General features: G+C 44.6%; 84 protein-coding genes, 1 tRNA gene and 1 pseudogene (2 of these 86 running past the window's edge). 59 read left to right on the plus strand and 27 right to left on the minus strand.

The annotated features are described in order from the left end of the window. The 13 genes from rplR to FO447_RS14265 form a co-directional block, all read left to right on the plus strand. Positions 1-342 carry the 3' portion of a 50S ribosomal protein L18 gene (gene rplR / locus FO447_RS14205; protein ID WP_022122151.1) on the plus strand. The gene continues 3 nt to the left of window position 1, outside the view, so the window shows 342 of its 345 coding nt (coding positions 4-345); the start codon falls outside the window, past its left edge; the stop codon is at positions 340-342. Positions 343-348: 6 nt separating this feature from the next. Beyond that, positions 349-861 (plus strand): 30S ribosomal protein S5, encoded by a 513-nt coding sequence (gene rpsE / locus FO447_RS14210; RefSeq protein ID WP_006848819.1) that lies wholly within the window; start codon positions 349-351, stop codon positions 859-861. A gap of 16 nt (positions 862-877) precedes the next feature. Continuing rightward, positions 878-1,054, plus strand: a complete 177-nt coding sequence (rpmD, locus tag FO447_RS14215) for a 50S ribosomal protein L30 (RefSeq protein WP_006848818.1) — start codon at positions 878-880, stop codon at positions 1,052-1,054. Positions 1,055-1,080: 26 nt separating this feature from the next. Next, positions 1,081-1,527, plus strand: a complete 447-nt coding sequence (gene rplO / locus FO447_RS14220; protein ID WP_006848817.1) for a 50S ribosomal protein L15 — start codon at positions 1,081-1,083, stop codon at positions 1,525-1,527. Between the two features lie 4 nt (positions 1,528-1,531). Next, positions 1,532-2,869 (plus strand): preprotein translocase subunit SecY, encoded by a 1,338-nt coding sequence (gene secY, locus FO447_RS14225; RefSeq protein WP_006848816.1) that lies wholly within the window; start codon positions 1,532-1,534, stop codon positions 2,867-2,869. 289 nt (positions 2,870-3,158) lie between these two features. Continuing rightward, positions 3,159-3,377: a translation initiation factor IF-1 gene (gene infA / locus FO447_RS14230; RefSeq protein WP_006848815.1), complete on the plus strand. Its 219-nt coding sequence runs from the start codon at positions 3,159-3,161 to the stop codon at positions 3,375-3,377. Positions 3,378-3,394: 17 nt separating this feature from the next. Beyond that, complete coding sequence (rpmJ, locus tag FO447_RS14235; RefSeq protein WP_006848814.1) at positions 3,395-3,511, plus strand: 50S ribosomal protein L36; 117 nt, start codon at positions 3,395-3,397, stop codon at positions 3,509-3,511. 99 nt (positions 3,512-3,610) lie between these two features. Continuing rightward, complete coding sequence (rpsM, locus tag FO447_RS14240) at positions 3,611-3,991, plus strand: 30S ribosomal protein S13 (protein ID WP_006848813.1); 381 nt, start codon at positions 3,611-3,613, stop codon at positions 3,989-3,991. Between the two features lie 21 nt (positions 3,992-4,012). After that, positions 4,013-4,402: a 30S ribosomal protein S11 gene (gene rpsK, locus FO447_RS14245; protein ID WP_022122153.1), complete on the plus strand. Its 390-nt coding sequence runs from the start codon at positions 4,013-4,015 to the stop codon at positions 4,400-4,402. A 57-nt stretch (positions 4,403-4,459) separates the two neighbouring features. After that, the gene (gene rpsD, locus FO447_RS14250; protein WP_006848811.1) at positions 4,460-5,065 is read left to right on the plus strand and encodes a 30S ribosomal protein S4; all 606 of its coding nucleotides are present in this window, start codon (positions 4,460-4,462) and stop codon (positions 5,063-5,065) included. A 12-nt stretch (positions 5,066-5,077) separates the two neighbouring features. After that, a complete protein-coding gene (locus FO447_RS14255; RefSeq protein ID WP_118064547.1) occupies positions 5,078-6,073 on the plus strand; it encodes a DNA-directed RNA polymerase subunit alpha in 996 nt (331 codons plus the stop codon). A gap of 30 nt (positions 6,074-6,103) precedes the next feature. Next, positions 6,104-6,598, plus strand: a complete 495-nt coding sequence (rplQ, locus tag FO447_RS14260) for a 50S ribosomal protein L17 (RefSeq protein ID WP_022122155.1) — start codon at positions 6,104-6,106, stop codon at positions 6,596-6,598. A gap of 176 nt (positions 6,599-6,774) precedes the next feature. Continuing rightward, the gene (locus FO447_RS14265) at positions 6,775-7,599 is read left to right on the plus strand and encodes a glycine zipper family protein (RefSeq protein WP_200756910.1); all 825 of its coding nucleotides are present in this window, start codon (positions 6,775-6,777) and stop codon (positions 7,597-7,599) included. Between the two features lie 79 nt (positions 7,600-7,678). Here the strand turns inward: FO447_RS14265 and FO447_RS14270 are convergent, their stop codons facing one another. Continuing rightward, positions 7,679-8,296: a septal ring lytic transglycosylase RlpA family protein gene (locus FO447_RS14270; RefSeq protein WP_200756912.1), complete on the minus strand. Its 618-nt coding sequence runs from the start codon at positions 8,294-8,296 to the stop codon at positions 7,679-7,681. A gap of 97 nt (positions 8,297-8,393) precedes the next feature. Between FO447_RS14270 and FO447_RS14275 the strand changes: the two genes are divergently transcribed. The 3 genes from FO447_RS14275 (at position 8,394) to FO447_RS14285 (ending at position 14,200) form a co-directional block, all read left to right on the plus strand. Next, the gene (locus FO447_RS14275) at positions 8,394-11,435 is read left to right on the plus strand and encodes a PEP/pyruvate-binding domain-containing protein (protein WP_200756914.1); all 3,042 of its coding nucleotides are present in this window, start codon (positions 8,394-8,396) and stop codon (positions 11,433-11,435) included. A 279-nt stretch (positions 11,436-11,714) separates the two neighbouring features. Continuing rightward, positions 11,715-12,941, plus strand: coding sequence for a sugar MFS transporter (locus FO447_RS14280; protein ID WP_118140338.1), 1,227 nt, complete (start codon positions 11,715-11,717; stop codon positions 12,939-12,941). A gap of 245 nt (positions 12,942-13,186) precedes the next feature. Continuing rightward, positions 13,187-14,200 (plus strand): class II fructose-bisphosphate aldolase, encoded by a 1,014-nt coding sequence (locus tag FO447_RS14285; protein ID WP_117727205.1) that lies wholly within the window; start codon positions 13,187-13,189, stop codon positions 14,198-14,200. Positions 14,201-14,282: 82 nt separating this feature from the next. On the opposite strand, the gene FO447_RS14290 is transcribed toward FO447_RS14285, so the two are convergent. Beyond that, positions 14,283-15,092 carry a DUF5106 domain-containing protein gene (locus FO447_RS14290; protein WP_234699012.1) on the minus strand — a complete coding sequence of 270 codons (810 nt, stop codon included), beginning with the start codon at positions 15,090-15,092 and terminating at the stop codon, positions 14,283-14,285. A gap of 273 nt (positions 15,093-15,365) precedes the next feature. Between FO447_RS14290 and FO447_RS14295 the strand changes: the two genes are divergently transcribed. Continuing rightward, positions 15,366-16,136 carry a hypothetical protein gene (locus FO447_RS14295; RefSeq protein ID WP_200756918.1) on the plus strand — a complete coding sequence of 257 codons (771 nt, stop codon included), beginning with the start codon at positions 15,366-15,368 and terminating at the stop codon, positions 16,134-16,136. Between the two features lie 24 nt (positions 16,137-16,160). Beyond that, a pseudogene (locus FO447_RS16295) lies at positions 16,161-16,373 on the plus strand (helix-turn-helix transcriptional regulator); the annotation flags it as partial. A 29-nt stretch (positions 16,374-16,402) separates the two neighbouring features. On the opposite strand, the gene FO447_RS14305 reads toward FO447_RS16295, so the two are convergent. Beyond that, positions 16,403-17,917, minus strand: a complete 1,515-nt coding sequence (locus FO447_RS14305; RefSeq protein ID WP_200756921.1) for an NAD(P)H-hydrate dehydratase — start codon at positions 17,915-17,917, stop codon at positions 16,403-16,405. Positions 17,918-18,083: 166 nt separating this feature from the next. Between FO447_RS14305 and hpt the strand changes: the two genes are divergently transcribed. The 7 genes from hpt to FO447_RS14335 all read left to right on the plus strand — a co-directional run bounded on the left by hpt (position 18,084) and on the right by FO447_RS14335 (position 23,029). Beyond that, the gene (gene hpt / locus FO447_RS14310) at positions 18,084-18,623 is read left to right on the plus strand and encodes a hypoxanthine phosphoribosyltransferase (protein WP_200756922.1); all 540 of its coding nucleotides are present in this window, start codon (positions 18,084-18,086) and stop codon (positions 18,621-18,623) included. Between the two features lie 10 nt (positions 18,624-18,633). Beyond that, positions 18,634-18,873 carry a DUF6722 family protein gene (locus FO447_RS16300; RefSeq protein WP_117727200.1) on the plus strand — a complete coding sequence of 80 codons (240 nt, stop codon included), beginning with the start codon at positions 18,634-18,636 and terminating at the stop codon, positions 18,871-18,873. Continuing rightward, a complete protein-coding gene (locus tag FO447_RS14315) occupies positions 18,812-18,979 on the plus strand; it encodes a hypothetical protein (protein WP_153084623.1) in 168 nt (55 codons plus the stop codon). Before FO447_RS16300 ends, FO447_RS14315 begins: the two co-directional genes overlap by 62 nt. Positions 18,980-19,024: 45 nt before the next feature. Then, entirely contained in the window at positions 19,025-19,597 is a 573-nt protein-coding gene (locus FO447_RS14320; RefSeq protein WP_022122168.1) for an adenylate kinase, read from the plus strand. Positions 19,598-19,664: 67 nt separating this feature from the next. Beyond that, positions 19,665-20,825 carry a GTPase ObgE gene (gene obgE, locus FO447_RS14325; protein ID WP_118064531.1) on the plus strand — a complete coding sequence of 387 codons (1,161 nt, stop codon included), beginning with the start codon at positions 19,665-19,667 and terminating at the stop codon, positions 20,823-20,825. Positions 20,826-20,830: 5 nt separating this feature from the next. Continuing rightward, positions 20,831-21,670 carry a peptidoglycan editing factor PgeF gene (gene pgeF / locus FO447_RS14330; RefSeq protein WP_200756923.1) on the plus strand — a complete coding sequence of 280 codons (840 nt, stop codon included), beginning with the start codon at positions 20,831-20,833 and terminating at the stop codon, positions 21,668-21,670. 165 nt (positions 21,671-21,835) lie between these two features. After that, a complete protein-coding gene (locus FO447_RS14335) occupies positions 21,836-23,029 on the plus strand; it encodes a peptidoglycan DD-metalloendopeptidase family protein (protein ID WP_200756924.1) in 1,194 nt (397 codons plus the stop codon). Positions 23,030-23,239: 210 nt separating this feature from the next. Here FO447_RS14335 and FO447_RS14340 read toward each other — a convergent pair whose 3' ends face one another. Then, a complete protein-coding gene (locus tag FO447_RS14340; protein WP_006848784.1) occupies positions 23,240-23,440 on the minus strand; it encodes a hypothetical protein in 201 nt (66 codons plus the stop codon). Positions 23,441-23,461: 21 nt separating this feature from the next. Then, positions 23,462-24,646, minus strand: coding sequence for a phosphoribosylaminoimidazolecarboxamide formyltransferase (locus FO447_RS14345; RefSeq protein WP_118064527.1), 1,185 nt, complete (start codon positions 24,644-24,646; stop codon positions 23,462-23,464). A gap of 212 nt (positions 24,647-24,858) precedes the next feature. On the opposite strand from FO447_RS14345, the gene FO447_RS14350 reads away from it, so the two are divergent. Then, complete coding sequence (locus FO447_RS14350; protein ID WP_022122172.1) at positions 24,859-25,083, plus strand: hypothetical protein; 225 nt, start codon at positions 24,859-24,861, stop codon at positions 25,081-25,083. A 140-nt stretch (positions 25,084-25,223) separates the two neighbouring features. Here the strand turns inward: FO447_RS14350 and rplS are convergent, their stop codons facing one another. Next, entirely contained in the window at positions 25,224-25,589 is a 366-nt protein-coding gene (gene rplS, locus FO447_RS14355; protein ID WP_117727195.1) for a 50S ribosomal protein L19, read from the minus strand. 268 nt (positions 25,590-25,857) lie between these two features. Here rplS and FO447_RS14360 point away from each other — a divergent pair, with 268 nt between their 5' ends. After that, positions 25,858-26,634 carry a 5'-nucleotidase C-terminal domain-containing protein gene (locus tag FO447_RS14360; protein ID WP_200756926.1) on the plus strand — a complete coding sequence of 259 codons (777 nt, stop codon included), beginning with the start codon at positions 25,858-25,860 and terminating at the stop codon, positions 26,632-26,634. Positions 26,635-26,698: 64 nt separating this feature from the next. After that, on the plus strand, positions 26,699-27,532 hold the full coding sequence (locus FO447_RS14365) for a bifunctional metallophosphatase/5'-nucleotidase (RefSeq protein ID WP_437182703.1): 834 nt from the start codon (positions 26,699-26,701) through the stop codon (positions 27,530-27,532). Positions 27,533-27,618: 86 nt separating this feature from the next. Here the strand turns inward: FO447_RS14365 and FO447_RS14370 are convergent, their stop codons facing one another. Together FO447_RS14370 and FO447_RS14375 are read right to left on the minus strand one after the other, a co-directional pair. Then, on the minus strand, positions 27,619-29,289 hold the full coding sequence (locus tag FO447_RS14370) for a glycoside hydrolase family 43 protein (RefSeq protein ID WP_200756930.1): 1,671 nt from the start codon (positions 29,287-29,289) through the stop codon (positions 27,619-27,621). A gap of 207 nt (positions 29,290-29,496) precedes the next feature. Further along, positions 29,497-33,603 carry a hybrid sensor histidine kinase/response regulator transcription factor gene (locus tag FO447_RS14375; protein ID WP_234699013.1) on the minus strand — a complete coding sequence of 1,369 codons (4,107 nt, stop codon included), beginning with the start codon at positions 33,601-33,603 and terminating at the stop codon, positions 29,497-29,499. A gap of 477 nt (positions 33,604-34,080) precedes the next feature. Here FO447_RS14375 and FO447_RS14380 point away from each other — a divergent pair, with 477 nt between their 5' ends. The 10 genes from FO447_RS14380 (at position 34,081) to FO447_RS14425 (ending at position 51,396) form a co-directional block, all read left to right on the plus strand. Then, entirely contained in the window at positions 34,081-35,475 is a 1,395-nt protein-coding gene (locus tag FO447_RS14380) for a cellulase family glycosylhydrolase (protein WP_200756932.1), read from the plus strand. A gap of 121 nt (positions 35,476-35,596) precedes the next feature. After that, complete coding sequence (locus FO447_RS14385) at positions 35,597-38,743, plus strand: SusC/RagA family TonB-linked outer membrane protein (protein ID WP_200756934.1); 3,147 nt, start codon at positions 35,597-35,599, stop codon at positions 38,741-38,743. A 19-nt stretch (positions 38,744-38,762) separates the two neighbouring features. Beyond that, positions 38,763-40,727: a RagB/SusD family nutrient uptake outer membrane protein gene (locus FO447_RS14390; RefSeq protein WP_418330548.1), complete on the plus strand. Its 1,965-nt coding sequence runs from the start codon at positions 38,763-38,765 to the stop codon at positions 40,725-40,727. Positions 40,728-40,766: 39 nt separating this feature from the next. Then, positions 40,767-43,634, plus strand: coding sequence for a SusC/RagA family TonB-linked outer membrane protein (locus FO447_RS14395; protein WP_117727189.1), 2,868 nt, complete (start codon positions 40,767-40,769; stop codon positions 43,632-43,634). Between the two features lie 22 nt (positions 43,635-43,656). Beyond that, a complete protein-coding gene (locus tag FO447_RS14400; RefSeq protein ID WP_200756936.1) occupies positions 43,657-45,471 on the plus strand; it encodes a RagB/SusD family nutrient uptake outer membrane protein in 1,815 nt (604 codons plus the stop codon). Between the two features lie 21 nt (positions 45,472-45,492). Further along, the gene (locus FO447_RS14405; RefSeq protein WP_117727227.1) at positions 45,493-46,566 is read left to right on the plus strand and encodes a DUF5627 domain-containing protein; all 1,074 of its coding nucleotides are present in this window, start codon (positions 45,493-45,495) and stop codon (positions 46,564-46,566) included. A 48-nt stretch (positions 46,567-46,614) separates the two neighbouring features. Then, entirely contained in the window at positions 46,615-48,819 is a 2,205-nt protein-coding gene (locus tag FO447_RS14410) for an endo-1,4-beta-xylanase (protein ID WP_200756937.1), read from the plus strand. A 277-nt stretch (positions 48,820-49,096) separates the two neighbouring features. Next, positions 49,097-49,399, plus strand: coding sequence for a helix-turn-helix domain-containing protein (locus FO447_RS14415; RefSeq protein WP_117695549.1), 303 nt, complete (start codon positions 49,097-49,099; stop codon positions 49,397-49,399). A gap of 16 nt (positions 49,400-49,415) precedes the next feature. Beyond that, entirely contained in the window at positions 49,416-50,906 is a 1,491-nt protein-coding gene (locus FO447_RS14420; RefSeq protein WP_200756940.1) for a type II toxin-antitoxin system HipA family toxin, read from the plus strand. 304 nt (positions 50,907-51,210) lie between these two features. Next, the gene (locus FO447_RS14425) at positions 51,211-51,396 is read left to right on the plus strand and encodes a hypothetical protein (RefSeq protein ID WP_117695534.1); all 186 of its coding nucleotides are present in this window, start codon (positions 51,211-51,213) and stop codon (positions 51,394-51,396) included. Between the two features lie 619 nt (positions 51,397-52,015). Here FO447_RS14425 and tnpC read toward each other — a convergent pair. The 5 genes from tnpC to FO447_RS14450 all read right to left on the minus strand — a co-directional run bounded on the left by tnpC (position 52,016) and on the right by FO447_RS14450 (position 58,221). Next, complete coding sequence (gene tnpC, locus FO447_RS14430; RefSeq protein WP_200756147.1) at positions 52,016-53,596, minus strand: IS66 family transposase; 1,581 nt, start codon at positions 53,594-53,596, stop codon at positions 52,016-52,018. Positions 53,597-53,697: 101 nt separating this feature from the next. After that, on the minus strand, positions 53,698-54,045 hold the full coding sequence (gene tnpB, locus FO447_RS14435; RefSeq protein ID WP_200756146.1) for an IS66 family insertion sequence element accessory protein TnpB: 348 nt from the start codon (positions 54,043-54,045) through the stop codon (positions 53,698-53,700). Continuing rightward, a complete protein-coding gene (locus FO447_RS14440; protein ID WP_200756145.1) occupies positions 54,033-54,443 on the minus strand; it encodes a hypothetical protein in 411 nt (136 codons plus the stop codon). Before FO447_RS14440 ends, tnpB begins: the two co-directional genes overlap by 13 nt. A gap of 294 nt (positions 54,444-54,737) precedes the next feature. Continuing rightward, the gene (locus tag FO447_RS14445; RefSeq protein WP_437182725.1) at positions 54,738-56,612 is read right to left on the minus strand and encodes a sialate O-acetylesterase; all 1,875 of its coding nucleotides are present in this window, start codon (positions 56,610-56,612) and stop codon (positions 54,738-54,740) included. Positions 56,613-56,994: 382 nt separating this feature from the next. Then, positions 56,995-58,221, minus strand: a complete 1,227-nt coding sequence (locus tag FO447_RS14450) for a transposase (RefSeq protein WP_117664388.1) — start codon at positions 58,219-58,221, stop codon at positions 56,995-56,997. A 174-nt stretch (positions 58,222-58,395) separates the two neighbouring features. Here FO447_RS14450 and FO447_RS14455 point away from each other — a divergent pair, with 174 nt between their 5' ends. From FO447_RS14455 to FO447_RS14525, 15 genes are all read left to right on the plus strand, one after another. Further along, positions 58,396-61,497, plus strand: coding sequence for a SusC/RagA family TonB-linked outer membrane protein (locus FO447_RS14455; RefSeq protein WP_234699015.1), 3,102 nt, complete (start codon positions 58,396-58,398; stop codon positions 61,495-61,497). Between the two features lie 19 nt (positions 61,498-61,516). Continuing rightward, positions 61,517-63,313, plus strand: a complete 1,797-nt coding sequence (locus tag FO447_RS14460; RefSeq protein WP_200756943.1) for a RagB/SusD family nutrient uptake outer membrane protein — start codon at positions 61,517-61,519, stop codon at positions 63,311-63,313. Between the two features lie 119 nt (positions 63,314-63,432). Further along, positions 63,433-65,949 (plus strand): glycosyl hydrolase family 8, encoded by a 2,517-nt coding sequence (locus FO447_RS14465; RefSeq protein WP_200756945.1) that lies wholly within the window; start codon positions 63,433-63,435, stop codon positions 65,947-65,949. A gap of 13 nt (positions 65,950-65,962) precedes the next feature. Next, a complete protein-coding gene (locus FO447_RS14470) occupies positions 65,963-66,667 on the plus strand; it encodes an acetylxylan esterase (protein ID WP_200756946.1) in 705 nt (234 codons plus the stop codon). 20 nt (positions 66,668-66,687) lie between these two features. Next, positions 66,688-68,178, plus strand: coding sequence for a family 43 glycosylhydrolase (locus FO447_RS14475; protein WP_200756947.1), 1,491 nt, complete (start codon positions 66,688-66,690; stop codon positions 68,176-68,178). 66 nt (positions 68,179-68,244) lie between these two features. After that, positions 68,245-70,782, plus strand: a complete 2,538-nt coding sequence (locus FO447_RS14480) for a glycoside hydrolase family 31 protein (RefSeq protein WP_200756948.1) — start codon at positions 68,245-68,247, stop codon at positions 70,780-70,782. Between the two features lie 110 nt (positions 70,783-70,892). Continuing rightward, positions 70,893-73,499: a xylan 1,4-beta-xylosidase gene (xyl3A, locus tag FO447_RS14485; protein WP_200756949.1), complete on the plus strand. Its 2,607-nt coding sequence runs from the start codon at positions 70,893-70,895 to the stop codon at positions 73,497-73,499. Positions 73,500-73,740: 241 nt separating this feature from the next. Further along, positions 73,741-75,372: an ATP-binding protein gene (locus FO447_RS14490; RefSeq protein WP_117695543.1), complete on the plus strand. Its 1,632-nt coding sequence runs from the start codon at positions 73,741-73,743 to the stop codon at positions 75,370-75,372. Positions 75,373-75,417: 45 nt separating this feature from the next. After that, complete coding sequence (locus FO447_RS14495; protein WP_234699016.1) at positions 75,418-75,711, plus strand: PD-(D/E)XK nuclease domain-containing protein; 294 nt, start codon at positions 75,418-75,420, stop codon at positions 75,709-75,711. Between the two features lie 599 nt (positions 75,712-76,310). Next, positions 76,311-77,600, plus strand: a complete 1,290-nt coding sequence (locus FO447_RS14500; protein ID WP_005814044.1) for an IS1380-like element IS612 family transposase — start codon at positions 76,311-76,313, stop codon at positions 77,598-77,600. Positions 77,601-77,843: 243 nt separating this feature from the next. Next, on the plus strand, positions 77,844-79,607 hold the full coding sequence (locus FO447_RS14505) for a hypothetical protein (RefSeq protein ID WP_200756950.1): 1,764 nt from the start codon (positions 77,844-77,846) through the stop codon (positions 79,605-79,607). A 48-nt stretch (positions 79,608-79,655) separates the two neighbouring features. Next, positions 79,656-81,068, plus strand: a complete 1,413-nt coding sequence (locus FO447_RS14510) for a DUF5723 family protein (protein WP_200756951.1) — start codon at positions 79,656-79,658, stop codon at positions 81,066-81,068. Positions 81,069-81,273: 205 nt separating this feature from the next. Then, positions 81,274-84,210 carry a family 43 glycosylhydrolase gene (locus FO447_RS14515; protein WP_200756953.1) on the plus strand — a complete coding sequence of 979 codons (2,937 nt, stop codon included), beginning with the start codon at positions 81,274-81,276 and terminating at the stop codon, positions 84,208-84,210. A gap of 105 nt (positions 84,211-84,315) precedes the next feature. Next, the gene (locus FO447_RS14520; protein WP_200756955.1) at positions 84,316-86,739 is read left to right on the plus strand and encodes a glycoside hydrolase family 95 protein; all 2,424 of its coding nucleotides are present in this window, start codon (positions 84,316-84,318) and stop codon (positions 86,737-86,739) included. A 118-nt stretch (positions 86,740-86,857) separates the two neighbouring features. Next, the gene (locus tag FO447_RS14525) at positions 86,858-88,996 is read left to right on the plus strand and encodes a glycoside hydrolase family 43 protein (RefSeq protein ID WP_200756957.1); all 2,139 of its coding nucleotides are present in this window, start codon (positions 86,858-86,860) and stop codon (positions 88,994-88,996) included. 80 nt (positions 88,997-89,076) lie between these two features. On the opposite strand, the gene FO447_RS14530 is transcribed toward FO447_RS14525, so the two are convergent. Further along, on the minus strand, positions 89,077-89,823 hold the full coding sequence (locus FO447_RS14530) for a porin family protein (RefSeq protein WP_200756958.1): 747 nt from the start codon (positions 89,821-89,823) through the stop codon (positions 89,077-89,079). 223 nt (positions 89,824-90,046) lie between these two features. Here FO447_RS14530 and FO447_RS14535 point away from each other — a divergent pair, with 223 nt between their 5' ends. Beyond that, positions 90,047-90,214 (plus strand): 4Fe-4S binding protein, encoded by a 168-nt coding sequence (locus FO447_RS14535; RefSeq protein ID WP_022120089.1) that lies wholly within the window; start codon positions 90,047-90,049, stop codon positions 90,212-90,214. A gap of 194 nt (positions 90,215-90,408) precedes the next feature. Here FO447_RS14535 and FO447_RS14540 read toward each other — a convergent pair whose 3' ends face one another. From FO447_RS14540 to FO447_RS14580, 9 genes are all read right to left on the minus strand, one after another. Then, positions 90,409-91,830: a tetratricopeptide repeat protein gene (locus tag FO447_RS14540; RefSeq protein ID WP_118064823.1), complete on the minus strand. Its 1,422-nt coding sequence runs from the start codon at positions 91,828-91,830 to the stop codon at positions 90,409-90,411. A 29-nt stretch (positions 91,831-91,859) separates the two neighbouring features. Then, entirely contained in the window at positions 91,860-92,825 is a 966-nt protein-coding gene (locus tag FO447_RS14545) for a PstS family phosphate ABC transporter substrate-binding protein (RefSeq protein WP_200756959.1), read from the minus strand. 4 nt (positions 92,826-92,829) lie between these two features. Beyond that, a complete protein-coding gene (locus FO447_RS14550; RefSeq protein ID WP_117586466.1) occupies positions 92,830-93,678 on the minus strand; it encodes an energy transducer TonB in 849 nt (282 codons plus the stop codon). A 31-nt stretch (positions 93,679-93,709) separates the two neighbouring features. Continuing rightward, complete coding sequence (locus FO447_RS14555) at positions 93,710-94,357, minus strand: ExbD/TolR family protein (RefSeq protein ID WP_117586465.1); 648 nt, start codon at positions 94,355-94,357, stop codon at positions 93,710-93,712. Then, positions 94,358-95,002, minus strand: a complete 645-nt coding sequence (locus FO447_RS14560; RefSeq protein ID WP_117586464.1) for an ExbD/TolR family protein — start codon at positions 95,000-95,002, stop codon at positions 94,358-94,360. It abuts the gene before it with no gap. Positions 95,003-95,032: 30 nt separating this feature from the next. After that, positions 95,033-95,869, minus strand: coding sequence for a MotA/TolQ/ExbB proton channel family protein (locus FO447_RS14565; protein ID WP_006849145.1), 837 nt, complete (start codon positions 95,867-95,869; stop codon positions 95,033-95,035). 255 nt (positions 95,870-96,124) lie between these two features. Continuing rightward, complete coding sequence (locus FO447_RS14570; protein ID WP_118064818.1) at positions 96,125-97,318, minus strand: pyridoxal phosphate-dependent aminotransferase; 1,194 nt, start codon at positions 97,316-97,318, stop codon at positions 96,125-96,127. A 112-nt stretch (positions 97,319-97,430) separates the two neighbouring features. Further along, complete coding sequence (locus FO447_RS14575; RefSeq protein WP_022120097.1) at positions 97,431-98,642, minus strand: bifunctional 3,4-dihydroxy-2-butanone-4-phosphate synthase/GTP cyclohydrolase II; 1,212 nt, start codon at positions 98,640-98,642, stop codon at positions 97,431-97,433. A gap of 27 nt (positions 98,643-98,669) precedes the next feature. Beyond that, positions 98,670-100,568 (minus strand): LptF/LptG family permease, encoded by a 1,899-nt coding sequence (locus FO447_RS14580; protein WP_200756960.1) that lies wholly within the window; start codon positions 100,566-100,568, stop codon positions 98,670-98,672. Positions 100,569-100,827: 259 nt separating this feature from the next. Between FO447_RS14580 and FO447_RS14585 the strand changes: the two genes are divergently transcribed. Then, positions 100,828-100,901 (plus strand) — tRNA-Met (locus FO447_RS14585). 242 nt (positions 100,902-101,143) lie between these two features. Beyond that, positions 101,144-101,992, plus strand: coding sequence for a helix-turn-helix domain-containing protein (locus FO447_RS14590; protein ID WP_200756961.1), 849 nt, complete (start codon positions 101,144-101,146; stop codon positions 101,990-101,992). A 162-nt stretch (positions 101,993-102,154) separates the two neighbouring features. On the opposite strand, the gene FO447_RS14595 is transcribed toward FO447_RS14590, so the two are convergent. Beyond that, the gene (locus FO447_RS14595) at positions 102,155-103,573 is read right to left on the minus strand and encodes an aspartate ammonia-lyase (RefSeq protein WP_117727162.1); all 1,419 of its coding nucleotides are present in this window, start codon (positions 103,571-103,573) and stop codon (positions 102,155-102,157) included. 256 nt (positions 103,574-103,829) lie between these two features. Here FO447_RS14595 and FO447_RS14600 point away from each other — a divergent pair, with 256 nt between their 5' ends. After that, a complete protein-coding gene (locus tag FO447_RS14600; RefSeq protein ID WP_200756962.1) occupies positions 103,830-106,637 on the plus strand; it encodes a hybrid sensor histidine kinase/response regulator transcription factor in 2,808 nt (935 codons plus the stop codon). Between the two features lie 395 nt (positions 106,638-107,032). Here FO447_RS14600 and dinB read toward each other — a convergent pair whose 3' ends face one another. After that, entirely contained in the window at positions 107,033-108,151 is a 1,119-nt protein-coding gene (gene dinB / locus FO447_RS14605) for a DNA polymerase IV (protein ID WP_200756971.1), read from the minus strand. A gap of 660 nt (positions 108,152-108,811) precedes the next feature. Here dinB and FO447_RS14610 point away from each other — a divergent pair. Both FO447_RS14610 and FO447_RS14615 read left to right on the plus strand, forming a co-directional pair. Beyond that, positions 108,812-111,079, plus strand: coding sequence for a TonB-dependent receptor (locus FO447_RS14610; RefSeq protein ID WP_437182713.1), 2,268 nt, complete (start codon positions 108,812-108,814; stop codon positions 111,077-111,079). 127 nt (positions 111,080-111,206) lie between these two features. Continuing rightward, on the plus strand, positions 111,207-113,105 hold the full coding sequence (locus FO447_RS14615; RefSeq protein WP_200756976.1) for a GH32 C-terminal domain-containing protein: 1,899 nt from the start codon (positions 111,207-111,209) through the stop codon (positions 113,103-113,105). A 63-nt stretch (positions 113,106-113,168) separates the two neighbouring features. Here FO447_RS14615 and FO447_RS14620 read toward each other — a convergent pair whose 3' ends face one another. Together FO447_RS14620 and FO447_RS14625 are read right to left on the minus strand one after the other, a co-directional pair. Further along, complete coding sequence (locus FO447_RS14620) at positions 113,169-113,699, minus strand: hypothetical protein (protein WP_200756978.1); 531 nt, start codon at positions 113,697-113,699, stop codon at positions 113,169-113,171. Then, positions 113,680-115,343 carry the 3' portion of a TonB-dependent receptor gene (locus tag FO447_RS14625; protein WP_200756979.1) on the minus strand. 391 nt of this gene lie beyond the right edge of the window, so 1,664 of the gene's 2,055 nt are visible here — the last part of the coding sequence; the start codon falls outside the window, past its right edge; it ends in the stop codon at positions 113,680-113,682. Before FO447_RS14625 ends, FO447_RS14620 begins: the two co-directional genes overlap by 20 nt.

Here is a 115,343-nt window from a genome sequence, read left to right on the forward strand (position 1 = left end):
ACAACAAAGAAAGTAGAAAGACGAATTAAGATAAAGTTCCGCATTCGTAAGAGTGTGAACGGTACAGCTGAGCGTCCACGTCTTAGTGTATTCCGCTCTAACAAGCAGATTTACGCTCAGGTTATTAACGATTTGACAGGCACTACACTTGCATCAGCTTCTTCACTCGGTTTGGAGAAGATGCCTAAGCAGGAGCAGGCAACTAAGGTTGGCGAGCTCATTGCTGAGAAGGCTAAGGCTGCTGGCGTTGAGGCAGTAGTTTTCGACCGTAATGGTTACCTTTACCATGGTCGTGTAAAGCAGTTGGCTGAAGGTGCTCGTAATGGTGGTCTTAAATTTTAAACGATTATGGCAATGGATAAAGTAAAAGTAAATAACGAAGAAGTACTTAAGGATCGCTTGGTTGCTATCAACCGTGTAACTAAGGTTACTAAGGGTGGTCGTACTTTCACATTCGCTGCTATCGTCGTTGTAGGTGACGGTAATGGCGTAATCGGCTACGGCCTTGGTAAGGCAGGTGAGGTTACTGCTGCTATCGCAAAGGGTACTGAAGCTGCTAAGAAGAACTTGGTAAAGGTTCCTGTACTCAAGGGTACTGTACCTCATGAGGTTGAAACTTCATTTGGTGGTGCTAAGGTTCTTATTAAGCCAGCTGCTGCCGGTACTGGTTTGAAGGCCGGTGGTGCTATGCGTGCAGTACTTGAGAGCGTAGGTATCAAGGATGTCATCGCTAAGTCTAAGGGTTCTTCAAATGCCCATAACCTTGTGAAGGCTACTATCGCAGCTCTTGCAGAGATGCGTGATGCTTATACTGTAGCAGGTGAGCGTGGTATCAGTATGGATAAAGTATTTAACGGTTAATTAGGAAAAATCGAATATGGCAACAATTAAAATCAAGCAGATTAAGAGTAAAATCGGTGCTCCAGTAGATCAGAAGCGTACTCTCGCTTGTCTTGGTCTCCACAAGATTTCTCAGGTTGTTGAGGTAGAGGATACTCCTAGCAACCGTGGTATGATCCGTAAGGTTCATCACCTCGTAAGTGTAGTTGATTAATTAATCTTTTTAAATTAGGAACGATTATGAAATTAAATAATTTGAAACCTGCTGCAGGTTCTACCCATTCACGTCGTCGTATTGGTCGTGGCCCAGGTTCTGGTCTCGGTGGTACTTCAACACGTGGTCATAAGGGTGCCAAGGCTCGTTCTGGTTATAAGAGAAAGATTGGTTTCGAAGGTGGTCAGATGCCATTGCAGCGTCGTGTTCCAAAGGCTGGTTTTAAGAATATCAACCATAAGGAGTACTTCGCAGTAAACCTTTCAACTCTTCAGGCTCTTGCTGAAGCAAAGAACCTTACTAAAATCGGTATTGAGGAACTTAAGGCTGCTGGCCTCACAAACGGCAAGGAGCTTGTAAAGGTTCTCGGTAACGGTGAACTTAAAGCAAAATTGGAAGTTGAAGCTAATGCTTTCTCAAAGACTGCCGAAGAAGCAATCAAGGCAGTAGGTGGTAACGCAACTATAATCTAAGTAAATGAAAAAGTTTATTGAGACACTAAAGAACTGTTGGAAGATAGAGGATCTCCGTCAGAGACTCCTCATTACTCTTCTGTTTACGGCTATTTACCGTTTTGGCTCGTTTGTGGTACTTCCAGGTATCAATCCGGGCATGTTGGAAAAACTTCAGTCGCAGACCTCTGGCGGTCTTATGTCGCTATTGGACATGTTCTCTGGTGGTGCATTTTCCAATGCATCTATCTTTGCACTAGGAATTATGCCTTATATCTCAGCTTCAATCGTTATGCAGCTTCTTGCTGTTGCTGTACCTTATTTCCAGAAGATGCAGCGCGAGGGCGAGAGCGGCCGCAAAAAAATACAATGGTATACTAGAGTCCTGACTGTGGCCATTTTGGTCTTTCAGGCTCCTAGTTACCTTTTGAATTTGAAAATGCAGGCTGCCAATGCTCTAGCCACAGGTATTAGTTGGACGGTATTCATGATACCGGCAACAATTATCTTGGCTGCAGGTAGTATGTTTATCCTTTGGTTAGGTGAGCGTATCACTGACAAGGGAGTAGGTAATGGTATCTCTCTTATTATTATGATTGGTATTATCGCCCGCTTGCCACAGGCTTTCGTTCAGGAGGTAACTTCTCGTTTGCAGGCAATTTCTGGTGGTGGTCTTATCATGTTCATTGTAGAGATTCTTATCCTTTATGCTGTAGTTTGTGCTTCAATACTTTTGGTACAAGGTACACGTAAGATTCCTGTACAGTATGCTAAACGTTTGGTTGGAAATAAGCAATATGGTGGTGCGCGTCAGTACATTCCTTTGAAGCTTTTTGCAGCTAACGTAATGCCTATCATCTTTGCACAGGCTTTAATGTTTATTCCATTGGCAATAGTTCGCTATCAGTCTGAAAATGCTAGTAGTGTTGTTCAGCAGTTGATGGATAATCGTAGTTTGCTATATAATGTTGTTTATGTAATCTTGGTTATTGCATTTACTTATTTCTATACAGCTATTACATTGAATCCTACTCAGATGGCTGAGGATATGAAACGTAACAATGGTTTCATTCCTGGCGTAAAACCAGGAAAGGATACAGCTGAGTACATTGATACCGTAATGTCTCGTATTACTTTACCAGGTTCGTTATTTATTGCGTTTATTGCAATCATGCCTGCATTAGCAGGACTTCTCGATGTACAGCAAGCTTTCTCTCAATTCTTTGGAGGTACATCTCTATTGATTTTGGTTGGTGTTGTCATTGACACATTACAACAAATCGAGAGTCATTTGCTTATGCGCCACTATGATGGTCTTTTAAATTCAGGCCATACGCGTCAGGGTGGTGTTGCTGCATATTAATCTTTTTCTTTTGAAATGAGAAATTTCTGAAGACAGAAGATGAAATTATTCAGAGTGCAGTTTTACTTCATCTTAAAGTAAAGCTGACTTGAATTTACTATATTATGTGAGACGACTCTCCATTTGGATAGGTAATTCCTCATCCACTTGGAGAGCCTTTTCCCGCTAATATGTCATCTAATTATGATTTTTATCTGATAGTGATGGCACAAAGTTGCTCGAAAAGATAAAGCACAATTTTATCTTCATTCGTAGAAGTTTAACATTAAGAAGGACAAATATTTATATTATGGCAAAACAAGCCGCTATTGAGCAAGATGGAACAATTGTAGAAGCATTGTCAAATGCGATGTTCCGAGTAGAATTAGAGAATGGAGTTGACATCACAGCTCATATCTCTGGTAAGATGAGAATGCATTACATCAAGATTTTACCTGGTGATAAGGTAAAGGTGGAGATGAGTCCATATGACCTTACCAAAGGTAGAATTGTTTTTAGATACAAATAATAATCATATATAAGGTTATGAAGACAAGAGCATCATTAAAGAAGCGTTCAGCAGACTGTAAGATCGTTCGTCGTAAAGGTCGTCTGTTCGTTATCAACAAGAAGAACCCTAAGATGAAATTACGTCAGGGTTAATGTTAAAGTATTGTAAAAGTGCCGTTATTTCAAAAAATAGTTGTACTTTTGCACCGCTTTAAACGAAAGGTATTAATTTTTTAATTATTTATTTAAACAATGGCAATAAGAATTGTTGGAGTAGATTTGCCCCAGAATAAGCGTGGCGAAATCGCATTGACCTATATCTACGGTATTGGTCGAAGTAGTTCAGCAAAGATATTGGATAAGGCCGGTGTAAACCGTGACCTGAAGGTTAGCGAGTGGTCTGATGACCAGGCAGCTAAGATCCGTGAAATTATCGGCGCTGAGTTCAAAGTTGAAGGTGATCTCCGTTCAGAGATCCAGATGAACATTAAGCGACTGATGGATATTGGTTGCTATCGTGGAGTTAGACATCGTAATGGTCTTCCAGTTCGCGGTCAGAGCACAAAGAATAATGCTCGTACACGTAAGGGTAAGAAGAAGACTGTTGCTAATAAGAAGAAGGCTACTAAGTAATTCTGAAGGAGGAAATTAATTATGGCAAAGCAAAAAGCAACATCTAAGAAGAGAAATGTACGCGTTGACGCTATCGGTCAGCTTCACGTTCATAGCTCATTCAATAACATTATTGTATCTCTTGCTAACAATGAGGGTCAGATCATTTCTTGGTCTTCTGCTGGTAAGATGGGTTTCCGTGGTTCTAAGAAGAATACTCCTTATGCTGCTCAGATGGCTGCAGAGGATTGTGCAAAGGTCGCTTTTGATCTTGGTCTTCGTAAGGTTAAGGCTTATGTTAAGGGTCCAGGTAATGGTCGTGAGTCTGCTATCCGTGCTATTCACGGTGCAGGTATCGAGGTTACTGAAATCGTTGACGTAACTCCATTACCACACAATGGTTGCCGTCCTCCAAAGCGTCGTCGTGTATAACGCTTGAGGTTAGCATTATTAATTAAGATACAAACAATATAGCATTTATATAATATTATGGCTAGATATATAGGTCCGAAATCTAAAATTGCGCGTCGTTTTGGTGAGCCAATCTTCGGCGCTGACAAAGTTTTGTCCAAGAGAAACTTCCCTCCTGGACAGCATGGCAATAACCGTCGTCGTAAGATGTCTGAGTACGGTGTCATGTTGGCAGAGAAGCAGAAAGCTAAGTACACTTATGGTGTATTAGAGCGTCAGTTCCGTAATATGTTTGATAAGGCTGCTAAGGCTGATGGTATTACTGGTGAGGTTCTTCTTCAGAATCTCGAGTGCCGTCTTGATAACGTTGTTTTCCGTCTTGGTATCGCTCCAACACGTGCTGCTGCGCGTCAGTTGGTTGGTCACAAGCACATCGTTGTTGATGGTAAGGTAGTTAATATCCCTTCATTCGCAGTTAAGCCTGGTATGGTTGTTGGTGTTCGTGAGAAGTCTAAGTCTCTCGAGGTTATCGAAGCAGCTCTTGCAGGTTTCAATCATAGCAAGTACCCATGGATTGAGTGGGACGATAATTCAAAGAGCGGTAAGTTCTTGCACAAGCCAGAGCGTGCCGACATTCCAGAGAATATTAAGGAGCAGTTAATCGTTGAGTTGTACTCTAAATAAATCATTACATTAATGGCGATATTAGCATTTCAAAAACCTGATAAAGTAGTAATGTTAGAGGCTGATAACAAGTTCGGTAAGTTTGAATTCCGTCCTTTGGAGCCTGGCTTCGGTGTTACCATTGGTAACGCCTTGCGCCGCATTCTCCTTTCATCATTGGAGGGTTATGCTGTTAACACGATCCGCATTGCGGGTGTTGAGCATGAGTTCTCTTCAGTTCCTGGTGTAAAGGAAGATGTTACTAACATTATCTTGAATCTCAAACAAGTTCGATTCAAGCAAGTAGTAGAAGAATTCGAGAATGAGAAAGTTAGTATCACCGTTGAGAATTCTACAGAATTCAAAGCAGGTGATATCGGTAAGTATCTGACTGGATTTGAAGTGTTAAACCCTGATTTGGTGATTTGTCATTTAGATGCCAAAGCTTCGATGCAGATCGATTTGACTATTAATAAGGGACGCGGTTATGTTCCTGCTGATGAGAATCGTCAATTCTGCACTGACGTTAACGTTCTCCCAATCGATTCCATCTACACCCCTATTCGTAATGTAAAGTACTCTGTAGAACCATATCGTGTTGAGCAAAAGACCGACTATGATAAGCTCGTGCTTGAAATTACAACAGATGGTTCCATTAGTCCAAAGGATGCACTGAAAGAGGCAGCGAAGATTCTTATTTATCACTTCATGCTCTTCTCTGATGAGAAGATTACTCTTGAGACTCAGGATCAGGAGAGCAATCAGGAGTTTGATGAAGAGGTTCTTCATATGCGCCAGTTGCTTAAGACTCGTCTCGTAGACATGAATCTTAGTGTTCGTGCCCTCAACTGCTTGAAGGCAGCTGATGTTGAGACTCTTGGTGATTTGGTTCAGTTTAACAAGACTGACCTCTTGAAGTTCCGTAACTTTGGTAAGAAATCGCTCTCAGAGCTTGATGATTTGCTCGAGAGTCTGAATCTGTCTTTTGGAACTGATATTTCAAAGTATAAATTAGACAAGGAATCTTAAAGGTTCGTAGTCCAAAAAGCAAAAACAAAAATGAGACATAATAAGAAATTCAACCATTTAGGTCGTACTGCTTCTCATCGTAACGCGATGTTGGCTAACATGGCTTCATCACTTATCTTGAGCGAGCACAAAAGAATCACTACGACCCTCGCAAAGGCAAAGGCTCTTAAAAAGTATGTTGAGCCATTGATTACTCGTTCTAAGAACGATACAACAACTTCACGTCGTGTAGTTTTCCGTTATCTTCAGAATAAGTATGCAGTTAAGGCTCTCTTCGGTGAGGTTGCTGAGAAGGTAGCTAACCGTCCAGGTGGTTACACTCGCGTAATCAAGTTGGGTACCCGTCAGGGTGATGCAGCTGAGATTGCTTTCATCGAGCTCGTTGACTTTGATGAGAATATGGCTAAGACTCAGAAGGCTGCTGCTAAGAAGACTCGTCGTAGTCGTAAGGCAACAAAGGCTGAAGAGGCTCCTGTAGCTGAGACTGAGGCTCCTGCAACTGAGGAGGCTCCAAAGGCTGAATAATTTTCAATCATCTCAGATAAATTTAGCGTCCTTGTCTTGACAAGGGCGCTTTTTTTGTCCCTTTTTCAAAACTATCTGCTCTTTTAGGGTTTTTCCTAATCATTATTAGGGATTTTTTTGATTTTATTCTTTTAGTTCTTTGTATCTTTGCAGCAGAAATTTAAAGCTTAATGAAGATGAAAAATATTATGCTTTTAGTAGCTTGCTCTTCTTTGCTGTTGAGTAGCTGCGATACTTATACGGGAAGTGGTGCTTATGCTGGTGCCACATTTGGTTCTATTCTTGGTTCTGCTATCGGTGGCTTGTCTGGTGGTCCTAGAGGTTCAGATATGGGTACTATCATTGGCATGGCTGGTGGTGCTGCCGTTGGAGCGGCAATTGGTAGTCAGGCTGACCAGAAATCCCAGCAGCAAAGAGAATCTGTTTATCGAGATAGATCACACCGTGATCATCACTCTTATCAGGATGGAGTTTATCAGCAATCTTCACCTGTTTATTCCAATGACGAAATCTTTGATTCAACTAATTCGGGAGATGATAGGATTTATGATTTCAATGATAGGGATTATACCGGAAGTTATAGTGCTCAGCAGCCTGTTGCCACTATTCCTAGTTCTACACTGGAAGAACTTGGTCAGAATTATGCTTATTCCTCATCTTTGGAAATAATGAATGCCCGTTTTGTCGATTCAAATGAGGACAATACTTTGAATCGGAATGAAACAGCCAAGGTTATTTTTGAAATCCGAAATAACGGACCTCACACTTTATTTGATGTAGTTCCTGCCGTTATTGAGACTACCGGCAATAAGCATATTTTCATATCTCCAAGTGTTCATGTAGAAAGTATTGCTCCTGGCCATGTGATTCGATATACGGCAATGGTCAAGGCTGATAACCGTTTGAAGAATGGTACTGCTTGTTTCTGTGTTTCTGTTATACACGGCGGTAAGACGATTTCCAAAGTTAATCAGTTTGATATTCCGACAAAATCCAGATAATATTCCGGTAAGATTATGAATTTGTATGATAGTATCTTATTTTAGGATTCTGTTATATATAAAAAGGTAAAGGCGAGAATTAATGATGATTCTCGCCTTTACTTTTTGCTATATCTGTATTGTGCTTTTTTAGTTCATCCTTTGTTACCTCTTTGCTTTTATGGCGCTCTGTTTTATTTATTACCTTTGAAGTAATTTTATTTGTTTCTTTTTTACTGCTGTGATGATTATCCTTATTCCTGTCAGTAGTTCCCCACTTGTTAGGAAATTCATATTCAGTTTCAGCCACTTCGAAATCAATCTTAGGCAATTTTGTGTCCTCTGGTTTGTAAGGAATCGGGTTTTCCACCATTTCAACTTTTACAGAAGCTACGCCTTGTGAAATCATACCAATTTCTTTTGCAGCCTTCCATGATAGGTCAATGATTCTACCTCTTCCAAACGGCCCTCTGTCGATGACTTTTACGATCGTACTCTTGCCATTGCTAAGGTTTGTAACCTTGAGATGCGTTCCGAAGGGATAAAACCGATGTGCACATGTTAAACTGTCATGATGTATTCTCTGTCCGCTTGCAGAGCGGGCACCTGTTGCTCTCTTAGAGTAAAATGAAGCCTTGCCGTGCTGATGCTTTTGTCCGTAGCATGGAACCAGGCTGAATATAGCCAAGATGGCTGTGATGAAAGATTTTGTGACCATATCTTCTTGTTTTATAGCGCAAATATAAAAAAAAATGCTGAAAGATGCAAGTAAATCTCAGAAAATCAGTATCTTTGCACAAACTTTAACTTCATTTATGGAAAATAATATACCTCAGGAGTGGAATAAATTCTACTTGAAAGACGTATCGTTTGTGAATCTGATGATGCGCCGTATCTACAATGTATTGATTGTAGCCAATCCTTACGATGCGTTCATGCTTGAAGATGATGGACGTATCGAAGAGAAGATATATAATGAATATATGGAGCTGGGTCTCCGCTATCCGCCAACCTTTACTCAGGTTTCTACTACCGAAGAGGCTGCTGCCGTGCTGCGTTCTACCGTCATTGATCTTGTGATTTGCATGCCTGGCAATGCTGATAATGATGCCTTCGACGTAGCGCGCGACATCAAGGGTAAGTTTCCCAATATCCATTGTGTAGTTCTTACGCCTTTCTCTCATGGTATTACCAAGCGTATGCAGAATGAAGACTTGAGTATCTTCGATTATGTCTTCTGCTGGCTTGGCAACACCAATCTTATTCTTTCTATCATCAAGCTGATAGAGGATAAGATGAATCTTGAACATGACATACAGGAAGCAGGCGTGCAGATGATTCTCCTGGTAGAAGATTCTATCCGTTTCTATAGTTCTATATTGCCTAATCTTTATAATTATATATTGGAGCAGAGCAAGAACTTTTCTCAGGAGGCTCTGAACCGGCATGCGGCTACCATGCGTATGCGTGGCCGTCCTAAGGTGGTTTTGGCTCGTACTTACGAGGAAGCCCAGAAACTGTATGATAAGTATTCTGATAACACGTTGGGTGTAATCAGCGATGCACGTTTCCCGTTAAAGAGTGCTGCCAAAGCTTTTGGTAATGAGGTGATGCCTGAAGAGAAGCCTAAGCATCGTACAGATACTTTCGGTCGCGAGAAATGTCCTGATGCAGGTTTGCAACTCTTCCGTTATATCAGGAAGAACGATCCTTTCGTTCCGCTTATCATAGAAAGTTCTGAAAGTGAGAACCGTGCGAAGGCAGAGGCAGAAGGTTTCCGCTTTGTTGACAAGAACTCGAAGAAGATGAGCGTAGATCTTCGCCGTCTGATGGAAGAGCACATGGGCTTTGGCGATTTCATATTCCGTGATCCTAAGACTCATGAGGAAATTATGCGCATTCATAGTTTGAAGGAATTGCAGGATAACATCTTCAATATTCCTAACGATTCCATGCTCTATCATATCAGCCGCAACCACATGAGCCGTTGGCTTTGTGCTCGTGCCATCTTCCCTGTATCTGCTTTCCTGAAGCATGTTACCTGGGAGAAATTACAGGATGTAGATGCTCACCGACAGATTATCTTCGATGCTATCGTGCAGTATCGTCACATGAAAAACATCGGTGTAGTGGCTGTTTTCGACCGCATGAAGTTTGACAAGTATGCCCACTTTGCCCGCATCGGTGAAGGTTCCCTGGGCGGAAAGGGTAGGGGACTAGCCTTCCTCGACAACATCATCAAGCGCCATCCTGAGTTCAACCAGTTTGAGAATGCCACCGTGCAGATTCCGAAGACCGTGGTGCTCTGTACCGATATCTTCGACGAGTTCATGATGAGCAACAATCTCTATCCGATAGCTTTGAGTGATGCTAGCGACGATGAGATTCTGAAGCACTTCCTGCATGCCCAGCTGTCCGATTCGCTGATAGCCGACTTCTTCACCTTCTTTGAGGCAACCAAGAGTCCTATCGCAATCCGTTCAAGTTCGCTGCTCGAAGATGCCCACTATCAGCCGTTTGCCGGTATTTATTCTACCTATATGATTCCGTATCTGGAAGATAAGTATCAGATGCTGCAGATGCTGGCCTGTGCCATCAAGGGTGTCTATGCTTCTGTGTTCTATCGCGACTCGAAGGCTTACATGACTGCTACGAGCAATGTCATCGATCAGGAAAAGATGGCTGTTATCTTGCAGCAGGTTGTGGGTAAAGACTATGGTACAAGGTTTTATCCTACCATGAGCGGTGTGCTCCGTTCGCTCAATTATTATCCGATAGGTGATGAAGAGGCTGAAGAGGGTATAGCCAGTCTTGCCTTGGGCTTGGGTAAATATATCGTAGATGGAGGTCAGACCCTTCGTGTTTGTCCTTACCATCCGAATCAGGTGCTCCAGACATCGGAAACCGAGCTGGCTCTGCGCGACACCCAGACCCAGTTCTATGCGCTGGATATGAAGCATGTGGGCAATGATTTCAAGGTAGACGATGGCTTTAATATTCTCAAACTCCGGGTGAAGGATGCTGTAGAAGACCAGAGTCTTACCTATATCGCATCTACTTTCGATCCGTACGATCAGGTCATCAATGATGGAGTCTATGAGAATGGCCGCAAACTGATAACCTTCTCAAGTGTGCTCCAGCATGGAGTAGTGCCTTTGCCAGAGATACTGCAGATGTCGATGAAGTATGGAGCAGGCGCTATGCGCAGACCTGTGGAGATTGAGTTTGCCTGCAATATCAATAATGACAGGAGCTGCGAATTCTATCTTCTTCAGATTCGTCCTATCGTCGATGCCAAGGAAATGCTTGATGAAGATGTGAAGGCTATCCCTGATTCCGACTGCCTGTTGCGTTCGCACAATTCGTTGGGTCATGGAATCAGCGAAGATGTGGTTGATGTGGTTTATGTGAAGTATGATGACCATTTCTCTGCGATGAATAATTTTTATGTAGCCGATGATATAGAACGAATCAACCGCAAGTTCCTTGCTGACGGCAAGAACTATGTGCTGATAGGTCCTGGCCGTTGGGGCTCCAGCGACCATTATCTGGGTGTACCTGTAAAGTGGCCGCATATCAGCGCTGCCCGGGTTATCGTAGAGGTGGCTCTGAAGAATTACAATATCGATCCAAGCCAAGGTACTCACTTCTTCCAGAACCTCACCTCTTTTGGCGTGGGATACTTTACAGTAGATACAAATACCGGTGAAGGCGGCTTTGTAAATAAGGAAATCCTGGATGCAATGCCGGCTGTCGAGGAGACGCAATATGTCCGTCATGTGCGCTTTGAATACCCGATGAGAATTCTGATGGATGGAAAGAAACAGGAGGGAGCCGTCTTGATTCCGAAGGAATGACGGGAAGAGTTGTCTCTGAATAGACATCAGAAACGTTCTATTTCTAGTTAAAGATGTATTTACAGTAGGATAAAATCTTCGTTCATCGACGTTGAATGTCCGTTCATCGACGTTGAACCGCCATTCATCGACGTTGAACCGCCGTTCAACGTCGATGAACGGAGATTTCATCTGATAGTAAAGACAATTTTATTTGATATAAACAACAAATAATACTGGGAATGTTTGGAATTTCCATCGAAAAGCCTTACCTTTGTTCCCAGCTAAAATGAATGCCTTATGAATATGTTAACAGAACAACAGACAGAAACAAATCAGACAAACGACAGGAAATATCTTGTCCCGTTCATTCTCATTACGTCGCTCTTCTTTTTGTGGGGCTTCGCTCGTGCCATTCTGGATGTACTCAACAAGCACTTCCAGAATGCTCTGCACATCAGTATTACTCATTCCGCCCTTATTCAGGTTACCACCTATCTGGGTTATTTCCTGATGGCAATACCTGCTGGCTTCTTTATCAACCGGTATGGTTATCGCCGTGGCGTGGTCTTCGGTCTGCTCCTCTTTGGTATTGGCGCTTTGCTCTTTATCCCGGGTGCTGCGGTGGGCAGTTTCTCAGCATTCCTGCTCTGCCTTTTCATTATCGGGTGCGGTCTGGTGTTTTTGGAAACAGCCGCCAATCCTTATGTTACCGAACTGGGTGCCAAGGAAACAGCTACCAGCCGACTGAACTTATCGCAGTCGTTTAATGGATTGGGTGGCATTTTCGCCACACTTTGCATCGGTCAGTTCCTCTTCAACCATACCGAAGAGGGCGGCAATGTGGTGGTGCCTTATACCATTCTGGGTATTCTGGTGCTGGTGATAGCTCTGGTCTTCTCGCGTGTAGATTTACCGGAAATCAGTCATGTGGCAACAGCAGAAGATGAAGCAGCCGGTTCTAATATCAGCAAACTCTTTTCCCATCACAAGATGTTTGTGTTTGGACTTCTGGCTTTGCTGAGCTATGAAGTGGCAGAGATTTCAATCAATTCCTATTTCATCAATTTCGTAACGGGCATGAAATGGATGGACGACCGCACGGCTTCCGTAGCCCTGACTTGTGCGCTGGCATTCTTTATGGTAGGCAGATTCCTTGGTTCCTGGATTATGCGCCGAATCAAGGCTACAACGATGTTGCTGATCTGTGCTGTGGGGTGTGTTGTCTGTATACTTTTAGTTCTGTCAAATCTGGGTAAGCTATCGCTGGTAGCCCTGCTTTGCAACTATATGTTCGAGGCCATCATGTTCCCTACCATCTTCAGTATCGCCCTCACGGGTTTGGGCAACCTAACCAAGACAGCCTCTTCGCTTCTGATGATGACGCCAATAGGAGGTTGCGGCTTCCTGTTGATGGGACTCATCGCCGACCGTACTCATTTCACGCTTCCTTTCCTGGTACCGCTCGTAGGATTTGTCATCGTTCTGGCTTATGCGGTTCGTGAATATAAACTTGCCAAGAAGTAACAGACGGTTGGACAGAAAGATGTTAAATTGCTAACTGCGTTTAGCAAAACCTTTATGGTTAGTAGGGTATTGGTACGGAATTAACTTTTTTAACTCGATTGCAACACGAAAAATCGAATTATCATTTTGCTGTCTCAAAAGAAAAAGGTAAATTTGCACTCGGTAAGGAGAGAGCCTCATAAGTTCTACACCTTATTATATATAAAAAAAAGAATGTTTCATTAAACAATAAATTAAGTAAAATTATGGCAGTAGATTACAAGAAAATCGGTCTTGTGAACACTAAGGAAATGTTCGCAAGAGCTATCAAGGGCGGTTGGGCCGTTCCTGCTTTCAACTTCAATAACTTGGAGCAGCTCCAGGCTATCATCCAGGCTTCTTCTACTTTGAAGTCACCAGTTATCCTTCAGGTTTCTAAGGGTGCTCGTAAGTATGCTAACCCTACATTGCTCCGCTACTTGGCTGAGGGTGCTGTAGAGTATGCTAAGGAGTTGGGTTGCAACCATCCTGAGATCGTTCTTCACCTCGATCACGGTGATAGCTTCGAGACATGTAAGAGCTGTGTAGACTTCGGTTTCTCTTCTGTAATGATCGACGGTTCTGCTCTTCCATACGAGGAGAACATCGCTTTGACAAAGAAGGTTGTTGACTACGCTCATCAGTTCGGTGTAACTGTAGAGGGTGAGCTCGGTGTCCTCGCTGGTGTTGAGGATGACGTAGTAGCTGAGGAGTCTCACTATACAAAGCCTGAGGAGGTTGTTGATTTCGCTACACGTACAGGTGTTGATTCATTGGCTATCTCTATCGGTACTTCTCACGGTGCTTACAAGTTCAAGCCAGAGCAGTGCACACGTGACCCTAAGACTGGTCACCTCGTTCCTCCTCCATTGGCATTCGACGTATTGGCAGCAGTTGAGGAGCAGCTTCCTGGTTTCCCTATCGTTCTCCACGGTTCTTCTTCAGTTCCTCAGGAGTATGTTGATATCATCAACAAGTTCGGTGGTAAGTTGCCAGATGCAGTTGGTATCCCAGAGGAGCAGTTGACTAAGGCTTCTGAGAGCGCTGTTTGCAAGATCAATATCGACTCTGACTCTCGTCTTGCTTTCACAGCAGGTGTTCGTGAGACATTGGCTCTTCATCCAGAGTACTTCGACCCACGTCAGTACTGCGGTAAGGCTCGTGAGTACATGGTTGACCTCTATAGCCACAAGATCAAGGATGTTCTTCATTCTGACAACAAGTTGGCTAACCTCGACTAATCTTCGAGATTTTACAACACAAGATATGAGCGGGAATCCGAAAGGGTTCCCGCTTTTGTTTTATCTTTTTTTCGAGATTATACTATCTGTTGTTTTCATTTCCCCTTAGCGTTTCCATGAGCTGTTCTGGTGTACAGTCTTTTAATATCACCTTATTCTCTTTATCCAACAGGTAAATGGTTGGCATGGCTTTGAGCCCGTAAATCGTGCTCAATCGGTTATCTGCTACGATGCGGAGCAGACTGATGCCGTCTGGTATTGTCTGTTTGTCGAGCCATGCAGATATCTTGTGGCAGTTCTCGCAGTCAGGATCGTAGAAATATAAGATAACCTTCTTTTCCCGGTAATCGCTCAACTGATGAGGCTTGCCGTCTTCCAGCATAAAACTGATATTGGTAGCCTGTGTGCCAGGCAAGTTCTTTCTCGCCTGTTTCAGTTTAAATCCTATTCTTTCTTTCTCGGTTTCATCGAAGTATGGCGATTTAGCCATGTCTTCCAGAAATAGGGCATATACCCTGTCGTTGTGCATGGGCGACTCAGGATTCTCATAATAATGCTCGATGAGGCTTTCAAACTTCTCTTTGGATGTCTTCTGCTGGTAAGCTTTGGCGGTAAAGGCAGCAATCCCCTTCTGGGCTATTTCCTGGTCGAAACGTGCCAGAATATCGATGAAGTTGACAAAGCCCTGTTCTGCCATCTCCTTGTTTGCCAGTTCCAGGGTGTCGGAAAAGTTGAAGTTGTCCCAATAGTGCTCGCTCAGGTATGCAGCACGTTGCTCTACGCTTCGCAGACTGTCTGGCAGAGCAGGGTATGGGAAACTGTTCTGAGCCTTGGTTGGGGCTAAGGCTCCAACCAGCATGAAGAAACTGAGGAATATGAATCTTGCCATCATCTTTATATTGGAATTAATGATATTACTAACGGGTGCAAAATTACAAAATAAAATTGAAAGTGGCAAGGTTTTTTATATAAAAATAGTACGCATGATTTATGCTTAAAATCGTTAAAGTTGCACGATTTTCTGATATTTGTACAAGTTTTTCTGATATAATTTGTATTTTTGCAGCCGAAATCAATAATTCCCTTAAAAATGGCAATTTCCTAGAAAAAGAGCCGTTTGACTTACGAAAGTATAAGTAAGATTTAAGAAAATAACCAAAACGAAATGAAACTGAAGAATGACATGGTAAACCTGATTGTGAGGGTAGAGCATCATTTATGCCCTCTATATTGTGGTGTGGTAGACCGCCGACGCATTATCGCCTTTCTACTTCTGACGATAAGCGAGCTGATCATCATACCTTATCATATTATGCTCTTTCTGGTGATGAAAGAATCTTATGGTTTAAGCCTTTGCTGTTTGCATACATTCGTGTTCTGCCTCCTGCAGTTTCTGGTCTGGAAACGGAAGATTGCTTTCGTGAAAGGTATTTCTTCTCTTTACCTTCTGATGTTCGCCAAACTGGCTCTTGATAGCGTATTTTGCATCAATTTCGGTTTGGCTAATGATAATTTGAGCGTTGTCAGCAACCTGTTTGTCGTCTTTATCCTGGCTATTACAGCGTTAAGCCAAGCTTTGTATAAGACTTGTACCATCATCACGGTGGGTATGATACCGATGTTGCTGATATACCTGTTCAGCATTCCGCTTATGTCAGTTCTGTTCAGTCTGAAGACTATTTTCCTGGGTTTCATGATGCTGGTTTATGTGGCAGTATATAATATGAGTATTGTAACCAAGGGGTTACGCCAGCCGAAACGGATGGCTCGGGTTGAAAACAAGGCGTTGAATATGCTTGCCGATTTGAAGGATAATCAACCGGAAGCAGCAGAAAGCCTGATGAAGCGTCTGACTCCTGATGTCCGGGAGAAGATTATTACCCATGCTTCTGAACATCTGTTTAATGAAGAATTGAATAGAGTGGCATGGGATTAGGTTTGTGATGGGCTTACGTTCAGCGAAAAGGAAATATGCAAGCTGATTCTCCAGGGGCGGACTTTAAAGGAAATTTGTGCAGAACTCAATAAGAGTGAATCAAATATCACCAGCCAGCGTTGCCATATCCGCAAAAAGTTGAATATGGACCGTCGCGATGATTTGAGGAGAACCTTGGAAGTAAGGTTCTATGATGCGCAGAAACAAGTAAAAAAGTCAGAAGCCGAGAACTCCTGACTTTTATGGATATTCTTATTTCTTGATCATTATTCTTCCAATCTGAGAAATGCTTTCGGAAGATACTGGATAATGTCGCTGGCGATGAGGCTTTCTTTGCCCAGATCTTTAGCAGCAAGATCGCCAGCCAGACCATGAAGATGCATACCCAGGCGACAGGCATCTTCCTGTTTGTATCCTCTTGCCAGAAGACCGGTGATGATACCTGTCAGTACATCACCGCTGCCTGCTGTAGCCATACCGCTGTTGCCCGTACTGCAGAAGTCAATCTTCCCGTCAGGGTGGCAGAGTGCAGAATAATGTCCCTTTAATATAATGTATGCCTGGAGGCGTTCAGCCAGTTCGCTTGCCTTCAGCAGTCTTTCGGTACAGCTGCTGCTCGCATTGCCGGCAAGCCGGTCGAACTCCTTCGGATGGGGTGTCATGATGATATTCTTTGGCAACTGCTGCATCCACGCCCTGTGGCTGGAAAGAATATTGAGCGCATCGGCATCAATGACGAGCGGACAGGTAGCACGGCGCAGTTGGGCGATGAGGGCGATGGCTGTTGTTTCGTTCTGTCCCAATCCGGGACCTACGCCCAGCGCATCGAACATCTCTGTATCTACCGGTTCGCTGAATATGGTTTCTTCAGCATCCATCTGCAGTACCGCTTCAGGTACCGAAATCTGCATGATTTCATAATTCCGTTTTGGGGTATGGGCTGTAACCTTGCCCGCACCTGTTCTCAGACAAGCCTTGGTGGCTAATACAGAAGCGCCGCTCATGCCGTAACTTCCCGCTATGAGCAGCGCATTACCCATGCTGCCTTTATGGGCAAAGTCGCTGCGCGATTTCAGGAGCGGACGGATGTCGTTCTCTTCGAGTATGCGGCACCGGCATTCCGTATTCTGGATGAATTCCTGGGAAAGTCGGATGTCGAGAACGCGCAGTCTGCCCAGGTACTGCTGGTTATCCGCCATCAGCATCGACAGTTTCTTCTGCTGCAGGGTAAGGGTCAGACTGGCACGGATGATGTTGGCATGGATATTATAGGAATTGTCCTCGGTCATCAGTCCCGAAGGGATATCGATGCTTACTACCTTGGCAGGACTCTGGTTGATATATTTCACCATCGCGGCGAATCCGCCAGCCAATGGTTTGTTGAGCCCGCTTCCAAAGAGTCCGTCCACCACCAGCGTTTCTGCATTGAGCTTAGGAGGGTCCAGGTTAGTGGTAATCTCAGTAAATTTCACTCTCTTTGCATCCAGCAGACGCTTCTTGTTGGCAAGACAGTCTGCCGACAGTTTATTCTGCACATTAAAGAGGTATACACTTACATCATATCCATCCTCGCTGAGCATTCTCGCCACAGCAAGCGCATCGCCGCCGTTATTTCCCGGACCGGCGAAAACGACCACTGGAGTGCGGTTAGACCATTCCTCTTCTATGGCACGTGTCAGCGCTTTGGCTGCACGTTCCATCAGGTTGAGCGAACTGATAGGTTCGTGCTCAATGGTATATTTATCTAACTCATGAATCTGAGCGCTTGTGAAAATCTTCATATTATCTGATAATCTTAGTATTATCTGCGCGAACTGTCGTGATAATTTGTCAACTCATGCAGATAAACGGTTATTTTCATGCAAAAGTACAAAAAATAGTTGATGAAAGCACGAAGTTTCATGTTTTTTTCGTAATTTTGCAGAAAATATTATTATAGAACAGACTATGAGCATAGTAAAGATCAAGGATAAGAGCTTCAAGACATCGATTCCTGAGGCTGAGATTCTGAAGAAAGTACAGGTCGTAGCAGACCGTCTGAACAAGGATTATGCAGGCAAGAAACCTGTCTTCCTGGCAGTATTGAACGGCGCATTTATCTTTGCAGCCGACTTGATGCGAATGATTACCGTGCCAAGCGAGATTTCATTCGTGAAGTATGCTTCTTACGAGGGTACCTCCTCTACGGGCAGCATGAAGACCCTGATGGGTTTGAACCAGGATTTGGCAGGCCGCCACGTGGTTATCGTAGAGGACATCGTAGATTCCGGTTTCACCATGGCTCACATGATTGAAGACCTGAAGAAGCTGAACCTAGCCAGCGTTGAGGTTTGTTCCCTCCTCGTGAAACCAGGCAACTTGAAGGTTGATCTTGATATCAACTATGCTGTTATGGAAATCCCTAACGATTTCATCGTAGGATATGGATTGGATTATGACCAAGAAGGCAGAAACCTCCGCGACATCTACACCATTGTAGAAGAATAGGGGGTGAAGCATGTGGGAGAAAATAAGTGATTATTGCTTGGATGTCTCCAAGTACTTCTTGACTGCTGTATTTGTCGCATCTTTAATGGTGGATTTGGGTGAAATGCGGTGGTTGCTTTATGCAATTAGTGGCGTTTTGGCAACAATCTTCTTTTGTGCAGGTTTGTTCTTCATATCCAAAAGTAAGGATGAGAAAGAAAGGAAGTATAAAACAACTCGAAAGTATAACAATAAAAATAGGAGGACATAAAATGGATGCATTATTTTTCTTAGGCGTTGTAACAGTTCTCTTTGGAATTGTTTTTGCAGTTCTTTTGTCTCCAAAGGGGCAGAAGTGGGTTAATAAATATAGTTAAGTTTCTGACACAACATAAATATTTTATATATATATTAAGGTAAAAATGAAAAATATCGTAATTTTCGGCGCTCCAGGTGCAGGTAAAGGCACACAGAGCGACAAGATGATCGAGAAGTATGGTCTCGGTCACATTTCTACAGGTGACGTACTTCGTAACGAAATCAAGAACGGTACAGAACTTGGTAAGACAGCTAAGGGTTATATCGACAATGGTCAGTTGATTCCAGACGAGTTGATGATCGACATCCTCGCAAGCGTATACGATAGCTTCGGTAAGGATCACGCTGGTGTTATCTTCGATGGTTTCCCACGTACCACTCCACAGGCTGAGGCTCTGAAGAAGATGCTTTCTGAGCGTGGTCATAAGATTGCTGCGATGATTGAGTTGGCTGTTCCTGAGGATGAGCTGATGGCTCGCCTGATTAACCGCGGTAAGGAAAGCGGCCGTTCTGATGATAACGAGGAGACTATCAAGAAGCGTCTCAATGTTTATCATACACAGACTGCTCCGCTCATCGACTGGTATGAGAAGGAAGGCATTCATCACCACATCGAGGGTCTCGGTACTGTAGATGAAATCTTCGCTCGTGTTTGCAATGTAATCGACAACTTGTAATCAAGATAAAGAATCTTCCCCGCTATGGTGGGGAAGATTTATTCATTAAATAAAAAGAAAAGAATAAATGGCTGAATCCAATTTCGTAGACTACGTAAAGATACAATGCCGCTCTGGTAAGGGTGGCAAGGGCTCCATGCACCTGCGCCACGTAAAGTACCAGCCTAACGGCGGTCCTGACGGTGGCGACGGCGGACGTGGAGGAAGCATCTATCTCCGCGGCAACCATAACTACTGGACGTTGCTGCACCTCAAGTATCAGCGCCACTTCTTCGCCGAGCATGGTGGAAACGGTGGCCGTGATAAGTGTCATGGAACCGATGGCAAGGATATTTATATCGATGTGCCTTGCGGTACCGTGGTATATAATGCCGAAACAGGCAAGTTTGTATGCGATGTGGCTTATGACGGGCAGGAAGTTCTGCTCCTCAAGGGCGGTCGTGGCGGATTGGGCAACTTCCAGTTCCGCACTTCTACCAACCAGGCTCCTCGCTATGCGCAGCCGGGCGAACCTATGCAGGAGATGACCATCATCATGGAGCTCAAGCTCCTTGCCGATGTAGGTCTGGTAGGTTTCCCTAATGCCGGTAAGTCAACTTTGCTGAGTGCCGTATCAAGTGCCCGTCCTAAGATTGCAAACTATCCGTTTACTACGCTCGAACCATCGCTGGGTATCGTAGATTATCGCGATCACCAGAGTTTTGTCATGGCTGATATTCCTGGCATCATCGAGGGTGCGAGCGAAGGAAAAGGTTTGGGCTTGCGATTCCTCCGTCATATTGAGCGCAACTCTCTGCTGCTCTTCATGGTTCCGGGCGATACTGACGACATCAAGAAAGAATATGAAGTATTGCTGGGCGAACTGGAGAACTTTAATCCTGAGATGCTCGACAAGCATCGCGTGCTGGCTATCACCAAGTGTGATCTGCTCGACGAAGAACTGATTGAAATGCTCAAGGAAACCTTGCCTACCGATCTTCCGGTGGTCTTCATCTCGTCTGTTACCGGACAGGGTATCCAGGAACTGAAGGATGTGCTCTGGAAGGAACTCAATTCTGAGAGCAACAAGCTTCAGGAGATTACTGCAGAAGATACGCTTGTTCACCGTGACAAGGATATGTCTCGCTTCCAGCAGGAACTGGCTGCAGAGGGCGAGGATGTAGTAGAATATATTGATGAGGATGAAATCGAGGATGTTGACGACCTCGATGATTTCGAATACGAGTAAATGTTATGATAAAAGAATATCAGGTAGCCGCTGGTGTCATGGCTTTCTCTACTACCCGCAAGGGTGGAGTGAGCCAGGGCAACTATAGCGAATTCAATATCAACGAATATTGCGGCGATTTTGCCGAGCATGTTGCAGAGAACCGCAAGCGTCTGGCTGCTGAGCTCGGTATCACTACCGACCATATCATCATGCCCCATCAGGTGCATGGAGTAGAGGTGCGCAATATTGCCGGCGAGTTTCTCACCATGCCTGAGAATATCCGCAAGATGGTGCTCGAAGGTGTAGATGCCGTGATGACTGACCAGAAAGGTGTATGTATCGGTGTTTCTACTGCCGATTGCATCCCTGTGCTTCTTTATGATGAGGAGCATCATGCTGTGGCTGCCATCCATGCCGGCTGGCGTGGTACGCTGGCTCGCATCGTGCATAAAACCATTCAGGAGATGGCGTTTACCTATCATACCGACCCGAAGAAGTTGAAGGCGGTGATAGGTCCGGGCATTTCGCTCGACCATTTCGAGGTGGGCGATGAGGTTTACGAGGCGTTCGAGCAGGCAGCTTTCCCTATGGAAGAGATTGCCGAACAGCGTCCTAATGCCGCCTTCTCGGTTGATCCTGCTGAGCGTGAGCGCCTGGCAGCTGAGGGTAATATCGTGCAGCCGCTGAAATGGCATCTCAATCTTCCGCTCTGCAACAGACAGATTCTTCTGCATTGTGGAGTGGCCGAAGAGAATATCCAGGATTGTGGCATCTGTACCTTTGCCCACAGCGATGAGTACTTCTCTGCCAGAAAGCTGGGTATCGAGAGTGGCAGAATCTATACAGGCATCATGTTGACGTAAAAGCCTGGTAGCAGGTAAGTATCAGATAGTTTTCAAGATAACATCCATTTTTCCTTTTCTGTAAGAACGGAGAGGGAGAAATGGATGTTTTTCAGTTAATAGTTTATAGTTAATAGTTTATAGAATATTTTGAAAATCAGAAAGAAAAAGTAAATAATGAAAAGAATGAAAAAAGGATTGCGGCTATTGGCTGTGGCAGGACTCATGGTGTTCTCGCTGAGCAGCTTTATGCCCGCTAAAAATGTATTCACGGCAGCCGAACAGCAGCAGGTGAGTATTGCAACACCCGGTCTCTTTGCCCAGAGTCAGGCATTTAATGTAGACTTTGAGATATTCCGTGCTAAGGAATATTCCTTCCCGCTTCCTGTGGGCAAAGCAACCCTTCTGAACAATCATGTGTTGCGTATCTCTACCTCTAAAGGCGATGCTGTCAAGGCGATGCTCGAAGGTTATGTGCGACTTTCCAGAAAGTCGGAATCAATGGGTAATGTCATCGTGGTGCGCCACGATTGCGGTCTGGAAACCGTTTATGCCAACAATGCCGAGAACCTGGTAAAGGTAGGACAGCATGTGGATGCCGGACAGACGATTGCCATTGTAGGCTCTAAGGAGGGTGAAACTTATTGCGACTTCTCTATCATGGTGAATGGCGGTAGGTTGAATCCGGAAACTTTCATAGAGTTGAAATCGCATAAGTTGCGCCGCCAGACCGTGCAGTTCCGCAAGCATGGTGCCCGTGTCATCGCTTCGGTTATCGGTGGCAAGGATTCTTCTGTAGGAAGAAATGCTGAGGCTGACAAGGAGGCATCTGGCAAGAAAAAGGGTGGAATAGGCGATGGAATGACGCTCGACCCTGATGAGGTTCATGATCCGTTTACCATTACCAATACTTTCGAGCTTGATTTGGAGAAGATAGAAAAGACAGCCTGGGCTTATCCTTTGCCGGGTGCCAAGGTAATCAGTCCTTATGGTGGCAAGCGCCGCCATTCGGGTGTTGACCTCAAGACGTGCCCGAATGATGAGATAGTGGCTGCCTTTGACGGTACGGTCGTTGCATCAGGCCCCTTCTATGGTTACGGCAACTGCATCCGTATCAAGCATGCTTATGGTTTCGAGACGCTCTACAGTCATCAGAGCAAAAACAAGGTGAAGAAGGGGGATAAGGTAAAGGCTGGTCAGGTAATCGGTTTGACGGGCCGCACCGGTAGGGCTACCACAGAGCACCTCCATTTCGAGGTTAGCTTTGGCGGTAGACGACTGGACCCAGCCATCATTTATGACCACGGCAAGCATCAATTGAAGCCTGTAACCCTTCATCTAACGAAGGGCAGGGGCGTTAAGAGTGTAAAGAACCGATAGCCGTTTTACTCTTCACCTGGAATTTGATGACTGTTTAAGAAGAACAGCCCACTAGCAATACGCTTGCTAGTGGGCTGTCTTACTTATACCAGTATGCTGTCTTTCGCTTGCCAGTACTCTATTCATGGCTCCCATTATCAGAAAACAGTTCGCCCGTGCGCTGTTATCATACAGCACACGGGCGAAACATGTATTTATGATAGAGAAGTATTATTTCTTCTTCTGGGATTTACGATTGGCTCTCTGCTGGCGATACTTTGCCTTCTGACGGGCAGAGCCACTACCGTGAGCACCCGTTATGTACTTTTTCTTCTTGGCTTTGGTCTTCACCTTGTCGTCGTCATCCTTCTTAGGACCACCGCCGCCTTTGAAGACCATACCGCCCATGATAATATCGTCAATGTCGCTCATATACCTTAATTATATAATAAATTAGTGATGGAAGAGGCGAACGTGAGTAAACGCCATAGCGATGCCGTACTTGTCGCAGGTATCAATAACATGATCGTCACGGATACTACCGCCTGCTTCTGCTATGTATTCAACACCACTCTTGTGAGCACGCTCAATATTGTCGCCGAATGGGAAGAAAGCATCACTACCTACAGATACACCCTTGTTCTGTGCAATCCAAGCCTTCTTCTCCTCGCGGGTCAATGGCTCTGGCTTCTCAGTAAAGAACTGCTCCCAAACGCCGTCCTGCAATACATCCTCCCACTCATCAGATATGTAGACATTGATGGTATTGTCGCGGTCGGCACGACGGATCTTCTCCTTGAAAGGCAGGTTCATCACCTTAGGACACTGGCGCAACCACCACTCATCAGCCTTAGAACCAGCCAGACGGGTACAGTGGATACGGCTCTGCTGACCGGCACCGATACCGATAGCCTGACCATCCTTTACGTAGCATACAGAGTTACTCTGAGTATACTTCAAAGTGATGAGCGAGATAATCAGATCGCGCTTAGCCTCAGGAGTGAAAGTCTTGTTCTTGGTAGGAACATCCTCGAAGAGAGCAGGATCATCGAGCTTCACCTCGTTGCGTCCCTGTTCGAAGGTAACACCGAACACCTGCTTGCGCTCGATAGGAGCTGGCACATAGTCTGGATCAATCTTGATAACGCAGTAGGTACCCTTGCGCTTCTCCTTCAGAACCTCGATAGCCTCAGGAGTATAGCCTGGAGCAATGACACCATCGCTCACCTCACGCTTGATGAGGAGGGCTGTAGCCTCGTCGCATACATCGCTCAGCGCAACAAAGTCGCCATAAGAGCACATGCGGTCAGCGCCACGCGCACGAGCATAGGCACAAGCCAATGGAGAAAGCTCAAACTTGACATCATCAACGAAGTAAATCTTCTTCAATGTGTCGCTCAGAGGCAAGCCGATAGCTGCACCGGCAGGAGAAACGTGTTTGAAACTAGCGGCAGCAGGCATTCCTGTAGCAGCCTTGAGCTCCTTGACCAATTGCCAGGAATTGAAGGCATCCAGGAAGTTGATGTAGCCAGGACGGCCGTTGATCACTTCGATAGGAAGCTCCCTTCCGTCATCCATATAGATGCGAGAAGGTTTCTGATTTGGATTACATCCGTACTTAAGTGCTAATTCTTTCATCTTCTAAGAAATGTATTTTGGAATTTGGCGCAAAGTTACAAAAAATGATTGAGATATTGGACTTCTGTTTCGTAAAAAGCCCTAAAAAACAGCATTTTTATGATATAAAACATTTTTTTTACCCCAAAACATAAAAAAGTCGGGAAAAATGTACTCTGTTTCATTCTTTTTCAGTACTTTTGCTTCCAGTTAGTAAATATGAGAGGATTGTTATGAAACAGGATTTGAAAGTCCTTGCTGAACACATAGAAAAGAAGGTTGGCAAGGCACATGTTTTCCACAAAATGTGGGATGTTTTGAAAGGGAAGGAGAAGCCTTCTCGCCAGACTTTGGACAAGTTGGCGCTGCTTGCCGGTTTCCAGAGTTGGGATGATTTCCAAGGTGCTTTACACGGCACGGAGGATGGGCTCGTGAATTATGATGCGGGCGAAAAATAAAAGAATGGAACATGGTTGGTTTAGCTGTCAACCATGATTGGTTTGACGTTTTTTGTTAAAATTGTAGATATAAAAAGGGAACCCTGTCGTGAGACAAGATTCCCTTTATTTTTTTTTCTGATTAGGTCTCCTAAGAAAAATTATTCTGCACCCTTAGCTACAGTCTTCTTCTCAGCGATACGAGCCTTCTTACCAGTAAGCTTACGCAAGTAATACAACTTAGCGCGACGAACCTTACCATGCTTGTTCACCTCGATAGAATCGATAGCTGGTGACTCGATAGGGAAGATACGCTCAACACCTACAGTACCAGACATCTTGCGAACTGTAAAACGCTTCTTGTCACCATGACCAGAGATCTTGATAACAACACCACGATAGAGCTGGATACGCTCCTTAGTACCCTCGACGATTTTGTAAGCGACTGTGATAGTATCACCTGCCTTGAACTCAGGGAACTTCTTGCCGGTTGCAAATGCTTCTTCAGCAACTTTAATCAAATCCATTTTTTGTATAAAATTAAAAATTGTTTGTCGTTCCAACGCAACATGGACTTGGACAACACTTCTGCCCAGACAACAGCGGTTACGCCGAAAAGCGGGTGCAAAGTTACTACTTTTTCTTGTATCTCGCAAATTTTCAGTCACTTTCTTCACTTTTTCCCTTTGTTTTTTTGTTTTCTTTACTTCTGCAATGGAATTTTCTTGCCGATTTTGCCGATTTCGCCGATTTATTTTGTATCTTTGCGCTCTAAAAGTATTTAGTGTATTAAGTATGAAGAAAAAAAATAGTATCAAGATTTACCTTGCTTCGGCAGTCATGCTGCTGGTGGCAAGTCCGGCTTTCGCCCAGAAATACAAGGTGGCGAAGGTGGAGAGAACCCGAATATTGGTTGATCAGAAATGGGATGCACAGCCTGATGCTGAGGCTGCCCGGTTTATCGCTCCTTATAAGAGTAGGGTAGATAGTATCATGGGTCCTGTTGTAGGTCATATTGCTCATGATATGACCCGTCACCGTCCGGAGAGCGAACTCAGTAACTTGCTCTGTGACATCCTGGTATGGGGTGGCAAGCAGTTTGAAGAACAGCCTCTTTTCGCTGTTTACAATATGGGTGGCATCCGTTCCAATCTTGCCAAGGGCAAGGTTACTGTAGGCGATGTAAACGATATGGCTCCTTTCGAGAACAAAATCTGTTTCCTGACCCTGAAGGGCGATAAGGTTCTGGAGCTTTTCCAGCAGATAGCTCATCGTGGCGGCGAAGGCTTGAGCCATGCCGTAAGAATGGTTATCACCAAGGATGGCAAGCTGAAGAGCGTTACGCTGAACGGTGAACCTGTTGATCCGGAGAAGAGTTACCGCGTTGCAACCCTCGATTATCTTGCCGAAGGTAATGACCAGCTCGTAGCCTTCAAGAGCGGAACCGATGTCTTTGCTCCTAAGCAGAAAGAGAACAATGTGCGCTACATCATCATGAATTATTTCCGTGAGATGCAGGCACAGGGCAAGGTGGTGGAATCTAAGATTGAAGGCCGCTGCGTGGTAGAATAGTTAATAGTTGATAATTCTGATGAAACATACATTATTATATATAGGTCTGGCTCTGGCATCCTTCATGATGCAGCCAGCCGAAGTACAGGCTAAAGCTAAGAAAGAGGCAAAGGTGGTAAAGCAGCTCGTAGTGCTCCATACCAACGATACGCATTCATGCGTAATGCCCATCAATCCGAATCTCGCAGATACCGCTACTGCCAATCGTGGCGGTTTCCTGCGTAGGGTGGCGATGATCAAGCAGGAGCGTAAGGCGAATCCCGACTTGCTGCTCTTTGACAGTGGCGATTTCTCGCAGGGTTCACCTTATTACTCTCTCTTCAAGGGAGATGTGGAAGTAGGACTGATGAACGAGATGAAATATGATGCTGCTACCATCGGAAACCATGAGTTTGATTTCGGAATAGACAACATGGTGCGCATCTTCAAGATGGCGAAGTTTCCTATCGTCTGCTCCAACTATGATTTCACTGGTACCGAACTGGCAAATATTGTAAAGCCTTATACCATTATCAGGCGCAAAGGACTGAAGATTGGCGTTTTCGGCTTGTGTCCGGAACTTGCCGGTCTGGTAACAGAAGCCAACTATGGCTGCATCAAGTATCTCGATCCTATCGCCAAGGCAAAGGAAATGACAGAGATATTGAAGAAGAAAGAGAAGTGTGATGTCATCATCTGTATCTCCCACCTGGGCTGGAAGATAGATGGCATCGACGATTCTGAGGTAGCCCCAGCCACCCGTGACATCGACCTGATACTGGGCGGGCATAGCCATACCTACTTCAAGCAGTTGGAGTATCTGAATAATCTCGATGGCAAACCGGTGCCAATCGACCAGAACGGCAAGAGCGCCATCTGGGTAGGAAAAATGACATTGGATATTGTGAAGAATAAATAAAAAAAAGGTTGATACCAGGCAAAACGCGAGGTATCAACCTTTTCTTTTATTATCTATTCCTAAAACGTTAATCTTTTCTCAAATCCTTATTCCTTGTTGGAAGAAGCATAGAGACCGATGCAGGCACCGAGGAAGCCACCGCTCTTCTGGGTGCTCAGGTTAGATGCATCTACACCCTTGGCAAGAAGCTGCCAGTTGCCGCCTTCTTCAGCATAATAGAAATCATAATATCTATCATGACCTTCTACCTTCAGCTTCAGCTTACCGCCCTTGATAGGAGCAGAGGCGATAGTTACGTTGTTCTTCTCGGCACGGGTCAGGGTAATCATCAGCTTGCCATTCTTCATGGTCTTACCCAATACGAAGTTGTGGTCTTCCTTCTGGAGAAGTGCCAGACCAGCGATGTCCTTGTCGTTGCGAGGAGTGAAGTTGATTTCAGTCTCTGCTGTGAATGTTCCGTGCTGCTGACGTGCCCAGATGGCAGACATCGGTTCACGCTTGTAGATATTGCCTGGCAGGAGATTGAACTTCAGTTTGCCGTTTTCTACCTTGTAGCAATCTGTAAAGTCGCGGAGGAACATCCAGCGTGGATTTAACTCCTTCAGACCCGCCTTATTGTTATCAACTTCGAAGTTATCCACATAAGAGAAGTTGCCTGAGAACTCATTCTTTGCGGCAGGCTTCAAACCAGCCTTCTCTCCAACGGTAGAGATAGGAGTATTCTTGGCAAGAATCTCTGGCCATCCATTCTTCCAGGTTACAGGCAGGAGATAAGTATCGCGACCTGTGTTGTACATATCCTCTTCATAAGGACGGCAAGCCAGGAATACAGCCCACCAGTTACCCTTGCCATCTTCTACGATGTCGGCATGACCTGCACTGGATACTGGGTCCTTGCGGTTAGGGTCGAGACCGGTACGCTGGGTAAGGATAGGGTTGTTAGGGCATTCCTCCCATGGTCCCATCGGATTCTTGGCACGCAGGATAACCTCGCTGTGCCATCCGCCTGTACCACCTTCTGCACACATCAGATAATAGAACTTGCCCTTCTTGAAGAGGTGAGGACCCTCAATCCAGATAGGACGTGCCTCTACATGGGTTCCGCCACGCAGAATCTCCTTGAAGTCGCCCTTAATACTGTCGCCCTTCACATCGAATTCGAAGCAGCGGATAGAGCGCTGACCTTCGTAATCGGCACCGCCAACTACCGGACCGTTGTGAACGATGTAGCCCTTGCCGTTGTCATCGAAGAAGAAGCTAGGGTCGATGCCGTCAATCTTCTTCAGATAGATAGGCTCGCTCCAGCCTTTGGAAGGATCTTTTGATTTTACAAAGAAGTTGCCGGCTCCCACATTGGTGGTAATCATATAGAAAGTCTTGTTCTTCTTGTTATAGCTGATGGCTGGTGCGAAGATACCGCCTGATACGTGCTGGCCCTTCAATGGAACCTGTGATTGGCGGGTGAGCACATGACCGGCTGGCTGCCAGTTAACCAGGTCTTTACTGGTTGAGAGAGGTACACCTGGGAAGAAGGTAAACGAAGAGTTTACCAGATAGTAGGTGTCACCTGCGCGACAGAGTGATGGGTCTGGATAGAAACCAGCCAGTACCGGGTTGTAATACTGGTGAGTCTTGTCGATTTCAACATTGAAGCGAGCGTCATTTCCCGCATACTTGAAATAGTCAAACTCTGCTGTCTGCGCCTGTGCAGCGGCTGCAAGCGTCAGGGAAAGCGATAAGATTGCAATTTTCTTCATTTTATTATTGGGTTTAAAATTACAGAATGAGTATCTGAACTCATGGCTGAAACATGTATTCAGAATTCTGCTGCAAAGTTACCGCTTTCCTTTTAAATATACCCCCACAGAATGTTACCAACACTTTGCGAGGTGTTTCATAAACATCTCGATTTGTAACAAATACTTTATTTCTGGAAACATCTGGCCTTTTCTGCAGTGAAAAGGCTAGATTTTCCGGTGTGCCTGCATATAATCGCGAGGCGAAGAGCCATAAAAGTTCTTGAACATGGTGCTGAAGCTGGCTGGGTTGGAGAAACCACAGGCATACATGATGTCTGTTATCGTCTTATTAGAGTGACTCAGCAACTTTTCGGCATACTGCAGACGGGTATTGCGGATGAAGGCGTGTGGCGTCTGGTTGGTCAGTTCCTTCATTCGGCGGTGCAGATGCACACGGCTCAGTCCTACTTCGCGGGCAATCATATCCACACTCAGGTCCTCATTATCCATGTTATCATTGATTACCTTCATCACCTGTTCCATCAGCTGGTCTTTTGGCGACAGGTCTTTTTCTATCGCGAGTTGCCTGTCGCTCTGGCTCTCGTTGCCCATAAACTTGTTTTTCAAAGTACGGCGCACGTTGAGCAGGTTGATGATGGTGCGGCGCAGAATGTCCATATTGAACGGCTTCACCAAATAGGCATCGGCACCCGACTGCAAACCGGTCAGCTGGTCTTCCTCTCTGCTCATCGCTGTGAGCAGAATCACCGGAATGTGGTTGGTGTTCACATTGTTCTTGATCTTGGTACAGAGCGTGTTTCCGTCCATTTCTGGCATCATGATGTCTGAGATAACGAGGTTTGGCTTCTGCTTGATAATCTCCGGCAGCGCCTCCTTTCCGTTGCAGAAGGTAAGGATATTGTAGGTTTCCTGTAGTTGGGTCTTCAGAAAATTACGTATAGCCTCATCGTCTTCTACCACAGCGATGGTGCTCTTTGCCTTGCTCTTGAAATCTTCTTCGGCGTCATTGGCTGTATCGGCAGCATTCTCTTCGTTTCCTTCCTCCATGTTTTCTTCCAGTTCCTTGATGTCTTCAGCAGTCTGTGGCTCCGGTGCATCTATCATTTCTTCCGGTTTCAGATGCTCGTTGCCCAGAGGCAGCGTGATGAGGAACTGGCTTCCTTCCTTCCAGTCGGCTTCATCAAGTGTCTTGTTGTTGGCAGCTGTAATGGTTCCGTAGTGCAGTTCCACGAGCGAGCGGGTCAGGTCGAGACCGATTCCCGTACCTACATTCCGGTCATTAGAAGTGGTGGTACTCTGATAGAAGCGCTGGAAGATTGTTTCGAGTTTTTCCTCTTGAATGCCCTTGCCGCTATCCTTGATGGCTATGCGGACATGATGAGGCGAGTGGGAGAGGGTGATACGGATTCTGCCGCCTGTCGGTGTAAACTTGAAGGCGTTTGACAGGACATTCATCAATACCTTGTCAAAGTTGTCGCGGTCTATCCATACCGGGAGTGTTTCATCTTCGTGCTCAAAGGTGAATTGGATGCTCTTGGCCACCGCTTGCTGGCAGAAGAGTTTGTATTCATCGCCAATGAATGCAACCATATCGGTTTTGCTCATGTGCATCACCATCTGTCCCTTGTCAATCTTTCTCAGGTCCATCATCTGGTTAATCAGGTGCAGGATTCGTTCCGAGTTCTTGCGCATCATATCGTAGATGCCCTGTCGGTGAGCGTCTTTGTCTTCCTTAATCAGCGTGAACAGCGGAGTGAGGATAAGAGTCAATGGGGTACGGATTTCGTGGCTGATGTTCATGAAGAACTTCAGTTTTGCTTCGCCCATCTCTTCCGCATGGATATGCTGCTGCAATATGAGCTGGTCTTCTATCTTGCGTTTGCGGTGCTTGATATAGAGCAGACAGAGCCCCAGGAAGGCTAGCAGATAGCAGAGTCTTGCCCAGATGCTGGCATACCAGGCTGGGTGAACGATGATGGAGAACTCCTTGACAGGGGTTTCGTATCCGTTGCAGATGGCCTTGACACGGAACTTATAGGTGCCTGCTGGCATGTGTGAGAATGACAGCTCGTTCATGCCAGACTGTATGGTTCGCCAATCCTCACCATTGATGCTGTAGGCGTAACTGATCTGCTCTACATTATTATATGTAAGAGTAGACAGTTGGATGGTGAAGGTGTTGTCTTCATGAGATAAGGAGAACTTGTCGCTGTTATATACCCCTTTATCTGTAATGGTGTAGATGCCCGATTCCATATCCCGGTATACAGGTTTGTTGTCCACAAGAAGTCCTGATATGGTAACTTTTGCCTGCCAAGGATGTTGTTTCACCTTGTCTGTATCAAACCAGTTGATACCGCCTGTTCCACCCATTACCAGCATCTTTCCTCCCCAGAGTGTGCAGGCTGCTGCATCGCTGAACTCATTACTCTGTAAGCCATTGTCCGAGAAGTACTTGTTGATGGTACCTTTTTCTGTATTTACCTGGTTTAAACCACAGCTAGTTCCTATCCAGATTCTGCCCTTGTAATCTTCTATAATGCTGGCTACGCTGTTGTCTGAAAGTCCAAGTTCTGTGTTATAAATCTTCGGATGAGCATATCCCTTCTTCGGATCATAGCAGATTGCGCCGTCTTCAGTGCCAAACCATACGCGATTCTTGCTGTCAGAATAAACGCAATGTGAGAAACAGCCCTTGTTCAGACAGTTGACGCCACCGAAAGTGGAAGTCCAGCTATTCTTCTGCTGGTCATAGCAAGCCAGGCCTACAGAAGTGGCAACGAAAATCCGCTTACCATCTTTGGAGATGCTGAGTTTCACGAGGTAATCGTTAGGAATACTGTTCTTTTTCAGGTTGTTGTCGGCACCATATAGTGCTTTCCATTGCTTGATGCTTCCATCTGGAGAAAGGCGGAAAAGTCCTTCGCCCATGGTGGCAAACCAGACATTTCCCTGTGGGTCTTCCTGGATATCAAAGATGCCCGCCTGGTTTCCAATGCCTAGGCTGAATGGATGGAAAGACCCCCCCGCATCTATAAATCCGATGCCGTCAGTATAGGTTCCTACCCATGTTCTGCCTTTCTTGTCTTTGCAGAGTGCCAGTACCGTGGTGTTGCTTAATAAATGGCTGTTGATGCTACCGGTTTTTATGTCAAAGAGGTAAAGACCATCCTTGTCGGTGCCCACCCAGACTTGATTGCCCTGGTTGGCACACAGACTTGTGATGCTGTTTTCGCCTATCACATTGCGGTTGCCCAAACGGTAGCCCATATAGTTGAAATCGCATTGAGCCTGCGACTGCATGAATACGCCCTTCTGGAGCATACTCACCCAGATGTTTCCCGTAAAATCTTCTATAATGCTGGTAATCTTGCACTTGGCAAGATTTACTTCACGGCTGAACAGAGGATTATTTTGCAAGAATCCTGTTACAGGATTATACACGAAGATACCCATACCATCGCAACCGATAAACAAGCGCTGGTCGCGGCTGATATAGATGTTGTCAATAGGAAGATTGCCTATGCCGGCTATCTTGGTGAAGATGGTTGAACCTGCCTTGAGAAGGTAAATACCATCATTCTTGGTAGCAAGATAAATGTTGCCCTTGTTGTCTTGCCTGATATCTTTTGCTTCCAGCGTTTCTGCTCCAGGAATCTGTTTGGTCAGTTTCCCTTTCTTGTCGGCACGGTATAGTTTGCCGTTCTCCAGGATAATCCAAAGTCTATCCTGTTTATCTTCCAGAATCTTATGTATGAATTTCAGGTTCTCCACTTCGCCCTTCATAGCATAGCATACTTCTGCATTTTCTTTCTTGAGCATAATTCCATATCCCGATGTAACTACGGCAATATCGTTGTTTTTCAGACGATAAACCTGGGTTACATAGGTGCTGAAAGGCTGGTTCTTGGAGTCGAGCAGCGGAATATTGGCAAAACTCTTTCCATTATATAAAAGGAGAGAGTTGTTTGTACCCAACAGAATATGCCCCTGGATATCTTGGGTAATACAGTTGATGTAATTGCTGCTCAGTCCTCTGTCGTCTTCCTTGGTTTTTCTGATGGTCGTAAAGTTATAGCCATCATAGATATTCAAGCCGTTACGGGTGGCAATCCAAATGAAACCATTTGAATCCTGGAACACCTGAGTGGCAAGGTTGCTCGAAAGCTGGTTGTCTGAATTGAAAAGTTTTCCTCGCTGCGCCATCATGTTCTGCGCAGTGAGACAGAAGATAAACATCAGTAAAAGACCGATGTATCTCATTGTTCTGAGGTTTGATTTCATGGAAATCATCATGATTCTTGGTTTCATTGTCTTTTGGCTTTTTTATATTCGTTTGCAAAAATACGAAATAAATGGGAGAATAAAGCATGGTAAAGTATGTTTTTTATAAGTTTATGCTAAAAAGATGTTAAAATGTTACGTAGGGTAAAGATAATGTTACATGTGGTACAAGGGAAAAACTATTGGTTACTTATCATAAAGTATATATAAAAGATTAGGAGTATCTTTGCATCGGTTTTTAAAGAAGTATATTTCAGAACATTTAGGTTAGTTAGGTTTATACATAATAGGTTTGTAGATAGGTTTAGAATTTCTAAAAGATTTTGATATTATGGTTTTTATATAGAATCATGATTAATTGGTTTTCGGGAATGGTGCGTAGTGATTACGCGCCATTCTATTTTAAAAGACCAGCATCCTTTTCTGTAAACTGGAACCTGGCAATCCTTCATGAAAAAATAAAGTGACTGACAAATAATGATAAATCTAAAAATAATTATAACAATGAACAGAAAGAAATTGTTAATATCACTCGCTATGGCTATGCTGTCAATGGCGGGACAGGCTGCCGATAATCTGCCGGCACTTCGTGTGCAGGGTAAGAATCTAGTAGATGCCAATGGTAAAACTGTGGTTCTTCATGGTGTGATGGACACGCCTAACAGATACTTCAACGGCAATCGTTGGGGCACGGGTGGATATACTTACAGCGACATTAAACCTTGTCTCAATTATTTCGAGAAGATGTTTACCGCCATCACTGACAAGGAGCAGGGAGCTTATTGCACCGTCTTCCGTCTGCACATGGACCCATGCTGGACCAACTATAATGCGCCAGCAGGAACGGGTGAAAACAATATCCAGTATTTTAGTGAGACTCGATACGAGACATTCTTGAGCAAACTTTATGTCAAGCTTGTGGAGAAAGCCTTGGCTCATGGACTATATGTAATCGTTCGCCCTCCTGGCGTTTGTCCACAGAATATCAAGGTGGGAGATGAGTATCAGGCTTATCTGAAGAAGGTGTGGAATCTCTTCGCTTCCAATGCCACCATCCAGAAGAATGCCGGACAGGTGAGCATCGAGCTAGCCAATGAGCCTATTAATGTGTTGCTGGCAAATGGCTCTCAATCAGACAAGGCTCTCCATGATTTCTTCCAGCCTGTGGTGGATGAGATTCGTGCCACTGGCTTCAAGGGTATTATCTGGGTGCCAGGTTCTGGCTATCAGAGCAACTATGTGGGCTATTCCAAATATCCTATTACCGATAAGGAGAACAATTTCTCTTATGCCGTGCATGTTTATTCCGGATGGTATGGAAATATGACCGATAAGAATTGCAATCACGATGCTTTCATCCGCAACTTCAAGAGTCAGGTGCCGATGGTAGAGACGAAACCTATCATGGTAACGGAGATAGACTGGAGTCCGGAAGATCCGGACAAGAAGAACGAAGGTCACTACAATGAGTGGGGAGAGTGGACGCAACCTAACCTGGGAAGCTGGGCAACAGCATCAACTTCGAAATGGGGATTGGCATGGAAGGCAGTTCACGACCACTTTGGCAATATCGGAATGACGATTACCCATCCACAGGAATATTACGATATTGATGAATATCTTAAAACGGGCAAGGTGATTCCAGGTTTCCAGAATGCCAAGAAGCACGGATTGTTTGAAGAATGTTGCGGTTATGCCTGTATGAACTGGTATAAAGAATGGTATTTGAAACAAAATACAACAGGAATTAAACAAACAGAAACCCAGGCAGACGTGGTTTCCACCTTATATTATAATATAGAAGGAAAAGAGGTAGAAAAGCCAACTGCTGGTGTTTATATAATAAAACAACTGTTAAGTAATGGAAAAATACGTTCTCGCAAGGTTTTTCTAAAATGATAAACTTTCTGTTACACCACGCAAAGTGAGTTTCGAAAGAAATCCATACCTTTGCCGCCGTGAATAAACAGTTTTTGTGCACGCCTAAATTTTTAAAGCATAAATCAAAAATGAATAGAACATGATTGAACAAGTGTTAACAATGAAACGGACAGCAGCCTTATGCTTGGTGGGAGCTTTCTGCAGCTTGAATGTTCAAGCCCAGAAAATCCATGTCAAGGGTAATCTTGTTGACGGTACAGGTGAACCTCTGATAGGTGCCACTGTAAAAGTAAAAGGTAATGCCAGCGTCGGTACGGTCACCGACTTTGACGGAAACTTCAGCATCGATGTGCCTTCTGAAAACTCTTCTCTCGTATTTACCTACGTAGGTATGAAGACCAAGGAAGTGAAAATCGGTAAGAAGAGAGAGTTCAAACTCTCATTGGAAGATGACAACGCTATCGGCGAAGTCGTAGTCGTAGGTTATGGTCAGCAGAAGAAGGCATCTGTCGTAGGTTCTATTGCACAGACCACAGGTGAGGTGCTGGAACGTGCTGCCGGTGTCAGCGACATTGGTGCTGCCTTAACTGGTAACCTTCCTGGTGTGGTAACTGTTCAGGGCAATGGTATGCCTGGTGAGGAGGAGCCACAGATCATTATTCGTGGTGCTAGTTCTTGGAACAACAGTGACCCTCTCGTCCTGGTCGATGGTATCGAGCGTCCTATGAGTAGTGTAGACATTGGTTCTGTAGAGAGCATCTCTGTATTGAAGGATGCATCTGCCACTGCCGTTTATGGTGTGAAGGGTGCCAATGGTGTCATCTTGATTACTACCAAGCGTGGTAAGGAAGGCAAGGCTAAGATTGATGTAGGCTTCAACGCTACATTGAAGGCTCCTTCTAAGTTGCCTAACAAGTATGATTCATACGATGCCTTGATGTTCCGCAACAGGGCAGTGGAGCATGAGTTGGGTGTTTCTCCTGAATCTTGGTCTTACATCCGTCCTCAATCATTTATTGAGAATTATCGCAACCAGACCACACAAGAGCAACGCGAGCGTTATGCTAACGTGGATTGGCAGGATGCCCTCTTCAAGAAGAGCGCCATGTCATATAATGCCAATGTCAATGTGAGCGGTGGTACAAGCTTCGTGAAGTATTTTGCTTCTGCCGACTTTGTACACGAGGGTGACCTCTTCCGTGAGTATGATAACGGACGTAACTATAACTCTGGCTATGGATACAATCGTATCAATGTGCGCAGTAACTTGGACTTCTCTATCACTAGAACTACTACATTAAAGGTAAATGTATCTGGTTCTAATGGTGTGCGCAAGGCTCCTTGGAGCAACATGAGCAATAGCGAGTGGCAGATAGGACAGCAGTGGGCTGGTGCTTATAACATCGCTCCAGATGTATTCTTGCCTCAGTATAGCGATGGCTCTTGGGGTTATTATCCAAATGCGTCTAACGTAAGTAACTCTGCTCAGAACCTCGCCATCGGTGGTACAGCGCAGGCTACTACTACTCGTATCAATACCGACTTTACCTTGGAGCAGAAACTCGACTTCATCACCAAGGGTTTGAACTTGCGTGGTACCGTTTCTTGGGACAACGTGTTTGTTGAGACGAGCCGTGGTATCAATGACTTGAACAATACAGCTCAGACCAAGTATGTTGATCCGGAGACTGGCAATATAACATATGGCCAGATATATGAGTCAAACAATAAGTTCGACTGGAAACAGGGCGTTAACTGGAGTACTTCAGGTGGTTCGGTTGATAACAACCAGACTGTTCGCAATCTTTACTATCAGTTGCAGCTCAACTGGGCTCGCAAGTTCGGACAGCATGATGTTACAGCCATGGGCTTGTTCTCTCGTCAGGAGAATGCACGTGGTAGTGTGATGCCTACTTACCGTGAGGACTGGGCATTCCGTGCTACTTATAGCTATGCTGGTCGTTACAACATCGAGTATAACGGTGCTTACAACGGATCAGAAAAGTTTAGCAAGGACAATCGCTTCGCCTTCTTCAATTCTGGAGCCATCGGTTGGACCATCACTGAGGAAAACTTCATGAAGTATCTTCGTGACAAGCACATCATTGATATGTTGAAGTTCCGTGCATCTTACGGTGAGATTGGTGATGATAACCTGGGCGATCCATTCGACTCTTCTCGTCGTTGGCTCTACATGAACCAGTGGGCATACGGAGGCAACACAGTGATGGATCTTGACCATACCAACAGTATCTACACATGGTATCGCCAGAATACATTGGGTAATAAAGATGTGAAGTGGGAGACTGTGAAGAAGACCAACTTCGGTATTGATTATGGTTTCTTGGGTGGTTTGATTACCGGTTCGCTCGATTTCTTCTGCGACCGTCGTAACGACATTTTGATCTTTGGTGATAACCGCTCCATCCCATCTTACTTTGGTACTACAGCTCCTACTATCAATAAGGGTAAGGTTCGTACCAGTGGTTACGAGTTGGAGTTGAAGCTCAACAAGAAATTTGCCAATGGCATCCGCCTCTGGGGTAACTTCAATATGACCCATGCCAAGAACAAGGTGCTCTTGAAGGATGACGCTCAGCTCACTCCTAACTATCAGAAGGAGGCTGGCTACTCTATGGGTCAGTATCGCTCATACATTGATCGTGGCTTTATCAACGACATCGATGACTTGATTGGTTCTCCAGCTCATGAGTCTAATGACAACCACCGCTTGGTAGGCGATTACTACATCGTAGACTTCAATGGTGATGGTGTGGTAGATAGCAAGGACTCAGCTCCAGTAGGTTATAGCTCAAGCCCTCAGAATACATACAATGCCACTATCGGTATCGAGTATAAGGGCTTCTCTGCTTTCGCTCAGTTCTATGGTGTAACCAATGTAACTCGTGACGTAACCTTGACAAGCTTTGGCAATAAGTTGGACAATGTTTATGACACTGGTACTTGGTGGGACAAGAATGAGTCTTCTCCAGAATCTATCATTCCTCGTTGGGGTGCTACCCAGTCTGATTACAGCAATGGTACTCAGTTCCTCTATGATGGTTCGTACATCCGTCTGAAGAACGTAGAGATTGCTTATACTTGGACCAAGGGATGGATCAAGGCTCTCGGTATGAACTACCTCAAGGTATACTTGAATGGTAACAACCTCTGGCTTTGGACTCGTATGCCTGATGACCGTGAGGCTAACCTCGGTGGTGGCGGTTTCCTTGGAGCATATCCTACAGTACGCCGCTTCAACTTAGGTGTTAAATTCTCATTGTAATATTAAAATGAACATTCAAATGAAAAATAAGATAAAGAATTTTTTGTTGATGGGATGCGTCTCGCTGGCTCTCGGTACCTCGCTCAACTCTTGCCAGGACTATCTTGACAAGGAGGCCGATTCTACAGTCTCAGAAAATGACGCATTTGTAAACTTCCGTAACTTTCAGGGTTACGTAGAGGAGATTTACAACTGTATCCCTGATAAGGAAAAATGTAACTGGTGTCCTTCTTGGAACTGGGGTGATGATGAAATCTTCAACCCAGAGGCTGATGGCCGTATGACACACCAGGTAGACTTGGGCAACTTCCGTGCTTGGCAGACCACTGGTAACTGGCTTTACAAGGATGGCAGCAACCCTACATCTACAGATAAGTTCAACCACTCACTTTGGCCACATGCTTGGTATTGCATTCGTAAGGCTAACCAGGGCTTGGCTAATCTCGATAAGTTGGTAGCTAGCAAGGCAGAGAAAGACCTCATTGCTGGTCAGCTTTACTTCTTCCGTGCATGGTGGCACACTGAGTTGATGCAGTACTTTGGTGGTTTGCCATACATTGATACCTATTTGGATCTCAATTCAGAGCTCAATTTGCCTCGTCTCTCTTATCAGAAGTGTGCAGAGAAGGCTGCTGCTGATTATCGCAAGGCTGCCGATCTGTTGCCTATCAACTGGGACAATGAGTATGATGGTGCTGCCACACAGGGCAAGAACGACCTTCGTATCAACAAGATCATGGCACTCGGTTATCTGGGCAAGACTTATCTCTGGGCTGCCAGCCCATTGATGAAGGATGGCGCACAGGTAGGAGCTAGCAAGAATGGCAAGACATACGACTATGATGAGGAGTTTGCCAAGAAGGCAGCTGAGGTCTTCGGTGAGTTGCTCACATTGGTTGAGGGTGGCCAGACACAATATGGGTTGGCTGAGTTCAAATATAAGGACATCTACAATCATGAGCGTTCTGCCGATGCTAACTCTTGCTTCTCTGATATCTTCTATACCAAGAAGCAGAACTGGAAAATGCCTGGATCTATTGAGGCTATCTTCCGTGGTCCATCTTCAGACTTCAACGGCTCTAACTGGAATACCTCTAAGGTGTTTGGCCCTAAGGTACAGAAAGTGGTTGGACATGACAATGTGATTCACCAGCCTACAGCTAACTTGATAGCTGCTTACGGTATGGCTAATGGTGAGCCCGCTTACATCGTAGAGAATGGCAAGTTGGTTCCTAACATAGCAGGTGGTTTCGATCCTACTCATCCATATAAGAACCGTGACCCACGCTTCTATCACGACATCGTGTTTGATGGCTTCAAGTATCTGAATGGTACTCCTGGTCAGTGGGCTAACTTGCAGTACTGCCAGTTGTATACAGGTGGCAATATGCGTCCAGTGGCTAATGGCAGCCGTACAGGTTACTTCATCCAGAAGTTGGTTCCTCATACATGTAATGAGGTGGATCGCGACTACGATTGGGGTTCAGCATTCCACTGTTACTTGCCATATATGCGTCTGGCTGACATCTATCTGATGTATGCTGAGGCTTGTGCTGCGTTTGGTGGTGCTTCTGGCAAGGCTACTAACTTTAGCAAGACTGCTGAGGATGCCATCAATACCCTTCGTGATCGTTGTGGCGCTGGTCATGTGGCTCCAGAGTATGTAGCTGATGCACATAAGTTCATGGACGAGGTTCGCCGTGAGCGTGAGGTGGAACTTGCTTTCGAGGGCTTCCGTTTCAACGACTTGCAGCGCTGGTTGCTCCTGACCGAGGCTCCTTACAATGTAAAGTACTCTGATGAGTTTGACCGTGTTGAGGGTGCCGATTTCTACAAGGAGAAAGACCCAGCTGATGCTCAGGTGGCTAACTTCCGCCAGGAAGCGATCTTGACTCGTCACTTCACAGCCAAGCACTATTGGTTCCCATTGCCTATCAAGGATGTTTATCTCTATCAAGAGCTTAGTCAGAATCCTGGTTGGTAAAATAACATTATATAGTAATACTAAAATAAGAATGATAGTATGAATTCAAAATTCAAATCATATAATTCAAAGTTCCTGTTGGCAGGTCTTGTGTCATTGGCTCCTATGGCTGCCGATGCCAAAACTGCTGCTGAGAACGAAACCGATACCGTTGCTGCCGACAAGGAGATGGTCAATGTGGCTTATCGCAAGGTAGCCAAGGGTGACATCTTGGGCGGCGTTTCGGTAGTCGATGTAGAGGGATTGATGAAGAAAAACTACCACACTTATAGCCTTGACAACATGCAGGGCTACGTGGGTGGTTGGAATGGCAACTCTCTCTGGGGCATGGATGCTGACAATGCAGGATACTTGGTATTGGTAGATGGTGTGCCTCGTGAGGCAACCAACGTGATGCCTAGCGAGATTGACCAGATTACATTCCTCAAGGGTGCGCAAGCTGTAGTGCTCTATGGTAGCAAGGCAGCTAAGGGTGCTGTGCTCATCACCACCAAGCGTGGCAAGAACGATGGCTTGAAGGTTGAGGTGCAGGCTAACGCTGGTCTCAATGTGGCTAAGTCATTCCCTGAGTATCTGGGCTCTGCTGAGTATATGACTCTCTACAACGAGGCTCGTGCCAATGACGGCTTGACTCCTCTCTACTCTGCTGAGGATATCTACAATCATGGCTTGGGCACCAACCCATATCGTTATCCTAATCTTGATATGTACTCTTCTGACTATCTTCGCAAGATGAATAGTCGCTACGAGGCTACTGCTGAGATTAGTGGTGGTGGTAAGCGTGCTCACTTCTATAGCAACATCAACTATTATCGCCAGGGCGACTTCCTGAAGTTTGGTGAGGCTAAGAACAATAACACTCAGCGTTTCAGTGTACGTGGTAATGTAGATGTCAACATCACAGATGACATCAAGGCTTGGGTCAACTCCAATGCCACATTCTATGATTCACATTCTGCTATTGGTGATTATTGGAATGCAGCTGCTACTTGGCGTCCTAACTTCCCACAGAATGCTAACCCATTGATCTCTACAGACATGATAGCTCCTAATGCCAAAGCTGCTTGGGACTTGATGAGTGTGGCTAAGCTGGTGGATGGCAAGTACTTCTTGGCTGGTACACAGGCTAACTCTTCTAACATCTTCGCAGATTACTATGCTGCTGGTAAGAGCAAGTATACTAGCCGCCAGTTCCAGTTTGATACAGGTGTTAACATCAATCTGCACAAGTTGTTGCAGGGCTTGTCTTTCGAGACTCGTTTCGCAGTAGACTATGCTACCTCTTACACCACATCTTTCAATAATAGCTATGCCATCTATATCCCAACATGGTCAAACATCGACGGCAAGGATATGATCGTAGCTTTGAAGAAGGAAGGTGAGGATAAGAAGTCTGGTGTACAGAACATCGCTAATAGTGTGGACAATCAGACCATGCTCTTCTCTGCTCAGTTCAATTACGCCAATACATTTAATAAGGTACATAACCTCTCTGCGATGTTGATTGCCTCTGGCTTCCAGCAGTCGAAGTCTGGACAGTATCATAAGAACTCAAGTGCTAATCTTGCCTTGGATGCATCTTATGATTACGCCAAGACTTATTATGCAGACTTCGGCTTGGCAGCTATCCACTCTGCACAGTTGGCTCCAGGTCATCGTGTAGGCTTCTCTCCTTCACTTTCATTGGGTTGGAGACTCAAGAACGAGAACTTCTTGAAGAACAGCAAGGTGGTAGACGATATGATGATCAGTGTATCTGGTAGCATCATCAACGAGGATATTGACTTGGCAGTAAATGACAACAGATACTATCTCTATGACACCAACTGGCAGACAGCTGATGGTTATGGATGGTATGATGGTTCTGCTGGCAAGTACACATTCTCTAAGCGTTCTGCCAACAAGGATCTCGACTTCATCAAGCGTAAGGAACTTTCTGTCAACTTCAAGACTTCCTTGTGGCAGCAGATGGTAACATTGGATGCTAGCTTCTTCGTTAACTCGATGGAGGGTTATCTGATTTCTACTCCAACGTTCTATCCTTCTCACTTTAAGCCAGGCTATCCTGATGCTTCATTCATGCCTGTGCTCAACTTTAACAATAATCGCCGCATCGGTTTCGACTTCGCAGCTAACTTCAATAAGAAGGTGGGTGATGTAGACTTGCAGCTCGGCGTAACAGGTACTTATTATAACACCAAGGCTACCAAGCGTGATGAGATGAACGCATGGAGCTATCAGAACCGTGAGGGCAAGGCTCTCGATGGTATCTGGGGTTATAAGTTTGCTGGCTTCTTCCAGAGTGAGGAAGAAATCAAGAACTCTCCAGACCAGAGCCGCTTGGGTAGTGACGTGAAGCCTGGCGATATGAAGTATGTGGATGTAAACGGTGATGGCAAGATCGACTCTTACGACCAGGTGTTCCTGGGCAAGGGTGGTTGGTATGGCTCTCCATTCACATTGGGTGTAAACCTCACTGCTAAGTGGAAGAACTTCACATTCTTCGCCCTCGGTACTGGCAACTTCGGTGCTTATGGCTTGAAGAACAATTCTTACTGGTGGGTAAAGGGTGACGGCAAGTACTCAGCTGTGGTTCGCAATCGCTGGACTAAGGCAACCAAGGAGACTGCTACTTATCCACGTCTTACCACACTCTCAGGTAGCAACAACTATCAGACATCAGACTTCTGGATGTACAGCACAGACGCTTTCCGCTTGGCTAAGGTACAGATTACATACGACCTGCCTAGCACGCTCTTCCAGAAGACTTGGCTTAAGGGCTTGTCTGCTTATGTAAGCGGTGCCAACTTGCTCACTATCTCTAAGAACCGTGAGGTATTGGAGATGAACATAGGTAGTGCTCCTCAGACACGCTATTATAATATAGGTGTGAAGGCTACATTCTAATCATTATTAAATGTATACAGAAATGAAAATTAATAAGTTATTTATATTAGCTGCATTGTCACTCTCGTTGGTGTCTTGCTCAGATCTCTTTGAGCCTGCACAGGAAAACAACCGTAGCTTGGACGAGATTTACGAAGAGCCTACTTATGCTCAGGGACTTCTCGGCTATGCTTATGCCGTGCTTCCTTATAATACCAAAAGTGTAACTGATGTGGCAACCGATGATGCTGTAAGCAATGATTTGTCTAACAGCTACCTGAAAATGGCTACTGGTTCTTGGGCTGCCAATAATGACCCTATGAGCAAGTGGACTAGCTGTCGTGCTAGCATCCAGTACTTGAACATCTTCCTTCAGGAAGTGGACAAGGTAGACTGGGCTAAGGACAAGGGTGCGCAGCAGATGTTCTGTGAGAGCCGTAAGGGTGAGGCTTATGCCTTGAGAGCTCTCAATATGTATTATCTCTTGATGAACCATGGTGGTTGGACTGAGGATGGTCAGCTCCTGGGTGTGCCAAACTTGACAAAGCCAGAGGATACTTCTTCTGATTTCAATCAGCCACGTGCCACATTCCAAGCTTGCTTGGATCAAATCTATAGCGACTTGGACCAGGCTGAGCAGTTGCTGCCTTTGGACTACAATGATTTGACTAAGTCAGATCCTGTGCCAGAAAAATACACTGCTATGGGTGTGGACAACTATCAGGACTATAACCGTGTATTGGGTTCTCTGATGCGTGGTCGTGTGAGCGGTCGTATCGCCAAGGCTATCCGTGCACAGGTTTCTCTCCTTGCTGCCAGCCCTGCTTTCTCTAAAGGTACAAACGTGGATTATAAGCGTGCTGCTGATGATGCAGCCAGCTTGCTCGACTTGATAGGTGGCGTAAGCGGCTTGTCTGAAACAGGTAATTCTTGGTATGCTCAGACTGCGGAAATCGGCCAGCTGCAGTCTGGTGAATGTCCTAAGGAAATCATCTGGCGTGGTAATAAGACTAATGGTGCAGATGATTGGGACCTCGGTTTGAACCAGGAGGCTGATAACTTCCCTCCATCTCTCTATGGTAAGGGACGTATCAATCCTACCCAGAACTTGGTGGATGCTTTCCCTGCTGCCAATGGTTATCCTATCACAGATGAGCGCAGTGAGTATGATGACTTGGATCCTTATAGTAATCGTGATCCACGCTTGGATCTCTACATTATCTATAATGGCTGCAAGTATAAGGGTGCAACCATCAATACCGACATCACCACTGCCAACAATGACAATGGACTGAATAAGATTGGTAACTCTACACGTACTGGTTACTATATGAAGAAGCTTCTTCGTGAGGATTGTAATCCTAATCCAAATGCCAAGAACGCACAGTATCACTATCCTGTGTATATCCGCTATACCGAGATCTTCTTGGATTATGCTGAGGCTGCCAATGAGGCTTGGGGACCTAAGGGTAAGGGATCTCACAACTACTCAGCTTACGATGTAATCAAGGCAATCCGTGAGCGTGCCGGAGTTGGCGAGTTTGGCGAGGATCCATACTTGGATGAGTGCGCTGGTGACCAAGGTAAAATGCGTGAGTTGATTCGCAATGAGCGTCGTATTGAGCTCTGCTTCGAGAACAAGCGCTTCAATGACCTCCGCCGCTGGAAGGCTCCTATCAATGAGGCTGTTCATGGCGTGGAGATTTCTACAGAGGCTGGTATTCCACAGTTCAAGGATATCACAGTAGAGGAAAGAAAATACGACGACTATATGTATTACGGTCCTGTGCCACAGACTGAAATCCTCAAGTGGGATCAGCTGAAGCAGAATGCAGGATGGAAAATTACAAACGACTAACATTTTATAATGATGAAAACTATGAAGATGAATAAATATTTCTCAATGGCTGCACTCGGAGCTTTGGCTCTGACTTTCGGCTCTTGTGAGAACGGCACGCCTGAGTTTGACGACTACGAGGGTGGCACATCAGTCTACTTCGCCCACCAAAACGTGGAGCGTATATTGGTGTTGGGCAATGACGAGACTCGTGACAATACCAAGGACAACGAGCATATTATCAACATCGTGTCTACCATGGGTGGTGCTTACAATGGTAAGGACATCACACTGAATGTGGCTGTAGATAATTCGCTTTGTGACAACCTCTATTTCTCTGATGGCGTATCTCCTGTAAAGCCTATGCCTGCAGAGTATTACACCTTGGCAGGTAACACCATCTCTTATGGTGGCAACTTGCAGGGAAGATTACAGGTGAAGCTCAACGATGCTTTCTTCGCTGATCCTGCCTCTGTAAAGAATACTTATGTCATCCCTCTGATCATCAAAGATCAGAAGGGTGCTGGCAAGATCTTGACGGGTACTCCTTTCCAGGAGGGGGAAACTCCTGCGCTGACCAATAGCGATGCGTGGAAGACATTGCCTAAGAACTATGTACTCTACTGTGTGAAGTATATGAACCCTTGGGCTGGATTCTATCTGCGCCGTGGTACAGATAAGATTACTGAGAATGGTCAGACCACAGAGGAGAAGCGTGAGGGTGCAACTATTGAGAAGGACGAGGTTTGCCAGATTACTACCAAGAGCCTTACAGAGGCTATCTATCCTCTCACAGTCAAGAGAGTTGTGGGCAAGGATGCTGAGGGTAAGGATATCCTCAAGTCTTATACTTGCAACTTGAAGCTTACCTTTGCTAACGATGGTACTTGCACTGTTTCTTCCGAGACAGAGGGCGTAACTGCTACAGGTACAGGTAAGTTTGTGGAGAAGGGCGCTAAGCTGGCTTGGGGCAACAAGGATCGTGACATCCTGACTCTCCAGTATACCGTAGACTTCGGTGCTGTCAAGGTAGAGACAACCGACCAGTTTGTAGCTCAAACTCGTGGTAACACCAATGGTATTCCTACTTTCGATACTCAGTATATCGTAAAGTAAGCTGCGGTAATTATCAATTAAGTATCATCTAATAATAGGTAGATTATTATGAAATTGAAAAATATTAATTTTGGTTTAGGCTTGGTAGCTCTCTTGGCTTTGTCATCATGTGCTGATGACAAGTTCTCGGAGTACAGAACTGATATGACCAAGAACTTGAAGGAATATCAGTATCTTAACAACTATGAGCCTTTGAAGAAATATGTCGAAGACATGAAGGCTTCTGGCAAGTGCAATCCCGACTTTAAGTTGGGTATTGCACTGGCTGCGCCCGACTTCAACAAACAGGAGCTTGTATATTGCTTGGCTGGTAGCAACTTCGAGGAGATGACAGCAGGCAACGCCATGAAGTATGCTTCTTGTGTAAAAAATGATGGAACCTTTGACTTTAATACTGTTAAGGATTTCGTTACAAATGCACAGGATGCAGGTTTGACCATCTATGGTCATACGCTTGCTTGGCATTCTCAGCAGAACAAGAAGTATCTTAGTAAACTTATTGCAGATAAGGAGTTACCTCCTTCTTCTAATGTCACACGTTGCTTGGTCATTGAGAATAAAGAGGCTGGTGGTCATTGGGATGCTCAATTATATTTCCCTGCTCAGTTATCTAAAGGGAAAAAGTATGTCTTTAAAATGAATGCAAAAGCTACTGCTCCTTTTGACTTAATTCTATGGGCAGCCCCAGGTGATGCAGATTTAGGCTCGATTTCAGTAGGTACTCAATGGAATGAATATACCGTTGAATTTACTCCGAAAGCCAATTATGAGAACTTTGTTTTTGCTGCAGGTAAACTGGGCGGTAAACTGGACATCAAGTCTTTGAGTCTTTGTGAAGAAGGTTCTACCAATAATTTGATCGTAAATGGTGACATAAAAGGGGACGAAGTTCCTTGTAATAAACCTTATTCCTGGCATAAGGTAACTACAGAAATTCAAGAAGTGGCCGAAAGTCAAGTGGTTGAAATCCCTGTAAGTGTTGGTCATCTTACCTTTGATGATGGTAAGAACCTTGGTGGATGGAATATGGATAATACGCCAAAGATTGTAAATGGTGTTTGTGAGGTTGGTAACAACGCAGCCAAGGCAAACCCCTGGGATGCACAGGTTAACTATGAACCAGGTTTCGCTTTCGAGAATGGTACAACCTATCACTTGAAGATGAAAATCAAGGGTTCTGTAGCTGGTGAATTTGGTGCTGCATTCCAGAATCCTGATGGCTATAAAGGCTGTGGCGACTTCCCTACCATCAAGGTTACAACTGATTGGAAGGAAGTTGATGTGACTACCAAATGTAATGGTGACAATGCCTTGCGCCTGCTGCTGAATATCGGTAAATATGCTGGTACCCTCTTTATTGATGATTTTGAAGTTTACTACACGAAGTCTGCTAATTCCATTCCTCTTACGGATGAAGAGAAGAAGACTCTTCTTACTGATGCAATGGGCAAGTGGATTGATGGTATGATGGAGACTACAGATGGTTATGTTACATCTTGGGATGTTGTGAACGAGGCAATCTCTGGTAAGAAAGGTGCTGATGGATTCAATGAGTTGCAGCATGCAACTAATGCTCCTGCTTCTGATGTAGCCAATAGCTTCTACTGGCAGGATTATCTCGGTGATATCGACTATGTTCGTACTGCCGTTAGAGATGCACGTAAGAGCTTTGCTGAGCACAATGGTGATCCATCTAAGTTGAAGCTCTTTATCAATGACTACAACTTGGAAGGTTACTGGGATAAGCACGCTAAGCTGAAGAGCTTGATCCACTGGATTGGTCTGTGGGAAGATCCTAATGCAGAGGAACCTGTTGTTATCGATGGTATTGGTACACAGATGCACGTAACATGCTATGGTGATGCAACTAAGCAGGCTAAGCTTCAGAGCGACATCGAAGAGATGTTTAAGTTGATGGCTAAGACTGGTAAGCTCGTCAAGATTTCTGAGCTTGATATGGCTTATGAGGATGAGGCAGGTACTTCTGTTACCTTCGACAAGATGACTGAGGAGCAGCACAAGCAGATGCGTAGCTTCTATACATTCATCATCCAGAAGTACTTCGAGCTGATTCCACAGGCTCAGCAGTATGGTATCACTCAGTGGTGTGCTACTGATTCTCCTAAGGATTCAGGTTGGCGTGCAGGTTGCCCTACAGGTCTTTGGGATAGCAATTATCTCCGCAAGCACACTTACGCAGGCTTCGCAGCCGGCTTAGGTGCTCCTGAGTACTGGAAGGAGAATGCAGAATAATGTTAGAAATGAACATTAGTTTAGGTTTTATCATATAAAGGATTAACCGAAATGATGTTAGTCGTGATAGGTCGGTTGTGTCGAGAAGACACGACCGACCTTTTTGCTTTGTAACATTTGTCTTGCAATATGTTAAATGTGAGTCAGTAAATAAAAAATAATTGTGATTTTTGAGGTTGTATCACTTCTTTTTTGTATCTTTGCGCTTAAATATCACTATAATGATATATAATGGCTATTTTATGGCTTAATGTTTACTTAAATGATAGTTAAGTATATGAAAGATTTGTATGAATATTCTACTCCGGAACTGGTGAGATTGCTGGGAAATCGCTTTAGGGAATACAGAATGCGATGCAATTTGACACAGAAGGAAGTGGCTGAACTGACAGGCATTGGTATGACTACTATCCACAAGTTTGAGAATGGATGTGCTAGAAACATTTCGCTTTCTACATTGATTCTCTTGCTCAAGGTGGTGGGACAGATCAATGCGCTTGATAACTTAATGCCCGAATTGCCACCATCCCCTTACTTGATGACCAAGGGAGATAAAAAGGTACAAAGAATTAGACACTGATAATAGCGAATGATTTATGGTTAAGACTTTAAAAGTAATCTTGTGGGATGAGGAAGTTGGTAGGTTGTCGTGGGACGACAAAAGGCAAATGTCCTACTTCACTTATAATCCAACTTTTGTGCATAGGGGTATTGATATATCTCCTCTATGGGCATCCATACGCAACAATAGAGGACTTATGCCTATTTGGGGAGAGGAACAGAGAATTTATCAAAAACTTCCTGCTTTCCTGGCTGACTCATTGCCTGATTCTTGGGGCAATCAGTTGTTTGATCTTTGGAGACAGCAGAATCATCTCTCCAATACGGAAATTTCTCCTCTTGATAAGTTGTCATTTATCGGTAGAAGAGGAATGGGTGCTTTGGAGTTTGTCCCAGAGTATGAGAGGAGTAAGAAATCAGAGAGGATTGATGTCAATTCCTTGGTTGCACTTGCTGAACGCATATTTACTGAACGAGAGGAGGCTCAGATTTTACCAGAGGAATCTCTTACCATGCAGTCGCTCTTGACTGTGGGAACTTCTGCTGGTGGCAGGCAGCCTAAGGCTATTATTGCTATCAATTCGGCTGATGGTGAGATAAGAAGTGGACAAATCTCGGATCTTGATGGATATGATTACTACTTGTTGAAGTTTGGAAATGCTGATTTCAACTCTGCCGAACTAGAAATGACATACTACGAGCTTGCCGTCAAGGCTGGCATCAATATGATGCATTCTGAACTCTTGACGGTTGATGGCAGCAAGCACTTCATGACGCAGAGATTTGATAGAAAAGATGGGAAGAAGCTTTATACTCAAACTTTGGCGGCTATGTATCCTGAGGCAAATAGTTATGAGCAACTTATTTCTGTTTGCAGGTCGCTCCATTTGCCTGAGGCTGATTGTGAAGAGGTTTATAGAAGAATGATATTCAACGTGCTGGCAAACAATACTGATGATCACAACAAAAACTTCTCCTTCATGATGGATAGGATGGGTAATTGGCGGTTATCACCTGCTTATGATCTTACCTATATCCTCAATATGGGTGGAGTGCAGCCCAATCAAGACCACTGTATGTTTATCAGGTCCAAACTGCGTAATATTTCAAAAGAGGATGTCTTGCAATTTGCATTCGATAATGGTATTCGAAAGCCAGAAAGCCTGATTAATGATGTAAAGAATGCTTTGTTGCAATTTAGAACTGTGGCTGTAAAATATGCAGTGGATGAAAAATGGATAGGCAGAGTGGAGTCTACCATCCTTTCTCATCTGAAAGAATGGGGTGAGTATGAAGATGATAAACCGACGTTATCTGTAGAGATTAATGGTCATCAAGTGACTGATGTACATATAGAGCAAGCCTACAAGGGCAACTTTCATTTGTGTGCAAAGATAGATGGCAGGGAAAGGAAGTTTGTGATAAGCAAAAACAAGAATGAGTTTTCCCTTATAGAGAGTATCGGAATCGCTAATCTTACAGAGAAACAACTGTTGACTATGGTTGAAAAATTCCTATGTAAGTAAAGAAATAAAAATGGCACGAAAACGCACTTTTTCTCACTTTTTTTTCGAGAAAAAGTGCGTTTTCGTGCTAAAATCTTTCACATAGGCTCTGGCTGCATAGAGGGAATATTCCATAAATTATGTAAACGCTGCTCAAACGTAATGATGTTGATAAATCTGTATATTTTTCCTCTGTTTTGACCAAACATTTGGGGAATCTGGAACATTTTGGGCAAAAACATTTGGGGAATCTGGAATATTCGTTTATTTGACTTTTCCTGATTTCCTCTTCAAATAGGTTTGATGGTGTATCATTTTCGTTATAATGTTGGCTATCAAACCTATTTGGTGCTTCTCACAAAGTGTAACTACTACAGCTACCGGTATTTCTAAGGTAGAGAATCTGAAGGTTGCTCAGGATGGCAAGTGCTTCAACCTCGCTGGTCAGCAGGTTGGTAAGGGTTACAAGGGCATTGTGATCAAGAATGGTAAAAAGATGGTTATCAAGTAATAGATGAGACGTTTTACAATGCTCGCATCGTACTATATATAATAATGTGAACGATGATGTAGAATCTATATAATATAAATATTAAACAAATGGTATAAAAAATCCCAGAATCGCTCTTCTAAGCAGTTCTGGGATTTATTATGTCTGATAGTTTGCCATGATGTGCTTCCGTTTGCCTACAGATATGGCTGCGTGGGGTTAAGAATATGACTGCATTGGGTTACGGATACGACTCCGTAGGCTAACGGAGACGTATCCTTCGGCTTGTCGAGATATCTGCGTCAGCTGATTGAGTCACTTGAGTTAGCTGATTGAACTACTTGAGTTAGCTTACTGAACTACTTGGGTTAGCTTACTGAACTACTTGGGTTAGCTGATTGAACTACTTGAGTTAGCTGACTGAGCTATATCAGTATTCTGTAGTATTACATGTGTATTTTTTTCTAATTTAATGCCACATTTGCCACGCTTATACTTAACTCTTTGATTATTAGAGGATAACGTGTGGCAATAAGGGGTGTTTTTATTGTCACCTTATTGCCACCTATTGTAAGCGTCTCCGCGTTTATACCTTGCATAATTCAAAAAAAAGCAGTAACAGCTGATTAAACTAATGCTGTTACTGCTTTTTCCATCGGTCAGGAAGTAAGTCTCTATATTTTTTCAATGGGGTATTGGGTTGCCATTCTGCAGTCTTTTCTATTACGTCGCATATGTATTCAAACAGATTAATGCCATTCAGCCTGCATGAGATGGCGATGGAATATAGGATAGCCGCCCGGCTTGCTCCTTCGTGCGAACCAAAGAACATTGAGTTTCTTCTTGATAGTGATATGTACCTCTGGATTCTCTCAATATAGTTGTTATCGAGAGCCGTATCACCTCTTTTGAAGATGTCACAAATGGCATTATATTCATTAAGGGCATAACCGACCGCCTGCGCCAAGGTAGACTTGGGCAGCAAATCCTTCCTGGAAGATATTTCCTCCAGTTTCTCCAATAAATCCTGTAAAATGTCCGGTGCATATGACTGCCGATAGACTAGATGGCCTTCAACGGTCCATCCATTTACCCCAACCTTATGTTTTTTGTCTTCTCGATAAAATCTGTTGAGGATATCTACGACTTCCTGAGCATCCTTGTCTTCCTTGCCGCAGTCGATGAAGTCTCTCTTGACATGCTGTAGACAGGCGATTCTCATAATGTCAGGATAAGCATCCGACTCCAGTTTCCGGTAAGGAGCATATGCATCACTCTGTATGGTACCTTTATAATCTGAGAATACGTTAAGTATGACCTGCTCAGAGCGTGAACCATCCTCATATACGAAGAAGACAAGTCCCAATTTAGACGCACTTACAGCCCAGAGGTAGCCTTTCTTCGACCCCTTGTCTGTAGGTTTTGTCTTGGCTAACAGCACTTTATGGTATGTCTCGTCTGCCGAGACATAATCCTGCTGCAACACTACTTGGCAGATAGCCTTATAGAAGTTTTCCAGTACATCAGCACTTCTGGCAATCAACTTGTTTGCCGTAGCTTTCCTTAACGTAAACCCATTGTCGGCAAAGTATTTGATGATTCGCTCTACCGGCATGGAATAGATGTATCGCATCTGCAGGAGTCCTGCTGCAAAGGAAGGTGAATAGGAAGAATTCAACAACAGAGCCGGCGGAGTTTTCCCCGGATACATGATACTTCCATCAGTATAAGTGTTGATGTGATACACGGTCTTGATGAATTTGATGGGTTCCATGCTGTAACGTATACAGGTACGAGTTCCGAAGAGACGCAACGTCTTCAAAAGCCCTGCATCCATGACTGGATCTATCGTAACATGCACCTCTTTCATCTCGTAATGCATGTCACGCTTGGCACCGTTGTTTTTGCGTGCCTTTCTCTTTTCGGCCTGCTCTGTTTTCTTCTTGTCAAATTCCTCCTGGGTCATCGAGTCTTGTGGATTCTTTTCCTGACGTTCGGACTTCTTGCCTGAAACGAGCTTGCCGAGTGCCTTGTTCTGACGATTCGCTTTGTCAATGGCGATTCCTTTCTGGACGAGCAGTTCTTCTAATGACTTTATACGTTCAATGAGTTCGTTGACCTGTGTAGTCAACGAGCTCACCGTAGCATTAGCTTGCTGAAGCTGTTCGTTTGCAAGCTGAAGCTGTTCCTTTAAAAGTACTATAATTTCGTCCTTTTTCATAGTGCAAAGGTACGAAAAAATATCGAGATATGCAAGTGTTTTTAGATATTTATTTTTATTATCTTGCTGATATACAATACGTTAAATACAGCATAGCAAAGCTATAAGTTAACCCTCTTTCTATATTTCATGCTTTTTAGGCAAATTCCGCTCATGATGGCAGATAGCGTCTTGTAAGGCATTTTGCATTGTTTGCTTTGGGGATCAAAGAATGGTAATTCAAAGGTTCCTCGCTCCAGTCGCTTCTGATACAGCAGGAAACCGTCGCCATCCCATTTGAGCATTTTTACCTGCTGGCGGTTCTTTGAGAAGAAGATGAAGACGGCACCACCGAGTGGCGGCAGCTCCATCTCCGTCCTCACAATCTGGTACAGGCCATTTATGCCCATGTTCATTCGGACATATCGCTGGCAGACGTAATACTGGGTATTTTCGTTTAGTCCAAACATAGCATATCCTCCTTTTCGTAAAGTTTCATCAGATGCATGACAGATTTGGCGCTACCTTTCTTGATGGTGACTATCGTTCCATTTGGGAAGGTTAGGGTTATGCCAAAAAGATAGTTCTCTGGACAGACGAGTTCGGATGGTATTTCCATGGGAAGGAACATCATCCCAGTGTCCTTGGCTATTGCCTCGGAACATTCCTTACGGGCTTCGGCCTGAAGCAGACGAATCTGCTGTTTGGCTAACCTAACAGAATAACCTTTCTCTGACATCCATCTATGCATCGAGCGATGGTTTACATGCCGTTCCTTTAAAAAAGGAATCAAACTGGCTTTTGGATTATGATTCAAATGAATCTGGAAGGCATTCCATGCCCTCTCATAACGTTCTGTTGCTCTCATAATTTCGTTGCTTTTAAAATTATGGTGCAAAGGTAAGAACTTTTACGATAAAGGGCAAGGTATAAATGCGGAGCCGCTTACCACCTATTACCACTTTTGGCATAAAATCAGCAAAATAACGGTGTTTTTGAGGGATTTGCTACGTCCCGACGCAGCAAAAGTTACGTCCGGACGTAGTAAAAGATACGTCGTGACGTAATTTCAGTGCGGGAATTCAATGGCAAAAAGTATATAAATAAATCCCAGAATCGCTCTTCCAAGCGGTTCTGGGATTTATTATGTCTGATAGTTTGTTTACCATTTAAAGAGGTGAGGAACAAATTCCTTGAAGCAGCGGCGCCAGGTGAGCCACTCATGATGAGTGCCTGGTGATACATAAACATCGAGCTTGATGCCCAGCTCCTTCAACTGCTGTGCCATCTTCTCGGTACCGAAGTTCTCTTCCGAACCGCAGCCCATAAACATATAATGAATGTTCTTGTTGTATTTCTCTGCATCGGCAAAAACTCCATTGAAACAGGTCTTTACATCCACGCCAAAGAGTGCACCGCTAAAGGTGCCAAGGGCAGAGAACTTATCCATGTGAGGCAATACCGTGTTGAATGTCTGACAACCGCCCCATGACAATCCTGCCATCGCACGATGCTCGCGGTCGGTATAAGTGCGGAATGTCTTGTCAACCATCGGAATCAGATCCTTGATAATCACATCATAGAAAGAAGCTCCATAGTGGTTGCGCTCTTCATCTACATTCTTGCCTGGACGGGCAACGAAAGGCTTCTTTACATCGCCACTCTCCATGACCACAATCATAGGCTCAGCCTTGCCTTCTGCTATCAGGTTGTCCATGATGTGCTGCATCATTCCCTGCTTGCTCCAGCCCGTCTCGTCTTCGCCCATGCCATGCTGCAGATAGAGCACAGGATAGCGCTTGGTGGTGTTGGTTTCATATTCGGCAGGGGTGTAAACCATGGCGCGGCGGAACTGCTTCTGAGAGGCTGCATAGTAAGATACTGAGCGAACCTGACCGTGGGCTACGCCCTGCTGAGGACGATAGTAGTTGCCTTCTGCTCCTTCTGGTACTTCCAGACCGCCTGCTTCACGGCAGCAGCCGAAGTAGGTTTCGCTGGCAGGGTCAACAACCTGCACGCCATCTACATTCAGAAAATAGTAGTGGAATCCTACTACCAGCGGATCGCTCACGCCGTACCAGTCGCCATCCAAATCCTTTTTCATCTCATATTGCTTGCCGCAGATGTCGAAGATTACTTTCTTTGCCTCAGGAGCATGGAGCTTTACATAAGCTCTACGGTCCTTATCTACACGCGGATAGTTGCTGTCTGGAATGATTCCCTGCAGGGCGAGCATCATGTTTGCATAGCGCTTGCCCATGGTGCGGTAGCTTTCTGCGATGAAGTGTAGACCGTCGCCACGCTGTGGACAGCCCTTTGAAGAAATGACGTGGGCTGTAGGAATGGTCTTGGCAATATCATCAACGATGGCGATATGTGCCCAGCATTTTCCGCCCATATCCTTCTGTACGGTTTCGCCTACGAGCAGAGGTACGTCTTCTGCCTTCAGATTCAAATCTTTCAAGATGTCGTTATAAACAGTCTTTACTCGGTTAGACCAGTTGGCATCGCCGTTGTTGGTTTCGCCCTGATGCAGGAGAATGCCCTTGATAACACCCTGCTTCTTGGCTATTTTAGCCAGTTCTATCAGTCGGGCGTATGGATTTCCGTTGTACTGGGATGCAAAGTTCTTCATCCAGTCGGGTTGTTTCTTGAGATAAGCCTTATAGGTACGCTTATCGAAGAGGTCGATGCTGGCTCCGCCTACTGCCACGGTGATGGTTCCCACCTTGATGCTGTCTGGCAGGTTATCCACCATCTTTCTTCCGAAATAGTCAACAGGAGTCAGTCCTGTAGAGGGTCTTGCCTGTGGCGGCACAGCGGTGTGCCATTGTCCCTTCTTCCATCCCGCCTTTTTATCATCCACGGCATACATAGCCTGGAATCTCGGGTTCACGCCCGTTCGGTCGATGTCTTCGATAGCCGCATTTCCTTCCATGTTCGACTGTCCGAAGCAGAGATAAATCTGAAAATTAGGATCAGGCTTTTCCTGAACCTTACTGCCCGTTTTCTGTGCCATCATAGGTAGGCACGCCATCGCGAGCATCGATGCTAAGATTGATAATCTATTCATAGTTTATATTTAATTAAATTATTAGATTGATTTTCATCTTCTGTTCTGTTTGCAAAGTTATGAAAAGATTTCCATACGTGCTTTGTCTCATATATCAATAACTTTTCCCTTTGTTATATAATAAGGTGATTCTTTTGTCTCAGGTTTCAGAATATGTTTCATTTTGTTTCTTTTGGGGTAGATGTTATTTGTGATAAAGTATTTGTTACTTGAGATAAAATGCGTTTTAATGTTTTTATCTATTTTTGCGACGTGTTTCAGCATCCTTAATGAAATTTTAGAGAATTTAGGATGTATATATAATAATGTAATATTAACAATAGTTCGTTAAAATTTGAGATAATGGCTAAGCAGCTTTACGTTGCCAGCCAAAGAGTTCTTTGATAGTATGACTAATTAACTTTCGGTTCGGTATTCTCCGACACTTGTTGAAAATTAATTTAGCGATGTATGTGCTTGCCATAATCTCCTTGAAAGAAGCCATGGAATACGGCAATTCATTTTCCTTCATCATCACTTTCGCAACATTCTGTGATGCGAATGATGCATTATAGGAAAAGTCCAACTGGTTCTTGTGTCTTGCTTGGCAATGCGTAAGACCAGTATATTGCTTTGCATCGCGAAAACAAAACTCTATTTGGAATCTTGAGCGGTATGTGCGCAACACTTCCTCACCCGACATGGATGTCTTTGTTGAGAAGAAAAGCTTGTGTTTTCCGTTCGGCATAACCCAAATGACAAGGCGCACTTTCTGCTTCAATGCCTTTGAATAGGCTATGAGTGTGTAGGCTGTGCCTTCAAGTCCTTCAATATGCAACTCTGCCATACGTGTGAGGTCAAGTTTCTTGTAGTTGATTTTTCCGTCAAGTGTCTTGGGACGTCCAGGCTTATTGGAACGAGGTCCCGTATACACATAATATAGGCTCGCAGTATCCCTGAAGCGGCTGACAAGATGGAAACCGCACTCTTTGATTCCGTCCACAAACGGACGGATAGAGAAGAAAGCGTCAGCGACAACAATATCGGTGACCTTCAACAAATCCTTCTTATAACGCTTGATGACCGCTATGTAATGTTGCACGAGAGTCATGTTACGCATTTTCAATTCTCCAGTAGATGGAGTCTGATGGGCGCGCAGCATCATGCAACTGTTGGCATGGACATCGACAAGTGCAAGCCCCATGATTTCAAGCCCATGCTTCATGGAACTTGCACAACCGGACCAGAAAGTACCGATATGCGGAGTCTTCTTACCCGACTTGCTGATGTAGCTCGGATCGATGGCTATAGCCAATAGACCATCCATATTCAAGTAACGTCGGCATAGGGCAAGGTTGAACTTCACCCAGTCTATGCATTTAGCACGACCACGGTTGAAGTTCGTTCTGTAGGTCTGCTCACAATGGGTGCCGTAACGCTCCATTTGAGTGAAATTTATCTTTCTTTGTATCGTCATGTACAATAAAAGTATTTCCAAGAGTAGACTCTCGAAAGTTTTGCTTAACTTTGCAGATGAACTTTTGATAGCATCTCTGCATATTTCCGTATATTGGTTGAGTGGTTCTGATGTCATATAACTTTGAGCTTAGAGAACTATAAAGTTACTGATAATCAGCCACTTAACCAAATTTTATTAGTTATATTACGTTAATTAACTCTCTCATTTTCAATCGATTACATAAGAATTAACAGAGTATTGATATTAAACAACTGACTAGTAAAGTAAAACTATTAATCTATTTTTAAGATGAAGAATTTAAAAATGATTGAAAAGCCGTTTGTTTTGCTATTCCTGCTCTGTTTGCTTCCTTTGGGAGTTTCGGCTCAGAGCATAGTGAAAGGTATAGTGACTGATCCAAGTGGAGAACCTGTGATTGGTGCTACTGTTAAAGTAGATGGTAGCAAACTGGGTGTTGTTACCGACTTGGATGGTAAGTTTAGCGTTGATGCTGCACCTAATGCAACATTGACAATTACCTATGTGGGTATGGAGCCTAAGACCGTGAAAGCTGAGGCTGGTAAAACCCTTTCCATTACCTTGAAGGATGATTCAAAAGTTCTTAATGATGTCGTTGTCATCGGTTATGGCGTTCAGAAGAAGAGCGACCTGACAGGTGCAGTTGCATCTATCAAGAGCGATGACATCAAGGGTTTGTCAGCTACCGATGCCGGTGCTGCCCTCCAGGGTAAGGCTGCCGGTGTGCAGATTATCAACTCGGGTGGTCCGGGTGAGGCTGCCGATATCCGTATCCGTGGTTATTCTTCCAATAGTGGTAATATCGGTCCGTTGCTCATTGTCGATGGTCTGAAGGTGGATAATATCCAGTACCTGGATCCATCTATGATTGAAAGCATGGAGGTATTGAAGGATGCCGCTTCTGCTGCCATCTATGGTGCGCAGGCGGGTAATGGTGTCGTTATCATTACTACCAAGACGGGTGCTGCCAATGGCGGTAAGGCTCAGATTTCTTACAGCAGCAAGTTCACTATCCAGTCGTTGGGAAAGAGGGCTGATATCTTTGATGCTCCTGAGTATATAGAGTATCACAAGTATTTGGGCGACTTGAACGATGATCTTCTGAAGAAGAACAACTATAATGGTCAGAACACCAACTGGTATGACGAGGTGTTTGAGAACAGTCTGGCTCACCAGCATAGTCTCACCTTGCAGGCAAGTAACGGTAAGGGACGTTTCCTCGCCAGCTTGAATATCCTGAACAATGATGGTATCGTTAAAGGTAGCAAGGATACTTATAAGCGTTTCACTGGTCAGATCAATGCCGACTATGATATCTATAAGTGGTTGAACGTGACTACTAATACATCTTTTGAAAAGTGGAAGACCAAAGGTGTGACCAAGGGTTATGGTTCATTGCTGAACTCTGTGGTTTCTATCGATCCTTTGACTCCAGCTTATATCAGTAATGTGGAGGATTTGGCTCCTGGCATGAAGGCAAAGGTAGAAGCCGGTGGCCCAGTTCCAAGAGATCCAAGCCATAACAATGACTACTATGGTACTTCTAAATATGTAGAAGATGCTACTGGTAACCCTCTCTATCAGCGCGACCGTCATGACACATGGAATTCTGGTATCAATGTACGTGGTACCGTTGCTGCCAATATCAAGCCATTCAAGGGCTTTACATTTACTTCTCGCTTAGGTTATCGTATCACTCAGAGTAACTATCATAACTACGAGACTCCATATTGGTTAACATCTATGGCACATAGTGAAAACTATACCATTGAAGCGAATACCAATAATGGTTTGTACTATCAGTGGGAGAACTTTGCCAACTATTTGACAACAATCGGCAAGCACACTATTGGTGCCATGGCAGGTATGTCGTTTACCAAGAATCATTGGGATAACAGTTCCATCAGTTCTACAGGAGGTAACATACTCACATCTTATGAGCCAAACTTCCATTACATCAACTACTTGTTGGCTGATGCAACCAAGAATGTAGGTAACGCTCCTTCAGATGCCACAGAGTTATCTTACTTTGGCCGTGTATCTTACAGCTATGACAACCGTTACTTCATGCAGGTTAACTTCCGTCGTGATGCTTTCGATACATCAAAACTTTCAAAGAAGGCACGTTGGGGTAACTTCCCATCAGTTTCAGCAGGATGGGCTATCAGCAATGAGAAGTTCTTCAAGGACAATATAAGCCGTGATGCCATTTCTTTCTTGAAACTTCGTGGTTCTTGGGGTCAGAATGGTAACGTCAATATCTTGAGCGATTATCGTTATGCTTCTACCATAGCTCTTAATCAGAGTTTCTATCAGTATAATCCTTCTATCGGAGATGGTAAGCTGACTTTAGGTTCTAAGCCTTCCGGACTTGCTAACCCAGACTTGAAGTGGGAAACTTCAGAGCAGGTTGACCTTGGACTTGATGCGCGATTCCTTAACGACCGTTTAACTTTGGGCTTAGACTGGTATCGTAAGACAACCAAGGACCTCTTGATTGAAATCGCTCCTATTCCAGAGATTGGTGTAAACAAGAGAGTTGTTAATACAGGTAAGGTACTTAACTCTGGTCTTGATTTCGAGTTGGGTTGGAGAGATCACATCAAGGACTTTAAGTATAGTGTGACCGTAAATGGTTCAACTCTGAAGAATGAGGTGAAGGAGGTTTCTAACCTTGTAAGCCGTTTGACCGAAGTAGGTATCGATGGATTCAATAACCAGCTTAAGCCTACATTCGAGGCTGGCCATCAGGTATGGTATTTCCGTGGTTACAAGTATGCAGGTGTAGCCGAAGATGGTAGCGCTCTCTATTATAATAAGAATGGCGAAACAACTTCAGCTCCAACCGATGAAGATAAGCAGGATTTGGGCTCAGGTATTCCTAAGTTTACTTATGGTATTACTCTTAATGCAGAATATAAGGGCTTTGACCTTACCGTATTTGGAACAGGCTCTGCTGGCAACAAGATTTACAACTTGATGGTTTCTGCTGACCGTCCGTTGATCAATGGAATTGATACCTACTGGAAGGATTCTTGGAGAGCAGACCGCACCAATGCTAAATATCCTGATATGAAAAAGGTTGCTACAGACTGGAAGTTCTTCAGTTCTGATGCAGCTGTGTTCAGTGGCTCGTATTTCAAGATCAAGCAGATTCAGTTGGGCTATACATTGCCAAAGGCTATCTCTAGCGTGGCAGGTATCAGCAATCTTCGTGTATATTGCTCACTGGATGATTTCTTCACCATTACCAAGTATCCTGGCGCAGACCCAGAGACCGCTTCTATGAATAGTGGTGCCTCTCGTGGTTTTGATAATGGTACTTATCCAACTTCCAAGAAGGTGGTATTTGGTATCAATGTAACATTCTAACCTTTAATATTCAAAAACAATGAAGAAAATATTATTTTCAACAATATTGACTCTTGCTGCCACAGGAACAATGACGCTCACTACATCTTGTGAGGATCAGCTTGACATTGAGCAGAAGGGTGTAATACTTACCGAGAACTTCTATAAGACCGATGCTGATGCAGAGGCGGCCCTCGTTGCTGCATACGAAAGCTTTATGTGTAATGTGATGGGACGTAACCACGATGGTGGTGGCCCAGGTATTTATACTCCATTGAAACTGATAGTCAATGAGTGTGGAGACGATGTGTTGGCAGCAGGTGCCAACTCTGGTGATAATACGTTTGGTATCATGCTCAATCAGTTCTATTATGATGCTGAGGCTGAGGTGCCAAAGTTTATGTACACAGGACTCTATCACTCTGTATATGACTGTAACCTTGTACTCGATCACTTTGCCAAGGGTACTACCGCTGTGCAGAAACGTTGCGCCGCAGAGGCTCGTGTGCTTCGTGCTTATGATTATTTCCTGTTGGCTAATCTCTGGGGTACTCCACCATTGGTAACTAAAGCTCTGGATCCTACTGCACAGCCTTTTAATTGTGATAAGGATCCTGAGCATCCTATGAATCACCAACAGTTGATAGAGTGGATTGCGCAGGAATGTGAGAATGCTGCCAATGATTTGGATGAGCGTAAAAGTAAGGATGACAAGGATGGAGCAGTGAAGGTAACCAAGGGCTTTGCATGGGCTCTTGCCGGAAAGGCTTACCTCTTCGCCGGTAAATATGAAGAGGCTAAAACTGCCCTTAAAAAGGTTATAGACTCGGAGAAGTATGATCTTGTTCCTGGTGAGAAATATGCCGACAACTTCCATATCGAGGGTGATGCCAACGAGGAGAAGGTATTTGAAGTCAACTTCGAGTATAATACAGGTAAGTCCAATTGGGGTGGTATGATTCAGCGTTCTAGCTGGATGGAGACCAACTATTGGGATTGGCGTGCTGATCACTTTGTGGTTTCTCCTAACAAGGTTTATTGTGGCGGCGTTGATGGCTGGGGTGGCCTTGGCGTGCCTCAGTGGTTTGGTGACGAGTTCTATAAAAATGATGGTGATCACTCTTATCGCTTGAATGCTACTTTAAAGCATATTGATGATGCGGTTTATCATATGCCTTACGGCAAGAAAGAAATCGATAATATGACTGACGAGCAGAAGAAAACCAGTGACAAGATTGGCATCAATGACCCTGTTCAGGGACTCTACGGCAACTCTACCTGGTTGGCGTTCAAGCAAATAATGAGAGCTCCTGATACTCAAGGTAAGAAATATGGTGATAACATTCGCTTGAATAATTATCTTGTCATGCGTTACGCTGAGGTTTTGCTCAATTATGCAGAGGCTTGTATTCAGACAGGCGATCTGGATGAAGCTAAGATATATATCAATAAGATTCAGGAGCGCGCCGGTTCAAAGACAGTCAGTGAAACTGTTGATATGGATGTGTTGATGAAAGAAAAGTCATATGAACTTTGGCTTGAAGGCTGTCGTTGGTTCGATATCATGCGATGGAATGATACAAAGGCCAAAGAGCGTTTGACTAAGGCTGGTACAGTCGTGCCACATTTGTTTGATAAGGTTTTCAGAGCTCCAAAGGCAGACGACCAGGATGTAACTTGGGAGCATGGATCAGAAGCAAACAGCCGTTTCTATACGACCAACACTCCTGAGACTAATTTCAAGGTAGGTTTCAAGGAGGGCAAGCATGAGTTCTTCCCTTATCCACAGACCGTGTTGGATAAGAACCCTAACCTGAAGCAGAATCCTGGTTGGTAATCATGAAGTTGTTTTGTTAATATAGTGTTTTTAGTTTAAAGAACTATAGATTGTTTGACAATTAGGGGGTGTTTTGAAAAAAAGCACTCCCTTTTTTTCTTCTTTAAAGGAATTTATGTATGAAAACATGGATGTGTGCCTTGATGCTGGCGTTATCGACAGGAGCTTCGGCTCAGAACCCGATTATCAGCGGACAGTATTCTGCTGATCCTACGGCTCGCGTGTTCAATGGGAAGATGTATCTTTATCCTTCTCATGACATTCCGAGTCCTATCGAGAAACTGAAGGAATGGTTCTGCATGGCAGATTATCACGTTTTCTCTTCTGCCAATCTTACAGAATGGCAGGATCATGGAGTCATCGTTTCGCAGGACAAAGTACCTTGGGTACAGGACGGCAGTTATACGATGTGGGCTCCTGACTGTGTGGAGAAAGATGGGAAATATTATTTCTATTTCCCTGCCGCTCCGAAAGGGGAGGAGAAGGGATTCGGAATAGGTGTTGCGGTTGCCGACCAGCCTGAAGGACCGTTTATGCCGATGTGGAAACCCATAGAGGGTGTGCACGGCATAGATCCTTGTGTGCTGATAGATAAGGACGGACAGGCTTATATCTACTGGGCGGGAGCAGGATTGCACATGGCTAAGCTGAAACCAAACATGACGGAACTTGCCTCGGAACCCAAACTGGTAGAGGGATTGCCTGAAGGATTCAAGGAAGGACCATTTGCCTTCGAGCGTAACGGCAAATATTATTTCACCTTCCCTTGGGTACGTGAAAAGAATGGAACCGAAACGCTGGCTTATGCCATGGCTGACCATCCGATGGGACCTTTCACATTCAAGGGCATCATCATGGATGAGTCGCCTACGAAGTGCTGGACCAATCATCATAGCATCGTGGAATATCAGGGACAGTGGTATCTCTTCTATCATCATAATGATTATTCGCCTAAGTTCGACAAGAACCGCTCGGTGCGAATCGACTCTCTGAACTTCAATCCCGACGGAACGATACAGAAGGTGATACCTACGCTAAGAGGTGTGGGATTGACGAAGGCACGTTCGCATATTCAGATTGACCGTTATTCTGCGCTGCAAGGCAAGGGTATTGGTATTGAATATCTGGATAAGAACAACTGCTTTGCCGGCTGGAAGACTCTCTTCTCTAAATCGAATACTGCCCTTATATATAATAAGGTGGATTTCGGTAATGAGAAGGTGGAAGAAATCACCGTTCGTGCCAAGTCTTCAAAGGGCGGTGTGCTCGTAGTCAGAGCCGATGGCAAGAAGGGTAATATCATCGCTAAGGTGAAGATTCCGAAGTCGGCTGGCTGGAAGAATATCCGTGCCCAGGTGCTTCATGCTCCTCAGGGCGTTCATGATCTCCATGTATCCTTGCAGAGTGGAGCCGATGTTGAGGTAGACTGGCTGGGCTTCGATGCGTTGCCTTGGGAAAAGGGTGCTTTCGAAACTCACCAGTATCGCAATCTCTTTGCCGAGATGGGCTATAAGCAGGCTGATATTGACAGGAAGGTGAACGAAGTGTTCAATGATGTATTCTACGGTAAGAACAAGGTCTATTTCGAGGTGGGCGATTCCATGGGATATGTCAGCGATATAAAGAACAATGATGTGAGAACCGAAGGCATGTCGTATGGAATGATGGCTGCCGTGCAGTTTGACAAGAAGGACATCTTCGACCGCCTCTGGCGATGGAGCAAGAAATACATGCAGCATCAGGAAGGACCTTATAAGGGCTATTTCGCATGGAGCTGCAAGACTGATGGAACGAGAAATGCGCAGGGAGCCGCATCGGATGGTGAACTCTATTTCGTAACTTCGCTCATCTTTGCATCCAACCGATGGGGCAATGATACAGGCATCAACTATCTGAAGGAAGCGCAGCATATTCTGGATTGCAGCATGCTGAAGGCGGGAATGGACCGCACAGCTCCGCTCATCAATCTTGAACATCAGCTCATCACCTTTACGCCCGATCATTGGGGCGGGAAGTTTACCGACCCTTCTTACCATCTCCCTGCCTTTTACGAGGTTTGGGCTAAATGGGCTAACGACGGACGTTCCCAGTTCTGGAAGGAGTGTGCTGAGAAAAGCCGTGAGTTCCTGCATAAGTGTATCAATGAGAAGACGGGCTTGAACCCGGACTATTGCAACTATGATGGCAGTCTGATGAAGACCGGTCAGTTGCTGGGTGATGCTTTCCGTTATGACTCATGGCGAGTGCCAATGAACATAGCGCTCGATTATTCCTGGGCTTGCAAGGATAAGGAGTGGCAGCAGAAATATGCCAATACGCTGCAGAACTTCCTGTATAGTAAGGGCATTGATTCTTTCCTGGACCAGTATAATGTAGATGGCACAATGGTAGAAGATATTCTGCCGGCAGGTACGGCTCCTAAGGCACTCCGCCATTCCATCGGTTTTGTTGCCACTTCGGCTGCGGCTTCATTGGTCAGCAATCATGTGAAGGGTAGGGAATTCGTCAGTCATTTCTGGAATGCCAAGCATGAGCCAGACAAAGAAGGCTTCTTCGATGGCTACTACGACGGACTGTTGCGTCTCTTCGCCTTCATGCATCTGAGTGGCCGTTATCAGATTATCGAACCTCAATAATAATGAATAGTCTATGTACAACATTTTCAATAAAATAGTTAGATTGTTTTGTTTATGTGTATTCCTTTTTGGGCATTCCACTGCGGATGCCCAAAATAGGAATTTACCTGCAGACATCAATCCTTATTTCGGACCAGTCGGCAAGCAGGCTGTCATGCCTAATGCGGCTGGCTTTATTCAGAGATGGTTGCTCCTGGAGTCAATCTCTATGCCGGTCAAGAGCAATGTCGTTTTTACTGATTCTTATCTGAAGGAGATATTCCATACGCAGTATTTCCCTAACCAGATGGAAACAGTTCCTAAGGATGGAGCCGTCGTGAAGGTGGGCAAGGAAAAACTGAAATGGCATGCGCTGGACAGTAAACTGTTTAATGTGAAGCTCTTCCGTTTCGCTACTTCATTTAAGAAACCCAAGTATGGTGTCTTGTTCTGGGCGGTTACCATTATCGATTGCCCTGAGGAGATGAAAGACGTCCGCTTGTCTGTTGGCTCGAATGGTGCTTCCATGTGGTGGCTCAATGGTGAGGAGGCGGTGATGCTCGAAGGCGACCGAAGAATGGTTCGCGATGATGTGGTTTCTAAGAAGCTTACCTTGAAGAAAGGTAGGAATATTCTTCGTGGTGCAGTAATCAATGGTCCTGGTATGAGTGACTTCTGTGTCCGATTCATCGACGGACAGGGCAAGCCTGTCAGAAACCTGTCTATTCACGTGAAGTAGTGCAATCAATAAAGAAAGTTATGAAACAGAACAATATATTTTTCAGATATTTTAGCCCGGTTGCTGCTCAGCAGAAACTTTATGCCGCTGCTTTGGTTGCCTTGTTGTCTTCCTCTGCTTACGAGGCAGAAGCCCAGGTGGGCGAACCTTTCATTCATGATCCTTCTACCATTGCCCTGTGTGATGGAAAGTATTATACCTTTGGAACGGGTGAAGGTGGAATCTGGTCGGAGGATGGCTGGACCTGGCAGGGTGGTGCTGTTCGTCCCGGCAGAGGAGCGGCTCCTGATGTGTTGAAGATTGGCGACCGTTATCTTGTAGCCTACAGTGCTACGGGTGGTGGATTGGGAGGCAGTCATCGCGGTGATGTCCTGACGATGTGGAACAAAACGCTCGATCCGAAATCGCCTGATTTCAAATATACTGAACCGGTGGTGGTTGCTTCATCCTTAGATGATGAAGACTGTGATGCCATTGATGCGGGCTTGTTGCTCGACCCTACTACCGGCAGACTCTGGCTCAGCTATGGTACCTATTTCGGATTTATCCGTCTGGTAGAACTTGATCCGAAGACAGGTAAGCGGATGGAAGGCAACGAACCCGTCAATATCGCCATCGACTGTGAAGCTACTGATTTGATTTACCGCAACGGCTGGTATTATCTTCTCGGCACTCATGGCACCTGTTGCGATGGTCCTAATTCTACCTACAATATCGTGGTGGGACGTTCGCGAAAGATAACCGGTCCATACGTAGATAATGTGGGCAGAGAGATGTTGCAGGGCGGTGGAAAGATGGTGATTGCTGCCAACAATCTGAAGACGGGCCCCGGTCACTTCGGACGCTATATTGAGGAAGAGGGTGTAGAAAAAATGTCGTTCCACTATGAGTCTGATTTCAGACAGGGAGGACGAAGCGTGTTGGCTATCCGTCCTTTGTTGTGGAAGAACGACTGGCCTGTGGCTGGCGAAGAATTTCATGCCGGAACTTACGAGATAGAATCGGAACGAAGAGGCTATGCCCTGGAGATTGCCGTAGATTTCGTGAGAATGCAGCGGGATATCGAACCTTTCTGGATTAAGCCAACCAAGCCTCTGAAGAATATCGAGCCTCAGACCTTGAAGGAGGTAGAGGCAGAATGGCCTAAGGGCGAGGTGAAGGTAAGAATGAACGATTATATGTTCCGTCCTCATCAGAAGTGGAGTATCATGCCTGCCGGAAAGGGTGGTTATCTGGGTGGTCCTTATTATAAAATCTGCATAGAAGGCACTACTCGCTATCTTACCGCAACCGCTCAGCATGATGTCATCGCCAAACCTGAGTTTACGGGTGAAGATGCCCAGCTTTGGCGCATCGAACAGCTCACCGATGGCACCTATCGCATCATGCCTAAGGCAGTGCCAGGCACTGAAGAGAAACTGGCATTGGTTTCACTCGGCGACTGTACCCCAGGCTTGGCTCCCTTCGATTTCAACAGCGATAATTCTAAATGGAATTTCAGACAACAATAAATTCATGATGATTTGACAATCGAGAAGCGTCCCAATCATAAACCCTCTAATAAAATAAACAGAAGTATGCTAAAGAATTTATCTTTCATTGCCCTTTTGGGCATCGCTGTCGTTGGTGTTCCAAGTGAACTCAGCGCCAAGAGCGTAAAGGTGGCAGGTACCCAGAAAGGTACGGCTGCCAAGTCTATCACCCGTCAGGTGGCTCAGCAGAATGTAACCATCGAATTCTATTCTCCATCCATCGTCCGCATCTTGAAATCTGATGCCGGACTTGGTGCTCCTGTTCAGAAGAAAAGCTATTCTGTCATCTTGAAACCTCAGCAGATGAAGGGCGTTCAAATACAGAAAAACGGAGATATTGTAAATGTTAAATCTAAATTCATTTGCGTCGAACTGAACCAGCAGACTGGCGAAATCCGCTTCCTTTCGAAGGATGGAAAGTTGCTGCTTACCGATACGAAGACCCGTCTGGAAGCTCGCAAGGATGAGGCCAACAAGGGCAAGTACCGCATTGAGCAGAACTTCCGTCTTGCCGACGACGAGGCCATCTATGGTCTGGGACAGCTGCGTGATGTTTATATGAATCAGCGTGGCCGCCAGAATATCGTACTCTGGAACAATAATACTTATATCGCCATCCCTTATTTCACCAGTGAGAAGGGCTATGGTCTTTACTGGGACAATGCAGGAAAAACCTATTTCAATGATATCGTAGCATCCAAGGATAATGGCAACCAGCCATCATGCACTTCCTTTACCAGCGAAGTGGGAACCTGCGCCGACTACTATTTCATGTATAAGGATGGTACGCAAGATGGAGTCATCGCCAGCATCCGTGAACTCACCGGACAGGCTACAATGTTCCCGAAATGGGCGATGGGCTTCTGGCAATGCCGCGAGCGCTATAAGACCAGCGATGAACTGGCTGGCGTGTTGGACAAGTATCGCGAACTGAAGATTCCTACTGATGCCATCGTGCAGGACTGGCAGTATTGGGGATGCGACTCCAACTGGAATGCGATGAAGTTCCAGAACCCATACTATATAAATAAGGTGGGCGACCCAGCCTATGCCAAGTATCTTCCTACCGATATGAAGCAGATGAAGGCTCAGGGAGAACCCCGCCTGAAGAGTCCGGAAGAGATGGTGAAGTATGTTCACAAGAACGATGCCCATCTGATGATTTCCATCTGGGCAAGTTTCGGTCCTTGGACAGAGCAGTATCGTGAACTGAAGAAGATGAATGCCCTCCTTCCTTTTGAAACGTGGCCAAGAAACAGTGGCGTGATGCCATACGATGTCTTCAATCCGAAGGCTCGCAACCTCTACTGGAAGTATCTTACCCACCTCTACCAGATGGGCTTCGATGCCTGGTGGACCGATTCTACGGAGCCAGACCATTTTGAGAAGCCGGGCGATGAGAACTATCAGACCTTCGATGGTTCATGGTTGGGCGTGAAGAACGCCTTCCCATTGTTACACAACAAGAGCATCTACGAGCATCAGAGAGCGATGAAGGGCAACACAAAGCGTTCGCTCCAGATGACCCGAAGCGGCAGTCTCGGTATTCAGCATTATGGCACCATCTGCTGGAGCGGTGATGTGCTGGCTTCCTGGAACGAGATGAAGAATCAGATTCCATCGGGCTTGAACTTCTCGCTCTGCGGTATCCCATTCTGGAACACCGACCTGGGAGGCTTCTTCTACTGGGAGTTTGAACAGAATCCAAAGAATCCTGCCATTCAGGAACTGCAGACCCGCTGGATGCAGTGGGGAACCTTCATGCCATTGATGCGCAACCACTGTTCTTCGCCGATGGTAAGCGAACTGTATGAATTCGGAAAGCAGGGCGACTGGGCTTATGATGCTATGATTAAGGCCATCAAGCTGCGCTATCGCCTTTTGCCTTATATCTACAGTACGGCTGGCGACTGTGTACAGAATAGCGGAAGCATGATGCGTGCCCTGGTAATGGATTATGCGGCAGACAAGAAGGCTTCCCGTCTGAACGATGAGTATCTCTTCGGCCGCAACATCCTGGTGAAGCCGGTAACCGATCCTTTATACACCTGGAAGGATAAGGAGAAGAAGGGCCATACCATCTATCCTGATGTAAGGAAGGCAGCTGCGCCTGTGAATGTTTACTTGCCAAAGGGTAATAAATGGTATGATTTCTGGAGCAACACCCAGTATGAGGGCGGTCAGGATATCCAGCGCCTTTGTCCTATCGACATCATGCCTGTGTTCATCAAGGCTGGTACCATCCTGCCATTCGGTCCTGAAGTGCAGTATAGTTCAGAGAAGCCTTGGGATGAGCTGGAAATTCGTGTCTATCCTGGTGCTGATGGTAAATTTACGCTCTATGAGGATGAGGGCGACAACTACAACTATGAGAAGGGTAAATTCTCGGAAATCCAGTTTGTTTGGAATGAAGCTGGCAGAACCCTAAGCATCGCTCCACGCAAGGGTAGCTATAAGGGAATGCTCCAGCATCGCAGATTCCATATCGTATTGGTGGATGCCAATAGTGGAGCGGGCGATCAGCCTATGCAGGCAAGCAAGAGTGTGGAATATGACGGAAAGGCTGTAAAGATACAGCTGTAAGTGTTATATCATATAAAGTATTTGATACTTGTGATAAAGTAGAATTCTGCTTTTTTGCTTACTTTTGCAGCACAAATAACAATTTAATATACTAATAGCTTATAATTACAATGAACAAGAAAGTTATATACGCTGCTTTGATGTTTGTGGTAACTATGTCTTCCGGCAATGCCTCAGCTCAGCAGTTGCCTTATCAGAATCCAGCCCTCTCGGCTCATGAGAGAGCGGTAGATTTATGTGGTCGTCTCACTTTGGAAGAGAAAGCTTCTCTGATGCTGGATGATTCGCCGGCTATCCCACGATTGGGAATCAAGAGATTCCAGTGGTGGAGCGAGGCGCTGCATGGTGTGGCGAACATGGGAGATGTAACCGTCTTTCCGGAACCTATCGGAATGGCAGCTTCGTTTAACGACAGAATGGTGTATAGAGTCTTTGATGCAACATCTGATGAGATGCGTGCCAAATGGAATGAACTGCAGCAGAAGGGAGGAGATGTAACCCGTTTCCATGCTTTATCTGTCTGGACTCCAAACGTGAATATCTTCCGTGATCCTCGCTGGGGACGTGGACAGGAAACCTATGGCGAGGATCCTTATCTTACCAGTAGGATGGGATGTGCCGTGGTGCGCGGATTGCAGGGACCTGAAGATACGAAATACCGCAAACTCTGGGCTTGTGCCAAGCACTATGCAATTCATAGCGGACCGGAATGGGCTCGCCATACAGACAATATTACCGATGTTACACCGCGCGACCTTTGGGAAACTTATATGCCTGCCTTCAAATCACTGGTGCAGGATGCCAAGGTGCGCGAGGTGATGTGTGCCTATCAGCGTTGGGATGATGAACCATGCTGCGGCAACACCCGCCTTTTGCAGCAGATTCTCAGGAATGAGTGGGGATTCAAGTACCTGGTAGTTTCCGACTGTGGCGCTGTTACTGATTTCTGGGAGAATCATAAGGTTTCGAGCAATGCCAGAAATGCAGCAGCTAAGGGTGTATTGGCTGGAACCGATGTAGAATGTGGATTTAATTATATATATAAATCGGTGCCTGAGGCTGTGAAGTATGGTGCCCTGACTGAAGAAGAAGTTGATAAGCATGTGATTCGTCTGCTCGAAGGTCGTTTCGACTTGGGTGAGATGGATGACAACAAGATAGTATCATGGTCGAAGATTCCTGTATCTGTGCTTTGCAGCAAGGCGCATCGCCAGCTCTCGCTCGATATGGCTCTGCAGACCATGACGCTGCTCCAAAACAAGAATGAGGTATTACCTCTCGATAAAAAGGTAAAGAAGATTGCTTTCATCGGACCAAATGTGGATAACGAACCGATGATGTGGGGAAACTATAATGGTACTCCACGACAGACAATTACCATTCTGGATGGTATCAAGAGTCGTTTGAAGAAAAACCAGGTCGTCACCTTTAAAGGGTGCGACCTGGTGAACGACCAGACTTTGGATTCTTACTTCGACCAGTGTAGCATGGATGGCAAGATAGGCTTTAAGGGCACTTTCTGGAACAATCGTGAAATGGAAGGTAAGCCTGTTACCATCACCCAGGAAAAGAATCCTGTGCAGGTAACTACCTATGGTCAGCATTCGTTTGCACCCAATGTGAAGTTGACGGGCTTTTCTGCCAAGTATGAAACCGTATTCCGTCCTAAGCAGAACGCCAAGGTATTGCTCGATGTGGCTGCCTGCGGTCATTATGAGGTTTATCTGAATGGTGAGAAAAAGTCTGAGAAGAGCGATTGGCGCACAGCAGAATCCCGCATCGAGTTTGAGGGCGAGAAAGGTAAGGAGTATCAGATAGAAATACGATATGCTGAGATGCCAACCTATAATGCCAATATGAAGATCAATATCGGTCATGAGAATCCTATCGACTATCAGGCTTCGCTCAAGCAGTTGAAGGATTGCGAGACAGTAGTCTTCGTAGGTGGCATCTCTCCACAGTTGGAAGGTGAGGAAATGCCTATCGAGATTTCTGGCTTCAAGGGCGGTGACCGCACCAACATCGAATTGCCTAAGGTTCAGCGCAATTTCCTGAAGGCTTTGAAGGAGGCGGGCAAAAAGGTTGTCTTTGTCAACTGTTCGGGTTCGGCTATCGCCTTGACTCCAGAGACAGAGAGTTGCGATGCTATTCTCCAGGCCTGGTATCCTGGTCAGGAAGGTGGTGAGGCTGTGGCTCGTGTGCTCTTTGGTGAGTACAATCCTGGCGGCAAGTTACCAATCACTTTCTATCGCAATTCCAATCAGTTGCCTGATTTCAAGGACTACAGTATGAAGGGCAGAACCTATCGTTATATGAACGATGCACTCTTCCCATTCGGATATGGTTTAAGCTACACTTCTTTCCGTATTGGCGATGCTACACTTTCCAACTCTATCCTGAAGAAGGGTGAGAAGATTACGCTGAAGGTGCCGGTAAGCAATGTAGGAAAGAAGGATGGAACCGAGGTGGTGCAGGTGTATGTGAAGGATCCTGCTGATACCGAAGGACCATTGAAGAGCTTGAAGGCTTTCGAGAGAGTGGAGGTGAAGGCAGGAAAGACTGCTGAGGCTGTCATTACGCTGGATAGCAGAAACTTCGAACTCTTCGATGCTGCCACCAATACCGTCCGTGCCAAGGCAGGAAAGTATGAGGTTTATTACGGCAGCAGTTCGGCTGATAAGGATTTGAAGAAACTGGATGTTTCTATTGAATATTAAGTAACTTGAGAAAATCATCAAGGAGCTGAGTAAATATGAAAAGAGGGTGTGTCTTGGACTTTTGGCACATCCTCTTCTTACTTGTTACATCATATAAACTCTTTGATAGACGTTGATAGAGTGATCAAATTCCCTTCAAGGTATTGGGTACACAGTTCTATACAGAATAAATCCCGAAATCGCTTGGCGGTTTCGGGATTTTTGCTTATCTTTGTAGCTGTTTAAAGATTAACAAGTAAACATGAATACAGAGCAACAAAAGATAGAATACAAGAGTCTGCAAAAGATTCGAACTGGAGAGAAAGGATTCAAGGAACTCTCTACTACTTGTGTAGCTTTAGCCAATGCGCAAGGAGGACAGATTATGATTGGCGTGGAAGATAAGACAAAGAAACCAGCTTCCAATCAAGTTATATCGCAAGAAGAGGCAAATAGTGCCGTTACAAGATTGCGTGGACTTTGTTTCAATGTTGGTCTTGCAGTAGGCGACGTATGTGCAGACGAAACTGGCAGCCAGTACTTTGCTATCACAGTATTCCCTTCACTCCATTCATATGCCACCACTTCTGATGGCAAAATGTACATCCGTGTCGCAGACAAATGCGAGCCTGTGCGTAGTGAAGATATTCAACGTGTAGGAGAAGAGAAAGGAGCTTTCCAATGGGAACTTGTGCCAACACGATTTGAATTGGAAGATGAGAATAAGACGAATCTCTCTAAATTCGCTAATGATATACGCCAATCTGATAGAGTGAAGCAGCATATCAAGCAGCTCGATGATATGGAAATTGGCGAACAGTACCATCTTCTTGACGGCAACAAGATGACTAATCTTGGTGTCTTATGGATTGGTACAGCCAAACAGCGTAGCCGTATTTGCTATCCTATCACTGTGCAATATATCGTATATGATGACTTGGAGAACAAAACCAACAAATTGGAATGGCGTGACAATACACGTAATCCGAAAGAACTTTTGGAAGATATTATGGACAAGGCTGTAGAGTTGACCTATAGCTATGAGATGCCTAATGGACTCTTCCGTAAGACAGTACGCTATTATAACGAGAACTTAATCAGAGAGTTGCTTGTTAACAGTTTGGCTCATAGTTCAAGAACCATCTCTAACGACATCACAATCAAGGTATATCCAGGTTATATCAGCATCTCCAATCCTGGTGGTCTCCCTTTGGGTGTAACCAAAGACAACATCCTTCATACTAAGCACAGACGTAATCCGAATATGATTGAGATACTGACTGCACTTGGATTGATGGAAGGTGAGGGCTCTGGCTATGACTTGATTTATGAGTTGGATGCCGTTGAAGCAAAGAAACAACCAGAGATAGAATCAACATTCAACACTGTCACGGTATATCAAAGTGCAGAGATTACGGATAAAGAAGTTGTTCGCCTGATGGATTATGTTGACCATAATTATCAGCTTTCCCAAAAGAACAAAATAGCTTTCGGTATCATAGCCAGAGAGAAACGCATTGCCGCAACTGATTTATCTAAAATCCTCCAGCTATCTGCAGAAGAACGATTGAGAAGCTATATCGATAACTTAGACAAAAGCAATCTGATAACGAAAGGTGGCGTCAAGAAAGGATCATTTTTCCAAATCAATACAACTTTGCTGAAAAATGCAAAATCTAACATTGTTACTAGTTTGAAGACTATAGAACCACATGTTCTTAAGGCACTAATTATGGAAGATCTCCGTGTGCATCCTTTGAGTAAAATATCTGATATAGCAGAGCGCATTCCTGATATAGATATGAAAGAGATTCGAAAGATGCTCTATTCTATGGTTGGGAAGGAGATAGAAAAAGAGGGCACTCGATTTGATAGTAAATATTATATAAAGTAATGGCATAAAAAAAAAGGTCTGAAAAAGAAAAAACTGTTAACAACCATGTATTGGACTAATAATCAGCGACTTTCTTTTTTCAGTATTCTTTTTCTACTCCTATATTTCATAAAAGAGATTTTAAGTCTCGGTATAAGAACAGCCATTACGATGGAAACAAAGGATACCATCTATGTGATAGAACTGAAATTTAATAAGTCGGCACAAGAGGCTCTTGACCAAATCAACAACAAGCATTATGCTGATGCTTTTGCCCTAAAAGGCAAAACCGTGGAAAAGATTGGTATGAACTTTATGATTGATGAAGATAAGACGATTGTATTGGATTGGGTAAAATAGGCTTTATGTTAAAAATCCTAACTCATAGCTTTCTCCTCTAAAACTCACCGTTTCTTGGGGTTGAAGTCATCGTTTTCTATTTGGGAACTCATTGCTTACTGGATGGAAATCCTTGTATTTCTTTATGATTTCATGCTAAAAAAATAACACGGACAAATTGTCCGGCGGCTTGTAATGCGTTGATTATAGGAAAGTTATGAACGTCCGGACAAACAATCCGGACAAATTCAATTTGTCCGTGTGTTTTTTTCTTGTTGGAGGATTGCAAATCTGCTGGGACGCCATCCTGTGGGGGGAGATTATTGAAGAATCATGATGTGTGGTCAACAGACTTTTGAGGTGGAAATATTCGTAAAATAACGGTGTCTTGTGTATAAATTGAGGAATTGAGCGAAGATTTCTGATTATTTTACATGCTTATTAATAAAAAAATGCTATATTTGCAAATGTAATTTAATTTATCCTTAATTCCGCAACACTATAATTTAACTTTATTTATAAGTTCCTGAGCAACAAAAAGTTGCCCAGGATTTTGCCATGTCAGAATTTTCACTTATCTTAGTGTTGCAAAAAGAAAACAAGCAAAACTCTAATATGACATGGCAAAAATACAAATTAAATCTGAGAAACTCACACCTTTTGGAGGAATTTTTTCAATCATGGAGAAATTTGACTCCATGCTTTCACCCGTTATCGACTCAACACTGGGTCAGAGATGCAGCAGTATCTTCGGATATCAGTTCAGCGAGATAGTCCGTTCGCTGATGAGCGTTTATTTCTGTGGCGGCTCATGCGTGGAAGATGTAACGTCACAACTGATGCGCCATCTCTCGTATCATCCTACCCTTCGTACATGCAGCTCTGATACCATCCTCAGAGCCATCAAGGAACTGACACAGGAAAACATCTCCTATACTTCCGACCAAGGCAAGACCTATGATTTCAATACTGCAGACAAACTCAACACATTGCTTATAAACGCTTTGGTTTCTACAGGCGAGTTGAAGGAAATTGAGGAATACGATGTTGACTTTGACCATCAGTTCCTTGAAACGGAGAAGTATGATGCAAAACCGACCTACAAAAAGTTCCTCGGCTACAGGCCTGGCGTATATGTTATCGGTGACAAGATAGTCTATATCGAGAACAGCGATGGTAACACGAATGTGCGTTTTCATCAGGCAGACACCCATAAGAGATTCTTCGCTCTTCTGGAATCCCAGAACATCCGTGTAAATCGCTTCAGGGCAGACTGCGGTTCCTGCTCGAAGGAAATCGTCAGTGAGATAGAGAAGCATTGCAAACATTTCTACATCCGTGCCAACCGATGCAGTTCGCTCTACAATGACATCTTTGCTCTGAGAGGATGGAAGACGGAGGAGATTAACGGCATCCAGTTCGAACTCAATTCCATTCTCGTTGAGAAATGGGAAGGCAAGTGCTATCGTCTTGTCATCCAGAGACAAAGACGCAACAGTGGCGACCTTGACCTGTGGGAAGGCGAATACACTTACCGTTGTATTCTGACCAACGATTACAAGTCATCGACAAGGGACATTGTTGAATTCTACAATCTGCGTGGCGGCAAGGAACGTATCTTTGACGACATGAACAACGGATTCGGTTGGAGCAGGCTCCCCAAGTCATTCATGGCGGAGAATACTGTCTTTCTTCTGCTTACTGCATTGATACACAATTTCTACAAGACCATCATGAGCAGGCTTGACACCAAGGCTTTTGGGCTCAAGAAAACGAGTCGCATAAAGGCTTTTGTCTTCAGATTCATCTCCGTACCTGCCAAGTGGATCATGACTGCAAGGCAATACGTGCTGAATATCTACACAGAGAACCGAGCTTATGCAAAACCCTTCAAAACAGAATTCGGATAAGAATCCTTTCTTTCCGGTTTGAATCTGCGTATTACCTCAAGTCGCATCGTGGGGTAAGGGGATGGTGGCTACATATTGATGTTGTGCTGTTGCTTTTTACTGAAAGCTGCTACTAACGACTCATAAATCTACCCTTAATCGTGTATTGGATGATAGTTGCGGATTTTAGGTTTATGTAAGTTCTCTTTAAGAGTGCAAAGTTCTATAATTATCAAATATTCATAAACTATGAAGAAAAAGCAAATGAAAGCAAGTCTATTACTTGCGTCTTTATTGACGTTGGGTTTCTCGGTAACTGGGTGTACAAATGACGATTATGATTTTGACCAGATTGATGCAACGATGGGATTTGGTAGTGGCGAATTGGAAATACCTGCCAGTTCTACCATGAACATACCTCTGTCTGATATTCTGGAACTGGAAGAGGGTGGTAGTGTGAAGATTGCCGCAAATGGTGATTATCTGTTCCAATTGACAGGTTCTGAGGCATCATCTGCTTCACCAATGATTTCTCCTATTGTTCTGAGGGGTAATTCTTATTCTAATACGCTAACCTTAAATGCCAGTTCTGCTGCCAAGGGTACCCGTGCAGCTGGTAGTCATCTCAGTTTTGTATCTCCTAAGGAGTTGATGTTTAAATATAATGGTACGGATGCTGCTGTGAAGAGCCTGAAAAGTGCTGAGGTGGCTGGCGAAATCGAACTGAAGATTAATCTCACTCTTGGTGGTCTTTCTTCTGCCATCACCAATATTAATAAGGTAACCCTCACCCTTCCTGGCTATCTGGAGATTTCACGTGTCGAAGGTAATGGCAATGGCATTCCTATGGTCAATGGTTCCAAGATTACCGTGGAGAATGTTTCTACAAGCAGCAACCTCCGACTCACCATCAAGGCTAAAAAACTTGATTTTGAAAAACAGGATGCCTATGGTAAGGTTGTCATCGACAATAATGGTTCTATCCAGATGGACGGTTATTTCGACCTCGGTATTGAGGCTAATATAACGGGTGTTCCTACATCTGAACTGTCCATCGGTGCCAACGTGACAGTCAATGATATTACCTTGAAGTCTGCTACCGGTATCTTCGATCCAGAAATCAATATCTCAAGCTTGGGTGATGTATCTGTGACTGGCGTTCCTGACTTTCTTTCAGAAGATGGCGTAAGAGCTGACTTGGATAATCCTCAGATTATTCTTTCTATCAAAAATGATATGGATGCAGCGGCGAAGGTGAGTGCAAAGGTGATTTCTACCAAGAACGGTCAGAACTTGGCTACCGTGCAACTCCCTGAGATGAATATCTGCAAGACTACTGTTACGCCTGTAACCAAGATCTGTATCTGCCGCCATAAGACTGCAGAACTGACTGATCAGTATGGTGCTGCCAATGTATATGAGGTGAGCAACCTGGCTACACTCATCAACCAGCATATTCCAGACCACGTACAGATTACCGATGTAGAGGCGAAGGCTGATCTCAGTCAGGAAATGACCATCGAGTTCGGCCGCAATTACAATGTTGTTCCAAGCTACGAGATTTATGCACCGTTGGCATTTGCCAAGGATGCAGTCATCGAATATGCTGATGATTTCGACGGTTGGAATGATGATCTGGATGATTTGGAATTGTCTGAAGGAACTTATGTTCGACTGACAGCCGATGCGCAGAACCTGGTTCCTGCTACCCTCATCGTAGAGGCAACTCCACTCGGACTGGAAGGTACTGATATCAGTAACCTGATAGAAGTGAATGTCAAGAAGGGTACTGTGAAAGCATCTGCTGATGGTGTCAAAGCCGCGACTTCTCCGCTGGAAATAGAACTCCGTGAAAAGGTAAAGGGCGGATTGCAGAAGCTCGACGGACTCTCTTATAAGGTAAAAGGTAAGGCAAGCCATGATGGAACTACCGTGACCGGTATCAACCTCAACTCAGAGAAGCATACCCTGAAGTTGGAAAACATTAAGGTGAAACTCGTGGGTAAGGTGATTGGTAACTTCAATTAATGACAGAGAGTAGTAACAGAATAATAACACACATAAAAGACAAAGAAAATGATGAATAAAATATATAAGCATCTCTTGGCTGCCTCTCTGCTGATGATGGGTAGCACCGCAATGGCTCAGACACTCAATTCCGCTTACTTTACTGACGACTACAAGTTCCGTCACGATATGAACCCGGCTTTTGAGAACAAGCAGAACTATATCACCATCCCTGCATTGGGTAATATAAATGTCAACCTGCAGGGCAACTTCGGCTATCAGGATATTGTACTGAACAATCCGATGTACGGACAGGAGGCGGGTGCCAAGAAGATGACTTCCTTCATGAATCCTTATATTTCTGCCGATGAGGCGCTGAAAGGCTTCAGTAAGAGCAACAACCGCATACAGGGTGATGTGGGCATCTCCATACTTTCTGCCGGTTTCAAGGGCTTTGGCGGTTATAATACCATCGAGGTGAATGCCAAGGCATCTTTCGGTGCTTCCCTGCCTTATGAGTTGTTTGAATTTGCCAAGAACACGGGTAACCAGAATTATGAGATTGGTGATGTGAGCATGATGGCTCGCTCTTATGCTGAATTGGCATTGGGTCACTCTCATCAGATCAACAAGAAACTCCGCATCGGTGCTAAGTTGAAGTTCCTCTTCGGTGTGGCTGACGGTGATGTTCGTCTGGAAAACCTGCGTGCTGACCTCTCTGGTGCAGACAAGTGGATTGTTTCCGGCAAGGCGAATGCCCAGGTTTCCATGAAAGGCTTTACTTATAAGACTTCAAGAGATGAATATAACAACCCGGAGAAGGGGGAGTACGAAAAGATAGATGATGTAGATGTTGATGGCGCAGGATTGGGCGGCTTCGGTATGGCACTCGACCTCGGTGGTGTCTATAAGTTGAACGACAACCTGACCCTGAGTGCTTCTGTTCTCGATTTGGGCTTCATCAACTGGAGCAACAATATGAAGGCTGTGAATAGAGCAGAGAGCTTCGAGTTCAATGGCTTCCATGATACTGCGGTAAGAGAAAACAGTGGTTCTACCATTGATGACAAGATAGATGACTATGGCGACCAGATTACCGACTTCATCAACCTGAAGGATTTGGGCGACCAGGGTAGCCGTACTACTGCTCTGGCAGCTACGCTCAACTTTGGCGCAGAGTACAGTTTACCAGCATACGACAAGTTGTCCTTCGGTTTGCTGAGCAGCACCCGCATCAATGGTGATTATACCTGGAGCGAGGGTAGACTCAGTGCCAACTGGAAACCATTGAAGTGGTTGGATGGTGGTGTCAACTTTGCAGTCAGCAGTTTTGCTACAAGTATGGGTTATGTTCTGAATATCCATCCTAAGGGTTACAACTTCTTCATCGGTATGGATCACATCTTGGGCAAGACCAGCAAAGAGTTCATTCCTCTCAGTTCCAATGCCAGCATCGCATTGGGTATGAGCGTTACCTGGTAACAGATAATTGCATGTTTGCTGGTTTGAGAAGTAGGAAAATATGATAATAGGAGATAAACACCAATGATTAGTGTTTACCTCCTATTTATTTTATATACAGAATAAAGTATTTGATACATGTGATAAAGTAGAATTCTGCTTTTTTGCTTACCTTTGCATCCATAAAGAACAATTTAATCAACTAATAATTAATATAAATCATAAAATGACTAGATACAGAATGATTTTATCCCTGCTTTTGGCTGGCATGGGAACTACCTATGCACAGAACCCAATCGTGCAAACACAGTTAACTACCGACCCAGCACCTCTGGTTGTCGGAGACCGTCTCTATGTATATACAGGTCATGATGAAGATAAGGCCGACTTCTTCTGGATGAACGAATGGCGTGTGTATTCCACCAAGGATATGGTGAACTGGACAGACCATGGTTCTCCGCTCGACCTCAGTTCTTTTTCCTGGGCAGACGACCGCGCCTGGGCAGCACAGACCATCGAACGTAATGGTAAGTATTACTGGTATATCTGTGCGCACTCTAAACTGACGGGCGGAATGGCTATCGGCGTAGCTGTGGCAGATTCTCCTACCGGTCCGTTCAAGGATGCGCTGGGCAAACCGCTTTTCGATAATGGAAGTTGGGACAATATCGACCCTACCGTCTGGATGGATGAGGATGGTCAGGCTTATCTCTATTGGGGTAATCCGCATCTTTACTATGCCAAACTGAATAAAGATATGATCAGCTTCAAGGGGGGTATAGATGCTAAGGCAGCTGTTGATGAAAAGCGTGAAGTGGGCAGAATCGTGATGACTGAGGAGGGATTCGGCTCGCCTGACGTGGAGAAGCGTGATTCTACCCGAAAATATAAGGATTGCTACACAGAGGGACCTTGGTTCATGAAGCGGGGCAAGAACTATTATATGCTTTATGCTGCAGGTGGAGTGCCTGAGCATATCGCTTATTCCATGAGCAAGAAGCCTTTCGGACCATGGAAGTATATGGGCGAAATCATGCCATTGGAAGATACGGGTTCCTTTACTAACCATTGCGGTGTGACCGACTTCAAGGGCAAGTCTTATTTCTTCTATCATACGGGTAAACTGGGTGGCGGATTCGGACGCAGTGTAGCTGTGGAAGAATTCAAATATAATGCCGACGGCACATTCCCAATTATCCACCATACTCAGGAAGGAGTGGTTCCTATCGCAACCCTCAATCCTTACAAGCGTCAGGAGGCTGAAACCATCGCTTTCTCTAAGGGAGTGAAGTCGGAGCAGACCGATGATACGGGTGTTTATATCTCTGAAATCCATGAAGGCGATTATATCAAGGTACGTGAGGTGGATTTTGGTGATGAAGGTCCAGATGTATTTGCCATCTCAGCGGCGTGCTCTTCGCTTGGAGGTTCGCTGGAGGTTCATCTCGATAAGGAAGATGGCGAACTGGTGGCAAAACTTGATGTTACCAAGACCGGTGGCTGGGAAAAGTGGAAGACTTTCTCGGCACAAATGCTAAAGAAAGTGACAGGAAAGCATGATATATACTTCGTGTTCAAGGGATTGAAGGGAAGCAAACTCTTCAATTTCGACTGGTGGAAGTTTGAGAAGAATTTCGCCAATCCTGTGGTTTGGGCTGATGTGCCTGATGTGGATGTAATCCGTGTGGGTGACTGCTTCTATATGGTAAGCACCACCATGCATCTGATGCCGGGTGCGCCTATCATGAAATCGAAGGATTTGGTGAACTGGGAAACCGTGAACTATATCTTTCCTAAACTTACCGATTCGCCTAAGTATGACATGAAGGAGGGTACGGTGTATGGTCGTGGTCAGTGGGCCACTTCGCTGCAGTATCATCATGGCAAGTTCTATGCGCTCTTTGCTCCGAACGATAATCCAGGTGGAGAGACTTATATCTGTACAGCCGATGATATCGAGGGCAAATGGACTATCCACAGCCGTTTGCAGCATTTCCATGATGCCGCTCTCTTCTTCGATGACGACGATAAGGCATACGTGGTTTATGGAACGGGAGAGATGGTACAGCTGAATGCCGACCTGACGGATGTGGTGCCGGGCAGCCATCGTAAACTTTTTGAGCGTGATGCAGATGAAACGGGTTTGCTCGAAGGCTCCCGCATGATTAAGCACAACGGCAAGTATTATCTCCTGATGATTTCGTGGCCACAGGGACATCCTCGTCGTGAGGTTTGTTATCGTGCAGATCACATTCAGGGTCCTTACGAAAAGAAGGTGATTCTGGAAACGGAGTTTGCCGGATTCAATGGCGTGGGACAAGGTACGATTGTAGATGATAAGGATGGCAACTGGTATGGCATCGTATTCCAAGACCGTGGTGGCGTGGGCAGAGTGCTCACGCTGGAGCCATGTACCTGGAAGGACGGATGGCCTATGCTGACCGATGAGAAGGGCAATATTCCTGCCAAGATGCAGAAGCCTGTGCTGGGCTACGATGGCAAGGGACTCGTGTATAGTGATGATTTCTCGAAGGATAAACTGGAACTGCAGTGGCAGTGGAACCACAATCCTGTGGATAATGCCTGGTCGCTCACAGAGCGCAAGGGCTGGCTCCGCCTGAAGACATCCCGTATTGTTCCTAACATCTTCCTGGCTCCTAATACCATCAGTACCCGTACCGAAGGACCAACCTGCGAGGGAATCGTCAAGATGGATGTGAGCAAGATGAAGGATGGCGATGTGGCTGGCTTGTCAGCCTTCCAGGGTGATGCAGCCCTGCTTTCTATCGTAAAGGAAGGCAAGAAACTCTTTGTGGTAGGTACCAAGGAGAGTGTAGCCCTGACTGAAAAGGAAAAGGCAGTGACTGATGTGAAGCGTGAGGAGGTGTATCGCCAGCCTTTGAATCTGAAGCAGGATAAGGCAACGAAATCAAGTATCATCTATCTGAAGATGAGTTGCGATTTCCGTCTTCATCAGGATCTCGCCACCTTATTATATAGTATAGATGGAAAGACCTGGATTCCTGCCATCAAGGATTTCAAGATGCAATATGATTATCGCCGCTTCTTCATGGGCACCCGTATTGCCATCTATAACTATGCGACAAAGGCTACCGGAGGATATATAGATGTAGATTCTTTTGAGTATTCTAAAAGAAAATAGGTTTAAAGTTTGAGATATTTTTAATTTTGACGGCACAAAGTGATGGAAAATCAAAAAGTTTCCTTATCTTTGTGCCGTTTTTAATTACTAATCAATGCTGATTTTATGAACAGAAATAAGATGATTTTGGGGGCTTGGGTCTTGGGACTATTGTTTCCGATAGAGATGATGGCTAAGGCAAGTTGCACAGATAATAGTACTCGACTTTGGTATAATGTTCCTGCCCAACATTGGCTGGAGGCTTTACCTATAGGAAATTCTCATTTGGGAGGTATGGTATATGGCGGAACCACGGACGAGAATATCCAGTTGAATGAGGAGACTTTCTGGAGTGGCGGTCCTCATAACAACAATAGCAAGAAATCCTTGGAGAATCTGCCAAAGGTGAGGGAACTCATCTTTAATGGCAGGGAAGAGGAGGCGGCGGCTCTCATCAATCAGACCTTCATCCCCGGGCCTCATGGCATGCGCTTCCTGCCGATGGCAAATCTGCATGTCAAGATGCAGAATCAGGGAAAGGCGGAGCATTTTGTGCGCGAGTTAGACTTAAAGAGGGCGATTACCACCACCTCTTTTGTTCTTGATGATGTGAGATATACTCGCACAACTTTTGCTTCATTGGCAGATGGAGTTATTGTTTGCCATATCAAGGCAAGCAAGAAAGGTGCCTTAAACTTCGATGTAACCCTAGACTCGCCTTTTCAACATCAGGTTCAGAAGACACCTCATGGTGTTGTGCTGAGAGTTAAAGGACAAGACCAGGAGGGTATCAAGGCTGCTCTTACCGCCGAATGCGTAGCTGATGTGAAGACGGATGGCACTGAGGCTACCATCATCGTGAGTGCAGCTACCAACTTTGTGAATTATCATGATGTATCGGGCAACGCCGCTCAGCGTAATGCCGACTATATAAATAAGGTGAAACTGATGAGCTATGCCCAGTTGGAGAAACGCCATGTGGAGGCCTATCAGAAACAGTTTGGTACTTCTTCCTTGACTCTGACAACTGATGCCAATGCTTCGCTGCCTACCAACCAGCGCCTGGAGAAATTTGCGGGCAGCAAGGATATGGCGATGGTAGCGCTGATGTATAACTATGGTCGCTATCTGCTCATTTCCTCTTCCCAGCCTGGTGGACAGGCTGCAAACTTGCAGGGTGTTTGGAACAACAGCAAAAATGCGCCTTGGGACAGTAAATATACCATCAACATCAATACGGAGATGAACTACTGGCCTGCCGAGGTAACGAATCTCGCCAACACCACGGAACCTCTGTATTCGCTGATTAAGGATTTGAGCGTAACGGGAGCACTGACGGCTAGGGAAATGTATGGTTGTCGTGGTTGGATGGCACATCATAATACAGATATCTGGCGCATAGCAGGTCCGGTGGATGGTGCACAGTGGGGCATGTTCCCCAACGGCGGAGCCTGGCTCACCACCCATCTCTGGCAGCATTATCTCTATACGGGCGACAAGGCTTTCCTCAAGCAGTGGTATCCGGTAATAAAAGGTGCCGCTGAGTTCTATCTCGACTATATGCAGAAGTTGCCGGGCACTGAATGGAAGGTAACCGTGCCATCGGTGAGTCCGGAACAGGGACCTATGGGTAAGAGAACTGCCGTAACGGCAGGTTGCACGATGGATAACCAGATAGCCTTCGATGCCCTGACCAGTGCCGTGAAGGCTTCTGAAATATTGGGTGTTGATGAGGCTGAGCGCAAGGAGATGCAGCAGTTGGTTTCGCAGATTCCGCCGATGCAGATAGGAAAGTACGGACAGTTGCAGGAGTGGCTTGTGGATGCGGATGATCCGAAGAATGAGCATCGCCATATCTCGCATCTCTATGGATTGTATCCATCCAATCAGATTTCTCCTTTCTCTCATCAGGAACTGTTCCATGCCGCTGCCACCACTCTGAAGCATCGTGGCGACCAGGCTACGGGCTGGAGTCTGGGTTGGAAGACGAACTTCTGGGCACGCATGCTCGATGGCAATCATGCTTTCAGAATCATCAGTAATATGCTTCGTCTGTTGCCATCTGATGCGCAGGCAAAGGAGTATCCTGAGGGCAGAACCTATCCGAATCTCTTCGATGCCCATCCACCTTTCCAGATAGACGGCAACTTCGGAGTAACAGCCGGCATCGCAGAGATGCTCCTGCAGAGTCATGATGGAGCCGTGCATCTCTTGCCGGCATTGCCTGATGCCTGGAACATGGGAAGCGTAAAGGGACTTCGTGCCCGTGGCGGCTTTGTGGTGGATATGGACTGGAAGAATGGCAGACTGATGAAGGCGAAGATTCGTTCCACCATCGGAGGCATCCTGCGTCTTCGCTCCTACGTTCCGCTGAAGGCGAAAAAGCTGAAGAAGGCAGAAGGAAAATGTCCAAATATCCTTTTTGCATCTGCAGAAGTGAAACCTGTAATGGAACAGCATCGGATAGCAGAAGGAGTGAAGGTCCCTATTCCTGACGTATATGAATATGACTTGGAAACAGAACCAGGAAAGACTTATCTGATTAAATAATGTCCTAAAATCACATTTGTTGCCATAAAAGTATCATTTTGTCCACCTCAGGTTGGATAATTATTCGTACTTTTGTGGCAATATTTTTTATAATAATCTTTTAGACCTATCAATGAGAATGAAGAAATTATTATTTGCAACCTGTTGCATCGCTTTTTTGAGCGGTTCTTTGGGAGCAGCGGCGCAGAAAAAATCTGCAGCCAAGAAGGTTCTGACACAGACTTTGAAAGGGAAGTCTTGGTCGGCTGATAACGGTAATGGTACCTTTACAAACCCTTTGTTTTATGATGAGTTTTCTGACCCTGATATTATCAGAGTAGGGGAGGATTACTATCTGGCGGGTACCACGATGCACAGTGTGCCGGGACTGGTGGTTCTCCATTCCAAGGATCTCGTAAATTGGGAGTTCTCTTCCTATTGCTTCGACCGCTTTGATGATTCTGATGATTTCAATCTCCGCAATGGCAAGGAGGCTTACGGACAGGGTATCTGGGCGCCTGCCATCCGATATCATAACGGCAAGTTCTATATCTTCTCCAATATCAACGGGCATGGCTTGCAGGTGTATATCTCGGACAGTGCCAAGGGGCCTTGGACGCATCATAAAGTTAATGGCGATATCTACGACCTCTCTGTGCTCTTCGATGAGGATGGCAAGATTTATGCCGTGCACAAGTATGGCAACGTGACCGTTACGGAGTTGAAGCCTGATTTGAGCGGTCCGGTAGAGGGCAGCAGCAAGGTGGTGATTCCGGAAGGCAATGCAATGGGTGAGGGACATCATGTGTATAAAATCAATGGTATGTACTATATCCTCTCTGCTGATTATTCACCGATGGGCCGCATGCAGTGTGCCCGAAGCAAGAGCATCTGGGGACCTTATGAAACTTGCGTAATCAGCGAACGCGAATCGTATGGTTATGCTGCTGGATGGAGCGTAGGTAACATGGGAATCGGTCGTCCTTTGCCGGAAGATGGTTTCAAATTCCAGAACAACAAGCCTAATGGTCTGAACCTGGGCTGTGCTACCATTCATCAGGGCGGCATCGTGCAGGCTCCTGACGGGAAATGGTGGGGCGTTTCGATGCAGGACTTCAATGCTGTGGGAAGAACGGTGTGCCTGTCGCCTATCACTTGGGTTGACGGCTGGCCTTACTTCGGACTGGAGAAGAACCTGGGACGCTCGCCTCGTACCTGGTTCAAACCGAATGATATGGTAAAGACACCACAGGCTCCATACGACAGATGTGATGATTTCTCGGGTAAAACTTTTAAAGCGGTTTGGCAATGGAATCATAATCCGAATGACAAGATGTGGTCGCTGAATAAGGAACGAAAAGGATGGCTCCGTTTGCATTCCATGCCTGCCAAGCAACTGCTTTGGGCAAAGAATACATTGACGCAGCGTGCCATCGGACCGGTATCTTATACATCTGTAAAGTTGGATGCTTCTCGCTTGAAGGTAGGTGATGAGGCTGGTTTGGGTGCCATCAATACGCCATACGCTTCATTGGGCGTAGTCAAGACGGATAAGGGGGTGAACTTGAGATGTTATGACCAGAATACCAACAAGGAAGTGTTGAAGCCGTTGGCTAAAAGTAAGGTAGTATGGTTGCGACTTTGGGGTGATTACGATAAGAGCCAGTTGCAATATTCCTACTCTCTGGATGGTAAGAACTGGGAGAATATCGGTGAGCAGATGCTTTCGCCTTATCAGTTGAAGACCTTTCAGGGTGTACGTGTGGCACTTTATGCTTTCAACAAGAAGGAATTGAATGGCGGTGTGGCTGATTTTGATGATTTCAAGGTGGAGGAGCCGATGGCAGACAGAACTGCCAATCTGCCTATCGGAAAGACCATAAGATTCTCTAATCTCGCTGATGGCAGTCTGATGGATGCTACCGGACATGGGTTGATGCATAGTTCTAGTAACCGAAAGGACATGAGAAATCAGGTGAAGTTTGTTGTGGAGGATAGAGGTAAGGGAAAGATTGCTTTGAAGACGGCTGACGGACGATATGTTTATGTTGCTGGTGCTGGTTTATCTGGTGATGTTCGTCTGACTTCCGACTCTTCCAAGGCAGAGGAGTTTGTATGGCAGGATATGCTTTATAACCGCTGCATGCTGCTTTCTCTGAAGACTCAGCGTTATGTTGGTAAGAATCCTGTGGATGGAAGCCCTTATTCTGCAGATTACCAAGGTGCTGATGCCGGCATGAAGAACGGATGTGTTTTCGGTTGGGAAGTTGTTGAGTAAAGATATCTGTTCTTTATAAAATAGAAGAGGCAGACTCTCGCTGTGGGGAGTCTGCCTCATTTTTTTATGATATTGTTCGATTATTCGAAATAGAATGTGAGAGCTATCATCTTGCTATGTGCTGACTTAGCTGATAGTGTATATGGAAGTGTACTCTTGTCTTTTACATTTTTGATGTGATTCTTATCGTATGTATCTATTATTCCATACATGAATTTCAATTCAGGGCGAAGTTTGAAATATGGCAGATAGAAATCACACCCCAATCCCAGTTCTAGGAACAGATCTGTTTTCTTCAGTTTGATATAATCTTCGTTCTTGCTATTCAGATTCATCATCGGGTTGATTCCTGCCATGATATAGGGGCGGTGATTGTTGAATCTCTGTGCTGCAAATATCAGATCGAGGGCACTGGAAATGTAAGCCGTCTTCATCTCCTGTTTCTGTTGGATCGGTTTACCGGCACCATCTTTTTCCAGCATGTTGTAGAAGGAGAGATGTCGGGTACCGAAATACATGGCTGGTGCTATGCGTAGCTGGAAGTGGGTGTTGAGGCGGAATTCTCCTAGTACACCTACTGTAAATCCAGTATCCCATCTGTCCTGGTCTACTGTTACACAGCTTTGCTGCTCAATGCCGTCAGCATCAAGATAAGTCACCGGTCCTGCATTCTGGAATTCTATATCCTGGAAGTGGGTGCCTACTAATACACCGAAGTGGAATGGGCGCAAATCGGTATAAGGACGGTTTTCTACCGTTCTTTCCTGTGCGCCAGCCTGGATTGTGATGGCAAGGCTTATGATGAATGTCAATAGTTTCTGTTTCATATATTTATAACGGAATATTCCTCTTCATATTGCTTTCCGTTTTATTTCGATTATGTATAAATTAATCTAATTCTTGAAAATTCTTATACCTAATTGTAGGTATTTCAGAAATTATTATTATCTTTGCACCATAATTATTAGGTAATATACCTGATGTTATGAAGTAAGACAAATTAAAAGCATATTATACAAAAACATTATAAACATTTAAACATTAATAATTATGGCATACGTAATTGGTGACGATTGTATCGCTTGCGGTACATGTATTGATGAGTGTCCATCAGGTGCAATCTCTGAGGGCGATAAGTATTCAATCAACCCAGACCTCTGCACAGAGTGTGGCACTTGTGCTGATGTTTGCCCTAACGAGGCAATCAGTCTTCCTTAATCTATAAGGTAGATACTTTTAGTTACATAAAACATTGAGAGCGGTTCCCTTGGGAATCGCTCTTTTCGTTTTCCGTTGTTTATAGATTTGTTTACCTTTCTATCTTTTTAACTCATAGTATAAATCATAGAAACGAAAAGGGGATTGCATCAATAATCGATGCAATCCCCAATATGTTGTAGTTAATGTTATGCTTATTCACCTGGCTTGAGACCTGCCTTCTCGTAAGCATCGTTAGCCAACTTGTTCTGTGGATCAAGCTTCAGAAGTTTATCCCAGTATGGCTTAGCTGTGTCGAAGTCCTGCTTGTCGTAGGTATAGATGAAGCCCATATACTGGTAAGATGTCTTTAGGTAGCTGAGCTCATCTTCATCACACTGCTTTGCTTCCAGCTCATTGATTACTTCTGTATAAGCAGCAATAGCCTTGTCGTCCAACTCGTTCTGGAAAGCAGTGTTACCCTCCTGAAGCTTAGCAAATGGCTTCAATGTAGGATATTTCTCTGCTAACTTAGCGTATACGCTGATAGCCTTGTCAATGTTCTCAATCTTCTTGGCTGGATCTTTCTTAGCCTTGTTTACATAGATTTCAGCAAGCTTCATGAAGTCTGTAGGAGCAGCATTTGGATTCTTATCCATGTACTGCTGGTTGTACTCCAATGCCTTGTCTTCATCGCCCAATTCCTTGTAAGCCTCAGAGATATACTGCAATGGCTTAGGGTCGTCAGCCTTCATCTCCAATGCCTTCTGGTACTGAGCAATAGCCTCATTATACTGCTTGTTGCCAGCCAAAGCCAAACCATAATAAGCAACGATACTAGCATTCTTCTTGATAGAATCGGTATTCATTACGATGTTTGCATGCTGGAGAGCAGATTCAAAGTTCTTTACGTCAACAGCAGCGCGCATGGCCAAAACCTGCATAGCTGCATCCTTAGGAAACTTCTGGATACCACTTTCGCAAAGGCTCAAACTTTCTTCCTTCTTACCAACGATATAAGCTGTGAATGCATATTCGTACTGAGCATACTCTTCAAGTGTGTTTGGCTTAGCCTTTGAGAAATACTCATAAGCCTTCTCGTAGTTGCCAGCGCTGAAGAAGTTGTGACCTGCTTCTGCCTCGATAGGGTAGTTAGGGTTGATTTCTCTCAGCTTGTTCAAAGCTTCCGCACTAGCCTGTGGGTCAATTTTACGGTAAACGTTAGAATAGCTGATATATCCCTGAGGATTCTTAGGATCCATTGTCATACACTGACCATACCATGTAGCAGCCTCACCACCATTGTCCTGCATTGCATAGATATCGCCTTTCAGAATGTAGGCGTCACCATAGTTCTTGAACTTAGCGATGACAGCATCAGCAACAGCGTTAGCCTGATCATAGTTCTTGTTCATAGCAAGAAGGTTGCCCAAAGCTACCAATGCCTTAGGATCCTTTTTGAACTCCTTCTGGTATTCCTTGATTTCCTTGGCAAAAGCCTTAGGATCTGCATTACCAGCCTTTAATGTAGTCTCTATAGGTTTCAGCATGTCCTTATAGTTGACATCCTGTGCCATTGCAGGTGCTGCCAAACCCATGACGAGCAAACCTGCTACTAAATATTTAATTGCTTTCATAATTCTACTTTTTTATATGCGTCTCTTTCTTAGCGTTTTACATTAACGGTCTTTATAGTGATGTCACCTCTGTATGGAAGTAAACCAGTTTTGAACAGGATGAGCTGACCTCTTGGCCCTGAAATGTAGTTTGCGAAGCTCCAAGGCAATGCCCTGTGAGGGTCAACTACAATAGCGTATAATGTTCTAACGAACGGATATCTACCATCAAGCAAGTATGCCTGATAAGGTTTCCAGCTATTCATTGGAGTAGCCTTGTCCTTGATAGAAACCGACATTACATGAATATTCTTTTTGAAGGTAGTGTTTGTGGAATCTCTGCGGTCATTCAACCAGTTAGATCCGATAACACCGATTGAGCCTGGGTTCTGATCCACATAGTCGATAACCTCTTTACTTGTTTTTGCGGCCATGATTTTAGCACCCATTTTAGCTCCGTGCAGTACAGAGTCTACTACATAATTGGTTGTTGCAGAGCGGGTATTGTCGAAAATGACTTCGATGTTGCCTCTCTTTGAACCTTTCACAATATCACTCCATTTAGTTGCCTTACCTGTAAGGATACGTTTAATATCTTTTACCGTAATACAAGTATCATTGTTTTGCTTGTTTACAATAAATGCTAAACCATCGTAACCGATAGGGAAAACAGAAGGAATTACATTGCTTTTAGACTTCAAGTAGGCTATTTCACTATCTTTCAAATTACGTGTAGTGAATAAAAGCGCTGTTTTGAAATCTTTAATCATCTGAAGTCCGGTGACTTCATCTGTATACTTCGGCTTGAGTTTAGCTTTTGGGAACTCATACTCAAACTGACTTCTTTCTTCGTCAATGATAGGACTCAAACTCTCGTCAGCCACAAATTCAATTGTGCCTGAAGTAGGAGTATCAGTTCTACCATCTTTGGCTTTCTTCTCGCCACATGACGAGAAGAAAGCCATTGATAGTACTGTTAATCCTATACCTAAAAAAATATAAGATGTTCTTTTCATTCTATTACTGCAATCTAAATACAACTGGTACAGTATACTTAACACGTACAGCAGAACCGTTTTGCTTACCAGGTTTCCACCTAGGCATGCTCTTAACGACACGCTGTGCTTCACGGTCAAGTGAAGGGTCTACGGAACGAGCTACCCTAACATCAGAGATAGAACCATCACGTTCTACCACGAATGATACGATAACACGACCCTGTACACCATTCTCCTGTGCAACGACAGGATACTTGATGTTGCTTGCAAGGTAAGACATCAGGGCGCCTTGTCCACCAGGGAATGAAGGCATCTCCTCTACGACGTCGAAGACCTTAGTAGCAACCTCAGGTTTTGGTGCTGGTGGTGGAGGTGGAGCTGCCACTGCAATATCATTTCTTACAGCTTCAACTGTACGGTCCTTCACACCTTCCTTGTTTTCAGTACCGACTGCAACTTTGTCATCCAGTTTATCCATCTGCTTAACCTGGTTTTCCTCTTTTACGAGTTCATCCTTCTTAATGACAGGTGCGGTAAACTTCTGAGTTTCGCGAGCCACAGGAATCTCCTTTTTCATTTCAACCTTAGGCTTCACTGGCTCCTTCTTCTTTTCTTCCTTCTTAGCCTGCTGCTGGAGTTTAGCCAACTCCATAGCTTCCATATATGCTTGCTGCTCTTCAGCCTGTTTCTGTTCAATAACCTTCCAAGCTAAAAAACCACCCACGAGAGCTGCAGCAATGACCAAGATAAGCAGAGCCTTGATGTTTCGGCCAGAAGTACCCTTACGGAGCTGGTATGCACCATACTCCTTGTTCTTTCCGGCGAAAACCATATCGACCCATTTAGGATCGTAAAGATCAATTTTTGCCATTTCTTTCTTGTTTTAATTGTTAGTACACATCTTACATCTTAACGTTTCTAGACTTGAGAAGCTTCTCATCGTCTCCGTTAATCTTATCGATGACATACGTACCAATGTTCAAAATCTGCATTTCATCGAGTGCATCAACCATATTCTTATATGAAGCATTATCTGTAGGCTTGATGACGATAGTAAGAGTAGGAATCTTTCCGTCCTTCAAGTTACCAGCCTTCAAATCGCTCAACTTCTTCTGATAGATGCTATCAGGATACTGCTTAGGATTCTTCTGACGGTCCATGTTCAACTCCTTGACAGCAAGTGCGATTCTTTCTACAGGGCGTGTGCCGTTTTCTGTAGCGTGCTCTCTCAAGACCTTACGGACGCCCTGGCTTCCCCATGTAGTCTCCTTGATCCATGTTGGATCATCGTACTTAGGAATACCAGCACCATAATAAATCTTGTTATCTGCTGTTACGTAGAGTGTCACAGTTTCAGAAGCCTTAGCTTCGTTCTTCTGATCTTCTTGAGTATTCTCATCATTACTTGGCATAGTCAGCTCCATAGTCTGAGGTTTGCTCAAAGATGTACACAGCATGAAGAACGTGATAAGCAGCATGAGCATATCCACCATAGGCGTAAAGTCTACGCGGACATTCATTTTCTTTTGTTTGCTTTCTTTCTTTGCCATTTATTCGTCCCCCTGTTGTTTTAACTGTGTAATCATATAGTAATGACTCTCGTCCATATCCTGGAGTTCGTTCATCACTCTCTTAACGGTCTTGTAAGGTGTAGAAGCATCTGCCTTCAGGGCAATCTTGATGTCTTCGTTTACGTTACGAGCTGCGTCAACCCACTGCTGGAACTCGCTCATACCGCCCTTAATACTGTCGAGAGGAATACCTTTAGTCTGGAGATACTGTGGACGCTTAGAAGCGTTCATTGTCAGATAAGTACTCAAGTCGCCCATAGGTACGCCGAACAAACCCTCGCTCTTGAATGTCTCAATCTGTTTTGGGTTCAATGACACGCCGAATGCTCCTGTCATTGTGCTCAGTGTAGCTCCCAACTGATCAGTATTATCAATACTCATAAATACTTGGCCCTCGCCGGTAGGATTACCAGCCTTGTCCTTTTCAGGACTAACCAAGATGGTCAAGACACCGTTCTCTGGCACCTTAATCTCAGACACAGAACCTGGTGTATTTACCTTAACTGGCTCATTCTTTACGAAAGTAGAGGTGAGCATGAAGAAGGTAAGCAGCAGGGTCATAACGTCTGACATAGGCGTCATGTCGATCCAGATGTCACTCTTCTTAATTTTTACTTTACCCATAGCGATAAAATTTTAAAGGGTTAGCAAAAATTAAGCCTCTTCTGCGTGGTTAGCTTCGTATGTCTGAGCAATTGAGTAACCTACCTCGTCGAGTGCGTATGTCAACTTATCTACCTTGTTGGTGAATGTGTTGTAAGATACAACGGCACACCATGATGTCAAGATACCGAATGCGGTGTTGATCAACGCCTCAGAAATACCTACAGAAAGTGCTGCTGAGTCAGCGCCACCACCTTCACCCATGGCCTGGAATGACTTGATCATACCGGTTACAGTACCGAGAAGACCAGTCAAAGTACCAAGTGTTACGATTGTAGCGATGATAGGCAAGTTCATTGTCAAAGTTGGCATCTCCAACTGAGTTGCCTCCTCGTGAGCCTGCTGGATCTTAGCTACCTTCTGAGCCTTCTTCAAAGATGCGTTAGCACCAGACTCCATAGACTTGTAAGCGTTCAAAGAAGCCATAACAACGTTAGCTACTGTACCGCGCTGCTTGTTGCAGAGCTGCTCAGCCTTAGCGAAATCATTTGCGTTCAAAGCTGCCTTGATGTTTGCAACGAACTTAGGAAGAGCACCTGTACCTGTAGCGGTCTTAAGAGCCAACCAACGCTCGATTGTCATAGCCAACACTGTGAGCAACAATGTGTGGATAACTGGTACGATTACACCACCTTTGTAGATAGTACCCCAAATGTCTGCTGGGTGATCCTGTACACCTGGATCCTGGAAGTGCATGTCATTTCCGAACCATGTGAAGAACAATGTGAATGCGATGATAGCACATACCACGATGATCCAGAATGCGCCTCTTACTCCCTGAAAGCCCTCAGACTTCTTAGCTGGGGCTGCTTGTTTTGTAGTTGCCATAATTTTACTTTTTTTTAAATTATTAGTTAATAAATTATTAATATTTTCTTTTTTTTCTTTCTCGCTTCGTAGACCTTGAATGTGTCGTTTGTCAATAAACACAGTTGGGTTATCTATTTTGCATTGGCAAAGATAATAAATTAAAGTTTACTATCAGCCTAATTAAGAAGTTTTAACGAGATATTGGCTTATTTTATACCAATATCTCGCATTTTTCTTACATTTTGCCCCTTGAAAATGGTGTTTAAGCCATTTTTATTTCAACTTGCCCAAAGCTTCCTTGATGCGCTTGATAGCTTCAACGATGTTCTCGTCGCTTGTTGCATAGCTCATGCGGAAACAGTCTGGATCACCGAATGCGTCACCACCTACGGTGGCTACATGTGCTTCCTCGAGAAGGTACATGGCAAAGTCGGTTGAATTGTTGATGGTCTTCTCACCATTGCTCTTGCCAAAGTAGCTGTTGCACTTAGGGAAGAGATAGAAGGCACCCTGTGGCATGTTTACCTCAAGGCCTGGAACCTCTTTAGCCAACTTTACAATCAGGTTGCGTCGGCGCTCGAAAGCTACGCGCATTTCCTCTACTGCACTCTGGTCGAGTGTGTAGGCTGCTTCTGCTGCCTTCTGGCTTACAGAACATGTACCGCTGGTATACTGTCCCTGGAGCTTGTTGCAGCCCTTGATGATCCATTCCGGACCAGCCAGGAAACCGATTCTCCATCCTGTCATAGCGTAAGCCTTAGATACACCATTGGCAATGATAACCTGCTCCTTCATGCCTGGTTCCTGAGCAATGCTGTGGTGCTTGCCGATATAGTTGATGTGTTCGTAGATTTCATCTGCCAACACAAATACTTCAGGATGCTTCTTGAGTACTTCTGCCAGTGCAGCCAATTCTTCCTTAGAGTATACGCTACCGGTAGGGTTGCTAGGAGAGCAGAGAATGAGCATCTTGGTCTTCTCTGTAATGGCATTCTCCAACTGCTCTGCTGTCATCTTAAAGTCCTGGTCGAAACCGGCATTCACAATGATCGGAGTACCTCCTGCCAATTTCACCATCTGTGGGTAGCTTACCCAATATGGTGCAGGAATGATAACCTCGTCGCCTGGATTTACGAGTGCCAATACTGCGTTGCAGACGCACTGCTTACCACCAGTACCTACGATTATTTCATTGGTAGTGTACTCCAAACCATTCTCGTTCTTTAATTTGGCTACAATTGCTTTTCGCAAGTCAGGATAACCTGGTACTGGTGAATAACGGGAATAGTTCTCGTCAATAGCCTTCTTTGCTGCCTGTTTAATATTGTCAGGAGTGTTGAAGTCTGGTTCACCTACGCTCATGTTGATTACATCAATACCTTGAGCTTTCATTTCACTACTCTTCTGTGACATCGCCAGCGTTGCTGAAGGTGCCAATCTGTTTAAACGATCAGATAATTGTGCCATAATTTTATTCTTATATTTGTTTATCGGGTGCAAAAGTAAGCAAATTATTTCTTTTTCGGAAGAAAATTGAGCATTATTTCATGTTTTATATTGAAATAATAACATAATTTTATTATCCGAGGTGCAAAGTGTGCCCCATGCGGTCTCTCTTGGTCTTGAGATAACGCTCATTGTACTTGTTTGGTACAACTTCGATAGGTACATTTTCTACGATTTCCAAACCGTATGCTTCGAGACCTACGCGCTTTACCGGATTGTTGGTGAGCAGACGCATTTTGTGTACACCGAGATGACGGAGCATCTGTGCACCGCAACCATAGTCGCGCTCGTCTGGCTTGAAACCGAGATGGGTATTGGCGTCAACGGTATCGTAGCCTTCTTCCTGAAGCTTGTAGGCTGCAATCTTGTTCATCAGACCGATGCCGCGTCCTTCCTGCTGCATGTAGACAACAACTCCCTTTCCTGCCTCGTCTATCATCTGCATGGCCTTGTGGAGCTGCTGACCGCAGTCGCAACGCTTGCTGCCCAGAATGTCGCCAGTAGCGCAAGAAGAGTGAACACGGACCAGGATAGGCTCGTCTTCTTTCCATTCTCCCTTGATGAGTGCCATGTGTTCCAGACCATTGCTAGACTGGCGGAACGGAATGAGGCGGAAGTGGCCGTATTCTGTAGGCATGTCAACCTCTTCGCCCACTTCGATGAGTGATTCTTTCTTGAGTCGGTATTCTATCATGTCTTTGATAGAAATAACCTTGAGGTTCCATTCCTGTGCCATCTTCATCAGTTCTGGCAGACGTGCCATGGTGCCGTCTTCATTCATGATTTCCATAAGTGCGCCTGCTGGATAGAGGCCTGCCATTTTACAAAGATCGATGGCAGCTTCTGTGTGTCCGCTTCTTCTTAACACACCGTTATCTTGTGCGTAGAGCGGATTGATGTGACCCGGTCTGCCAAAAGTCTGCGGGGTAGAATTCGGGTCGGCAAGTGCTTTGATGGTTTCGGCACGGTCGTGTGCAGAAACACCGGTAGAACAGCCTTCCAGTTTGTCTACGGTTATGGTGAATGGTGTACCCAATACTGAGGTGTTCTCTGAAACCTGATGAGGCAAGTCGAGCTCATCGCAGCGGCTCAGGGTGATAGGGGCACAGAGTACACCTCTTGCGTGTTTCAGCATGAAGTTTACTTTTTCTGCGTCTATCTTCTCTGCGGCAATGATGAGGTCGCCTTCGTTTTCGCGGTCTTCATCATCTACAACAATGACGAACTTTCCTTCCTTGAAGTCTTTTACAGCATCTTCGATGCTATTTAATTTGATTTCTGACATTTTGATACCTTATTATATAGTTACATTTTACTTTTTCTGTTCTTTAATCCGATGGAGGATGTCCGTATTGGTCTGACTGATGACCTTGAGGTCACGGAACAAGCGCAGTCGGAATCGCCACATTCTCAAATATAGTAGTGTGCCCACTGGGAAAATGATGGCTGCAATGATGTTGAGCCATTTCCGCTCGAATGGGCGTGTATGTGCCTTGACAGAAAGAACCGGATATTGGTTCATGTCGTGCAGGATATACTTGTTGGCGGTGTTGGTCAAATCTTCTATTACCTCTTCCAATTCTGCATTGATTCTTTCTATCTCATGGTCAGGCTCGTATTTGAAGAATACATTGATGACGTTTGGAAGATGAACCAGTTTGTGTTCCTTATTATATAAGGTGATGTCTTGGTTTATTCTTTCCAGTTTCTCTGCATCCGCCTGATAGTCCGGGTCGGTGATGATGACTTCCTTGCCGAAGTAATGGCGTTTCTGTCGTAAACCGAGCAGTTTCATGAAGAACTCTTTGTAAACATCCATATTGAATACGGAAGAGTCATTGGTTGCCTTGTAGGTTACGAAGATAGCCAAAGGCGTCAATACTGCCGGTGCAAGACCTTTACCGAACCAGATGGCCCACATGCCGCTTCTTGACATTCTGTATCCTGTATTGTCGAGGATAAAGAAGACGATGAACACAAGTACGGAGATGACGACAGGGAAACCCAGTCCTCCTTTTCGGATGATGGCTCCTAATGGCGCTCCGATAAAGAAGAATATGAGACACGAAAGGGCTAAGGTGAACTTGTTGATAGCCTCAATCTTGTGCTGTCTTATCATGTAGTCTGCATCGCTCGTTGACATCGATTTGAAATCAAGGTCAGAAAGCTCCTGTTGTACGGTAGACTGTGCCTGGTTTACCGCCATGAGTTTCTTGTCCTGTGGCAACTTATTATATAAGGTGTCGAAAATGAGTTTTTCGCCCTTCTTGATTTCTTTGAGAGAGTCCTTCTTGTTGATGCGCTGTGCACCTCCATAGAATCTCGCGTTGGCTTCGTTCAGGTAAATTCTTCCGATAGAATCATATAATTGGTTGAGCGAATCGATGTCATTGTTGATTTTCTCCAGACTTTTACCCTTTGCATTTCCTGAAAGCGAAGCTGCATCGGTCATACTGAAGTCTCCGTCAAAGTCGAGAATGATTTTCTTGGAAACGAAAGTCTCTCGTCTGTATGGTACGGCAGCAGTATTGGCAAGTGCACTGCTTTGCATGTTCTCAAACCATTCTCCACTGTAGAGACTCAGAACAAGATGCTTCTTTTCTGCTGTACTCTGGAGCATGCCAGAATCTGCCAATATGATGGCGGCATCTTCATAGCTGTCGGTCATGCGGTAAATCATGATGCCGTAAAGCTTTCCGGTTTTCAAATCCTTCTTCTGCACATAAAGGTTGCAGTTTGGAATACCATCATAGAAGATTCCTTCCGGAATTTCCAGCTCCGGGCTTTTCTGTTTCATAGAAATCAGAAGTTGTGCCAGTTTCATGTTCGACTTAGGTCCCACATTGTTCTGAAAATAGAATGAGCCAAACATGATGATGACGGTGATGACAATGAGTGAGCGGAAAGCTTGCATCAGTGAAATGCCGGCAGCCTTGATGGCTGTAAGTTCCGAACTCTCGCCGAGATTACCGAACGTCATGAGTGAAGACAGGAGAATAGCCAATGGCAGGGCCTGCGGTACGAGCATCAGGCCCATGTACCAGAAGAATTGAGCCATCACGTCCATCGTGAGTCCCTTACCGATGAGTTCATCAATATATCTCCACAAGAACTGCATCATCAGCACAAACTGGCAGATGAAGAAAGTTCCCATGAAAAGGAGACCAAACTGCTTGGCAATAAATATGTCTAATTTCTTAATTCTAAGCATTTCAATATTCTGTTGTTTCAGACCTTTTTTTATTTAAAATAATAGCAGGTCTGTTATTCAGCGTGCAAAGGTAATACAAAAAAATAAGAAAACCTTTATTTTTCGTTTTTTTTATATATATAATTAGGTGAAAGAGGGGCTGAAATGTGAGGAAAAAGAGAAAATGAAACTTTTTTTGAAAATTTCTGCCGAAAAATTTGTTCAATTCAAATAAATGTATTACCTTTGCACTCGCAAATGAGAAATCAATTGCTTGGATGGCGGGATAGCTCAGCTGGTTAGAGCGTCGGATTCATAATCCGGAGGTCGAGGGATCGTGGCCCCCTCCCGCTACAAGATGAGAGACATCAACTTTTTAGTTGATGTCTTTTTTATGCTCTAAACTTTTCCACACTTATTCACTTCTCATAGAAAAGTTATCCACATATGTGTTGATAACTATGTTATTCCGTTGGTTATCAGATGTTTTTCCTGTTGGTAACTGATGTGGAAAAGATAAATATGAAAGATTTTCCTATGTTTTTCTTGGTGTTCTCAGAATAAAATGATATTTTTGCACCTAAAATACAACTATTATGAAGCAGCAAGTATATAACTTAAAAGAGTTTGCCGCTAAATACCAACTGAAGGACATATTTGGAGCCTATGCAGCTCATATTCATACAGATGTTTTAACTGGAAGTGTCCTGAGGGATATGGCGAGTGAACGAACACTTTTTTACAAGGTATTATTGGTAAAAAGCGGAAGTGTAAAGTTTGAAGTCGTCCTGGGATCTGAAAGTGCTGAGGACGAGGAACATCAGCTTACGACAAGTGATTTGCTTGTTGTATCGCCTAAGCATGTTTATAAGTTTACCGAAATTTCGGAAGATTTTGAGGCTGAATGTGTTTTTGTTGATGAAGAGATTTCTAATGATCTTGTTTATCATCTTTCTGACGATAAACTCAAGGCGGCTCTTGATATCTTTCATATGATTCGGGATATTGTGCGCCATCAGCATATTTATAAGGTAGAGATGATCCAGTCTATGGTGAATGTCTTGAAACTTCTGGTGTCAGAGTTGCCTTATGACAGCCTTATGTCGACCCGAGACTTGCGCCATAAAAAGAATGTGTACGAAATCTTTCTGCATTTGCTGTATCGCAATTTCAAGAGTGAGCGACAAATCCGATTTTATGCAGATAAACTGAATGTTTCTTCTGCTTATCTCTCCAGGATGGTAAAAGAAATATCGGGTACGACGGTCAATGATCATATTACCTCTCTTCTTTACAAAGAAATCTGTAATCAGCTGAAGCAGTCGGATATGACAATGGGTGAAATAGCTGATTATCTTCACTTTAACGACCAGAGTGCATTGACCAATTTCTTTAAAACAAGGGCTGGAATGACACCACTTGCTTATCGTAATCAATACAACTGATAAGATTCCCTTCACATGACCATCTTATTATCAATAAAAGAATTTCCGCTTGTCTATTTTGAGGTATAGGCAAGCGGAACAGTCAAATGTTAATATGAAATTCAGATTAGTATTATTCTATATCTTATTCTAAAGTTCTTTTATGTCAGCAGTTACATCTTTTTATTTCAGGGTGAACTTGTGTGACTGCAGCATCTCTTTTGGATCGAGTGCCTTGTCCAATTCTTCCTTACTCATGATGCCCTGCTCAATAACGATGTCGTATACAGAGCGGCCAGTAGCATGGGCTTCCTTAGCAACTTTAGTACTCTTCTTGTAACCGATGATTGGGTTCAGAGCGGTAACGATACCGATACTGTTCTTTACCATTTCGTAGCAACGCTCTTTGTTTACGGTGATGCCGAGGATGCATTCAGAAGTCAGGGTTTCGATGGCGTTCTTCAACCATGTCAGACTCTCGAAGAGACTTTCTGTGATGATAGGTTCCATTACGTTCAACTCCAACTGGCCTGCCTCTGCAGCAAAGCTGACAGTTGCATCGTTTCCTATTACCTTGAAGCAAACCTGGTTGGTTACCTCTGGAATAACTGGATTAACCTTACCTGGCATGATAGAAGAACCTGGAGCCTTAGGAGGAAGGTTGATTTCGTTCAAACCGCAACGAGGACCAGAAGCCATCAGGCGGAGGTCGTTACAGATCTTAGACAACTTGATAGCCAGACGCTTCAAAGCAGAAGAGTAGCTTACGTAAGCACCTGTATCTGGTGTTGCCTCTACCAGGTCGGTAGCTGTTTCGAAGTTCTCGCCTGTCAGTTTGCTGAGGTTGGCAGCACAGAGCTTAGCGAAGCCAGGAACGGCATTCAGTCCTGTACCGATGGCTGTACCACCCATATTGATCTCGTGTAAGAGTTTCACGTTGCGCTCCAGGTTGAGGATTTCCTCTTCCAGATTGTTGGCGTATGCGTTGAACTCCTGACCGAAAGACATAGGAACAGCGTCCTGCAACTGGGTACGGCCCATCTTGATGACATCAGCATATTCGTCAGCCTTATAGCGGAATGCGCTGATCAAACCTGTCAGAGCACCTACCAGATGAGTATTCATACGGATCAAAGCCAGACGGATAGAAGTAGGATATACATCGTTTGTACTCTGGCCGCAGTTGCAATGATCATTAGGAGAACAGAACTGATAATCAGCCTTTTCATGTCCCATGATTTCGAGTGCACGGTTGGCGATTACCTCGTTGGCATTCATGTTGACAGATGTACCTGCGCCACCCTGTACCATGTCGATAGGGAAGTTCTCATGCCATTTACCGTCGATGATTTCGCGGCAAGCCTGACCGATTGCCCCTGAAATCTCATCGTTGATAACACCGAGGGTATGGTTGGTTTCGATGGCAGCCAACTTTACGTAAGCGATGGCGATAATGAAATCAGGATAGTCGCGCATCGTCTTGCGTGAAATGTGATAGTTGTTAATACCGCGCTGTGTCTGTACACCATAAAGTGCTTCAGCAGGAACTTTGAGTTCACCTAAAAGGTCTGACTCTACTCTAAATTTTTTCTCTTCAGCCATAATATTGATTGTTTTGTTATTTTTTTCTTTTATTGATAGTTAGTTGTAATGAGAATTTTCTTATATCTTCTTCTCGGTTGCAAAATTACAGCATTTTTTGCTGAAATTCTTTATAAATTTTAGACCGATATTTGTAAAAAACTGACCAATGGGGCTAAAATACAAAAAAAAGTTGTATATTTGCAGCGGTAAAGTTTTATTTTTAGGCATTTGTAGAATGCCTCTTCTTTATAAACATAGAAATGGTATAAGCTGTATGAAACGAAAATTACACCTTATTATATATGTAGCTTTCATCGTGTTGCTGTCCGGTTGTGCTCAGCAACCAAAGAAGTTTGTCATTGGTGTTTCCCAGTGTTCGGAAGATATCTGGCGCGATAAACTGAATGATGAACTGAAGATGGGCGAGTATCTCAACGATTCGCTTATCGTGAAACTGGCTTCTTCCAACGATGATAATATGTTGCAGAATAAGCAAGTTAACCAGTTTATCGATGAGGGCGTAGATCTGCTTATCATATCTCCTAATCAGCTGAGTGCTATATCCAAGGCTGTAGAGCGTGCTTACGATAAAGGTATTCCTGTGATTCTCTATGACAGGAAGACCAATTCTGATAAGTATACGGCATTTATCGGCTGCGATAACTATACGATAGGTAAATCGATGGGAACTTTTATCGCCCAGCAGCTTCAGGGAAAGGGGCGCATCGTTGAAATCAGTGGCTTAGAGGGCTCTTCGCCTGCTTTGGAGCGTCATCGTGGTTTTATGGATGCTATCAAGCCTTATCCTGGGTTACAGGTTGTAGCCTCCGAAGGAGGAAACTGGAAAGAAGAGGGTGGAATCCAGGCGATGAAACGCATATTGAAACAGACACAGGACTTTGATTATGTCTTTGCCCATAATGACCGTCTTGCCTGGGGTGCTTATGTGGCTGCCCGCCAGATGAGGGTAAAGCGTAACTATAAGTATACCGGAGTAGACGGCATGGCTACCGAAGGTGGTGGTTTGGAACTTGTGCGCGATGGTATTTTCGAAGCCTCTTATCTTTATCCTACCAAGGGTGACGAGGTCATAGCGCTTGCCATGAAGATATTGAAGCATCAGCCTTATGAACGCGACAATTATCTGAGCACTTCTATCATAACCCAGGCAAATGCTGCCCTTACATTGATGGAGGCTAGGGATGCCGAGCGTCAGACGCGAAATCTGAAGACTTTGCATAAGCAGGTAGATCAGTATCTGTCTGATTATAACTCACAGAAAGTCATGCTCATAGGCCTGGGTCTGTTCCTCTTTGTTTGCCTCGCAGCTGCGGCTTTAATTTTCAGAGGTTATCTGATAAAGGTGAAACTGAACGAAACATTGGCTAAGACAAATGGCGAACTGAAGCGACTGAATGTAGAATTGGGTGAAAAGAATGAAGAATTGAAACGATTGAATGAGGAGGTCTTGGAACTCACTCATTCCCGTCTGGTATTCTTTACCAATATCAGTCATGAACTTCGCACGCCTTTAACCCTGATAGCCGACCCGGTAGAGATGCTGCTTGAAGATACCGGCATCAAGGGCAAGAGCCGCGAACTCTTGAAAATGGTGCAGCGTAACGCCCTTGCTCTCCAACAGTTGGTAAGTAACATTCTTGATTTCCGTAAGATTCAGAATGGCAAGATGGAACTTAAACTCTATCGCTTCGACATTGTGAAGACCTTGACGACGTGGGTGGGCGACTTCCAGCTTACTGCCGAGCGCAAGCAGATCAGACTGCATCTGGATGTTGATGACTTGAAAGGCAGCCATGAAATGATTGCCGATCAGGAGAAGATTTCCCGTATTGTGTTCAATCTGTTGAGCAATGCCTTGAAATATACGCCTGCTGGTGGTGAAATCTTTGTTTCGCTGAAAGATGAAGGTGCCAATCTCCGTCTTGATGTGAAAGATACGGGCAAGGGTATCTCGCAGGATGAGGCTGATAAGATCTTTGAACGCTTCTTCCAGGCCAAGGGTGCTGCCAGCGGTACGGGTATCGGTCTGGCTCTGGTGAAATCATTTGTAGAGTTGCATCATGGTGAGGCTAGGGTAGAAAGTGAACTGGGAAAGGGCTCTGATTTTATCGTTGTCATTCCTCGTGAGCAGGAGAGTGATTCACAAGTTATCCACAATGATGTGGATATTGTGGATAACTCTGTAAATACTTCTGCGTCAACTGGTAAGAATGTTGTAGATGAATCTGTTTTGCAATATATTGACGATGGAGACAGAAGTCGTGGAAAAGTTCAGCAGCTGGTAAGCGAGAATACCAATCGTCCTACTGTTCTGGTTATTGATGATAATACCGATATCCGTCAGTATGAGCGTACTCTTTTGCAGGATGAGTATGTTGTTCTTGAGGCTGCTGATGGTAAAGAGGGTCTAGCTGTCGCCTTGAAAGAGGTGCCTGACCTGGTGATTTGCGATGTGATGATGCCTGTTATGGACGGATTGGAGTTGACAGAACGGCTGAAGACGAATACGGCTACCTCTCATATCCCTGTTATTATGCTTACGGCGAAGAACCTGGAGGAGCATCGCGCAGAGGGTTATGAGCATGGAGCTGATTCCTATATTACCAAACCATTCCACAGCAAGGTGCTTCTCGCCCGTATTGAGAATCTCTTGCGACAGCGTCAGCTCCTGAAGAATCTTTATCAAGGTACTAAAGAGGCTGAGAAGGAGATTTCTGAGGCTCATCTGGAAGACCGTGACAAGCAGTTCCTCAAGCAGCTTCAAGCCATTATCCAGAAGAATCTTTCTGATAGCGAGTTTGGAGTTGAGGATATGGGACAGCAGATTGGTTTAAGCCGTGTGCAGCTCTATCGCAAGGTGAAGGCGATGACTGGCTCTTCTGTTGTTGACTTACTCCGTAAGGCTCGCCTTGCCAAAGCTAGGCGTTTGCTCGAAACCCGGAGCATGAGTGTCTCTGAAGTAGCCTATGAAGTGGGCTTCTCTGCGCCGTCTTACTTCACAAAATGTTTCAAGGAAGAGTATGGAATGTTACCTGGTGATGTAGGTAATGTGATGAAATAGAGAGAAATACGCTATGCCTGAAGTATAAAATCTGTGAATATATGGATAAAAATCGTTCATTTCCTAGCATAAAAGGTACATTGTATCAATTTTATCACTATTTGAACGATAATTGTACCTGCTGTTCGCTGAAACTTACTATCTTTGCACCAGAATTTAGAAGTTTATAAATTGTTTCATGCAGAAGTAGTTGCATTTTCATAAGGTTTAGGTTTTTAGGTTATAGGATTGAGTATTCATTAAGGTAAGTAGTTTTCTTTAAGGTTAAAAGTTTTGTTTTGGGAAATAACTAGTAATGAGAGAAAGCAGCTGTAGACGGGATGTCTGACAGCTGCTTTCGCGTATTATGGTTTGTTTCTTTTTAAGCGGGCATACTATAGCTTTTTAAAGGGGGCTTATTCCCAATCTTCAAATTCCAGTTCCAGTTCTTTGTATTCGGGCTTGAAACTGCTGTTCTCCTTATCTTGCTTCCTGGCTTCTTCTGATGAGGTGTTGCTTACGGACAGACCAAGCAGGCGGATGGGATGAGCAGAGGAGTAATCTACCTGTTTCAGTAGCCGTTTGGCAAGAGGTAGAATATCATCCTTCTTTTTCAGAACCTTTTCTTGTGAGATGCTTCGTGTTATCTGGGTGAAATCGGCAAACTTCACCTTCAGCGTCAGGGTTCTTCCTTCGAAACCGCTTTTGGCGATGCGCTCCAGTAGTTCGAGTACAGTATGGTACAGTTCGATAATCACAGCCGATTTGGCATAGATATCTTCCAGGAAAGTCTGTTCGCAGCCTACCGATTTCCGTTCCCGGTAGGTGATGACAGGTCGTTCATCTATCCCCCTTGCGAAATCATAGAAGATGTGTCCGGCTTTTCCGAACACTTCTACCAGATGTTCCTCGGATACTTTCCTCAGGTCAGCTCCGTTGAAGATACCCATGAAATGCATCTTTTGCAAGGTTTTCTTGCCCACACCCCAGAAATCCTCTACTGGCAGTTGGGCGATGAAATCGAGCGCCTTGTCGGGATGAATGGTGCAGATGCCGTCGGGCTTGCGGTAATCAGAAGCCACTTTGGCGAGAAACTTGCAGTAGCTGATGCCAGCTGAGGCGGTGAGTCCGGTTGCCTCCTTGATACGGGTTTTGATTTCTTTGGCAATATCCACCGCCAGTTCTATCCCTTTCTTATTCTGCGTTACATCAAGAAAGGCTTCATCTATGGAGATGGGTTCGATGAGGTCGGTATATTCCTGGAATATCTGATGTATCTGATGGGATATTTTAGCATAATAATCATGCCGGCAGGGTACGATGATGAGGTTAGGGCAGCGCTGCTTGGCTTGAGCGATGGATTGCGCCGAGTGAACGCCATACTTCCTTGCCTCATAGCTGGCTGTAGAAACCACACCACGAGGTCCGTCGAAGCCAACCGCTACCGGTTTGCCCCGAAGTTCCGGATTGTCTCTTTGCTCTACCGCAGCAAAGAAGGCATCCATGTCGATATGTATGATCTTGCGCTCAGTCATTCCTGCCTTATTTTTTCCAAAAGTACAAAAAAGATGCGTTTCCACAAAATCTAAGCTGTTTTTTATTGTTCGTTAACGTTTTCGGGTATTAGCCTACATGGTCCATCGAAACAGGCTGCGTTGAGCATCGCAAGTACTTGCGTTAGCCAACTCAAGTACTTGCGTTAGTCAACGAAGCTATCTGCGTCTGCTTCCTGAGTCGTCTCCGATAGCTTCCTGAGTCGTCTCCGATAGCTAATGGAATCGTCATCGATAGCTTGTTGAGTCGTCTCCGTTAATTTAACGAATCGTCTCCGATAGCCTACGGAACCACTTGAGTAAGCTGAACCAAACACTTGACCTCACTGATTCAAGCACTTGACCTCATTAACACAAGTACATCATGACACGCTCTTAATAGTCTGTAGTGATCTATATGACTCCCTTTATCTGAAATAGAAAAGAGTTAGTTAAGACGTAGAAAATAGCAGAAAAGTGTGAAATTCCGTTCATGTAATAGCAATTATGTTACAATGAACGGATTTTTTTATTCGATGAAATGATTTTTTAAGCCGCTGTTCAGACCTTTATGTACTTTTGCACCAGAAATCAAAACAATAATGCTAACAAAATTAAACGAATAAAGTTATGAACAACTTTTTGAATGGAAAGAGCGCAGCTATGATGCTTGCACTTTCATTGGTAAATGTTACAGCAGCTTTTGCACAGGATGATAATTCAAGTGCTAAGGAAGAGGGTAATCGTAATGTGATGCTCAATGCAGCCAGTGCGAATGGTCCTCGTGAGATTCAGATTGGTTTGCCTTCTGCCGATGTCAACGTTTTGGAGAATGGTTTGCCTGTTACTTACGCTACCAATCCTCATTCTGTCAATACTATCTGGCGTGGTGATGCAAGTTTGAGCCATCAGGGTTTGCTCAAGATTGCCGAGACTGCCATCACTACCGGTAATATCGGTTATGCCGTGAACTCTTTCACCCAGAAGGGACAGAAGGGATTCAATGGTACGCTGAACTATAAGAGCAATCACTTCGGATTGCAGGAATTCTCTCTGAATATGAATGGTGATTTGGGTAAGGACTGGTACTACAGCTTTAATATGTATCAGGATTTCGACCCGGGAACCTTCAAGATCAAGTCAACTCCTTATCAGGATCGTACTCAGATTTACAAGGCGCTCCTTACCAAGAAGTATAACGGCAACCGTGGTGAATTTACCGCTATGTATAAGTATGCCAACAGTCATAATGTATATAACTATGCCACCCAGAGTGCTCCATTCATTTATGTAGGTGATGGAAGCGTGAAGGAGTATGGCAACTTCAAGCTCGGAACCACCTCTTATCTTCCTGTAGATAATGATATGACCTATCGTGATATGCGTACTGGTGAGTTGAAGCAGACTTCTCTCTATGATGCCTGTCTGAACAAGGCAAGCGAGGTAACCCTGATGAACAACTATCGTTTTGACAACGGTTTAAACTGGAAGGCTACCTTGAAGTACGATCACTCACGTGGTGCGATGGTTTACCAGTCTCCAATGTCTATCATCGATTTGAAGAGTGCTGCCAATCAGGGCGTATATAATTATAAGTATCGCGATATCGACGGACAGACCAAGGCTTACAACGGTCAGTACATCCAGACCCGTATGTCATGTCTCAATGCCGGTAAGATTGATGAGGCTCTCTTCACCACCGAGCTTAGCAAGAAATTCAGTACTTCCACCTTCCGTCTTGGCGTGAATGAGTGGTTCTACCATATCGATTATTGCTCAAATACAACCATGTATGATCAGAGCGTACCTGCAGATGGAAGCTATGCCTTGCGAGTTTGGGATGCAAAACAGCGCGACAGCTACTTCTACGATTTCAACAAGAACGCCTCTGAGTATTACAAGGGAAGCGAAAACAAGCTGGCTCTCTACTTCACCCACGATTGGGACATCACCAAGAAGTTCAATCTCTACTATGGTGCCCGTCTGGAGTGGCAGAAGCTGAAGGGTGAAAACGCAGCAGTGAAGAATGCGCAGGGGGATTACGTTGGTCGTTTCACTGATTACCATCTCGGTGCTAAGGCAGCAGATGGAACCGTGATTGCTCCGACAGACTTGAGTTACAACTGGCTCAACTACGATTTCTCTGTAGCAGCAACTTATAAGTTGACCGATAATTTCGGCTTCACTGGCGATTTCACTTACATCGTGCAGCATCCAAAGTTTGAGGCTTTTGCCCCAGCTACATTGCCGAATACGGATAAGATTTCTGTGCCACTCGGTCGTGCAGGTATCTACTACAATAACTCATGGTTGAGTTTGACATCGTTGTTCTCTTACATCTCAAAGACCAACAACAACTCAACTCTGAATTTGCAGCATGGCAGTGAGATCAAGGCAGCTCCTTTGACTTACGATATCCAGACATGGGGATGGACAACCGACGCTGTGGCTCATCCATTCAAGGGATTCGATTTCCACTTCCTCTTCACTTATCAGAAGCCAACTTACAAGAAGTATGAAACCAGCATCACCTTCAGCGATGGCTATGTTGGCAAAATCAACGCCACTGGCAATATCGTAGCAGAGATTCCTCAGATTCTCATCGAGTTGGACCCAAGCTACATGATTACTAAGGATATCAAGCTCTGGACCAGCTTCCGTTACTTCAGTAAGACCTACGCCAACATCAACGAGGCATATTATTTCAATGGTCACTGGGAGACTTTCGGAGGTTTGAACTGGCAGGCAACCAAGCGTCTGGCTCTCGGCTGCACTGTAGTCAACTTCCTCAACCAGACTGGTGCCAAGGGTAGTATCGCAGGTGCCGAGCTGATTACCAAGGATGAGGCTAAGGGAATCAAGAATCAGATTATGACGGGAAGTTATCTCCGTCCATTCACTGTAGAATTCACAGCATCGCTTAAGTTCTAAGCGATATAAATATCAATAAACATCATCGACAGCTCCTATATATAATATAATGTATAGGGCTGTCGGTAATAAGACAAACAATAATACGTTATAGATATAAACAATAACAATTAACAATAATAGTACAATGAGAACAAACAAAATGCTGAAGGCTGCCTGCCTCATGTTGATGGCATCAGCTACCACTTCTGCCTTTGCACAGAAGATGAACATCGAACACAAGGGTGATACTACTATCATCAAGGTGGAGAATCCTACCAAGTATCTTCTTCTCCCTATCCAGGAAGAGAAGGATGAGGCTCAGGTTTTGCTCGATACAGGTTCTAAGGATGATACCTGGATGGACGTTCGCCTGGCTCAGAATGGTTCTGATTACTATGTGCCTTTTGCTTTGGGCAAGGGTAAGACTGCTACAGTCAAGATTCTTGGTCTGAAGAAGGATGCTTTGGCACTCAACTTGCTCAAGCTCAGCGATACATTCGACACCACCAATACCGATTACTATCGCCCATCTTATCACTTCACTCCGCTCTATGGTTGGATGAACGACCCTAACGGAATGGTGTATAAGGATGGTGAGTATCATCTCTATTTCCAGTATAACCCATACGGAAGTAAGTGGGGCAATATGCACTGGGGCCATGCTGTAAGCAAGGACCTGGTTCATTGGGAGCATCTCGACCCAGCCATCGCTCGCGACCCTGTAGGTCATATCTTCTCTGGTAGTTCGGTTGTGGATAAGAAGAATACCGCCGGCTTTGGTAAGGATGCCATCATCGCTATCTATACCAACAACAGTGTGAACCACGATGAAGTACAGTGCATCGCCTACAGTAACGATAATGGTCGTACCTTTACCAAGTACGAGGGCAACCCTGTGTTGACTCCATTCGATGGCTTGAAGGACTTCCGCGACCCTAAGGTGTTCTGGTATGAGAAGGGAAAATGCTGGTATATGATTGTTTCTGCTGATAAGGAGACCCGCTTCTACAAGTCAAAGAATCTCAAGAAATGGACTTACGTGAGTGCCTTCGGTAAGGGCATGGGACAGCAGCCATGCCAGTATGAGTGCCCAGACTTCTTCCAGTTGCCTGTAAACGGTGATAAGAAGAAGATGAAGTGGGTGATGACCATGAATATCAACCCTGGCTGCTGGTTTGGTGGCAGCGCTACCGAGTATTTCGTAGGCGATTTCGATGGCAAGAAGTTTACTTGTCCTGATGCCAACGAAGTAAAGTGGCTCGATAGGGGTAAGGATCACTATGCTACCGTTACCTTCTCAAACACAGGCGACCGAGTATTGGGTATCACCTGGATGAGCAACTGGCAGTATGCCAACCTTACTCCGTTCAAGCAGAACCGTGGTGCCAATGGTTTGCCTCGAGAGTTGAAGCTTTACGAGAAGAATGGCAAGTATTATATTTCAGAAGATGTAGCTCCTGAGGTTTATGCATTGCGTAAGGACACCAAGAATGTGGCAGATGCTTCTGTTTCAGACGAAAAGATGCTTGCTGGTGTTGCAGCCAATATGAATGGTGCCTTCGAGATTGAGACTGATGTAACACCAGATGCCAACGGCATTGCCGGTATTGAGATTTCAAACAACAAGCGTGAGCGCACCCTGATTTATTTCGATATGAAGCAGGGCAAGGTAGTGATGGATAGAACCGAGAGTGGTTTGACCGATTTCGGCAAGCAGGCAGTTCCTCATGATATCGAGTTGGCTTGGGACAAGCAGCTGGCAGCAGAAGGCAAGCAGCCTGCCCGTATCACCAATTCTATCAACTACAAGAACGATTTCGCTCTCGCTACCTGGGCTCCGTTGAGTCTTTGCGAGGATGGCAAGAAGACCTATCATGTTGATATCTTCGTAGATAAGTCTTCTGTTGAACTCTTCGTAGATGGCGGTCGCATCGCCATGACCAACCTCGTCTTCCCAGTAGCTCCATACGAAAATGTGAAGCTTTATACCCAGGATGGCAAGGCTGAGTTCAAGAACCTGAAGGTTCATAAGCTTGGTTTGTAAGTTACAGGTTTATATGATGTAAAAAGAAGCCTTAGTTTATGTACTTAAGGCTTCTTTTATTTCTTATTTACCGGTTTGCAGCTTCATTCCCTCAAAAAACTTTTGCTGCAATTGTTTGGCCAGTTGATTATCTGGGTTGAGTTTGAGAGCTTTCTCGTAATCCTGCATCACTTCCAGATAATAGCGTTGACCGTTTTGCTCTGGATTCTGTACGATGCGTACCATATAGAGAAAACCGCGAAGGGTACAGATGTCAGACGGGTTAGCATGCTTTATATTCTCCATCTTAGCAATAGTTTCTTCTGTCTCTGTTAGAAGATTTTCTGTTTGTGGAGCATGCGGATTCATCACGGAATAATTGAGACTTTGCAAAGCCATCTGAAACTTGGGCTGGATGCTATCAGGAAACATATCATCAATACGCTTCATCTCTGCAATACAATTAAGTATGCTCTCTGATGTCGGTTGCTGAAGTTTAGCAAGCGACTGTCCCATTAGTCCCTGCATTGTGGATTGCTGGGCATAGATAACTACAGATGTTGTCATGAAGAAGACTGACATCAATACGAATCGTTTAAAAGTTTGAAATGTCATATGCTTTATTATTTTTAAGTGAAACAAATATGCCTATATATAAAAATCTGTCTCTAGATGGAACTATCGAACGTCCGTTAGTATTATATCCGAAAATGTTTGTACGGCCGAGGATGTTGTTCAGAGAAGAATAGATAATGACCTTGGGACTTAGCAGATAAGTAAGGTTTATATCTACGCTATTATAATGTGGTGTCTTGCCAATAAGAAAATGACGTCCGCTTGCATACGATTCAGTCAGCCCGATGATTGCTTTGCCGAATGAATATTTTGCTGTCAATCTCAGATTATGCCTTGAGGCGTATTCAGGTATTCGCTCTTCTGTGTATTCGTGATAGAATCGCTTGGAATCGTTGTAGGAATATGAAAATGCTGTGGTAAGATGTTTGAAAAGCGAATGCTCTTCTACAAAAATGTCTATACCTTTACTCTTTCCATATCCTTTCGGTTGGTAAATACCCTTTTCCCATAAAGGCAATCGCTGATATTTTTTCCAGTAGGGTTCTATTCGTATGAGTGTACCAGGCGACTTATATTGTATGGATAGGATAGCATGATCTGCCGTACTTTGTCCAAGAGATTTCTTGTTTGTTGCAAGATAGGCATCTTCTGGAGTCTGGCTATACCGACCGGTAGCAAATGAAAGCTGAAAATTCTTGTTAGGAATATAACATAGTGTAGCCCTTGGCATAAACAGCCAGTTAGCATGAGCCATATATTCTGTCCTTGTCGAAATATTCAGGAACACATGGGGCATCATCCTCCATTGGGCATCAATATGAGCAGCAAGAATATTATAATCCAACTTGTAGCAATCGTTTTCGTACTCCATGAGGCTGTTTCGCTGATAGTCCTCCATTCCTGCCGATATTTTTAGTGCATCCGAGCAAATTTTGCGTATTCCTGTTTTCAGATGTATCTCATTCCTGAAGTTGTAATATCGGTCACCAGCAATCTTCGCATCTTCTATATCGTTGAATACCGATGAGCTTGCCATACCACAAAAGAGCGTGTAGCCAGCACCCCACTGTGCCTTATAGGTTGTGTTGGCATAGATATTATTCTCTTTGAGCGAAAGGTTTTGGTTGTCTATATGCTGTCCTACAGATGTAAAATCATAGCCAACGTATGTTTTCAATATTCCGGCATTTCGGAACTCATTCTTGTATTGTGATTCGCCAGATAGTTTTAGATAAGGCTTGTTGAAATCAAGCCTTTCAGAAAATAACTGATTGTAGATTCCCAAACTTGTTAGTGCGGCATTAAAGGATAAGCTGCTGTGGGAATATGCCTTGGTGCCACCGATGTTCCAGTCAACCAATGATGCGCTGACTCCATATTTGTCACTTGTTGCAGCATCTGATGTTTCCATAGGGAGAACGGAGGAAAGTGCTTGTCCATATTCTCCGCTATATCCACCAAGAGAAAAGTTGATACCTTTAAATATAAAAGGAGAGAATCGTCCACGTACAGCAGTATTTTCTGTGTTTGTACTATATGGAACAAGGACGTGCATTCCGTTAACAAAAGTCTGGCATTCTTCGCTTTCTCCACCACGGACATAGAGTTTCCCATTTTCTCCCACTTTTTGAGTGCCGGGTAAAGTTTGCAGGGCTGCAACAATGTCCCCGCATGAATTACCTG

Origin of the sequence: Segatella copri (assembly GCF_015074785.1) — a bacterium.
Lineage (GTDB): Bacteria > Bacteroidota > Bacteroidia > Bacteroidales > Bacteroidaceae > Prevotella.

What these genes read in the sequence shown, in the direction of transcription:
- rpsE (WP_006848819.1), top strand. Translation starts at nt 349, where the DNA reads ATGGCAATGGATAAAGTAAAAGTAAATAACGAAGAAGTACTTAAGGAT.
- rpmD (WP_006848818.1), top strand. Translation starts at nt 878, where the DNA reads ATGGCAACAATTAAAATCAAGCAGATTAAGAGTAAAATCGGTGCTCCA.
- rplO (WP_006848817.1), top strand. Translation starts at nt 1,081, where the DNA reads ATGAAATTAAATAATTTGAAACCTGCTGCAGGTTCTACCCATTCACGT.
- secY (WP_006848816.1), top strand. Translation starts at nt 1,532, where the DNA reads ATGAAAAAGTTTATTGAGACACTAAAGAACTGTTGGAAGATAGAGGAT.
- infA (WP_006848815.1), top strand. Translation starts at nt 3,159, where the DNA reads ATGGCAAAACAAGCCGCTATTGAGCAAGATGGAACAATTGTAGAAGCA.
- rpmJ (WP_006848814.1), top strand. Translation starts at nt 3,395, where the DNA reads ATGAAGACAAGAGCATCATTAAAGAAGCGTTCAGCAGACTGTAAGATC.
- rpsM (WP_006848813.1), top strand. Translation starts at nt 3,611, where the DNA reads ATGGCAATAAGAATTGTTGGAGTAGATTTGCCCCAGAATAAGCGTGGC.
- rpsK (WP_022122153.1), top strand. Translation starts at nt 4,013, where the DNA reads ATGGCAAAGCAAAAAGCAACATCTAAGAAGAGAAATGTACGCGTTGAC.
- rpsD (WP_006848811.1), top strand. Translation starts at nt 4,460, where the DNA reads ATGGCTAGATATATAGGTCCGAAATCTAAAATTGCGCGTCGTTTTGGT.
- FO447_RS14255 (WP_118064547.1), top strand. Translation starts at nt 5,078, where the DNA reads ATGGCGATATTAGCATTTCAAAAACCTGATAAAGTAGTAATGTTAGAG.
- rplQ (WP_022122155.1), top strand. Translation starts at nt 6,104, where the DNA reads ATGAGACATAATAAGAAATTCAACCATTTAGGTCGTACTGCTTCTCAT.
- FO447_RS14265 (WP_200756910.1), top strand. Translation starts at nt 6,775, where the DNA reads ATGAAAAATATTATGCTTTTAGTAGCTTGCTCTTCTTTGCTGTTGAGT.
- FO447_RS14270 (WP_200756912.1), bottom strand. Translation starts at nt 8,296, where the DNA reads ATGGTCACAAAATCTTTCATCACAGCCATCTTGGCTATATTCAGCCTG.
- FO447_RS14275 (WP_200756914.1), top strand. Translation starts at nt 8,394, where the DNA reads ATGGAAAATAATATACCTCAGGAGTGGAATAAATTCTACTTGAAAGAC.
- FO447_RS14280 (WP_118140338.1), top strand. Translation starts at nt 11,715, where the DNA reads ATGAATATGTTAACAGAACAACAGACAGAAACAAATCAGACAAACGAC.
- FO447_RS14285 (WP_117727205.1), top strand. Translation starts at nt 13,187, where the DNA reads ATGGCAGTAGATTACAAGAAAATCGGTCTTGTGAACACTAAGGAAATG.
- FO447_RS14290 (WP_234699012.1), bottom strand. Translation starts at nt 15,092, where the DNA reads ATGATGGCAAGATTCATATTCCTCAGTTTCTTCATGCTGGTTGGAGCC.
- FO447_RS14295 (WP_200756918.1), top strand. Translation starts at nt 15,366, where the DNA reads ATGAAACTGAAGAATGACATGGTAAACCTGATTGTGAGGGTAGAGCAT.
- FO447_RS14305 (WP_200756921.1), bottom strand. Translation starts at nt 17,917, where the DNA reads ATGAAGATTTTCACAAGCGCTCAGATTCATGAGTTAGATAAATATACC.
- hpt (WP_200756922.1), top strand. Translation starts at nt 18,084, where the DNA reads ATGAGCATAGTAAAGATCAAGGATAAGAGCTTCAAGACATCGATTCCT.
- FO447_RS16300 (WP_117727200.1), top strand. Translation starts at nt 18,634, where the DNA reads ATGTGGGAGAAAATAAGTGATTATTGCTTGGATGTCTCCAAGTACTTC.
- FO447_RS14315 (WP_153084623.1), top strand. Translation starts at nt 18,812, where the DNA reads ATGAGAAAGAAAGGAAGTATAAAACAACTCGAAAGTATAACAATAAAA.
- FO447_RS14320 (WP_022122168.1), top strand. Translation starts at nt 19,025, where the DNA reads ATGAAAAATATCGTAATTTTCGGCGCTCCAGGTGCAGGTAAAGGCACA.
- obgE (WP_118064531.1), top strand. Translation starts at nt 19,665, where the DNA reads ATGGCTGAATCCAATTTCGTAGACTACGTAAAGATACAATGCCGCTCT.
- pgeF (WP_200756923.1), top strand. Translation starts at nt 20,831, where the DNA reads ATGATAAAAGAATATCAGGTAGCCGCTGGTGTCATGGCTTTCTCTACT.
- FO447_RS14335 (WP_200756924.1), top strand. Translation starts at nt 21,836, where the DNA reads ATGAAAAAAGGATTGCGGCTATTGGCTGTGGCAGGACTCATGGTGTTC.
- FO447_RS14340 (WP_006848784.1), bottom strand. Translation starts at nt 23,440, where the DNA reads ATGAGCGACATTGACGATATTATCATGGGCGGTATGGTCTTCAAAGGC.
- FO447_RS14345 (WP_118064527.1), bottom strand. Translation starts at nt 24,646, where the DNA reads ATGAAAGAATTAGCACTTAAGTACGGATGTAATCCAAATCAGAAACCT.
- FO447_RS14350 (WP_022122172.1), top strand. Translation starts at nt 24,859, where the DNA reads ATGAAACAGGATTTGAAAGTCCTTGCTGAACACATAGAAAAGAAGGTT.
- rplS (WP_117727195.1), bottom strand. Translation starts at nt 25,589, where the DNA reads ATGGATTTGATTAAAGTTGCTGAAGAAGCATTTGCAACCGGCAAGAAG.
- FO447_RS14360 (WP_200756926.1), top strand. Translation starts at nt 25,858, where the DNA reads ATGAAGAAAAAAAATAGTATCAAGATTTACCTTGCTTCGGCAGTCATG.
- FO447_RS14365 (WP_437182703.1), top strand. Translation starts at nt 26,699, where the DNA reads ATGATGCAGCCAGCCGAAGTACAGGCTAAAGCTAAGAAAGAGGCAAAG.
- FO447_RS14370 (WP_200756930.1), bottom strand. Translation starts at nt 29,289, where the DNA reads ATGAAGAAAATTGCAATCTTATCGCTTTCCCTGACGCTTGCAGCCGCT.
- FO447_RS14375 (WP_234699013.1), bottom strand. Translation starts at nt 33,603, where the DNA reads ATGAAACCAAGAATCATGATGATTTCCATGAAATCAAACCTCAGAACA.
- FO447_RS14380 (WP_200756932.1), top strand. Translation starts at nt 34,081, where the DNA reads ATGAACAGAAAGAAATTGTTAATATCACTCGCTATGGCTATGCTGTCA.
- FO447_RS14385 (WP_200756934.1), top strand. Translation starts at nt 35,597, where the DNA reads ATGATTGAACAAGTGTTAACAATGAAACGGACAGCAGCCTTATGCTTG.
- FO447_RS14390 (WP_418330548.1), top strand. Translation starts at nt 38,763, where the DNA reads ATGAAAAATAAGATAAAGAATTTTTTGTTGATGGGATGCGTCTCGCTG.
- FO447_RS14395 (WP_117727189.1), top strand. Translation starts at nt 40,767, where the DNA reads ATGAATTCAAAATTCAAATCATATAATTCAAAGTTCCTGTTGGCAGGT.
- FO447_RS14400 (WP_200756936.1), top strand. Translation starts at nt 43,657, where the DNA reads ATGAAAATTAATAAGTTATTTATATTAGCTGCATTGTCACTCTCGTTG.
- FO447_RS14405 (WP_117727227.1), top strand. Translation starts at nt 45,493, where the DNA reads ATGAAGATGAATAAATATTTCTCAATGGCTGCACTCGGAGCTTTGGCT.
- FO447_RS14410 (WP_200756937.1), top strand. Translation starts at nt 46,615, where the DNA reads ATGAAATTGAAAAATATTAATTTTGGTTTAGGCTTGGTAGCTCTCTTG.
- FO447_RS14415 (WP_117695549.1), top strand. Translation starts at nt 49,097, where the DNA reads ATGAAAGATTTGTATGAATATTCTACTCCGGAACTGGTGAGATTGCTG.
- FO447_RS14420 (WP_200756940.1), top strand. Translation starts at nt 49,416, where the DNA reads ATGGTTAAGACTTTAAAAGTAATCTTGTGGGATGAGGAAGTTGGTAGG.
- FO447_RS14425 (WP_117695534.1), top strand. Translation starts at nt 51,211, where the DNA reads ATGTTGGCTATCAAACCTATTTGGTGCTTCTCACAAAGTGTAACTACT.
- tnpC (WP_200756147.1), bottom strand. Translation starts at nt 53,596, where the DNA reads ATGAAAAAGGACGAAATTATAGTACTTTTAAAGGAACAGCTTCAGCTT.
- tnpB (WP_200756146.1), bottom strand. Translation starts at nt 54,045, where the DNA reads ATGTTTGGACTAAACGAAAATACCCAGTATTACGTCTGCCAGCGATAT.
- FO447_RS14440 (WP_200756145.1), bottom strand. Translation starts at nt 54,443, where the DNA reads ATGAGAGCAACAGAACGTTATGAGAGGGCATGGAATGCCTTCCAGATT.
- FO447_RS14445 (WP_437182725.1), bottom strand. Translation starts at nt 56,612, where the DNA reads ATGGCGTGCCTACCTATGATGGCACAGAAAACGGGCAGTAAGGTTCAG.
- FO447_RS14450 (WP_117664388.1), bottom strand. Translation starts at nt 58,221, where the DNA reads ATGACATCAGAACCACTCAACCAATATACGGAAATATGCAGAGATGCT.
- FO447_RS14455 (WP_234699015.1), top strand. Translation starts at nt 58,396, where the DNA reads ATGAAGAATTTAAAAATGATTGAAAAGCCGTTTGTTTTGCTATTCCTG.
- FO447_RS14460 (WP_200756943.1), top strand. Translation starts at nt 61,517, where the DNA reads ATGAAGAAAATATTATTTTCAACAATATTGACTCTTGCTGCCACAGGA.
- FO447_RS14465 (WP_200756945.1), top strand. Translation starts at nt 63,433, where the DNA reads ATGAAAACATGGATGTGTGCCTTGATGCTGGCGTTATCGACAGGAGCT.
- FO447_RS14470 (WP_200756946.1), top strand. Translation starts at nt 65,963, where the DNA reads ATGTACAACATTTTCAATAAAATAGTTAGATTGTTTTGTTTATGTGTA.
- FO447_RS14475 (WP_200756947.1), top strand. Translation starts at nt 66,688, where the DNA reads ATGAAACAGAACAATATATTTTTCAGATATTTTAGCCCGGTTGCTGCT.
- FO447_RS14480 (WP_200756948.1), top strand. Translation starts at nt 68,245, where the DNA reads ATGCTAAAGAATTTATCTTTCATTGCCCTTTTGGGCATCGCTGTCGTT.
- xyl3A (WP_200756949.1), top strand. Translation starts at nt 70,893, where the DNA reads ATGAACAAGAAAGTTATATACGCTGCTTTGATGTTTGTGGTAACTATG.
- FO447_RS14490 (WP_117695543.1), top strand. Translation starts at nt 73,741, where the DNA reads ATGAATACAGAGCAACAAAAGATAGAATACAAGAGTCTGCAAAAGATT.
- FO447_RS14495 (WP_234699016.1), top strand. Translation starts at nt 75,418, where the DNA reads ATGTATTGGACTAATAATCAGCGACTTTCTTTTTTCAGTATTCTTTTT.
- FO447_RS14500 (WP_005814044.1), top strand. Translation starts at nt 76,311, where the DNA reads ATGGCAAAAATACAAATTAAATCTGAGAAACTCACACCTTTTGGAGGA.
- FO447_RS14505 (WP_200756950.1), top strand. Translation starts at nt 77,844, where the DNA reads ATGAAAGCAAGTCTATTACTTGCGTCTTTATTGACGTTGGGTTTCTCG.
- FO447_RS14510 (WP_200756951.1), top strand. Translation starts at nt 79,656, where the DNA reads ATGATGAATAAAATATATAAGCATCTCTTGGCTGCCTCTCTGCTGATG.
- FO447_RS14515 (WP_200756953.1), top strand. Translation starts at nt 81,274, where the DNA reads ATGACTAGATACAGAATGATTTTATCCCTGCTTTTGGCTGGCATGGGA.
- FO447_RS14520 (WP_200756955.1), top strand. Translation starts at nt 84,316, where the DNA reads ATGAACAGAAATAAGATGATTTTGGGGGCTTGGGTCTTGGGACTATTG.
- FO447_RS14525 (WP_200756957.1), top strand. Translation starts at nt 86,858, where the DNA reads ATGAAGAAATTATTATTTGCAACCTGTTGCATCGCTTTTTTGAGCGGT.
- FO447_RS14530 (WP_200756958.1), bottom strand. Translation starts at nt 89,823, where the DNA reads ATGAAACAGAAACTATTGACATTCATCATAAGCCTTGCCATCACAATC.
- FO447_RS14535 (WP_022120089.1), top strand. Translation starts at nt 90,047, where the DNA reads ATGGCATACGTAATTGGTGACGATTGTATCGCTTGCGGTACATGTATT.
- FO447_RS14540 (WP_118064823.1), bottom strand. Translation starts at nt 91,830, where the DNA reads ATGAAAGCAATTAAATATTTAGTAGCAGGTTTGCTCGTCATGGGTTTG.
- FO447_RS14545 (WP_200756959.1), bottom strand. Translation starts at nt 92,825, where the DNA reads ATGAAAAGAACATCTTATATTTTTTTAGGTATAGGATTAACAGTACTA.
- FO447_RS14550 (WP_117586466.1), bottom strand. Translation starts at nt 93,678, where the DNA reads ATGGCAAAAATTGATCTTTACGATCCTAAATGGGTCGATATGGTTTTC.
- FO447_RS14555 (WP_117586465.1), bottom strand. Translation starts at nt 94,357, where the DNA reads ATGGCAAAGAAAGAAAGCAAACAAAAGAAAATGAATGTCCGCGTAGAC.
- FO447_RS14560 (WP_117586464.1), bottom strand. Translation starts at nt 95,002, where the DNA reads ATGGGTAAAGTAAAAATTAAGAAGAGTGACATCTGGATCGACATGACG.
- FO447_RS14565 (WP_006849145.1), bottom strand. Translation starts at nt 95,869, where the DNA reads ATGGCAACTACAAAACAAGCAGCCCCAGCTAAGAAGTCTGAGGGCTTT.
- FO447_RS14570 (WP_118064818.1), bottom strand. Translation starts at nt 97,318, where the DNA reads ATGGCACAATTATCTGATCGTTTAAACAGATTGGCACCTTCAGCAACG.
- FO447_RS14575 (WP_022120097.1), bottom strand. Translation starts at nt 98,642, where the DNA reads ATGTCAGAAATCAAATTAAATAGCATCGAAGATGCTGTAAAAGACTTC.
- FO447_RS14580 (WP_200756960.1), bottom strand. Translation starts at nt 100,568, where the DNA reads ATGCTTAGAATTAAGAAATTAGACATATTTATTGCCAAGCAGTTTGGT.
- FO447_RS14590 (WP_200756961.1), top strand. Translation starts at nt 101,144, where the DNA reads ATGAAGCAGCAAGTATATAACTTAAAAGAGTTTGCCGCTAAATACCAA.
- FO447_RS14595 (WP_117727162.1), bottom strand. Translation starts at nt 103,573, where the DNA reads ATGGCTGAAGAGAAAAAATTTAGAGTAGAGTCAGACCTTTTAGGTGAA.
- FO447_RS14600 (WP_200756962.1), top strand. Translation starts at nt 103,830, where the DNA reads ATGAAACGAAAATTACACCTTATTATATATGTAGCTTTCATCGTGTTG.
- dinB (WP_200756971.1), bottom strand. Translation starts at nt 108,151, where the DNA reads ATGACTGAGCGCAAGATCATACATATCGACATGGATGCCTTCTTTGCT.
- FO447_RS14610 (WP_437182713.1), top strand. Translation starts at nt 108,812, where the DNA reads ATGATGCTTGCACTTTCATTGGTAAATGTTACAGCAGCTTTTGCACAG.
- FO447_RS14615 (WP_200756976.1), top strand. Translation starts at nt 111,207, where the DNA reads ATGAGAACAAACAAAATGCTGAAGGCTGCCTGCCTCATGTTGATGGCA.
- FO447_RS14620 (WP_200756978.1), bottom strand. Translation starts at nt 113,699, where the DNA reads ATGACATTTCAAACTTTTAAACGATTCGTATTGATGTCAGTCTTCTTC.